The organism is Methylobacterium sp. CM6246 (assembly GCF_054818005.1).
This window is the reverse complement of record NZ_JBTXKY010000001.1, coordinates 5,178,002-5,291,341: the sequence shown is the minus strand read 5'-3', so window position 1 is coordinate 5,291,341 and position 113,340 is coordinate 5,178,002. Positions and strand designations below refer to the sequence as shown.

The following is a 113,340-nucleotide window of genomic DNA, read 5'->3' as shown; positions in this document are numbered from 1 at the left end:
GCTGCCGCTCGCCATCCCTCAGCGCGGCCTGATCCTGCGCGAGAGCCGCCAGCTCTGGGCGGCGCTCGCCGCCCTGATCGTCCTGCCGTTTGCCCTCGACGCGATCGGCCTGACACTGATCACCGCCACCGACGTGGTGATCTTTGCCCTCGCCGTGCTCGGCCTCAACATCTTGGTCGGCTGGACCGGCCTCGTCTCCTTCGGCCACGGGGCGTGGTTCGGGATCGGCGCCTATGCGGTGGCGATCCTGCAGACCCGCCTGGCGCCGGGCGACATGGCCCTGCCGCTGTTCGGAGCGCTGGCGATCACCGGTGTCGCGGCGCTCGCCGGCGGCGCCCTGATCCTGCGGCGGCGCGGTGTCTACTTCTCCCTGCTGACGCTCGCGTTCACCGCGATGCTGTACGCCATCGCGTTCCGCTGGACGGACCTCACCGGCGGCGAGAATGGCATCGGCAACCTGCACCGCTGGGCGGTGCTGCAGCAGCCCGGCGCCTACTACGCCGCGGTCTCCGGCATCGCCTTCCTGGTTCTCGTCGCGCTCTGGCGCTTCCGGCGCTCGCCGATGGGAACGGTGCTGGTGGCGATCCGCGAGAACGAGCAGCGCGCCGGCTTCCTCGGCTACGCCACCAACCGTTACAAGCTCGCGGCCTTCGTGATCTCGGCGTCGATCACCGGGCTGGCGGGCGCGCTGTCCGCCTACAGCCACCGCTTCACCTCTGCCGACCCGATCTCCATCGCGTTCTCGGGCGAACTGCTCGCCATGGTGGTGATCGGCGGGATGCGCTCGTTCCTGGGGCCTGCCCTCGGGGCCCTGTTCTACATCCTGTTCCGGGAGTTCCTATCGATCTACACCAGCGACTGGCTGCTGTATTTCGGGCTGCTGTTCGTCGCCTTCATCGTGTTTTCGCCGGATGGGCTCGTGGGTATCGCGGCCCGGCTGATGCGCCCGTTCCGTCGCGTGCCGGGGGAGGGCGCCGCGATGTCGGCCCGCCGCGCCGGTGCCTCGGGGCGCGTCCCGGCCCGATTCATCGCGGAGGGGCGCTCCGACGGGGCGGTCCTGGTCGCGGAGGATATCCGCAAGAGCTTCGGACCGGTCGCCGCCGTGCGCGGCGTGTCCTTTGCGGTGGCCGACCGGACGCTGCACGCCCTGATCGGCCCGAACGGCGCCGGCAAGACCACGGCGTTCAACCTGCTCTCCGGGATGTTCCGGCCGAATTCCGGGCGGATCCTCCTCGACGGCCGGGAGATCGCCGGGCTCGAACCCCACGCGATCACCCGGGCCGGCCTCGGCCGTTCGTTCCAGATCACCAACCTGTTCCCCGGCCTGTCGGTTGAGGAGAACATCCGGCTCGCCGTCCAGGCCCGCCACCCGGCTCACATGAACCCGTGGCGCGACGCGCTCCGCCTGCGGGAGATCGCCGACGACACGGCCGAGCTGCTGCGCTGGACCGGGCTCGCCGGGATCGAGCAGGCGGAGGCCGGCAGCCTCTCCTACGGAGGGCAGCGGCTCCTCGACATGGGCCTGGCGCTCGCCACGCGTCCGCGGGTCCTGCTGCTGGACGAGCCGCTCGCCGGGCTGGCCGCGGCCGAGCGCGAGCGCGTCGGCGACCTGATCAAGGCGCTCTCCGCCGACATCCCGGTGCTGCTCGTCGAACACGACATCGACCGGGTGTTCCGCCTCGCCGACCGGGTCACCGTGATGGCGGACGGCGCGGTGCTGGTCGACGGCTCCGTGGCCGACGCCCGGGACGACTCCCGGGTGCAGGCGGTCTATCTCGGCTCCGGAACGGAAGCGATCGCGGCGAAGCCGCGTGCCAGCGCCGCCGCGTCCGAGACGCTGCTGACGATGGCGGGTGTCGACACCTTTTACGGCAAGTCGCACATCCTCAACGGGGTGGACCTGACGGTGCACAAGGGCGAGGTGGTGGCCCTGCTTGGCCGCAACGGCGCCGGCAAGTCGACCCTGCTGAAGACGCTGATTGGCACGGCACCCCCGGCCGCCGGCCGGATCGTCCTCGGCGAGAAGGACATCGCCGGGCTCACGCCGGACCGGATCGCCCGGCTCGGCATCGGCTACGTGCCGCAGGGCCGCGCGCTGTTCGCCGGAATGAGCGTCGCCGAGAATCTGGGTCTGGGCCGGCTGCGGCGCCTCACCGGCGCGGGTATCCATTGGGACGAGGACAAGGTCCTGGAGTTCTTCCCCCGGCTCAAGCAACGCTGGACCGTCGACGCCGCACGCCTGTCCGGCGGCGAGCAGCAGATGGTGGCGGTGGCGCGGGCGCTCTCCGGCGACACGCGCCTCCTCCTGCTCGACGAGCCCTTCGAGGGCCTGTCGCCGGCGGTGACCGAGGAACTGTTCGAGGCGTTCGACCGGCTGCGCCGGGAGATCGCGATCATCCTGGTGGACCACCACCTCGACCTCGCGCTGGCCCTCTCGGACCGGACCGTCGCGCTGGAGCGCGGCAGCGTGCAGTGGACCGGCGAGTCGCGCCTGTTGCGCGAGGACCAGGATCTGAGACGGAAGGTGCTGTGGCTATGACCGAGAGCGTCGCGATCGTCGGCGCCGGCCTGATCGGCCGGGCCTGGGCGATGATCTTCGCCCGCGCCGGTTGGAACGTGCGCCTGTTCGATGCCGCGGACGGAGTCGCCGAGGCCGCGATCCCGCTCTGCGCCGCAGGCCTGCGGACGCTCTCCAAGAACGGGCTGTGCCCCGATCCAGAGGCGGCGTCCTCCCGTATCCGAGCCCCGAACGGCCTGGCCGCCTGCCTCGATGGCGTCGGTTTCGTTCAGGAGAATGGGCCGGAACGGCTCGACGTGAAGCAGGCCCTGTTCGCGGAACTCGACGCCCTGGCGCCGCCGGACGCGATCATCGCCTCCTCATCCTCGGCGATCCGCTGCTCGCTGTTCACCGAGGGGCTTCCCGGACGGGGGCGGTGCCTGATCGGCCATCCCGTGAACCCGCCGCACCTGATTCCGCTGGTGGAGATCTCCGGCGCTCCGTGGACGGATGCCGCGGTGCTGGAGCGCGCCCGGGCGACCTACGAGAGGATCGGACAGGTGCCGATCACCGTCCTGAAGGAGATCGAGGGCTTCATCCTCAACCGGCTCCAGGGCGCATTGCTGGCGGAGGCGTTCCGCCTGGCTTCGGAGGGCTACGTGACCCCGCAGGATCTCGACAAGACCGTTGCGGACGGGCTCGGCCTGCGCTGGAGCTTCATGGGGCCCTTCGAGACGATCGAACTCAACGCCCCTGGCGGCATCGCCGATTACTGCGCGCGCTACACCGGATTCTACAAGAGTCTCGCAGCCGACCCGGCGCCCCCGAGCGTTTACGAGGCACCGGCCACCCAGGCGATCCTGGCGAACTGGCGAGAGCCCGCGGATCTGCCCGCCCGCATGAATCGCCGCGACGCGCGGCTGGCCGCCCTGCGGGCCCACAAGCTTTCACAAAAGGACTGAGCATGGCCTCACAGCGGAAAGTCATCATCACCTGCGCCGTCACCGGCGCGATCCACACGCCCAGCATGTCGCCGCACCTGCCGGTGACGCCGGAGGAGATCGCCGACGCTGCGATCGGCGCTGCCGAAGCCGGGGCGGCGATCATCCACCTGCACGCCCGCAACCCCGAGACCGGTCAGCCCGACCAGTCGCCGGAGGCCTTCGCCAAGTTTCTGCCGGTGATCAAGCAGCGCTCGGGCTGCGTCGTGAACATCACCACCGGCGGCGCGCCGACCATGTCGATCGAGGAGCGGGTCCGCCCAGCCGCGACCTTCCAGCCGGAGGTCGCCTCGCTCAACCTCGGCTCGATGAATTTCGGCCTGTTCGGCATGCTCGACCGCTTCAAGGACCTGAAGCACCAGTGGGAGCGGGATTACCTCGGCAACAAGGACATCATCTTCCGCAACACGTTCGGCCAGATCGAGCACATCCTCACCACCTGCGGCCCGAACGGCACGCGGTTCGAGTTCGAGTGCTACGACACGGCCCATCTCTACAATCTCAAATACTTCTTCGATCGCGGGCTGGTGAAGGCGCCGCTGTTCATCCAGACCGTGTTCGGCCTGCAGGGCGGCATTGGCGCGCATCCCGACGACGTAATGCACATGAAGCGCACCGCTGACCGGCTGTTCGGCGATCAGTACCGCTGGTCGGTGCTGGGCGCCGGCCGCAACCAGATGAACATCGCCGCCATGGCGGCCGCGATGGGCGGCAACGTCCGCGTCGGCCTGGAAGACAGCCTCTGGGACGGCCCCGGCAAGCTCGCGGAAACCAACGCCGCCCAGGTCCGCCGCGTCCGCTCGATCATCGAGGGGCTGGGGCTGGAGATCGCCTCGCCCGACGAGGCCCGCGAGATGCTGTCGCTGAAGGGCGGGGACAAGGTCGCGTTCTGAGGCAGGTCGGGCCGAGGCAGAACGGTCTCGGCCCGGCGCCTACTCGGGCACCCCGAAGATACGATCGAGATCGGCCTGGGCTATGCCTTCGATCTCGAGGATCTTGAGCCGGCTTTGATCGCCGGCAGCGATCCGGACCGAACTGCGGCCGATTTTCAGCGCTTTGGCGATCATCTTTTCCAGCGCTGCGTTGGCCGCGCCATCGACCGGCGGCGCGGACACCCGCGCCTTCAGGTAAGGCTGGCCTTTCTCATCCCGCGCCCAGCCATCCGCCGCATCGCGCCCGCCGCGCGGCGTGAGGCGGACCACGAGCCGAACGGACCCCATCGATCGCCGACCGTTAGAAAATCTTGCCGGGGTTCAGCCGGTTGTCCGGGTCCAGCGCCCGCTTGACCAGCCGCATGGCGGCGATCTCCTCGGGCGAGCGCGAGAGCGGCAGCTTGCTCCGCTTTTCCAGGCCGATGCCGTGCTCGGCCGAGACCGAGCCGTTGAGTTCGGCGAGCGGCGTGTAGAGCGCGGCGTCGATGGCTGCGTTGCCGGCGGCGTCGAGGCGGGTCGTGTTCCAGTGCAGGTTGTTGTCGCCGATATGCCCGTAGACGACGGCGCGGCAATCGGGGATCGCCGCCAGGCGTTCCAGCGCGCCCCGGACATAGCCGTCCATCTTGGAGAGTGGCACGCTCACGTCGAAGGCGCGCTCGATCCCATCGGCGTTCAGGTGCTCGACGCGGTCGCGGATGCGCCACATGCCGCGGCGCTGCTCCTCCGAGGAGGCCACGGCCGCGTCGAGGATCGTGCCGTCGCCCATCAGGCCTTCCAGCAGGCCAAGGAACCGGTCGGACTCCTCCGGGACGCACTCGACCTCGATGATCGCGTAGAACGGATAATCGTAGCTCAGCGGCGGCGTCGCCCGGCCGGGGGCGGTCATCAGCCGGTAGAAATCCGGCCACAAGCCCTCGAAGGACGACACGCGCCCCTGGAACGCGCTCTGGGCGGCGCGCAGGACCCGGGCGCCATCGTCGACGCCCGGGCAGGCGATCAGCGCGGTGGCGTATCCGGCGGGCTCCGGGCGGAGGCGCAGGACCGCGCGGGTGACGATGCCGAGCGTGCCCTCGGTGCCGACGAACAACTGCTTAAGGTCCAGCCCGGTGTTGTTCTTGATCAGCGGGCGCATGGACGAGACCACCGTGCCGTCGGCCAGCACCGCCTCCAGGCCCAGCACCATCTCGCGCATCATGCCGTAGCGCAGCACCCGCAGGCCGCCGGCATTGGTGGAGATCGCGCCGCCGATCGTGGCCGAACCGCGGGCACCGAGATCCAGCGGGAAGAACAGGCCGTTCTCCGTGGCGGCGTTCTGCACGCTCTCGATGGTGGCGCCGGTGCCGACCACCACGGTCATGCCGAGCGGGTCGATCGGCTCGATCCCGGTCATCCGCTCGGTGGAGAGAGTGATCTCATCGGGCGCGCAGAGCGTCCCGTCCACGAGGCCGGTGGCGCCGCCCCGCGGCACGATCGCGACCCCGGCCGCGTGGCAGGCGGCCATCACGGCGCTGGTCTCGGCGGTGCTGCGCGGGCGCACGAGGGCGAGCGCCGCGCAGGGCTCCGTCGGCCGGGTCCAGTTCGCGGACCGGCCGCGCAACTCCGCGCCGGTGACGAGTCCGGAGGGCCCGACGATGTCGGAGAGACGCGCGAGGATCGATTCGGCGGCTGTCATCGGATGGGTCTCTGCGGCTGGGGCCGTGTGGTCCGGAAAGCTGCGGGCGTCAGGCTCTGTCACAGAAGCCCGCGCGCGGCGAGATTGCGCATCAGCGCGCGGGCGCCGAACGTCCAGGGCTCGCAGGCGTCGCACGGGCGCATGCGGTTGACGAGGCTGCCGAGTTCCGGGCTCGCCACGACGACGCGGTCACCCTCGACATGGGTGAAGCCGAGGCCCGGGCCGTGCCGGTCCTGGATCGGCGCGAACATCGTGCCGAGCAGCAGGATGGCACCGTCCGGGTAATCGTGGGTGCGGCCCATCAGGGCCCCGACCAGCTCCTCCGGGTCGCGGCTGATCTCGGCGAGCGGGGAGGTGCCCTCCATCCGGAACCCGTCGGTCCCGGTCACCTCGAGCGTCACGGTGGTGCGCCGCACGTCGTCGAGGCCGAAGGTCTCGTCGAACAGCCTGAGGAACGGCCCCAGGGCGCAGGAGGCATTGTTGTCCTTGGCCTTGCCGAGCAGCAGCGCCGAGCGGCCCTCGAAATCGCGCAGGTTCACATCGTTGGCGAGTGTCGCGCCGACGATGTTCTGCTGGGATGAGACGGCCAGCGCGACTTCCGGCTCGGGATTGTTCCAGTGCGAATCCGGATGCAGCCCAGCGTCCGCGCCGCAACCGACCGCGGAGAGCGGCTGCGCCTTGGTGAAGATCTCCGCGTCCGGCCCGATTCCGACTTCGAGATACTGGCTCCAGGCCCCCTGGGCGACCAGGACCTCCTTCAACGCCATCGCGGCGGGCGAGCCGGGCTTCAGCCGGCGCAGGTCGTGTCCGACCAGGCGCTCGACCTCCGTGCGGATCGCCGCGGCCGCTGCCAGGTCGCCCCGCGCCCGCTCCTCGATCACCCGTTCCAGCATCGACGTCGCGAAGGTGACGCCGGCGGCCTTCAGCGCCTGGAGGTCCACCGGGGCGAGCAACCACGGCTGCCCCGGGTCGCGGCCCTCCGGCGGGGTGTTGGCCAGGATCGTATCGAGGCTGCCGAGATCCGCGCCCTCGGCGGCGCGCAGGGCCGCGGCGGCGTCCGGCGTCTCGCACAGGTCGCTGACCGTCGCGAAGCGCGCCGTGACGTCGACGACGCGCGCCTCGCCGCCCGACCCCGCCCGGATCGCCACGACGCTCGGTCCGCCGACATCCGGGCGCCACACCCGTCCGACCAGCGCGCCCCGGACGCCGTCATTGGGAAGGATCTCGCCTGCGGTCAGACCGGATTGTGCCATACCGTCCTCTTCCTTCGGGATCCTGCCCGCCGTCTCCGATTATGCCCGGACGTCGCACCGGCAGCGGGGCCGATGCCATCGCCTTAGCATCCGGTGCCGGCTCAGGCGCCGGTGGGATGTTTCATGCCGGCGGCCTCGTCACCGATCCCGGCCCGTCGGGCAAGTCCGGTCGAACTCAACCGTATGGCCACCGGCGCCGAAATCGGATCCGGTCGTCCGGATGCAGGATTTCACAGGAAGGTCCTGACAGAAACGGGATATGATTCAAAATTCAGGGTCGGCCGGCTTGCTTTCCGCCGGATGCTCTATTGTACTGCTCAGACAGGAGTCGCCGTCAGAGCGTCCCTGATTGGGAGGAAGCATGGCCTCGGTGGGAATCCGCGAGGTTCGCAAGGCTTTCGGATCGACGAACGTCCTGCACGGTGTGTCCGTGGACATCCGGGACGGTGAGTTCGTGATCCTGGTCGGGCCTTCGGGCTGCGGAAAATCGACGTTGCTCCGGATGATTGCCGGCTTGGAGAATATCTCCGGCGGCGAGATCCGTATCGGCGAGCGTGTCGTCAATGATGTTCCGCCCAAGGAGCGGGACATCGCGATGGTGTTCCAGAATTACGCGCTCTACCCGCACCTCACGGTTCGCGAGAACATGGCGTTCTCGATGCGGATCCGGAAGGCGCGGGCGGCCGAGATCGACGAGCGCGTCAGCAAGGCCGCGCAGATCCTCGGGCTGACCCATCTCCTCGACCGCTACCCGCGCCAGCTCTCCGGCGGCCAGCGGCAGCGCGTCGCCATGGGCCGGGCGATCGTGCGCGATCCGCAGGTGTTCCTGTTCGACGAGCCGCTGTCGAACCTCGACGCCAAGCTGCGCGTCGCGATGCGGACCGAAATCAAGGAGTTGCATCAGCGCCTGAAGACCACGACCATCTACGTCACGCACGATCAGATCGAGGCCATGACCATGGCCGACCGGATCGTGGTGATGCACGACGGCGTGGTCGAGCAGATCGGGCCGCCGCTGGAACTCTACGACCGGCCCGACAACCTGTTCGTGGCGGGCTTCATCGGATCCCCGGCGATGAACTTCGTGAACGGGACTGTTCGGAGGAACGGGAATCTCGTCTTCGCGGCGGATTCGGGCTTGACGATCCCCCTGAACGAGGCGCCGGCGGGCATCGAGGGCCGGAAGCTGGTCCTCGGGATGCGGCCTGAGCATTTCGATCTGGCGCGCGACGGGATCGCCGCCGAGGTCGTCGTGGTCGAGCCGACCGGGTCCGAGACCATGCTGGCGGTGCGCGCCCAGGGTCAGGACTTCACCTGCGTGCTGCGCGAGCGCGTCAGCGAGGGGCCCGGCGAGACCGTCTACCTGCGCCCGAACCGCGTGCACTTCTTCGATGCCGAGTCCGGACGACGCCTGCCGACCTGACCCGTTTTCGGTTGCCGAGCCCGGCCGCCCGGACGAACCGCGTCCGGGGCGCGCCGATCCATTCAGGGAGTGACGCCACGATGACCAGACTCGACCGCCGTTCCCTCCTGGCGGGTGCCGCCGCGACCGGGCTCGCCGCGGGCAGCGACCTGCTGGGCTTCGCCCGGGCCTGGGCGCAGACCGCCGAATGGAAGCCTGAGCCCGGCGCCAGCCTGTCGCTCCTGCGCTGGAAGCGCTTCGTGCCGAGCGAGGACGAGGCGTTCCTGCGGATGGTGGACGCCTTCACCAAGGCGACCGGCGTCAAGGTGTCGGTCACCAACGAATCTTTCGACGACATCCAGCCCAAGGCGTCCGTGGCGGCCAATACCGGGCAGGGGCCCGACATGGTCTGGGGTCTGTTCTCGTTCCCGGCCCTGTTCCCGGACAAGTGCCTGCCGCTGGAGGACGTCGCCGATTCGCTGGCCAAGAAGTACGGCCCGTGGTTCCCGTCGGCGGAGGCCTACGGCAAGGTCAAGGGCAAGTGGATCGCGATCCCGGTCGGCTTCAACGGCGGCTACCCGAACTACCGGATCTCGGCAATGCAGAAGGCCGGGTTCAGCAAGTTCCCAGAGGACACAGCGGGGTTCCTGGAACTCTGCCGGGCGATGAAGAAGAACAACACCCCGGCCGGCTTCGCCCTCGGGCATGCCACCGGCGACGGCAACACCTGGTGCCACTGGGCACTCTGGTCCCACGGCGCCAACCTGGTGGACGCCAACGAGAAGATCGTGATCAACTCGCCCGAGACCGCCAAGGCGCTCGAATACGTCAAGTCCCTCTACGAGACCTTCGTGCCCGGCACCGTCTCGTGGAACGACTCGTCCAACAACAAGGCGTTCCTGGCGGGCGACCTGTACCTGACCAACAACGGCATCTCGATCTACGCTGCGGCCAAGAAGGACAACCCGAAGCTCGCCGAGGACATGGACCACGCGGTCTGGCCTATCGGGCCCGCCGGCAAGCCCACCGAGTTCCAGCTCGCCTTCCCGATCCTGGCGTTCAAATACTCGAAGGCGCCCAATGCCTGTAAGGCCTTCATCAGCTTCATGATGGAGGCGTCGAACTACAATCCCTGGCTGGAGGCCGCGCAGGGTTATCTGTGCGAGCCGCTGTCGAACTATCCCAAGAACCCGATCTGGACGAGCGATCCGAAGAACGCGGTTTTCGCCGAAGCGGGGCGGCGGTCGCTGGCGGCCGGCGGCCTCGCGCCGGTGAGCGAGCGGATCGCCGCGGTGCTGGCCGACTTCGTGGTGGTGGACATGTTCGCCAGCCACTGCACCGGCCGGGAGGACGTGAAGACCGCGATCCGCAACGCCGAACGCGCCGCTCAGCGCATCTTCCGCAACACCTGAACGCGGCCGGCCGCGGGCCCTTCGTCCGCGGCCTCGATTTCGAGGCGTACCCATGGCGCACACGGCCCTAACACAGCCGGCTCCGAATGCGGTCCTGACCCGCTCGGCCTGGCAGCGCCTGCGCGCCAGCCGCGGTTGGGCGGGCTTCTGGTTCATGCTGCCTACGGCGCTGATCCTGGGCCTGTTCCTGGCCTATCCGCTGCTGAAGGGCATCTGGCTGTCCTTCACCAACACCCGGATCGGCCGGGAGGGCACGTTTATCGGCCTGGAGAACTACGCCTGGCTCTGGGACGACGACGTGTTCTGGCTCTCGGTGTTCAACACCTGCCTTTACACGGCGGTGGCCTCGGTGGTGAAGTTCGGCGTCGGGCTCTACCTCGCACTGCTGCTCAACAAGAACATGCCGTTCAAGTCGATCGTCCGGTCGATCGTGCTGATCCCGTTCGTGGTGCCCACGGTCCTGTCGGCGATCGCGTTCTGGTGGATCTTCGACAGTCAGTTCTCGATCATATCGTGGTCGCTGCGCCACATGGGGATCATCGACGGCAACATCGATTTCCTGGGTCAGCCGAGCATGGCCCGCGCCTGCGTGATCTTCGCCAACATCTGGCGCGGGGTACCGTTCATCGCGATCACGCTCCTCGCCGGGCTGCAGACGGTCTCGCCGTCGCTCTATGAGGCTGCGACCCTCGACGGGGCCTCGAACTGGCAGATCTTCTCGCGCATCACCCTGCCGCTGCTGACGCCGATCATCGCCGTGGTGATGACCTTCTCGGTGCTGTTCACCTTCACCGACTTCCAGCTGATCTGGGCGATGACCCGGGGTGGCCCGGTCAACGCCACGCACCTGATGGCGACCCTGTCGTACCAGCGCGGCATCCTCTCCGGGACGCTCGGCGAGGGGGCGGCGATCGCCACCGCGATGGTGCCGTTCCTTCTCGCCGCGATCGGCATCTCGTGGTTCGGCCTTCAGCGCCGGGCCTGGCAAGCCGGGGGAACCGACCGATGAGCGCACCCGCTCCGCCCGCCCATGCCGACCCGCGCCTCGCCTCCGTCGTGGCGGCCCGCCCCGCCGGCCTCACCGACGACAGCGAGGGGATGGCCTACCTGGAGCGCCTGCCGCGGCGGCTCGTGACCACCTACCTGCCGCTACTCATCATCCTGGCGGTGCTGCTGTTCCCGTTCTACTGGATGGCGCTCACGGCGATCAAACCGGACGAGCAGCTGATCGACATGGAGCGGTTCAACCCGTTCTGGGTCGTGGACCCGACGCTCAAGCACATCAACAAGCTCCTGTTCGAGACGCAGTATCCACGCTGGCTCTGGAACACGATGTACGTGTCGGTGGCGGCCACCATCCTGTCGCTGTTCGCGAGCGTGCTGGCCGCCTATGCCTGCGTGCGGATCCGCTACCGGGGCGCCGGCTGGGTCGGCGCGGCGATCTTCCTCGCCTATCTCGTGCCGCCCTCGATCCTGTTCATCCCGCTCGCCACGATCATCCAGGCCTACGGCCTGTTCGATTCGCCGATCGCCCTGATCCTGGCCTATCCGACCATCCTGATCCCGTTCTCGACCTGGCTCCTGATGGGCTACTTCAAGACCATTCCCTACGAGCTGGAGGAATGCGCCCTCATGGATGGCGCGAGCCGGTGGCAGATCCTGACCAAGATCATCCTGCCGCTCGCCTTCCCGGGCCTGATCTCGGCCGGGATCTTCTCGCTGACCCTGTGCTGGAACGAATTCATCTACGCGCTGACGTTCCTGTCCTCGACCCAGAACAAGACCGTGCCGATCGCGGTGGTCAGCGAGTTCGTGGACGGCGACGTCTACAAGTGGGGTTCGCTGATGGCCGGCGCGCTGCTCGGCTCACTACCTCTGGTGATCCTCTACTCGTTCTTCGTGGAATACTACGTCTCCGCGCTCACCGGCGCCGTGAAGGAGTAGCGGCTGCGGGCCCGAACATCGCGTAAAATGCGCCGACAGCCATTGTGCCGGGGCCTGCGATTGCTCAGACACTCCGCCCCGCCGCCGCACTGTGAGAGCTGCGGACCGAGATCGCGGAAGGTCACGCCATGGCCCACTTCATCGAGGCTCGCGCCACCCTGGTCGGCGACGCCATAGCGGGGCTCCTAGCGGCCAGCGGCGGCCGCCTGGCGCGGCTGGACGGCGACCCCGACATCCGCGTCGTGCTGCGCGCCGACCTGGATGCGGACAAGGTCGCGGTGATCTCGGGCGGCGGCTCCGGGCACGAGCCGGCCCATGCCGGGTTCGTCGGAGCCGGCATGCTGAGTGCCGCCGTGTGCGGCGACGTCTTCGCCTCGCCGAGCGTCGATGCGGTCCTCGCCGGGATCCTGGCGGTGACCGGGCCGGCCGGGTGCCTGCTGATCATCAAGAACTACGCGGGCGACCGGCTGAATTTCGGCCTCGCGGCCGAACGGGCCCGGGCCCTCGGCCGCAAGGTCGAGACCGTCGTCGTGTCCGACGACATTGCGCTCCCGGCGGCCAAGCAGCCGCGCGGCGTGGCCGGCACCCTGTTCGTGCACAAGGTCGCGGGACACGCGGCGCAGGCGGGCGCCCCGCTGGAGGCCGTCGCGGCGCTCGCCCGCCGGGTGGCGGATTCGGCGCAATCCCTGGGGATCGCGGTCTCGACCGCGACCATTCCCGGTTCGCCCCGGAGCGAGCGCTTCGTGGAGGGGCAGGCGGAACTCGGGCTCGGCATCCATGGCGAGCCGGGGGTGGAGCGCATCGCGCTGCCCGGCGCCGGCGATCTGGCCCGTCTGATGACCGAGCGCTTCTCCGCGACCGGGCCGCTGGCGCTCCTCATGAACAATCTCGGCTCGGCCACGGCCCTGGAGATGCAGGTCCTGACCCAGGCGGTGCTGGCCACCGATCTCGGCCGGCGGGTGCGCCTGCTGCTCGGGCCGGCGCCGCTGATGACTGCGCTCGACATGCACGGGGCATCGGTGTCGATCCTGCCACTCGACGACGCGATCGAGGCGGCGTTGCTGGCGCCGGTCCCCGTGCCGGCCTGGCCCGGTGCGGTGCGGATCGCGCCGCCGGTCCTGCGCCCGCTTCCCGCAGAGCTCGCGGGCGAAGCCTTCGCGCCGTCGCGCGATCCCGCGGTGGCCGCGCGGCTCGCCGCCGTCACGCGGGCGCTCATCGCCTCGGAGGGCGCGCTCAACGCCCTGGACGCGAAGGTCGGCGACGGGGACACCGGCACCACCTTCGCCGGCGCGGCGCGGGCGGTGGAAGCGGACATCGACCGGCTGCCGCAGGCCGACCCGGCAGCCCTGTGCCGCGCGCTGGCGGAGCGGATCGGCCGCGCGGTCGGCGGTTCGAGCGGCGTGCTGGCCTCGATCTTCTTCGCCGCCGCCGCGTCCGCGCTCACCGACGGTGCGTCCTGGCCCGACGCGTTGGAAGACGGCGTGGCCCGGGTCAGGGGCTACGGCGGTGCCGGCCCGGGCGATCGGACCCTGCTGGACGCCCTGATCCCCGCGCTCGAAGCCCTGAAATCGGACGGCCTCGACGCCGCCGCCGCTGCCGCCCGCGCGGGCGCCGCCGCCACGGCCCGGATGGACCGCGCCGCCACCGGTCGGTCAAGCTACCTCGCGGCGGCGGATCTCGCTGGTGTCGAGGATCCGGGAGCGGCCGGGGTTGCGATGGCGTTTGAGGCGTTGGCGGCGGCGCGTTGATGTCCGAAGTATCGTCTGCGTCGGGCCGTCAGTTGGATGTGAGGCTTCTCGCGCTGTCTGGAAGCACGCGCCATAGTTCGACGAACACCGCGCTGTTGAGGGCACTGCAAGCCATCGCACCGGAGCGTATTCGCATCTCCGTCTACGACCGTGTCGGCAGCCTCCCCATTTTCTCGCCGGATTTAGAAGGTTCGCTCACTCCACTCGCGGCACAGGAATTCCTGCAAAGCGTGCGCGACTGCCAGGGCATGATCATCGCGAGTCCAGAATATGTCCGGTCTATTCCCGGTGGACTGAAGAATGCCATCGATTGGCTGATATCAACATCGTTTGTGATCGATAAGCCCATCGCGCTCGTGCATGCGTCTCACCGGGGCGACGACATGCTGCAGGCTCTGCGCACCGTGCTCGCGACGGTCAGCACGCAGTTCAACACCGATCTTTTCTTGCGTCTGCCGCTGCTCAACGAGACTCCGGAGCGCATCGCGCATATCGTCGGCGTGCCAGCCAACCGGTTGTCGGCAGAGAACTTTCTCGAGACGTTTGCGACCTTCTGCCGAGAGTGTGCTCCGTGCGAACCTGCCTGATCCTCGACGACTATCAGAACGCGGCGCTCGGCCTCGCCGATTGGGCGCGCCTGTCCGACCGGGTCGCGGTCGCGCCGGTCACCGAGCACATCGCGGATCGGGACGCCCTCGTGGCCAGGATCGACCAGGCCGAGATCCTGGTGATCATGCGCGAACGCACGCCGTTTCCGGCGGATCTGCTGGAGCGTCTGCCCTGCCTGAAGCTGCTGGTCACCAGCGGCATGCGCAACCTCGCGATCGATGTCGCGGCGGCGCGGTCGCGGGGCATCACGGTCTGCGGCACGGAATCGAGCCCCACGCCGCCGACCGAGCTGACCTGGGCGCTGATCCTGGGCCTCGCCCGCCACCTTGCGGTCGAGAGCCGGAATCTTCGGGACGGTGGTCCTTGGCAGAGCACGATCGGGACCGATCTGGCCGGGGCGACGCTCGGTATCCTGGGGCTAGGCAAGATCGGTGTGCGCGTCGCCGAGATCGGCCGCGCCTTCGGCATGCGGGTGATCGCCTGGAGCCCGAACCTCGACGATGCCCGGGCCGCAGCCGCCGGGGTGGAGCGTGCGCAGTCCAAGGACGCCCTGCTCGAGGCAAGCGACGTCGTCAGCATCCATCTGGTGCTCGGCGAGCGCACACGCGGCCTTCTGGGCGGGGAAGAGCTGCGCCGGATGCGACCGGGCGCCCTGCTGGTGAACACGTCGCGCGCGCCGATCGTCGATCAGGCCGCCCTGGTCCGGGCCTTGGAGGAGAGGTGGATCGCGGGAGCTGGACTCGACGTCTTCGAGACCGAGCCGCTGCCGGCCGACAGTCCGTTCCGGCACCTGCCGAACGTCCTGGCGCTGCCTCATGTCGGCTACGTCACGCGCAACAACTACCGGACGTTCTTCACCCAGGCCTTGGAGGATATCGAGGCGTGGCTCGCCGGTTCGCCGATCCGGCTGCTGGGCTGACGTCAATCGCTGCGCGGGTCGACGGCGTCGGCCAGGCCGTCGCCCAGGAGCGTCAAGGCGACCAGGGTGGCGATCAGGAAGGCGGCCGGACCGGCCAGCATGTGGGGGGCCGACTCGATCGCCCGGGCGCCCTCGGCGATCAGCACGCCCCAGCTCGTCTGCGGCTCCTGAACGCCCAGCCCGAGGAACGACAGGAAGCTCTCAAGCAGGATCACCTGCGGCACCAGCAGGGTCGCCGCCACGGCTACCGGGCCGAACGTGTTCGGCACGATGTGGCGCAGGATGATCCGGGGCGTGCCGAGGCCGAGGGCGCGGGCGGCGCGGACGAAGTCGCGCTCGCGCAGCGACAGGGTCTGCGCCCGGACGATCCGGGCCATGTCGAGCCATTCCACCGCGCCGATGGCCACCAGCATCAGCGTCAGGCTCGCCCGGAAGAACACCAGCAGGAGGATGACGAAGAACACGAACGGCAAGGCGTAGAGCACGTCCACCAGTCGCATCATCACGGCGTCGACGGCGCCGCCGACGAAGCCGGCGGTCGCGCCGTAGCCGACGCCGATGAGCAGCGCGACCAGGGTGGCGGTGAGCCCGATCAAGAGGGAGACCCGGCCGGCGACGAGGCAGCGGGTGAGCAGGTCGCGGCCATGCACATCGGTGCCGAGGGGGAAGTACAGGCGCCGCACCGGCACCTGTACGACCAGTCGCGTCCCATCCGGGGATCCGTCGACGACCCGCGGCTCGCCGAACATGTCGGAGCGCGGCAGGTAGACGAGGCTGCGCCGGTCGAATGCGGCCTCCGAACCCAGCGTCAGGCGTACTGTGTCACCGTCGCGGGCCACGTCGTCGAGGCGGGACCGCATCCGGAAGGCGAGGCGTTCGAGGGCCGGGCGCAGATGCTCGGAATCCGGCTGCGCCCTCAGGCCGGCCGGAAGCTGGCGCAGGTCCGGATAGGCCCGTACCGGATCGTGCCCGGTCAGCGCCGGGCCGAACAGGCAGGCCAGCGCGATCAGGACGAGCACGGCTAGGGCGGCCATCGCCACCCGTTCGCGGCCGAGCCGGAGCAGCGTGCGCGCCGCAGGCCCGGTGGTGATTCCCCCGGTGCTCATGCCAACCGCCGCAGGCGCGGATCGAGCCAGGCACAGGCGAGGTCGGCGATCAGGTTCAGGGCGATGACCAGCACCGCGACCACCAGGACAGTGCCCATCACCAGCGTGTAATCGCGGTTGAGTGCCCCCTCCACGAAGTAGCGGCCGATGCCGGGCAGGCCGAAGATGGTCTCGACCACCACGGATCCGGTGAGCAGGGCCGCCGCCAGCGGGGCCAGGTAGGCGACCACCGGCAGGAGCGCCCCGCGCAGCGCATGCCGGGTGATGCGAACGGGCGGCAGGCCGAGGCTTCGCATGGTCCGCACCGGTTGGGTGCGCAGCACCTCGCCGAGCGAGGCGCGGGTCAGGCGTGCCAGCGCGCCCACCTGCGGCAGCGCGAGGGTCACCACCGGCAGGATCAGGTGGCTCGGCGCGCCGCCCTCCCAGCCGCTCAGCGGCAGCCAGCGCAAGGTCAGCCCGAACAAGATCTGCAGGAGCGGCGCCACCACGAAGCTCGGCAGCGACAGCGACAGCGCCGCGCCGAGGCCGAGCAGCCGGTCCAGCGCGCCGCCGCGCCGGAGCGCCGCCACGGTTCCGAGCCCGATCCCCAGGCAGGTCGCAAGCGACAGGGCCAGGGCTCCGAGGGTCGCCGAGATCGGCAGCCCCCGGGCGATCAGGTCGCGCACGCTTTGGTCGCGGAACGAGAAGGACGGGCCGAGATCGCCCCGCGCCAGGGCCGCCAGGTACCCGCCGAACTGCACGATCAGCCGCCGGTCCAGGCCGTAGACCCGCCGCAGGTTGTCCATGGCGGCCGGCGCCAGCGGACGCTCGAGGTCGAACGGCCCTCCGGGCGCCAGCCGCATCAGGAAGAAGCTCACGGCCACCACCGCGAACAGCGTCGGCACCGACTGCGCGAGGCGGCGCAGGATGAAGCGGATCACGCGTCGAGCCTCATGAAGCGGGTCGGTGCGGCGTTGCGCAGGTTCGGGACGTACCCGTGCAGCCGCGGTGCGATCAGCGCCTTCGAGCGATAATGCATCAGCGGGATCCAGGGGAGCTCGCGCAGCGCGATGGACTCGGCATCGCAGAGCAGCTCGGCCCGGCGGGCGAGGTCGCGTTCGGCGGCCGCGCTGGTCAGGAGCGCGTCGTAGGCCGCGTCCGACCAGCGGCCGGCGTTCAACCCATCGTTGCCGCTCTGGAGCAGAAACAGGAAATTCTGCGGATCGGAATAGTCGGCAATCCAAGAATAGCGGGCGACGTCGAAGCTGCCGCCGTCGCGCAGATACGCGAAATGCGTCTTGGCGTCGGTGTAGACAAACCGTGTCTCGATCCCGAGGTCGCGCCACATCTCGGCCACCGCCACCGCGGTGTTGCGGTTGTTGTCGCTGACGTTGAACCGGTACTCCACGGTGAGCGGCCGCCCCGGCCCGAAGCCGGCCTCGTCGAGCAGGCGGCGCGCCTGCGCCTCGTGGTCGATCGGCAGGCCCAGGCGCCCCGCGGTCTCGGGCGGCGTCCGATAATTGTCGATGCCCGGCGGGCACAGGGAATAGGCGGGGCTCATGGTGCCGCCGTAGAGCCCGTCGGCGAGATATTCCCGGTCGATGAGCAGCGACAGCGCCTGGCGGACCCGCCGGTCCGAGAACGGCGCCTTGTGGGTGTTGACCACCAGGGCTTCGAGCCCGAGCGACGGACCGAGGACCACCTGGGCGCCGAAGCGGCGGCGCAGGTCGGCGATCTGGTCGGCCGGGAGCTGGGACAGCGAGTCGAGTTCCCCCGCCGTGTAGCGGCGCACCGCGCTCGACAAGTCCGGCGTCGGCAGGAAGGCGACGCGCCGGATCGCGATCGCGCGGGCTTCGGGATGGTGCGGATTGACCTCGAGGGTGATCGCCCCGCCCGGCACCCGGTCGACCAGCCGGTAGGGGCCGTTGGTCACGAAGTTGCCCGGGCGGGTGAACGCATCGCCGTAGCGCTCGATCGACGCGCGATGCACCGGCAGGGCGGTCTGATGGGTCAGGAGCTCGAGGACATACGGCGTCGGCTGTTCGAGGGCGATCCTGAGCCGGAGAGGCCCTTCCGCCGCGACCCCGAGGGTGTCGCCGGCTGCATCGCCGCGGTTCACCGCCGCCGCCCCGCGGATCGGAAACAGGATCTCGGCGTATTTCGCCCCCGTGGGCGGCGCCAGGATGCGGCGGAACGCATAGACGAAATCGTCCGCGGTGACGGGGTCGCCGTTCGACCATCGTCCGTCCGGACGCAGCTCGAAGTGTAAGATGAGGCCGTCATCCGAGACGGTCCAGGATCGGGCGGCGCCCGGGATGATGGCCCCGTGATTGTCGTAGGTCAGGAGGCCGTCGAACAGGTCGCGCAGGATGTGCGCCTCCGCCACCGTGGACGAGCGGTGCGGATCGAGGGTCTCGGGATCGGCGTCGTTGCCGCGGCGGTAGAGGCCGGGATCGCCGGCGCGGGCGGGCAGTGCGACCGCGAGGGCGGCAGCACCGGCCAGCCACGTACGCCGGCGGATCGCCATCCTCAGGCGCCGGTCTCGGGCACCAGGCCGGCGGCTTCGATCGCCGCCACCGCGCAGATTTCGTCGTTGTCGGACGTGTCGCCCGAGATGCCCACCGCGCCGAGCAGCCGCCCCTCGCGGGAGCGGATCAGCACGCCGCCCGGCACCGGGACGAGCGCGGCCGGGCCGGCGACGTGGCTCACGGCGGCGACGAAATAGGGCTGCGCCTCGGCCCGCGCATGGATCGCCCGGGATCCGAGCCCCAGCGCCAGGGCGCCGTTGGCCTTCCCACAGGCGATCTCGGCCCGGCGCAGCGACGTGCCGTCCTCGACAGACACCGATTTGAGCGCGCCCCGGTCATCGTACACCACCACCGCCATCGGTTTCAGCCCACGGGTCCGGGCTTCGCGCAGGGCGGTATCCACGATGCTGCGGGCGGCCTCGAGCGTCAGGTCGATCATCGGAATCCAAGGGCTGTCGCCGCTCGGGGCGGCAGTCCGATCCTTACCGGATCGATCGGGGACCGGTCCACCACAACGCCAGCCTGGTCGTCTCAGCCGGCGCGCTCGACGCCTTGTCTCCTGAACGGCCCAGGTGTTTCCGCTTGTTTCCGGCGCCGTCGGGCGGCATGTGTCGGCGTGCCGGCAGGCGCTCTTGGAGGATGGCCTAACTTTGTCTCAGGCAGGCGCGCGCGGTATCGCGGTTGGGCGGGACGGCTGGCTGTTCTGGGTCGGCCGCGCGAACGAGTTGGTGGATCTGTACACCGACTCCCCGGCGACACGCCGCTTGCTGCGCCGATGGGTGCGGCTGGTCGTCGGCCGCGTCCGTCGGGCCGAGTCCCTGGGCGCAACCTACGTCCACGCGATCGTGCCCGAGAAGATCGCTATCCATGCCGACACGCTCGACCGGCCGTTCCCGGGCCTGGCCGATCCGCCCGGCGCGCGGCTCGGCCGGCTCCTGGCGACGCAGACGCGGGCGGACCTGGTCGATCTCTACGAGCCCCTGCGGGCGGCGCGCGCCGAGGAACCGGTCTATCTCCGCACCGATACGCACTGGAACCATCGCGGCTACATCGCGGCCTACCGGGCGCTGTGCGAAGCGCTCGCGGTCGCGCCGGCGCCGCACGTGCTCGACGCCACCGGCCAACCCGCGCGCTTCGTGTTCGATCTCGGCGGCAAGCTCAAGCCGCCGGTGGACGAGGCCTATTTCGCCCACGAATTCCCCCAGCGGGCCCAGCGCAGCGAGGCCAACGCCCTGGTGCATCTGCGCGAGACCGGACGGGTCGCCGGCCGGGGCGGCTTCTTCGTCGGATCGCGCGCGGTGATGCGTAATCCCGAGGCCGCCGATCCGCGGCGGATCGTGCTGTTCGGCGATTCCTACGTGTTCGATCAGGGGCCGCGCCTCACCGCGATGCTGGCCGAGAGCTTTCGCGAGGTTCACGCGATCTGGTCCGCCGAGATCGACTGGGCCTACGTCGCCGCCGTGAAGCCCGACCTCGTGGTCTACGAGATCGCCGAGCGCTTCCTCCGGCGCGTGCCGACCGACCGTTTTTCAGTCGACGCGTTCGCGGAGCGGCGGGTCCGGCGCGAGTTGAATCCCACCGTGCTCGACCGGCTGCGCACCCTTCTGCGCCTGCGCTGACGTGCAGAACGCCGCCCGACGCGTATCCCGCCAGCCCCGCAGGCGACGCGATCGCATCACGCCGGGGGCGATGCCGGCGCCCAGGTAAGGTTCTCCAGGAAGGTGTCGAAGTCGGCGATCATGTCGTCCGGCCGCTCGAAATGCGGGAAGGCGCCGGTCGGCAGGGTGAGGACGCGCCAGTTCGGCCGGCCCGCGACCCGCGGCGCCAGCCGGTAATCGACGAAGTCGCCGCGCCGCCCGTGGGCCATCCAGACCGGATGGCGCAACGTCTCGTAGAGACGCGTCGTGTCGGTCGGGAACAGGTGGCCTGCGATGAAGCAATACGGGGCGTGCTCGGCACCCGGCTGGTGGGCCGAGGCGTAATCATACGCGAACAGACCCTCGTCGATGTCCTTCGAGCCGAACGTCTTCTGCAGGAAGAAGCGCATGCTCGGCCGGGAGGCCAGCGCATCGAACAGGGGCCGGCCGAGGGGCGGCCGATCCAGCAGGTCGCGCAGTCGGTCGCGTCCCCGATGGCCGTCCGGAGGTCCGTCGCCGGAGAGTCGCGCATCGAACCCGGTGGGGCTGATCAGGCCGAGGCTGCGGTAATCCTCCGGCCGCTCGACAGCCGCGCGGGCGAGGTAGGAGCAGGACAACGACAATGCCATCGCGTCGATGGCGCCAACGGAATGCCGTTGCCGGATCTCGGCCACGGCCGCACGGATCGCTTCCACCATCAGGCGGGGCGTGTAGCGGCGGCGCGATCGCTCGGAGAATCCGAAGCCCGGCAGATCCAGGGCGTAGACCGGGCGGGTCTGGCGGTAATGCAGGTAGAGCGGACGGACCTCGTAGGCGTTCGCGGCCGCGTTGATGGAGTGGATCAGCAGGAGCGGCACGCCGTCCCGGTCGGTCGTCCCATACAGCGAGAGCGCGCCGGCGCGCTCCGTCGCGAGCATCTCGTGCCGGCCGGGCAGGGCCGGCGGCAGGTCCATGTGGCGGTCGACGGCGAACCGGCTCCAGCCGACGAGCCCGGCGGCCGAGCCGAGACCGGTCAGGATGGCCGCGATCCCGAAGCGACCGGCGCGTGTCTTCTTACGAGGCTGCCGGCTCATCGGGGCTCCAGAACCTCGGTCGGCCCCGACCCGGACGGTGCCAGCGCCGGGAAAGGGGGAGACAGTGCCGTCGTATCAGGATGCGTGGCCGGCCAGGCTGTTCGACGCCAACGCCGGGGAACGTCCGGAGGGGCGGATCGGGCTGATGTCCCGGCCCGCCGCCTCGCGGAAGAAGTCCACCGTCGCCGGATCGTTGCGCCAGTCCTGGACGCGCCGCGAGACCAGGGCCTCGCGCGGGCGCTTGTCGTAGTTCGCGTAGGCCGCCGCCACGAATTCCGGCCGCGTCATCGTGCGGGCGGGGCCCGAGCGGCGCGTCTCGGCCTTGAAGAAGAGCGCGCTGCCGGGAATGCCGTAATGCGCGCCAATCTCGGGATAGACGGGCCAACTGCCCTGGCCCCCGAGGTCGTCGGGCACGAAGGCGTCCAGGTCGCATTCGGGGTAGGCGACGCCGGATTTGGTCAGCAGCCCGCGGGCGAGGTCGGCAACCACGTAGAGCTTGGTGTGGTTGATCGAGTGCATGAAGCAGCCGCGGCGCGCCCACCGCGTCAGGTGCGTATCGAGATCGTACTGCGCCTGGGCGCCGAGGCCACGCAGATAGGCGACCGACTCGTTCCAGAGATCGAAATAGCCCAGCCGCTCGAAGACCGGCTCGGCAAACAGGCGCAACGCCTGCGCCTGCGAGAAGCCGGCCAGATAGGCGTAGAGCGTGATCGCCGAATGCGAATGCCCCATCGGCCCCGAGATCAGGCCGTTGAGCGAGACGGCATCCTGCACGCCGACATGGATCAGATCCGGATGGTAGGCGCCGAACACGATGGTGGGGATCAGCCGGACCTTCGGGTGTGTCCGAAACCGGTCGATCGTGCCGCCGTCCTTGAACCGGGGCAGGTAGATGCTGGAATAGACGTGATCGTAGCCGTCGGCATGCGCCATCAGGTCCACGAGCTTCGGGAAGCGCCGGGTGACCGTGAAGGCCGAGACGAAATCGACCTGGGCGTCGGGCAGCAGGAAACGCAGCACCTTGGCCATGGAGCCGGCCTGGCAGACTCCGACTACAAGGATGCGAGGCGAGCCCGTCCGCTTCTTCCCGATCTGCGCAAGCCGGTGCCGCGCGCGCCAAAGGCTATCCACCGTCAACATGCCGCTTCTCTCGCATGTCCGCGGGCCGTGGGCAAACCGCACCGACGGCCCGGAGGCGGTTATTGGCGCGTATCGCAACCGGCAAGCAACACCGGAGGGCAGACTATGACAGTCGCGCGAAGTTGTCGTGCCTCAGGACTGGTGGCGGGGCTGTGCCTGATCCAAGCCGAGCCGACAGAGCCGGGAGGATTAAGATGGCGCCGACAAACGTGCCGGAACCCGTTTGGGATATCGAGCGGGCGACCCTGCGCAAGATTACCTGGCGGATCCTGCCGTTCCTGATGCTCGCCTACTTCATCGCGTTCGTGGACCGGGTGAATGCCGGCTTCGCGGCGCTGCAGATGAACCACGATATCGGCTTGTCCGCGGCGCAGTTCGGATTGGGCGGCGGCCTGTTCTACGTGTCCTACGTGCTGTGCGAAGTGCCGAGCAACCTCGCCATGGAGCGGTTCGGCGCCCGGATCTGGATCGCCCGGATCATGATCACCTGGGGGCTGGTTTCGGCGGCCATGGCGTTCGTCGTCGGGCCCACTTCGTTCTACGCGGTCCGCCTGCTGCTGGGCGCCGCCGAGGCCGGCTTCTTTCCCGGGGTGATCCTGTACCTCACCTACTGGTTTCCCCGCGCCTATCGGGGGCGGATCGTGGCCGTGTTCATGGTGGCGATCCCGATCTCGAGCTTCCTCGGCTCACCCATCTCGGCCTCGATCCTCAACACCGACGGGATGCTGGGCTATCGCGGCTGGCAATGGCTGTTCATCCTCGAGGCGATCCCGGCGGTGCTGCTGGGGATCATCGCATTCGCGGTCCTGCCCGACGGACCCGGCACGGCGCGGTGGCTCACGCCGCAGCAGAGCGCATGGCTGCAGGATCGGCTGGCAGCCGAGCGCGCCTCCGTGGTTGCGGGCGAGGGGGCGCCGGCCCGGCATCTCTCGGTCTGGCAGGTGATGCGCAACCGCTACGTGCTCGCCGCCTCGCTGATCTATGCGGGCGCCTCCGGGGCCAGCCAGTGCCTGTCGCTCTGGCAGCCGCAGATCATCAAGTCGTTCGGGCTGACGAACCTGGAGACGGGTCTGCTGAATTCGATCCCGTTCGGCATCGCCTCGGTGCTGATGATCCTGTGGGGCCGGTCCTCCGACAGGCGGCGGGAGCGGGTCTGGCACACGGCAATCCCGTTGGGCCTGCTGGCGCTGAGCCTCGCCGCCTCGATCGCGACCACGCAGCTGGTGCCGACGATCCTGATCCTGTGCCTCGCCGTGACGGCGACCTACATGGTGAAGGGGCCGTTCTGGGCGCTCTCCACCGAATGGCTGTCGGCCGGGGCGGCGGCGGCCGGCATCGCGCAGATCAACGCGATCGGCAATATCGGCGGGTTCATCGGCACATACCTGCTCGGTGTGATCAAGGATGCGACCGGCAGCTACCCGCTCGGCCTGTTGCCCCTCGTGGTGCTGTCGGGAACGGGCTGCCTGCTGGTCGTGGTTCTTGGCCGAGGCCGGCAGCGGGGCGTTGCGCCGGCGCGGGCGTGATCGGGCGTACCGGCCGGCATCGATTCGCTATCGGATGCACTTCGGCGGGCGGATGACACCGTTTCGCGGTCGATTCGCCCGCCTGCGTAGCCGTATCGATGGCACGGGTGTGAAATTCGTGTGTCGGCCCGCGGTCTCGTCACGAGGCCGGGACGCGCCCTGAATTTTGCAAGACGATCAATATTGCGCGACCCGCCGATCTATAGCGCGTCTGAGGTGCATGATCGTATGACGGGAAAGAATATCGGTGCGGCGTTGCTGCAAATACCTTCCCAGGCCGCACAACGGACTCGCCTGTTGACACGGCAATGCTCGCACGTTCTTATTCTTGTGCCTGAGGCATGACGCCTCAGCGGTACCCTTCCACGGCGATGATCGCTTTCGGAAGGTCTACGCGAGTTGCTCGCGCACCCGGATATTCAAAGTCTATAGCGCTCAATCGATTGAAATTTTGATCGCGCTTAACAGTCTATATGACCCAAAAGGTCAGGTCTGATTGGTGTCCGAGATTATTCTTGAAGCCAAGAAACGACGCTGCCAGCCCACAAGCTGGCAGCGTCGCCAGCCAGGCGACAACGACGATCGAAGTCTTGGGACGGAATCGAGCCGTTCGAAGTCAAGTAAAGCGCCGTCTGAGCAGCGCGCCGAAGTGATAAGCGCTCAGACTTCAGAAACCGGATGGAGTTTTTGAGAACATCCTTTGTCAGCCGGTGTCCAGCTTAACAGATGGAGTTCGTAAGATGTTCGCTGTCAGCCCCGTTGCGTCTGCCTCTGGCGCCGCGCTGAGGCCGCAGCTGGTCGATGAGCCGGAGCGGATCGCGTCCGTGATGGCAAACCAACTTGCGAAGCCGGTGGCGTTCGATCCGAGGACGACTTACGCGCTCACGGCCGACGCGGTCCTGTCGCTGGTCCGGGCACGCCAACCCGCTTCGGACGCCACCGTACCAACGGCCCAGCTTGCGCAATCTACGAAGACGGATGGGCCGGAGAACGCGCCTCAGCCGCAGCGCACGGGCGATACGCGCGCGGCGGCGACGGTGCGCAGCGACGTCGATACCGGATCACAGCGTTCGGGTGATGCTGTCCCGACGGCGACCGCGCTGGATCGGTCAATCGCCGAGAGCAAGGCAGTCCGGCAAGCCGAAGATGCCGCGAAGTGGGATGCTTACATCTACAGTATCACGCATATCGATAGCAGCATCACGGCTGCAATCAGTTTTTACCTCATGTGCAACGACGTTCATTACCAGAGTTTCAAAGCCGAGCATCCCAGTACGGATGTCCGTTGGATCAATGTCGACAACAAAAAGATCGTTTCGCTCTGGCCGAAGGTGACGGATCAGTGGTTTTCGCCACGCTGAAGCCGCTGTCCTGGGCGTGTGGCTGCGTGGTCGAACAGCTGCCGACGTTGCGTTCCGCCAACGATCCGGTTTCGGCCGTCTGACCTGAATCAGACCGCAGCGGTCCCCCATGGAACCGCCACGGTCATCGCAGCGACAGGTTGGTCCGTAGATGCGCCGCGAACGGCTGGGTCAGCGCCGTCGTGTGGCGTTCGTCGAGGCGGATCCCTCGAGCATTTCCCGATCACGCTGAGATCGGGAACAGCTCTAAGTCCTTGATCGAACGCGTTCGCTTACGCCGACCCGACCTGTACTCCGGCGGCAAGCGCTTTAGGCCGATCGTCGGCATGGGCGGCAATCCGGAACACGGTGCAGCAGCTTTTCGCCTGTATCGGCGACCCACGCGGGCGCGGCCTGCTTCAGGAGGCCGCGTCCTCCGCATCGTGCCACCGTTGACGGTGTCGGATACAGAGATCGATCGCGGCGCGAATATCCTGAAGCGCGCCCGCGAAGCTGCGGTCTGAAGCGCTCAGGAACGGGATCCCGAAGGGCAAGCCCTTTGGCGGGGTTCGGGGGCGGAGCCCCTGGGGCATCGGGCCAAGCCCACCGCCAGGGCTCCGTACTGAACCCGCAAAAGATCGAAGCCCTTTTGAAACCGGAACTTTCGTGGTCGGCCTGAAAGACGTTGGGGAGCGAGGGGCTCACGCCGCCTCGATCTCCTCGCTGACCATCAGCCACTCCTCCTCGGCGGCGGCGAGGGCGTCCGCCGCGTCCGAGCGCATCTTGGCGATCTCTCCCGCCTTGGCCGCGTTCTCCCGGAAGGCCGTGCCGTCCTCGAGAGCGGCGTCGATCTTCTGGATCGCTGCCGTGAGCTTGGCCATCCGCGCCTCGATCCCTTCGAGCCGCTTGCGCAGCGGCGCGAGGGCCGCCCGGCGCTCCACCCCGGCGCGGCGCGCCTCGGCCTTCTGGCCGCCCGCGGGCTCGACCTCGCGTGTGTCCTCACGCTCCGGGCCGGACAGGACGAACCGGCGGTAATCGTCCATGTCGCCGTCGAAGGTCTTCACGGTGCCGTCGGCCACCAGCCAGAGGCGATCCGCGCAGGCCTCGACCAGGAAGCGGTCGTGGCTCACCAGAATGACCGCGCCCTCGTAGTCGTTGATCGCCTCGACCAGGGCCTGGCGGCTCTCGATGTCGAGGTGGTTGGTCGGCTCGTCAAGGATCAGCAGGTGCGGACCGTGGAAGGCCGCGAGCCCCATCAACAGCCGCGCCTTCTCGCCGCCGGAGAGTTTTTCCACCGGCGTGTCGGCCTTGTTGGCGCCGAAGCCGAGCCGGGCGGTGGCCGAGCGCACCTTCGCCTCCGGCACATCCGGCATCAATGTCCGCACATGCGCGTAGGCGCTTTCGGCCGGGCGCAGCTCGTCGAGCTGGTGCTGCGCGAAATACGCCACCTCCATCTTGGACGACCGCCGCATCTCCCCGGCGATGGCCCCGAGCCGACCGCCGATCAGCTTGCAGAAGGTCGACTTGCCGTTGCCGTTGGCGCCGAGCAGCGCCACGCGGTCGTCGGGCGCGAGGTTGAGGTCGAGGCCGCTGAGCACGACGCGGTCGCCGTAACCGGCCTTGACCCGCTCCATGGAGACGATCGGGGGTGAGAGCGGCTTTTCCGGGCTCGGCAGGTGGATCACCGGCACGTCGTCCTCGATCAGGGCGGCGATCGGCTCCATCTTGGCCAGCCGCTTCACCCGGGATTGTGCCTGCCGGGCCTTGGTCGCCTTCGCCTTGAACCGGTCGATGAAGCTCTGCAGATGCGCGCGCTCGGCATCCTGCTTCACCTTGGCCTTGGCGAGCAGCATGCGCTTCTCGGAGAGCTGCTTGGCGAAGCTGGTGTATCCGCCGCGGTAGATCGTCAGCTTGCCGCGGTCGAGATGCAGGATGTGGTCGACGCTGGTGTCCAGCAGGTCGCGGTCGTGGCTGATGATGATCGCGGTGCGCGGATAGCGCTCAAGGTAGTCGTAGAGCCAGAGCGTTCCCTCGATGTCCAGGTAGTTGGTCGGCTCGTCGAGGAGCAGCAGGTCGGGTTCCGAGAACAGGACGGCGGCGAGCGCCACGCGCATCCGCCAGCCGCCTGAGAAGTCCGCGCAGGGCCGCGCCTGGGCGGCCGCGTCGAAGCCGAGCCCATGCAGGATCGCGGCGGCGCGTGCCGGCGCCGAATGCGCGCCGATATCGACCAAGCGGGTTTCGATCTCGGCCCGGCGCAGGCCGTCGGCATGCTCGGCTTCCGCCATCAGTTGGGCCCGCTCGGTGTCGGCGGCCAGCACCACCGCGTGCAGCGTCTCCGGGCCGGCCGGCGCCTCCTGGGCGACCGCGCCGATGCGCATGCCCCTGGGCAGGGAAACCGATTTCGCGTCCACCGGCAGGTCGCCGAGGATCGCCTTGAACAGCGTGGTCTTGCCGGCGCCGTTGCGCCCGACGAGACCCACGCGCGCGCCCTCGGGAATCGAGAAGTTCGCGGAATCGAGGATCAGGCGATCGCCGATGCGGTAGGTGAGGTCATGGACGCGCAGCATGGCGGCGTTCTGGCGGTCTAGACGCGGGAGGGCAAGCGCCCTGACGGTGCCGCCGCGCCCCGGCGGCGCAGGCGAGCCGACGCAGGGCACCAGCGTCGATCGCCGTGAGCGATCGCGAAATCCGTAGAAGCCGCTTTAACGGAATCGCATGACTCTCCGATGATTGTGCGAAATCTCTTCGGTGACTGTGCAGCATCCGTCGTTCGAACCGATCAATGTATGTTTTTAGGCGGTAATACCGTCGCGGGCCCGGGGCCTGGCGTCGGATGCTGGTCGACCGGGGTGTGCGCCAGTTGGGCGCCGTGATGGGAGAGGTGTTTTGGGTCGCACCGTGATCCTGACTGATGATCTCGGCCGCGGCGAGCGCCTGGCGCGCAATCTGGGCGGCGGTCCGAGCCTTGTTCTCCACGATCTGTACGGCGATGCGGAGCCGCCCCGGGGGGCGGACCTGGTGATCAGCGATGTCAGCGCGCTGACCTCCGACGCCGTGCTTCGCCTGCGCCGGACGCTGGCCGTCGCGCGTGATAAGGCGACGCCGTTCCTCGCGCTGATCCACGGCAATCTCGGGCGCGGCGAGATCCAGGCGACCGCCCTCGGGGCCACGCGGATCCTCCCGGCCTCCGCGGCCAACGCCTTGCTGGCCACCGCCGTCGCGGCTTTGAGCTCGGCCGGACGCGGCCCCGATGACGGCGTCGCGCTGCGTCGCTGCGCCGACGAGGCGCGGTCCGCCTTCCGGGCGATCTTCCGGGCTGACACGACGCCTGCGGCTGCCATCGTCGATGCCGGCACCACCGTCATCGTCCGGGCGATCCGTGAGGCGAAGGTCCGCGACTGGCTGAACGTGGTGGCCGGTTTCGACGACGTGACCCATCGGCACTGCCTGACGGTCGCCGGCCTGGCCGCGGCCTTCGCGCAGAGCCTGGGCCTCAACGAAACGGATACACATCACCTGACCAAGGGCGCGCTGCTGCACGATATCGGCAAGGCGCGGATCCCCCTCTCGATCCTGAACAAGCCCGCCCCGCTCAATGCGGCGGAACGGCTGGAGATGGATCGGCATCCGGCCATTGGCTACGACATGCTGGCGGATGGCGGCTACGATGCCGGGACGCTGGCCGTGGTCCGCTCGCATCACGAATATCTCGACGGCTCCGGCTACCCGGACGGGCTTCGGGCGCAGGAGATCCCCGATCTCGTCCGCCTGATCACGATCTGCGATATCTTCGCGGCGTTGATCGAGGCCCGCCCCTACAAGGCGCCGAAGCCGATCCGGGAGGCCTACGCGATCCTGGGGACGTTGGGCCCCAAGCTCGATGCGGACCTGCTGCGCGCGTTCCGCCAGGTGGTGGTCGCGTGCGACCAGACGACCTTGCGCGCCTCGGCCTGAGGCGCGCCGTCAGACCAGCTCCCAGGCCGTGCGCTCGCGCATCAGTGCCCGGACCAGCGCTTGGTTCAACTCGTGGCCGGTGTGGAACGCCGAGACATGGCCCTCCACCGGGTGCCCCGCCAACATCAGGTCGCCGATCAGGTCCAGGATCCGGTGGCGCACCGGCTCCTCCGGAACGCGCATCCCGCCGATGACGCGCCCCCGCCAGAGGAGTGCCGCAGAGCGGGCCGAGACGCCCTGCAGGAAATCCTCGCCGACGGCGTAGCCGTAGGCGCGCCCTGCCATGGCGCGAACGTACCGGCCGAAGCTGCGCGCGGGCGCGATCTCCTGCACGAAGCGTTCCGGCGTGATGGCGCCGGACCAGTCGAGCGAGCCGAAATGGGCGAGCGAGACGTGGCCGGTGACGTGCAATCCCGGGCCCGGCCCGATCTGGATCAGGCGCCGTCCGTCTTCGACCGTGACCGTCCGGCGCATCCGCAGCACCCGGCAGGGGGCGGGCTGCTCGGTCCGGCCCACGTCCCGGATCGCCGCGCACCAGGGCGTCGCGCTCCCGTCGAAGATCGGCAGTTCGTCGGCGTCGATCTCGACCAGCACGTTGTCGATCCTGAGGGCGTGCAGGGAAGCCATCAGGTGCTCGATCGTACGCACGAGCACCCCGTCCCGCCGGATCGCCGAAGAGAGCGGCTGCGATTCCCGGAACTGCCACAGGGCCGGCACATCGACGGCCTCCCCCGTGTTCAGGTGGCGGCGGAAGACGATGCCATGTCCTGCAGGCGCCGGGCAGACGCGAACCGTCGCATGGCGGCCGGAATGCAAGCTGTGCCCGGAGCGCTCGAACGCATCGGTCAATGTCGCCTGCAGCCGGACGATCGGGCTGAACGGTCCGGCGAAGGAATGGGCGATGTCGAACGTCTGGTGCATTGCGAATCGTCTGGCGCCGAGGCGCGGGAAATTATCCCTCTCCACCGATTCCCGCTAATAAACTCCTGTTCAGCCAAGCGCGGCTTGACCGGCCCGCGCGTGACCGTCACCATCGATTTCGCCTCATCGCTGGCGCGCGGCCGGGTCGGCGCGCCGCTCCAAGATGCGGGCTGCTTCCGTCCCCACAGTTGCTGGTCGGCACCCGTCAGGACAGGGACGGAGGCTGGGGCCGAAGGGACAGGATCGATGGCGCGGTTGGGGACGATACCCTTCTTCAAGGATCCGGGCATCGAGCTCGGTCCGTTCGAGACCCGCTGCCACTGGCGCCGCTTCGACGAGAACGAGGTTCTGGTCGATTTCGACGACATCTCTACGGACGTCTACTTCATCGCCACGGGCGAGGTCCGCATCCTGAACCGGACCCAGTCCGGCAAGGAGGTGATCCTCGGCGAGATGCGCGGCGGGGCCTTCTTCGGCGAACTCGCCGCCATCGACGGGATCGGCCGCTCGGCCAACGTCACGGCGCTGACCCGCGGCGAGGTCTGCGTGGTGCCAGCCGCGGTGTTCCGCCAGATGGTGTTCGCCTCCGAGGCAATCGCCGACCGGCTGTTCCGGCTGCTGGCCAAGCGCGTGCGCGAACTCAACACCCGGCTGATGGAGCACGCGCTCCTGGACCTGAAGCACCGGCTCTACGCCGAGCTGCTGCGCCTCTCGGTCCCGCGGTCGGGCACCTCCGGCGAGCGGGTCGTGTCGCCGCCGCCCTACCACCACGTGCTGGCCGCCCGGATCGGCTGCCGCCGCGAGCAGGTCACCCGAGAGTTCACCGCGATGGCGGCCGAGGGCCTCGTCGACCGCACCCGCGGCGCCCTTGTGCTGCGACGGCCCGATCTCCTCGAAGCGCGCGTGGCCGAGGCGCTGCGCGAGGATTCCTGACGCTTTGGCCGACGCACCGGCGCTGCGCCTGCGGCTGGAGGATCTCACCAAGCGCTTCGGCAGCCACCTCGCCGTCGATGCGGTGAACCTCGCGCTTGAGCCCGGGGAGTTCTTCTGCCTGCTCGGGCCGTCCGGATGCGGGAAGAGCACCCTCCTGCGCATGATCGCGGGCTTCGAGATCCCGAGTTCCGGCCATGTCCGCCTCGGCGAGCAGGACCTCACGGCGCTGCCTCCGCACCGGCGGCCGGTGAACATGATGTTCCAGTCCTACGCGCTGTTCCCGCACATGAGCGTGGCCGGCAATGTCGGCTACGGACTGAAGGGGCTAGGCCGGGCCGCCGCCACGGCTCGCGTCACGGAGCTGCTGCGTCTCGTGCGCCTCGACGGCTTCGGGGATCGCCGCCCGGATACGCTGTCGGGCGGGCAGCGCCAGCGGGTTGCGCTCGCCCGGGCGCTCGCCCGCGAGCCGAAGCTGCTGCTCCTGGACGAGCCCCTCGGCGCCCTCGACCGGGGCCTGCGCGAGGAGACCCAGGCCGAGCTGCGCGCCGTGCAGCGCCGCCTCGGCACCGCCTTCGTGGTGGTGACCCACGATCCCGAGGAAGCGATGATGCTCTCCGACCGCGTGGGCGTCATGGAGCATGGCCGGCTCGCCCAGGTCGGGACCCCGGCCGAGTTGTACCGCCGCCCGGCCAGCCGCTTCGTGGCGGGCCTGCTCGGCGACGTGAATCTCATCCCCGGCCGGCTGGGACCCGCCGAGCCCGGCGACACCCGCACGGTGGAGACCGCCCACGGGCCGGTCCGCGCCGCAGCGACTTTGCTGCCCGAGGGCGCCTCGGTCGTCATCGCGGTGCGCCCGGAAGACCTCATCCTCGGCGCCGAGGGCCTACCGGTGACGATCGCCGACGCGCTCTTTCTCGGCGACCGCCTGCGGCGCACCCTGCGCCTCCCCGATGGCACCCTGCTTCGGTCGAGCGGCAGGCCGGGTGGGCACACCGAAACCCTGGGCGCCGACACCCGCGCGGGGTTCGCCCCCCGCGACGCGGTGATCCTGCCGGCATGATCCGCGCTGCGACGAACCGGGCCCGCACGGCCGCGACCCGGGAGCGGCGGCCTTGAGGGTGAAGGGGTCCGGAAAGCGTCTGTTCGACCGGCTCGTGCGCCTGCCGCCGCTGCTGTGGCTGTCGGCGTTCTTCCTGCTGCCCGTCGCCATCACCCTCAAGATCAGCCTGTCGGAGCCGGCCACCGCGATCCCGCCCTACCTGCCGGTCTTCGATTGGCAGGGCGGTATCGAAGGCTGGTCGTCCTTCCTCGAAGCCCTGAACCTCGACAATTACGCCACGCTCGCCGCCGACCCGCTCTACCGCGATGCCGCCCTCGGCTCGCTCACCTACGCCGCGGCGTCCAGCGTAATCCTCGTCGCCCTCGGCACGCCGCTCGCCTACGCGCTGGCCCGGGCGCCCGCGCGCTGGCAGCCCCTCCTCGTCGCCCTGGTGGTGGTGCCGTTCTGGACGAGTTTTTTGATCCGGATCTACGCCTGGATCGCGATCCTCAAGCCCGAGGGGCTGCTGAACCTGATCCTGCTTCGCCTTGGCCTGGTCTCCGAGCCGCTGATCATCCTGAACACCGATGCCGCCATTCTGATCGGTCTCGTCTACGCCTACCTGCCGTTCATGGTGCTGCCGCTCTACGCGGTGATGAATCGGCTCGATCCCGCGCTGCGCGAGGCGGCGGCGGACCTCGGCGCGTCGCCGGCCCGGGTGTTCTGGTCGGTGACGCTGCCGCTCAGCCTGCCGGGGATCGCGGCCGGGGCCGGGCTCTGCTTCATCCCGATGGTCGGCGAGTTCGTAATTCCGGATCTCCTGGGCGGCTCGGAGACCCTGATGCTCGGTCGGGTGCTGTGGAGCGAGTTCTTCTCGAACCGCGACTGGCCGCTCGCGTCGGCCGTGGCGGTGCTGATCCTCGCCATCGTCATCGTTCCCGTGGTGCTGTTCCGCGACAGCCTGCGCACCGGCGGGGAGGGCCGTCCGTGACCTGGGTGACCCGCACGGCGCTGACGATCGGGCTCATGTTCCTGTACGCGCCGATCCTGGTGCTGATCGCCTACTCGTTCAACGCCTCGAACCTGGTGACGGTCTGGGGTGGATTCTCGATGCGCTGGTACGGCGCGCTCCTGGCGGATGCGCCGCTGATGGCGGCGGCGTGGGTCTCCCTTCGGGTCGCGCTGCTCACGAGCGTGATCGCGACCATCCTGGGGACCCTCGCGGCCTTGGCCCTCGAACGCCACGGCCGCTTCCGCGGGCGGGCGCTGTTCACCGGTCTGATCTTCGGGCCGATGGTGATGCCGGAGGTGATGATCGGCCTGTCGCTCCTGCTGATGTTCATCGGCATCGGCGTCGACCGAGGCATCGCCACCATCGTGATCGCGCACGCGACCTTCTGCACCGGCTTCGTCGCCGTCGTGGTGGCGGCGCGGTTGCGCGGCCTCGACCGTGGGCTCGAAGAGGCGGCTGCCGATCTCGGCGCGAGTCCGTCGCGGGTGTTCCTCACGATCACGCTGCCGCTGCTCGCGCCCGCCGTGCTGGCCGGCGCGTTGCTCGCCTTCACGCTCTCGCTCGACGACCTCGTGATCGCGAGCTTCGTGTCGGGCCCGGGCTCGACTACGCTGCCGATGCGGCTGTACGGCCAGGTCCGGCTGGGGGTGAATCCCGAGATCAATGCCGCCTCGACGCTCCTCGTCGTACTGGTCAGCGCGTTCGTCCTGCTGGCCTCCTGGCTGACCGTGAGACGCACGCGCGCCTGAGCGCCGGGTCATCCCGCGCCGGACCGACCCAGGCGCGCGCGACGTGCGACCGCGCACGCAGGCGCGCGACCGTGAACCGTACGATCTTAGGGAGTTGGCTGCTGATGCGGCCGTTCCCCAAGGGACTACCGTCATGATCCGTGCGCTGACAACGATCTCCCTGGCCGCTGTCCTCTTGGCACCGGCAGCGCAGGCCCGACCGATCCGCGCGCAGGTGCAGCCGTCGGCCAGCCCCGCCGTCAAGGCGCGCCAAGCTGCGCTGAAGGATTTCGACGCCCGGATGAGCCGCCTCGATTCCCTGATGGGCCTGTCGCCCCGGGCGGCCCCACGCTCGCGCTCGGCGGAGGCCGGGCGCTAGTACGCGCAACGTCGGAAGGGCTAACGGCCGAGGCCGCCGGTCTCCTCGATGAAGCGCGCGACGGCATCCGCCCCATCGCCACCGCGCAGGGATGCGAACACGTAGGGGCGGGCGCCGCGCATCCGCTTCGTGTCGGCCTCCATTACCGACAGGTCGGCGCCGACCAGCGGCGCGAGATCGGTCTTGTTGACGATCAGCAGGTCCGACCGGGTGATGCCGGGACCGCCCTTGCGGGGAATCTTCTCCCCGCCGGCCACGTCGATCACATAGAGCGTGATGTCGGCGAGTTCCGGTGAGAACGTCGCCGCGAGGTTGTCGCCGCCGGACTCGATCAGCACCAGGTCGAGCTTCGGGAAACGCCGACTCATCTCGGCGACCGCGGCGAGGTTGATCGAGGCATCCTCGCGGATCGCCGTATGCGGGCAGCCGCCGGTCTCGACGCCCAGGATCCGCTCCTCCGGCAGCGCCCCGACCACGGTCAGGATCCGGGCATCCTCCTTGGTGTAGATGTCGTTGGTGATCGCGCAGATCTCGTAGCGGTCGCGGAAGCGCTTGCAGAGCTGCTCCATCAGCGCGGTCTTGCCCGAGCCCACGGGGCCGCCGATGCCGACGCGGAGTGGGCCGTTCGAGGAGGTCATGCTGCGTTCTCAGGATCGGAAGATGCGGGAATACTGGGTCTCGTGCCGGAACGAGCCGAGATCGAGCCGGATGGTGGCAGACCCGATCGCGTCGAGATCCGCGTCGTGCGCCGCCTCCGCGAGCCGGACCAGGAGGGGCGCGAGCGCCGCGACCACCCGCGTGCCGGCGGCCTGACCGACCGGGGCCGCACGCAAGGCCGCCGACACGAGGTTCTGGACGAAGGCGAGGGCGTAGGCCGCGAGCATCGGCGGCAGCGCCATGCCGTGCGCCCCCGCGGCCGCGCCGACCGCGACGGGATAGGCGACCGGTCCCGGAAGACGTCCGGCCAACGCCGAGAGCCGTTCGCAGGACCAGGCGCCCAAAGTCGCGTCGAGGAAGCTGCGACCCTGCTGGCTCGTCTCCAGGTGCAACTCGCGCGACGGTGCCAGGGCCAGGGCGAGATCGTTGATCGCGGCGATCCCGTCCGGTTCGGCGGCGCCGGCCGCCCGTTGGGCGTGGGCCGCGAGGATCAGGTCGTTGCGCAGGGCGCCGTGCGCGCACACGTCCGCGAGCCACACGGCGAGGCTCGGCTCGTCATGCACGTCGCCGGTCTCGGCGGCCCATTCCAGGCCGTGCGAATACGCGTAGGCCCCGACCGGATAGCCGGGCGACAGCCACGCCATCAGCCGGAGCGCCTCCAGCGTCTCAGCCATCGGCATTTGGGTGATGGTGCGGGCCGTGCCCGTCGCCGTGCGCACCCCCATGGTCGTGCGCTTGCCCATTACCGTGCGCATGGCTGTGCGCTTGCCCACCGGAATAGGCTCCTCCCTCCGGCCGGAACGGGCGCTCCACGGGTTCGGCGGTCCCGCCGAGCCCCCGGATCATGTCGGCGAGCACATGATCGTCGGCGATCCACACGGCGTCGGCCCCAATCTCGGCCGGGATATGCCGGTTGCCGATGTGCCAGATCAGCCGCCTCAGGGCGTGCTCGCTGGCGGCGCGGATTTCCAGCAGGCACTCGGGCGCGGCCTCGACCCAGATCAGGCGGCCATCCTCGAGCACGAGGGCATCGCCGTCGTCCAGCACGACCGCCTCCGGCAGGTCGAGCAGAAACCGCATGCCCCCTTCTCCCCGCATGCCGACGCGGCGGCGATGGCGCGCGCCGGAATCGAGGACCACCCGGTCGACGATCTCGCCCCCGGACAGGTGCTCGCGGCGGAGGATTCGGGTGGCGCGGATCATTCTTGGGACGGTTTCTCGTTTGATCTCGGCGTCGTCATACGACATCGTCTTCAGGAATGCCCGGATAGAAGGCGAGATCGAGGATCTGCTCGACCGAGTACGGGCAGATCTTCGGAAACGTCTTCTCCGGCAGGCGCGTTTCGCTGGACGCGCCAAGCGTGGCGATGCGATAAGCGCTCTGCATCACACGCTCGGGCCAGGATCGCAGGCTCGGACTCGTATCCACCAGACCGTCGATCCGGATCCTTTGCCCCACGATGGTGGTGCGCCAACCGTATTTCCGCTTTTCCGGCTGAAACTCCCATTTCAGCAGGTGGAGAAGAAGCACGGCGAGACGGCTGCGGATCTCGGATTTCTGCGACCCGCCCAAGCTCTCGATCTCCTCGGCAAGGTTCAGCCTATCGATCTCCGACACTCGACCGGCCCGAAGCAGCGCCGACTGGTGCTCGGTCCAGAGACAGAGATCGGTTTCATAGAGATCCGATTCGGGCGTCTTCAGCGCGGCCTTCGCCATGTCCGGCCTCCTGTTCGTTCGCGCCACGATAACTCAGAACAGGAAGTAGCGCTGCGCCATCGGCAGCACCTCGGCGGGCTCGCAGACCAGGAGTTCGCCGTCGGCCCGCACGTCGTAGGTCTCGGGATCGACCTCGATCATTGGCGTGGCATCGTTGAGCACCATGCTCTTCTTGGAGATGCCGCCGCGGACGTTCTCCACGGCGACCAGCTGCTTCTGCACCCCGAGCCGCTCCCGCAAGCCATCCTCCACCGCCGCCCGGGACACGAAGGTCAGCGCGGTCGCGTAGGGCACCCGGCCGTAGGCCCCGAACATCGGGCGGTAATGCACCGGCTGGGGCGTCGGGATCGAGGCGTTCGGGTCGCCCATCGGGGCGGCCGCGATGCTGCCGCCCTTCAGCACGAGATCGGGTTTCACGCCGAAGAAGGCGGGTGTCCACAGCACGAGGTCGGCGAGCTTGCCGGGCTCCACCGAGCCGATATGCTTCGAGACGCCGTGCGCGATCGCCGGGTTGATCGTATATTTCGCGACGTAGCGCCGCGCGCGTAAGTTATCGGTGCCAGAGGCGTCCCCCGCGAGTGCGCCGCGCTGGCGCTTCATCTTGTCGGCGGTCTGCCAGGTGCGGATCACGACCTCGCCGACCCGGCCCATGGCCTGGCTGTCCGACGACATCATCGAGAGCGCGCCGATATCGTGCAGGATGTCCTCGGCCGCGATCGTCTCGCGCCGGATCCGGCTCTCGGCGAAGGCGAGGTCCTCCGGGATCGACGGGTCGAGGTGGTGGCAGACCATGAGCATGTCGAGATGCTCGTCGATGGTGTTGCGGGTGTAGGGCCGCGTCGGGTTGGTCGAGGACGGCAGCACGTTGGGCAGCCCCGCGACCTTGATGATGTCGGGCGCGTGTCCCCCGCCCGCCCCCTCGGTGTGGAACGCGTGGATCGTGCGGCCCTTGAACGCCGCGATCGTGTCCTCCACGAAGCCCGACTCGTTGAGCGTGTCGGTGTGGATCATGACCTGGATGTCGTGGGCGTCCGCCACCGATAGGCAGGTGTCGATCGCCGCCGGGGTCGTGCCCCAATCCTCATGGAGCTTCAGCGCGCAGGCCCCCGCCCGGACCATCTCGACGAGGCTCTCCGGCCGCGAGGCGTTGCCCTTGCCCGCGAACGCCAGGTTCATCGGGAAGCTGTCGGCCGCCTCGATCATCCGGGCGATGTGCCAGGGCCCCGGCGTGCAGGTGGTGGCGAAGGTCCCGTGCGCCGGCCCGGTACCCCCGCCCAGCATCGTGGTCACCCCCGAGCACAGGGCCTCTTCGATTTGCTGCGGGCAGATGAAGTGGATGTGGCTGTCGAACCCGCCGGCCGTGAGGATCTTGCCCTCGCCGGCGATCACCTCCGTGCCGGGCCCGACGATGATGTCGATGCCGGGCTGCACGTCGGGGTTGCCGGCCTTGCCGAGCTTGAAGATACGGCCGCGCACGATGCCGACATCGCATTTCACGATGCCCCAATGGTCCAGCACAACCGCGTTGGTGATCACCGTATCGACGGCGCCCGCCGCGTTGGTGACCTGGCTCTGGCCCATCCCGTCGCGGATCACCTTACCGCCGCCGAACTTCACCTCCTCGCCGTAGGTGGTGAAATCGCGCTCGACCGTGATCTCGAGGGACGTATCGGCCAGCCGGATGCGGTCGCCCGTGGTCGGGCCGAACATGTCGGCGTAGGCGGCCCGGGGGAGGGCGGCGGGTTTGGGCATGCTGGCCATGGTCACAGCTTGCCCATCACGTCCCCCCGGAAGCCGTACACGGTGCGACCGCCCGAGAGCGGCACCACCACGACCTCCCGGGTGGAGCCCGGCTCGAACCGCACCGCCGTGCCGGGCGCGATGTCGAGGCGCCGGCCGCGGGCTTTCTCGCGCTCGAAAACGAGGCCGGGGTTCACCTCGAAGAAATGGTAGTGCGAGCCGACCTGGATCGGCCGGTCGCCGATGTTGGCCACCGCGATCACCGCGCGGTCGGCCCCTGCGTTGAAGACGATCTCGCCGGGCAACGTGGTGACCTGGCCGGGCACGTCGGCCGAGAGCGCCCCGCGGATCGGGTGATGCACCGTCACGAGCTTCGTCCCATCCGGGAAGGTCGCCTCGACCTGGATGTCGGGGATCATCTCCGCGATGCCGGGCATCACTTGGTCCACCGTCAGAACGTTCGCCCCCGCCTGCATCAGCTCGGCCACCGTGCGCCCGTCGCGCGCGCCCTCGACCACGAAGTCGGTGATCAGCGCCACGGCCTCCGGGTGGTTCAGCTTGACGCCGCGCGCCTGGCGGTTGCGCGCCACCTGCGCCGCCATGGCGATCAGCAGCTTGTCCTTTTCGCGGGGCGTCAGCAGCACGTGAGAACCTCGTCGTTGCGGCCATGCGAGCAAGAAACATGCGCGCCGCGGGGTCAAGGCTCGGCGCGTCTCACTCCGTCATCGCGGTGAAACCCGCGAACAGGTCGGGCAGCGGCTCGCCCCGGATCCGGCTCGGAAGGTCGCGCGGATGGATGAACTCGTCCCGGAACCACGGGTAGCGGCCCGGATCGAAGGAGTTGCGCAACCAGTCGATGACGCGGCGGACGCGACCGATCCGCTCCGCATCGGGGTGGTAGGTCAACCATATGTCGAGACCGTAGCGGCCGAGATTGTCCACCGGGACGACCTGGGCCCCGATGGCGGTGGCGTAGGTCGGCAACAGGCCGATCCCCGCGCCTTTCGCGATCGCCCAGTAATAGGCGCTGCTGACGTTGATCTTCAGCGTCACGGGAATCTCGGCGGGAAATCCCTCTAGGCCTTTCGCATAGTCTTCGAGGCCTATCGTCTGGCTCGCGGCCTGGACCACGATCCGGTGCCGCGCGAGATCCGCCGGCTTCTCCGGCAATCCGTAGATCTGCTCGTAGCTGCGCGCGGCGTAGGGCATGATGTGCATGCGCCCGAGCTTGACCATGCGCAGGTCGGGGCTCGTCGGCCGCGTGAGCTGGATCGAGACGTCCGCCTCCAGCCGCAGCACGTCGGCGGATTCCATGGCGCAGCGCAAATCGACGGTCAGGCGCGGATTGGCGCGCTGAAACTCCACTAGCCGTGGTGCCAGCCAGAACGCGCCGAGGCCTTCCGTGACCGCGATGCGCACCTCGCCGGTCTCGGCGAACGGGGCCGCGTCGCCCGCGAGCATCAGCCCGAACGCCGCCGTCTCCATGCGGCTCGCGGCCTCCAGGATCGCTCGCCCCTCGGCGGTCAACCGCACCCCGTCGATGTGCCGGGTGATCAGCGGTGCGCCGATCCGCGCTTCGAGGTCACTGACCCGCCGCCGGATCGAATTGATCGAGAGCCCGAGGCTGGCCGCCGCCGAACGGAAGCTGCCGCACCGATGCAGGGTGAGGAACACCCGGACACTCTGCCAATCGGGCATCGAGCCGTGGTCGACCTCGACCCGTTCCATCCGCGGAACACCCCTGTTTCAAATGATGCACATACAGCGACTGCGCTAGATGCGAAGTGCTGCAGCGTCAATCCGTTCCCGAATGACAGGTCATCCGATGACGGTGCACGTCGCTCACCCCCGTTTCGCGGCACAGAACCCGCCGCCCCTGAGCATTCCGCCGCTGCTCCCGGAGCCGCGCCATGACCTCGGCGCGATGCGGGTCGAGCGGGTCGCCCGGCACCTCGTCGCCTTCCTGCCGACGCCGGACGACCTCGGACGGCTCATTGAGGCGGCGCGGGTGGACCTGCCCGACCTGGCACCGCTCGCCACGGTGCAGCGGGTGCTGTCGATCAATCCCGACAGCGTCGTCGCGATCGCCCAGCGACACCGGTTCGACGCCGCCGACCCACGCGGCGAGGGCTTCGTGGCCTGCCTGATGCTGAACGGCGCCGGTCTCGCGGCCTTGAAGGCGGGAACGTTCGATGCAGCCGAACCGCCCTCCGCCATGCTGGTCGGGCAGCATGAGCGTCCGGCCGCGATCTACGTCTGGGCCGTGTATGCGCGTCGTCGGCTCGCCGGCGGCGTCGGCCTCGTGTTCGACCGCCTGTCGAGCCCCCTGTACCAGGGCGTCGATTTCTACGCCCGCGCGGCGACGCCCGAGGGCGCCGACCTGCTCATCACCCTGGGCTTCGCCAGGGGCGGGGGAGCGAACGGACACCTCCATCATTTCGCGCGCACGCCGGTCCCAGAGATCTCGCCGCCCTACGACACCCACAGGCCCGGCCTCAGCGGCGTCAGCGTCGCCGTAGCGCGCAGCTTCGAGGATCTCGCCCGGGTCGTCGCCCTGCGGGCCGCCGTCTACATGGCCGAGCAGGCCTGCCCGTACGAGGAGGAGTTCGACGGCAACGACCTCTCGGCCACCCACCTGATCGGCTATGTCGGCGACGAGCCGGCCGGCTGCCTGCGGATCCGCTTCTTCGCCGACTTCGCCAAGATCGAGCGGCTGGCCGTCCGGGCGGAATACCGCAACACTCGCATGGCCTTCGCGCTGGTCCGGGCCGGGATCGAGCTGGCCCGGGTCAAGGGGTATCGCCGGCTCTACGGCCACGCACAGAAGCGCCTCGTCGGATTCTGGAGCCGGTTCGGCTTCCGGGTCTTCGAGGGCGCGCAGGAACTCGTGTTCTCGGATTTCGACTATGTCGAGATGCTGCTGGAGGCGGAGCCGCACCCGGAGGCGATCGGGATCGGCGTCGATCCCTACGTGATCATCCGCCCCGAGGGCCGGTGGCACAAGGCGGGCGCGCTGGACCGGTCGCGCGCCAGGGCGGTGACGCGGCCCTCCGTCGACGGGCCGGTGTCGCAATGACCCGCCACGTGAACCCGGCGCTGTACCGGCGGCCGAGCAGCGTGCCTGTGCTGGTCCTGGTCGACATGCAGCAGGAATACGAGGTCGCCGGCCGCCCGCTGGCCCTTCCGGGCATCGCCCCGGCGCTGGAGAAGTGCCGGCTGGCCCTCGATCATGCCCGGGACAGCGGCATCCCGATCGCCTACGTGCGCTGGATCGGGGCTCCCCTCTTCCAGGCCGGCTCGCGGTTCGCCCGCTGGATCGAGGGGTTCGAGCCTCACGGGTGCGACATGGTCTTCGACCGGGACCGGCCGTCCTGCTACGCCAGCCCGGCCTTCGCCGACGCGATGGAGCGCGGCGGCGTGCAATTGGTGATCGCGGGTTTCGCCGGCGAGGCCGCCTGCCTCGCCACGGCGATCGATGGCTTCCATCGCGGGCAGGAGGTGACGTTCCTGTCCGACGCCTCGGCCAGCCACGATCTCGAAGGCATCGCGGCCCACGATGTGCACCGCTCGATCAGCGCGGTGATGCGCGCCTTCGCGGATGTCATGGACACGCAAGCCTGGGTCGCGGCGTCCGCGCCGTTCAGGCCCGTATCAACCTCACTGAATCCTTCGGCACGCCAATGACCGGTTCCGATCCCCACGAACGCGCCGCACCGCAGAGCCCCAAGAACTACGACGCCATCGATCGCAGGCTCGGGCAACATGCGGTGGGTCTGGTTCAGGCCGCCCGCGAAAGCGGAGACGCGGCATTGATCGCGCAGGCCGAGGCCATGGCCATGGCGGTGGGGTTCGCCCTCGCGTCCCGCCTGCCGGCTCACCCGGAGGCCGGTGAGGCCTGACGGGTCAGACGACCGTGTCGTCGCCGTCGATGAGGCGCATGGCGCGCAGCCGTGCGGTGCGCTCGTCGCGCGATCGAAGGTCGGCCCGGATGGCAGCCCAGAGCGCCGCCGCCTCGGCCATGCGCTCAAGCTCGACCGCTGCGTCGGTCTCGGTCTCGCGCTGATCGAACGCGTCCATGTCGTGGCATCCCGCGCCTTGAGGTGCGGTCCGGTAACAGCACAAACCTTCCGCGGTCCAGCCTCAAATACAGGCACCGCCTGTACAACCGGCGCAGTTCGTCACGGCTGACAGGTTTTACGGACGGCTGAGTTGTCGCCAGGCACATCGCGAGGCCGCCGGATCTGAGACTTCCACGCCCGCACGGCGGATTGCATGGGTTGGACGACACGTCGAACCGCCGAATGCTTTGTCGGCTCCAGGCAGGGGGTCGGTTCGACGGACGCCGCCGAACCTCAGCGCGTCCCGGCGGATCGGGCCACCGCCGCTATGAGCGGGTCGCGACCGACCGGTTGCCGGCCGGGACGCCAGCTTCGCCACATCCCGGAAACACAACGGACACGCAAAGGTGCCACCTGTCCGGCCAGCGCGGCCTCGTGCCTTCGGCACGACGGACCGGACCTTGCTCAGACCTTCGTCAGCGTGGCGATGATGGAATCGACGACGTCGATCTGGTGCTGCACGTCCACAAGCCGCGGACCTGCGGCCGCACCGTCGCCGAGTACGAAGGTGCCCTTCTGCCGGCGCGCGTCGCGCAGCTTGCGTACGGATGCGGCGATGGTCTGCCGCTCCTCGATCAGCGCCGCCCGCAACTCGGTCAGGCCATCCAATTCCAGCGTCTCGGCCATGCGGCGTCCCGGTCTCCTGGCTTCGCGATCCGGCCGGCGCGCATTCCAGCGCGTCGTCGAACCGGCTTTCTGGCTCATCTGCGGGGCTGTTGTCACGGGCGCAATCGGTCCGGGACGGACACGACAAGCGCCGCCTCGCCCTAATGTCGCCGTGACGATTGTATGCTAGGGAATGCAATATTCTTTCGAGGCGCATCGCGGAGTTTTGCGGCGGCGTCGCGGGATCGCCGCGGGCTTCGCGGCCCGATCACGCAAGGCCCAATCCGGCATGTCGCGCGATGATGACAGCCATCGCGGCACGACCCGATCGGACGAGGCTGTCGCGTTACACGGCGGAGGGGGCTGCGGCCGATGACAGGTGAGCGGAAGCCGCGGCGGTCCCGCGGTTTGGTGACGACGATCGTGGCCGTCGCGGTGCTGGGCGGCGGGGCCTACGGGTACGTGCGCACGACCCAGCGGCCCGTCGCCAAGGCGAAGGCGGCCGCCCCGATCGCCGTTCCGGTGACGGCCGGGATGGTCGAGCAGGGTCCGTTCGCGCTGGTGCTGAACGGCCTGGGCACGGTCCAGGCCTACAACACCGTTCAGGTGCGCACCCGGGTCGACGGCGAGATCAATCAGGTCGCGTTCCGCGAGGGCCAGAATGTCCACAAGGGCGACATCCTGTTCCAGATCGACCCGCGCCCCTACCAGGCGACCCTGGACCAGGCGAAGGCCAAGAAGGACCAGGACACCGCCAACCTCAACAACGCCAAGGCGGACCTCGTCCGCTACACGGGACTGGGCGCCTACGCGTCGCGCCAGCAGACCGAGACGCAGACCGCCCTGGTCGCCCAGCTGACCGCGCAGGTCGCCTCCGATCAGGCCTCCATCGACAACGCCACCACGCAGCTCGGCTACGCGACGATCCGGGCGCCAATCGACGGCGTGACCGGCTTTCGGCAGGTCGACATCGGCAACATCGTCAACGCCGCGGGACAGTCGGCGATCGTCACCATCACCCAGGTCGAGCCGATCTTCGTGGTGTTCACGGCGCCCGAGGACCAGTTGCCCGCGATCGTGGCAGCCCTGCGCGCCGGCGAGGTGCCGGTGGAGGCGCGGACCACGGACGGGCTGACCAAGCTGGCGGACGGCAAGCTAGCCTTGTTCAACAACCAGGTCGACACCGCGACCGGCACGATCCGCCTGAAGGCCGTGTTCCAGAACCAGAACCACGCCCTCTGGCCCGGCCTGTCGGTCTCGACCCGGATGCGGGTCGGCACGGTGGCGGCCGCTACGACGGTACCGGACGATGCCGTCCAGCACGGCCCCGACGGCCTGTTCGCCTTCGTGATCGACGAATCCAACCACGCGCATCAGCGCACGCTGAAGGCGGGGCGCTCCGATTCCGGCCGGACGCAGGTTCTGGGCGGTGACATCAAGCCGGGCGAGCGGGTGATCACCGCCGGGCAGTACAAGGTGCAGGACGGCAGCCTCGTGGCCGATCCCCACGCGGCCCACACCGCGCAGGCGGAGACGGGCGCCGCAATCCGGTCGGCCGAGGCCAAGCCGTGATCGGGTCCGGGTCGGACGGGGCGACGGCGATGCCGCAAGAGGGTCTGCGATGAAAGCTGGCATCTCGGCGCCGTTCATCCGCTTCCCGGTGGCGACCACGCTGATCATGGTCGGCATCCTGTTCCTCGGGATGGTGGCCTACCCGCTGCTCGGCGTCGCGCCCCTGCCGCAGGTGGATTTCCCGACGATCCAGGTCACCGCGCAATTGCCCGGCGCCAGCCCGGAGACCATGGCCTCCTCGGTGGCGCAGCCCCTGGAGCGGCAATTCTCGCAGATCCCGGGCGTCGCCCAGATGACCTCGACCAGCTCGCTGGGCATCTCGACGGTCACGGTCCAGTTCGACCTCAACCGCAACATCGACGGTGCCGCCAGCGATATCCAGGCGGCGATCAACGCGGCGAGCGGGCAGCTGCCGAAGAGCCTGCCGAGCCCACCGACCTATCGCAAGGTGAACCCGGCCGATTCGCCGATCCTGCTGCTCTCGGCCACCTCCGACAGCATGCCCCTCATCGACGTGGACGACGCGGTGGACGTGCAGCTCGCCCAGCGCATCAGCCAGATCTCGGGCGTCGCGCAGGTGTTCATCGGCGGCCAGCAGAAGCCCGCAGTGCGGATCCAGGTCGATCCGGCCAAGCTCGTCGCCAAGGGCCTGTCGCTGGAAGATATCCGCGCCCCCCTCTCGCTCACCACGGTGAACAACCCGAAGGGCAGCATCGACGGAACGAGTCACAGCTACACGATCTACGCCAACGACCAGCTCACCACGGCGCAGAACTGGAACGACGTGATCGTCGCCTACCGGGACGGCGCCCCGTTGCGGGTGCGGGACATCGGCACCGCGGTCGCCGGCCCCGAGGATACCAAGCAGGCCGGCTGGACCAACGGCCAGCGCGGCGTGTTCCTGGTAGTCTTCAAGCAGCCGGGCGCCAACGTCATCGACACGGTGGACAGCATCAAGGTGCAGTTGCCGCGCCTGACCGCGACCCTGCCGGCCGGCATCAAGATCGGCATCCTCAGCGACCGCACGCAGACGATCCGGGCCTCCGTGGAGGACGTGCAGTTCACGCTGCTGATCACCATCGTGTTGGTGGTCGGGGTGATCTTCGTGTTCCTGCGCAGCTTCTGGGCGACCGTGATCCCGAGCGTGACCGTGCCGCTCGCCCTGCTCGGCGCCTGCGCGCTGATGTGGCTCGCCGGCTATACGCTCGACAACCTGTCCCTGATGGCGCTGACCATCTCGGTCGGCTTCGTGGTCGACGACGCCATCGTGGTGCTGGAGAACATCAGCCGCTACGTCGAGGAGGGGATGCGGCCCATGGAGGCCGCGTTCAAGGGCGCGGGCGAGATCGGCTTCACCATCGTCTCCATCTCGGTCTCGCTGATCGCGGTGCTGATCCCGCTGCTGCTGATGGGCGGCATCATCGGCCGCCTGTTCCGGGAATTCGCCGTCGTCCTGTCGATGACCATCGCGGTCTCGGCCTTCGTGTCCCTGACGCTGACGCCCATGATGGCGGCGCGGCTGCTGAAGCCCCACGGCACCGGGCACCACGGCCGCCTCTACCGGGCGAGCGAGGCGGTGTTCGACGGGCTGTTGTCGTCCTACGCGAAGGGCCTCGACCTCGCCCTGCGCTTCCGGTTCGTCACGCTGCTGACCTTCTTCGCGACGCTGGCTCTGACGATCCACCTGTTCATCGTCATTCCGAAGGGCTTCTTCCCGCAGCAGGACACCGGCTTCATGATCGGCGTCACCGAGGCCGGGCAGGACATCTCGTTCTCGGCGATGAAGACGCTGCAGGAGAAAGTCGGCGCCATCGTCCAGGCCGATCCGGATGTCGCCACGGTCGGCATGTCGCTCGGCGGCAACGGCCAGGCGCTCAATTCGGGGCGGATGTACATCACGCTTAAGCCCCGCGAGGAGCGCGAGGCCAACGCGTTCCAGATCATCGGCCGCCTGCGGCCGAAGCTGGAGCGGGTCGAGGGCATCCGCACCTACATCCAGGCCACCCAGGACGTGCGCACCGGCGGCCGGACCTCCCGGACGCAGTTCGAGTACACCCTGCAGGACCCGGATCTCGCCGAGTTGAACACGTGGGCGCCGCGCATCCTGGACAGGATGAAGACGCTGCCGGAGCTGCGCGACGTCGCCACCGACCAGCAGAACCGCGGCACCACCCTGACCCTGGCGATCGACCGCGACGCCGCCTCCCGCTACGGCATCACGCCTCAGCTCATCGACGACACGCTGTACGACGCGTTCGGCCAACGGCAGATCGCGCAGTACTTCACGCAGCTCAACAGCTACCACGTGATCCTGGAGGTGCTGCCGGCCCTCCAGGGCAGCGTCGAGAGCCTCGACAAGATCTACATCAAGGCGCCGATCGGAGGGGGGCAGGTGCCGCTCGCGGCCTTCGCCCACTGGACGACCGAGCCCGTGGCGCCGCTCGCGGTCAACCACCAGGGCCAGTTCCCTGCGGTGACGATCAGCTTCAACCTCGCCCCCGACGTCGCGCTCGGGCAGGCGACCGGGGCGATCGGGCAGGCGATGCGCGACCTGCAGGTGCCGCCCACCGTGGTCACCGGCTTCCAGGGCACCGCGCAGGCGTTCCAGCAATCGCTGTCGACGGTGCCGCTGCTGATCCTGGCGGCTTTGTTCGTGGTCTACCTGATCCTCGGCATCCTGTACGAGAGCTTCATCCACCCGCTCACGATCCTCTCGACGCTGCCGTCGGCCGGCGTCGGCGCCCTGGCGGTGCTGATGTGGGCCGGGTACGACTTCAGCCTGATCGCGCTGATCGGCATCATCCTCCTCATCGGCATCGTGAAGAAGAACGGCATCATGCTGATCGACTTCGCCATCGTGGCCGAGCGCGAGGAGGGCCTGAGTGCCGAGGCGGCGATCCGGAAGGCGGCCCTGCTGCGGTTCCGCCCGATCCTGATGACCACCATGGCGGCGCTGCTGGGCGGCATCCCGCTGATGCTCGCCACCGGCACCGGCTCCGAGATCCGGCAGCCGCTCGGCTACGCCATGGTCGGCGGGCTGGCCGTGAGCCAGATCCTGACCCTGTTCACCACGCCGGTCATCTACGTCTACCTCGACCGGCTGGCGCACCGGTTCTCGTTCCGCGACAGGCCCGAGGCAGTCGACGCGATGCTCGCCGAGCCCGGCCGGGACGGCCACGAGGCGCAGACCCTGCGGGCCGCGGAGTGAGCTGAGCGATCCTGCGCAGGGCGCACATCGCCGGTCACGTCACCGCGTCGGTGTCACCCCGTCCCGCTTGGCGCACGCGGGCGCCGACCCAGATCCCCCGGCGGCGGCCCCGCGGGGCCTGATGGAACGCGAAGGCTGCGGATGAACCCGAACCGGCCGCTGAAAGGGCTGACAATCCTCGCCCTGGAACAGGCTGTCGCGGCACCGTACTGCACGTCGCGGCTGGCCGATGCCGGCGCCCGGGTGATCAAGATCGAGCGGCCCGAGGGGGATTTCGCCCGCGGCTACGATTCCGCCGTCAACGGGCTGGCGAGCTACTTCGTCTGGCTGAATCGCGGCAAGGAGAGCCTGGTCGCCGACATCAAGGATCCGGACGATGTCCGGCTGTTGCACGCCATCCTGGAAGACGCCGACGTGTTCGTGCAGAACCTCGCCCCCGGGGCCGCGGCCCGGGCGGGGTTCGGCGCGGCGGAGTTGCGGGCACGCTATCCGCGCCTGATCACGGTGGACATCAGCGGCTACGGCGCCGGCCACGCCTACAGCGACATGAAGGCCTACGACCTGCTGGTGCAGGCCGAGAGCGGCATGGCCGGCATCACCGGGCATCCGGCCGGTCCGGGCCGCGTCGGCGTCTCGGTCTGCGACATCGCCTGCGGGATGGACGCCCATGCCGCGGTTCTGGAGGCGCTGATCGCCCGCTCCATCTCCGACGTGGGCTGCGCCCTGGAGGTCAGCCTGTTCAGCGGCGCGGCCGACTGGATGACCGTGCCGCTGCTCTACTTCGAGGGCACCGACCGGGAGCCGCAGCGCGTCGGCCTCGCCCATCCCACGATCTCGCCCTACGGCGCCTACCCGACGGCCGACGGCAGCCTGGTGCTCATCTCGATCCAGAACGAGCGGGAATGGGCTCGCTTCTGCGAAGGCGTATTGGGCGAGCCGGACCTCGCCCGCGCCGAGGGCTATGCTTCAAACAACGCCCGCGTGGCGAACCGCGCCGCCGTGGATCTGCGCATCGCCGCAATCCTGGTCCGGTTGAGCCGCGACGCGGCCGCCACCCGGCTCAAGGCTGCCGGCACCGCCTACGGCTTCGTCAACACCCTGGCTGACCTCGCCACCCGCCCGGCCCTGGTCCGCGCCGAGGTCGAGACCCCGGCGGGCCCGGCCCGCCTCGTCGCGCCCCCCGTGCTTATCGACGGCGAAGTCCGCGCGCTCGGGCGGGTGCCGGATATCGGCGAGCACAGCGAACGGATCCGGCGTGAGTTCGGGGTTGAGCGGTGAGTGGCGCGCAGTCGCGTTCGAGGACGATCCACGCTCGTCGGCCAAGGCGATGCGATGACGTCCGAACATCCGCCTCGTCATCCCGGAGCCGCGCAACGGAGCCCGGGATCCAGAAACACAGGTCGGGCGAGGTTCTGCGCCGGCGGAGAATCTAGATTCCGGGCTCGCCTGCGGCGCCCCGGAATGACGGAGAGCTTTATTCGGCCGCCCAAGTCGTACGGATTGCAAAGCCGATCGCGAAGTGGATGGAAGTACGAAAGCAGGTTTGTCGCGCAGTAATAAAACAGTCATCAGCCAGAGACGGACTACAGTTCGGGAGGAAACAATGAGGCTCGACGGCAAGATCGCGATCGTGACGGGGGCCGGGAGTGGGTTCGGCGCGGGCATCGCCGAGCGCTTCGCCGCCGAGGGCGCGCGCGTCGCCTGCGTGGATATCGACCGGGCGGCGGCGAAGCGGGTCGCGGCCGGGATCGGGGCGAACGCCATCGCGATCGCCGCCGATGTCGGGGCGGCGGCCGATGTCGAGGCCAGCGTCGCCGAGACCCGCGAACGGTTCGGCATCCCCCACATCCTGGTCAACAACGCCGGCACCACCCACCGCAACAAGCCGCTGCTGGAGGTCACCGAGGACGAGTTCGACCGCGTGTTCCGGGTGAACGTGAAGTCGATCTTCCACTACGTCCGGACAATCGCCCCGCTGATGCGCGACCGGGGCGGCGGCGTGATCCTCAACGTCAGCTCGACGGCGGCGCTCCGGCCGCGTCCCGGCCTGACCTGGTACAACGCCTCCAAGGGGGCGGCGAGCCTCGCCTCAAAATCGCTGGCGCTGGAATTGGCCCCCTGGAAGATCCGGGTGAACGCCCTGTGTCCGGTGATGGGCGCGACCGCGCTGCTCGAGCATTTCATGGGGGTGCCCGACACCCCGGAGAACCGCGAAAGGTTCATTGCGACGATCCCCCTCGGGCGGATGTCGCGGGCCGAGGACATCGCCGCCGCGGCCCTGTTCCTGGCCTCCGACGAGGCCGCGTTCATCACCGGGATCGACATGCCGGTCGATGGCGGCCGGACAGCCTGAGGCGCACGATGGAAGCCTATACCGAGATCCGCGAGGCGGTCGCCAAGCTCTGCGCCGGGTTTCCCGGGCCGTATTGGCGGGCGCTCGACCGGGAGATGGCCTACCCGACCGCGTTCGTGACCGCCCTCACCGAGAGCGGCTACCTGTCGGTGTTGATCCCGGAGGAATACGGCGGCTCCGGCCTGCCGCTCTCCGCCGCCGCCGCGATCCTGGAGGAGGTCCAGCGGGCCGGCTGCAACGGCGGCGCCTGCCATGCGCAGATGTACACGATGGGCACGCTGCTCCGGCACGGCTCGGAGGCGCAGAAGGCCGCCTACCTGCCGGCGATCGCTGAAGGGCGCCTGCGCCTCCAGGCCTTCGGGGTCACCGAGCCGACATCGGGCACCGATACCGGCAGCCTGAAGACCACCGCCCGGCGCGAGGGCGACCACTACGTCGTCAACGGCCAGAAGATCTGGACCAGCCGGGCCGAGCACTCGGACCTGATGCTGCTCCTGGTGCGGACCACCCCGCGCACCGAGGGCATGAAGCGCACCGACGGCCTGTCGGTGCTGCTCGTCGACATGCGGGAGGCGGTCGGCCACGGCCTGACCATCCGGCCGATCCGCACCATGATGAACCATGCCACCACGGAGGTCTTCTTCGACAACCTCCGCGTCCCGGCCGTCAATCTGATCGGCGAAGAGGGAAAAGGCTTCCGCTACATCCTGTCCGGCATGAATGCCGAGCGCATCCTGATCGCCGCGGAATGCGTCGGCGACGCCAAGTGGTTCATCGACCGGGCCAAGACCTACGCGGTGGACCGCTCGGTGTTCGGCCGGCCGATCGGCGCCAACCAGGGCGTGCAGTTCCCGATCGCGAAAGCCTACGCCAACATGCGGGCGGCGGAGCTGATGGTCCGCGAGGCGCTGAGCCTCTACGAATCCGGGACCAATCCGGGCGCGGAGGCCAACATGGCCAAGATGATCGCCGCCGACGCCGCGTTCGAGGCCGCCAACGCCTGCATCCAGACCCATGGCGGGTTCGGATTCGCGGAGGAATACGATATCGAGCGCAAGTTCCGCGAGACGCGTCTCTACCAGGTCGCGCCGATCTCCACGAACCTGATCCTCGCCTACCTGTCCGAGCACGTGCTCGGCCTGCCGCGCGCGTACTGACATGACCGACGTCGAAGCCTGGATCGGCCGCACCCGCGAGACCTCGGATCTCGTCACGCCGCGTCTGCGCGCCGAGTTCCGCGCGACCTTCACGCCGCATCTCGCCCCGGTTCCGGACGGGGCGGCGCCGCCGGCCCTGCACTGGTGCCTCGCCCCCGAGACACCGCCCGCCGACGCCCTCGGCCCGGACGGTCACGCCGCCAAGGGCGGGTTCCTGCCGCCGGTGCCTCTGCCGCGGCGGATGTGGGCCGGCGGGCAGGTCGAGACGCTGGCCGAGCTGCGCGAGGGCGATCTGGTCACCCGGACCGAGACCGTGCGCGACGTGGCGTTCAAGGAGGGGCGCAGCGGCCGGCTATGCTTCGTGACCGTCGAGCACGCGCTTGCCACGGCAAGCGGCGTGGCGATCCGGGAGCGGCAGGACATCGTCTACCGGGAGGCGGCCGGCGCGCAGACCGGCACCGGGGCCACGGCCGAACGCGACGACGCGGCCGCCTACGAGCAGGTCTGGGCCGTGCCGGCGACGCCGACGCTGCTGTTCCGCTACTCGGCCATGACCTTCAACGGCCATCGCTTCCACTACGACCAGCCCTACGCCACGCGCGTCGAGGGCTATGCCGACCTAGTGGTCCACGGCCCGATCCAGGCGACGCTGCTGATGAACCTCGCCGCCATGCTGCTCGGCGGGGCGCCGCGCACCTTCACGCATCGCGGCGTCTCGCCGTTGACGGCCAACCAGATCGTTCGCGTGTGCGGACGGCGGAACGGAGAGACGTTCGAGGGCTTCACGTTGGACGAGGCGGACCGCGTCTGCATGCGTGCGCAGGCGGCCTGAGAGCCGGCTCGACCATTCCGGTTCCGGAGATCAAACTTCGCGGGCCTCTTGAGCGCAGCGAGGCGGCCCAGGGTCACGCGCGACGTGAAACGAGGGCGCGTCCCAAAAGCTTCGCCGTGCTCGCCATACCGGTGGGGGCACGACCAACTCGATAGAGACCCCACCCACGACCCCACCCCGGAGCGGCGGCGCCCCCGGAGGAGGGCTCCTTCGAGACGCAGGCTTTGCGCGCGCCCTGGAATGAGGTGGATGGGACGACCCGGCTCAGGCGAGCTTCAGGCCGACATCGACGTTGCCGCGGGTGGCGTTCGAGTACGGGCAGACTTGGTGGGCCGCGTCCACGAGCTTCTGCGCTTCGGCGCGGTCGAGGCCCGGCAGGCTGATCGTCAGGTCGGCGGTGATCCCGAAGCCGCCCTCGGAGCGGGGGCCGATGCCGACATCGGCGGTGACGGTGGTCTCGGCCGGAACCTTAAGCTTCAGCGATGGGGCGACCGCCTTCATGGCGCCCAGGAAGCAGGCCGAGTAGCCGGAAGCGAAGAGCTGCTCGGGATTCGCGCCCGGACCGCCCGCGCCGCCGAGCTCCTTCGGGGTCGCGAGCTTCACCTCGAAGCTGCCGTCGGCGGTCTTGGCGGCGCCGTCACGGCCTCCGGTGGCGGTCGCAGTGGTGCGGTACTTCACGTCTACGGACATGGTGCGATCTCCAGGAACAAGAAGGGAATCGGCATATAGGGCCGGCACAGCCCGCATATAATCCCGAGATAGATTGCGCGCAATCTATTTCACGGATCAATCAACGCGAAACGGTCGACATCCACCAGGCCCTTGTCGGTGATCTTCAGGTGCGGGATCACGGGCAGCGGCAGGAACGCGACCTGCAGGAACGGCTCGGGCAGGACGACGCCGAGGCCACGCGCCGCCGCCCGCAGGGTCACCAGCGCGGCACCGATCGCATCGAACGGGAGCAGGCTCATCAGACCGGCGACCGGCAGGGCGATCTCGGCGAGCACCCGGCCGCCCTCGACCACCACGAAGCCGCCCTCGATGGCGCCGAGCCGGTTCACCGCCACGGCCATGTCGGCATCGTCGGCGCCGACCACCGTGACGTTGTGGCTGTCGTGCCCGACCGAGGAGGCGATCGCGCCGCGCTTCAGGCCGAAGCCCTTCACGAACGCCACGCCGATGCCCCGCTCCCCCGGCGGCGTCTTCCCGTGGCGCTCCACCACCGCGACCTTGATGACGTCCTGATCGAGGTCGATCCGGCGCTCGCCCGCGCTGTAGGGCAGCGACAGGTCGTGCCGCAGGGTGATGAGCTTGCCCGGCACCACGCCGATCACCGGCGTCGATGGCCCGGAACCGGGGGCCGCGAAATCCGCCGCCGTCACCCGGCGGGCCCGCAGGCTGTTCCGGCCGATCGGCTGGATCGCGGGCCGGTCGGCGAACAGCGCGTCCTCCACCAGTCGCCCGGCGCTGAAGACCCGGGCGACGCGACAGTCGAGGAAATCGTCGAGGACGACGAGGTCGGCTCGCTGGCCCGGCGCCACCAGGCCGCGGTCGTGCAGCCCCAACGCCCGGGCCGCCGACCAGGACGCCGCCCGGTAGGCCGCCAGCGGCGGTGCGCCCAGCGCGATCGCGGTGCGGATGACGTAGTCGAGGTGGCCCTCTTCGGCGATGTCGAGGGGGTTCCGGTCGTCCGTGCAGAAGGCCAGGAACGGTGCCGTGCGCTCGGTGAGGATCGGCGCCAGGGCGTGCAGGTCCTTGGAGACCGAGCCCTCGCGGATCAGCACGGTCATGCCCTTGGACAGTTTTTCCATCGCCTCTTCGGGCGTGGTCGCCTCGTGCTCGGTGCGGATGCCGGCTGCGATGTAGCCGTTGAGCGCGCTCCCGCGCAGCAGCGGCGCGTGGCCGTCGATCAGCCGGCCCTGGAACGCCGCGAGCTTTTCCAGCACGCCCGGGTCCGCGGCGAGCACGCCCGGGAAATTCATGAACTCGGCGAGCCCGATCACCTTGGGATGGCCCGCGAAGGGCAGCAGGTCGGCCACCCCGATCCGGGCGCCCGAGGTCTCGAGGTGGTCGGTGGCCGGCACGCAAGACGAGAGCTGGACCCGCAGGTCCATCGCCAGGGTCTCGGACGAGGCCAGGAACCACGCGAACGCTTCGGTTCCCAGCACGTTCGCCATCTCGTGCGGGTCGCACAAGCCGGTCGTGACGCCATGGGGCAGGACGCAGCGCTCGAATTCCTGCGGCGGCATCAGCGAGGATTCGACGTGGAAATGCGTATCGATGAAGCCCGGCACCACGACCTTGCCGGCGATATCGATCTCGCGGCGGCCGCGATAGCTGCCGAAGGTGCCGACGATCCGGTCGCCGCAGATTGCGATATCGGAGGCGACGAGGTCGCCGGTGACGAGATCGAGGAAGCGCCCGCCCTTGAGCACGAGGTCGGCCTCGGTCCGGCCGTGGCCCTGGTCGATGGCCCGCCGCAGGAAATCCACTCGGTCCATCGTACGATTCGCCTCTCTCGCGTCCCGGTATCCGCCGGGAGCATGACACGGTGGCGACCGGTTCGGCGACGCTTGCAGCGACGCGTCGGCGGGCGCAGAAGCCCCTACCTTTGAGAGATCCGCTTCCGAACCGATTGAACCGCGCGATGCCCGTCTATCGTTCCCGCACCACCACACATGGCCGCAACATGGCCGGCGCCCGCGGCCTCTGGCGCGCCACCGGCATGAAGGACGGCGATTTCGGCAAGCCGATCATCGCCGTCGTGAACTCGTTCACCCAGTTCGTGCCCGGCCACGTCCACCTCAAGGATCTCGGCCAGCTGGTCGCCCGGGAGATCGAGAAGGCCGGCGGCGTCGCCAAGGAGTTCAACACCATCGCGGTCGATGACGGCATCGCGATGGGCCACGACGGCATGCTCTACTCGCTGCCGTCCCGGGAGCTGATCGCCGATTCCGTCGAGTACATGGTCAACGCGCACTGCGCGGACGCGATGGTATGCATCTCGAATTGCGACAAGATCACTCCCGGCATGCTCATGGCCTGCCTGCGGCTCAACATCCCGACGGTGTTCGTCTCGGGCGGTCCGATGGAGGCCGGCAAGGTCCAGCTGCCCGGCATCGCCAAGAAGGTCGATCTGGTCGACGCGATGATCGCGGCGGCCGACGACCGGATCTCGGACGAGGATGTCGCGGTGATCGAGCGTTCGGCCTGCCCGACCTGCGGCTCCTGCTCGGGCATGTTCACGGCGAACTCGATGAACTGCCTGACCGAGGCGCTGGGTCTGGCGCTGCCGGGCAACGGCTCCGTGCTGGCGACCCATGCCGACCGCAAGCGGCTGTTCGTGGAGGCCGGCCACCTGATCGTGGACCTCGCCCGCCGCCACTACGAGCAGGACGACGCGAGCGTGCTGCCCCGCGCGGTGGCGAGCGTCACGGCGTTCGAGAACGCCATGACCCTGGACATCGCCATGGGCGGCTCGACCAACACGGTGCTCCACCTGCTGGCCGCCGCCCACGAGGGCGAGGTGCCGTTCACCATGGCCGATATCGACCGGCTGTCGCGGCGGGTGCCGGTCCTGTGCAAGGTCGCCCCGGCGGTGGCCAACGTCCACATGGAGGACGTGCACCGGGCCGGCGGGATCATGGCCATCCTGGGCGAGCTCGATCGGGCGGGGCTGATCGAAACCGAGGTCGGCAACGTCGCCGCCGGGACCCTCGGCGCGGCGCTGGCCCGCTGGGACGTCCGCGGCACGCCCAGCGCCTCGGTCCAGAGCTTCTACCGCGCAGCCCCCGGGGGCGTGCCGACTCAGGTGGCGTTCAGCCAGGAATCCCGCTTCGACGAACTCGACCTCGACCGGGAGGGCGGGGTGATCCGCGAGGCCGCCCATGCCTATTCGCGGGATGGCGGCCTGGCGGTGCTCTACGGAAACCTCGCCGAGCAGGGCTGCATCGTGAAGACGGCGGGCGTCGACGCCTCGATCCTGACCTTCACGGGGACCGCCCGGGTGTTCGAGAGCCAGGACGCCGCGGTGGACGGGATCCTCAACGGCAAGGTCACGGCCGGGGAGGTCGTGCTGATCCGCTACGAGGGCCCGCGCGGCGGCCCCGGCATGCAGGAGATGCTCTACCCCACGAGCTACCTGAAATCGAAGGGCCTCGGCAAAGCCTGCGCGCTGGTCACCGACGGCCGCTTCTCGGGGGGGTCGTCCGGCCTGTCGATCGGCCACGTCTCCCCGGAGGCGGCCGAGGGCGGCCTGATCGGCCTGGTGCGCGACGGCGACACCATCGCCATCGACATCCCGGCCCGCTCCATCGACCTCGTCGTCGAACCCGCCGAATTGGAGCGGCGCCGTGCCGAGCAGGACGCCGCCGGCTGGCAGCCGGCGAGCCCGCGCAAGCGCAAGGTCACCACGGCGCTTCGCGCCTACGCGATGCTGACCACCAGCGCGGCGCACGGGGCGGTGCGGCGGGTGTGATGTTTTGCGGTTGGCGGGACGATCCCGACGTGAACGGCCTCCGCATCACTCGCACTGTCATTCCTGGGCGCCGCAGGCGAACCCGGAACGCGGAGCGGCGGTCGGGGCAGGACCTTGACCGGTCGGCGATTGTGAATCCCGGGCTCCGCTTCGCGGCCCCGGGATGACGGGCCTGAAGCTTGAGCGATTCCGGAATCGACAGGCGCGCGATCGAAAGAGCGTTCCAATCAGCGCAGCGCGAGCACGAGGGCCGCGCCGGTGATCACGATGGCAACCGCGGCAGCAATCGCTACGAGGCGCGACCCACCGAATGAGCGTGGCTTCGTGCCGCTGAAAGCCTGAACCGTATCCCCCGCAGGCGCTCGCCCCAAAGCCGACAGCATCAGCGGCTCGATCGCCTTGTAGCCTGCCGGGCTGAGATGGAGGCCGTCGGTGGTGTAGGCCCTGCGCAGCGCCCCGGATCCGTCCGCCAGCACCGCGTGGTAGTCGATGAAGGTCGCGCCGTGCTCGTGCGCGTGTTCGCGGAGCCAGGCATTCACGGCGGCGATCATCGCCGGTGCGTCCGGGACCGTGGGGTTCCACGGGATCCGGGCGGCCGGCATGATCGAGCCGACCCAGGCCGACACGCCCATGGCCCGGGCCTCGTCGAGCATGCCGGCCAGCGTCCGGGCGATCTCGTCGGCGGGAACGAAGAACCCCTCGTTGCGCCCGATATCGTTGACGCCGCAGAGGAGGTGGACGCCCCGGGCGCCGGTCTCCTCCAGGTCGCGGCGGAACCGCATGGTGATCCAGCGCGCCGTCTGGCCGGACCCGCCCCGGGGAACCAGGTCGTGGGCCGCGAAGGTCTCGGCCCGGTGGAAGCCCCAGGCTTCGGTGATCGAGTCCCCGATGAATACGATCGGCGCGACCAACGCCTACGCCTCCACGGGGAGGCCGAGCACCTCCGCGACCTCGGCGGCCAGGCGGTCGGCGATCGCCTGCCGGCCCTCCGAGCCGACATGGACGATGTCGGTGAACAGGGCGCGCGTATCGGCCTCGAAGATCCGGCTGAGGTCCCGGGTCGTGAACGGCCCTTGCGTGAGGCCATCGGCGTCGAGCCGGCCCAGAACCTGCTCGATCCGGGTGTATTGACGGTCGAGATATCCCAAGAACTCAGCCGACGCGGTGTTCTGCTCGTCGCCGACTCGCTCGGTCTTGCGCACGATCGCCGGCTGCAGGAGGAACCGCACCGGCGCGCCGATGCCCCCGGACAGCCGGGCGAGGCGCTTCAGCGCCAACTCGAACTGACGGACGACCTCCCATTCCCAAATGTCGGATTGCCAGTTGGTCAGCGCGCGAAGGTTGTCGAGCCGGCCGAAGATCAACGCCTGCAGGCTGTCGTAGCTCAGGTCCTCGGCGTCCGCGCCGGACTTCGTCGTGTTGAAGAAGTAGTCGTACAGGGTTTCCTGCACGAAGTGGTTGTACGGGTAGCCGGCGCGCGGATCGAAGCTCCAGGGTTGGAAGACGTCGGTGGCGCCGCCGATCACGAAGATCACATCGGGCTGGAGATCCATCAGCCGCGTCGTGATCAGTGCGATCATCTGGTTCAGGCAGGCGGACGTCGCGCCGAAATTGTAGACCCGGGCCCCGTCGCCGTGCAGGCGCTTCAGCCCGGTCTCCAATCGGCCCGGGATGGTGTCGGCGAAGACCTGGCCGTCGATCAGGGTGCTGTCGCCGACCACGAACACGCGCAGCGTCTCCGCGGGCGAGCGTGGCTCCGCGTGCATGTCGTTCCGGTAGCCCAGCGCGTCGTAGCGCCAGTTCTGCCCCGCCGCGGACGACAGCGGCTTGCCGGCGAACTGGGTATAGGGTGCCGGGAAACGGATATTCGAATCGAAGTTGTGAAAGTCGCGGAGGAACGTGCGGCGTCGCGCCTGCTCGATGTCGTCGGGGGCCCGTTGGGCCATGCTGGTTCTCCCACCCGGTCGGATGCGGTGTCGTGATGCGTCCGCGCGTCAGCCGCGCAGCGTGGCGTGGTTCTCCAGGAACCACCCGTAGGTCTGGTGCAGGCCCCGGTCGAGATCGATCTCCGGCTGCCAGCCCATGGCGCGCAGGCGCGAGACATCCATGAGCTTGCGCGGCGTCCCGTCGGGTTTTGTCGCATCGAACTCCAGGCGGCCCGCGTAGCCGATCACCCGGGCCAGCGCCTCGGCCAGTTCGCGGATGGTGCAATCCTCGCCGGTGCCGACGTTGATGTGCGACAGGTCCGGCCGGGTGTTGGCGGCGTAGACCGCATCGTCCAGCTCCATCACGAACACGCTGGCGCGCGCCATGTCGTCCACGTGCAGGAACTCGCGCATCGCCCGGCCGGTGCCCCAGACCGTGACGGACGCGCTGCCCGCCTGCTTGGCCTCGTGCAGGCGGCGCATCAGCGCCGGCAGCACGTGCGCGTTCTGCGGATGGAAGTTGTCGTTCGGCCCATACAGGTTGGTCGGCATCACGCTGCGGTAGCGGCGCCCGTACTGGCGGTTGTAGCTCTCGCACATCTTGATCCCGGCGATCTTGGCGATCGCGTAGGGCTCGTTGGTCGGCTCGAGGATCCCGGTCAGCAGCGCGTCCTCGCGCATCGGCTGCTCTGCGTGCTTCGGGTAGATGCAGGACGAGCCCAGGAACAGCAGCCGGTCGACGTCGGCCACGTGCGCGGCGTGGATCAGGTTCGCCTGGATGAGCAGGTTCTCGTGGATGAACTCGGCCGGGTAGGTGTTGTTGGCGTGGATGCCGCCGACCTTGGCGGCAGCGAGGTAGACCATGTCGATCCGGTTCTGGGCGAAGAACGACCGGACCGCGGCCTGGTCGAGCAGGTCGAGGGCCTGCCGGTCCGCCGTGAGGATGCGCCCGTAGCCCAGCTCCCGCAGCCGGCGCACGATCGCTGATCCCACCATCCCGCGGTGCCCCGCCACGAAGATGGTCCTGTCCCGCCCGTCCATCACGCGTCCAATCCCTGCGGCCAGCGCTCGCTTGGCCAGCATACCCCCGTCTGGGGCGGATATCGTCGCGGAAAGGCGGATTTTCTGAGGCGCGCGGCGTCTCAGCCGCCTCGAGACGGCGGATACCGCGTCAAACGCGAAGTGGCGAATACAAATACAACCGAAAGTTGGTGTTAAGCATTCTACCAGAAGGTGTGCCGGTACCAGCCTAGCGCCCACCGGACTTCAGGATCGGGGTGGAAGCGACCGGGCCGCGCAGCAATGGAGTCTGAGATGCGTAACTCGACCGACGTCCCGGCTGGGCCGCGGACATCGAATGCCGCCCTGCGCCGGACGTCCGGGCGCATCGCCCCCCTTCTAGCCGGCACCCTGCTCGCCCTCCCGGTCGTCGCCCCGGCGCAGGCGCAACTTCTCCGTGGGACCCTTGATACAACCGGAGGCGGTATCCTGGGAACCGGAATAACGGTCGGCACCACGAATCCCGGCACCGGCATCCTCGGCACCGGCCTGAATGTCGGCACCGCCGGCGGCGGTGTTCTCGGGACCGGCGTGACCGTCGGCACCACCAATCCGGGCACCGGCGTCCTCGGCACGGGCCTGAATGTCGGCAGCACCGGCGGCGGTGTTCTCGGGACCGGCGTGACCGTCGGCACAACCAACCCCGGAACCGGCGTCCTCGGCACGGGCCTGAATGTCGGCAGCACCAGCGGCGGCGTCCTCGGGACCGGCCTGCTGGTCGGGACCACCGGCCCCGGTCAGGGCCTGCTCGGGACCGGACTGTACCTCGGCACCGTCGGCGGAATCGCCGGCGGCGGCGGTACCGGCGGCGGCGGTACCGGCGGTGGCGGGACCGGTGGCGGTACCGGCGGAGCAGGCGGTGCTGGGGGTGCGGGCGGCGCCGGGGGGGCCGGTGGCGCGGGCGGGACCGCTGGCGGTGGCGGCGGCGGCAGCGGACAGGGCATCTACATCGTGACCGGCAACGTTACGCAGTCCCAGGGCCAGACCTTCATCGCCGACCTGCGGCTCTCGCAGCTGTCGAGCGCCACGGGGATCGCGGCCAACAACACCAGCGCCCTCGCGGCCCCCGTCGCCGTGGGCGGCGATGCCATCGCGGTGGGCTTCGGATCGAGCGCGGCCGGGACGGCGTCGACCGCGGTCGGAACCGGGGCATCCGCAGTCAACACCGGCAGCGTCGCCGTCGGCTACGCGGCGAGCGCACAGGGGTTGGGCGGCACGGCGGTCGGCACCGCATCCGCGGCGTCCGGAGCGGGCAGCACGGCGCTCGGCTTCGTCGCCGGCGCGACCGGCACGGGATCCACCGCGATCGGCGCGGCGGCCTCGGCTGCGGGCAACAACAGCGTCGCGTTGGGCAACGGCGCGGCCGCCAACCAGGCGAACACCATCGCCATCGGGGCCAACGTCAAGACCACCCAGGCCAACCAGGTGGCGATCGGCAACGCGGCCAACACCTACACCCTGGCGGGCGTCGCCTCGCAGGCGAGTGCGGCGGCGCAGAGCGGGGCGACGGCCTTCGTGACCACGGACGCCAGCGGCAACCTCGCGGCCTCGGCCTACGGCCCCTCGACCATCGCCGGGCTGGGCAACCGGATCGATTCGGTTCAGTCCCAGGTCAACAACTTGGAGGCCAAGACCGACACGATGCAGCGCTACGCGGTCCAGACCCGCAAGGAGTCGCGGCAGGGCGTGGCCATGGCGATCGCGATGGCGACCGCACCCATGCCCTCGGCTCCCGGCAAGACCACCTGGGCCACCAACGGCGCGACCTATCGCGGCGAATGGGCCGGCGGCGTCGCCGTGGCGCACCGGCTGCCGACCTGCTGCGTGCCGATCGCGGTCACGGCCGGCGTCGCCTACGCGGGCGAGAGCAACGTCGGTGTCCGCGCCGGTCTGGCCGGCGAGTTCTGACGGCGATACGACGCCGCGGGGCCGGAACGACGTTTCGGCCTTGCGCCCGGGAAATTCCCCGGCATAGTGTCAAGTTATGTTGACACTCGCGGTCGAGCAGTCGGGGCGGCACGAGACGGATCGGCGACCGCACGCGGTCGTCGTCGGCTCAGGCTTCGGCGGTCTCGCCGCGGCCGTCCGGCTCGGCGCGCGGGGCTACCGGGTCACCGTGCTGGAACGCCTGGAGCAGCCGGGCGGCCGCGCCCGGGTCCACCGGCAGGACGGCTTCACCTTCGATGCCGGGCCGACCATCGTCACCGCGCCGCAGCTGTTCGAGGAGCTGTGGCAGCTCGCCGGCCGGCGCCTCTCCGACGATGTCGCCCTGGTGCCGATCGACCCGTTCTACCGGATCCGCTTCGCCGACGGTGAAACCTTCGAATACAGCGGCGATCCCGAGCGAATGCGGGCCGAGGTGGCGCGCTTCGCCCCGGACGACGTCGCCGGCTACGAACGCTTCATGGCGCACAGCCGCTCGGTCTGCCGCATCGGCTTCGAGCAGCTCGGGCACGTCCCGTTCGGCAGCATCGGGTCGATGCTCAAGATCGCCCCGGACCTTCTGCGCCTGTCGGGCCACCGCTCGGTCCACGACGTGGTGGCGCGCTTCGTCCGCGACGAGCGGCTGCGCACCGTGTTCAGCTTCCACCCGCTGCTGATCGGCGGCAATCCGTTCCGGGCCAGCGCGATCTACTGCCTGATCGCCGACCTCGAGCGGCGCTGGGGCGTGCACTTTGCCATGGGCGGCACCGGCAAGCTGGTCGATGGGCTGGTACGGTTGATTCGCGGCCAGAACGGGCGGGTCCGGCTCGGCGTCGACGTCGCCCGCATCCGCGTGGAGAACGGGACCGCCACCGGGGTCGAGCTTGCGGGCGGCGAGACGATCGCGGCCGACCTCGTGGTCTCGAACGCCGATTCGGCGGTGACGCATGCGCGGCTGCTGCCGAAGCCCCGGCGCTGGAGCCCCGGGCGGCTGCAGCGGGCGCGTTCCTCCATGGGCCTGTTCGTCTGGTATTTCGGCACCAAGCGTCGCTATCCCGACGTCGCCCACCACACGATCCTGCTCGGTCCGCGCTATCGCGGGCTGCTCTCCGACATCTTCGACCGCAAGGTGCTGGCCGACGATGCGAGCCTCTACCTGCATCGGCCCACCGCCACGGATCCGAGCCTCGCGCCGCCCGGCTGCGACGCCTTCTACGTGCTGGCCCCGGTGCCGAACCTGGCCGGCGGTCAGGATTGGCGCGCGTTGGCCGAGCCGTACCGGCGGCGGATCGCCGAGATGCTCGAATCCAGCGTGATGCCGGGCCTTTCTGAGGCCATCGTCACCTCGAAGGTGACGACGCCCCTGGAATTCCAGGACGACTTCCAGAGCTACCGGGGATCCGGCTTCGGCCTTGAGCCGGTGCTGACGCAATCCGCGTGGTTCCGCCCGCACAACCGGTCGAGCGACGTGCGCAACCTCTACCTGGTCGGCGCCGGTACCCATCCGGGCGCCGGCCTGCCCGGCGTGCTCTCCTCTGCCCGAATCCTCGATCTTGTGGTCCCGGATGCCCGCGTTTCCGCCTGAATTCGCCGCGGCCGCCGACCGCACAGCCTGTCGGCAGGCGATCCGCGCCGGCTCGAAGAGCTTCTTCGCGGCCGGCCGGCTGCTGCCCGGCGAGGTCCGCGAGGCGGCCTACGGGCTCTACGCCTTCTGCCGGCTGTCGGACGACCTCGTCGACGAGGCCGCCGACCCGTCCGCTCGCCGCGACGCCGTGGTGCGCCTCGGCGACCGGGTCGCACGGGCCTACGCCGGCAACCCCGCCGACGCGCCCGCCGACCGGGCGTTTTCGGAGATCGTCGGCGCCTACGCGATCCCCGAGGCGCTGCCCTACGCGCTGATCGAGGGCTTCGCCTGGGACGCCGAGGGCCGGCGCTACGCCGACAACGCGGCGCTCCATGCCTACGCGGCCCGGGTCGCGGGCTCGGTCGGGGCCATGATGGCGCTGATCATGGGCGCGCGCTCCCCCGACGCGCTCGCCCGCGCCTGCGATCTCGGCGCCGCCATGCAACTCACCAACATCGCCCGCGATGTCGGCGAGGATGCCCGGATGGGCCGGCTCTACCTGCCGCTCGACTGGATGAACGAGGCGGGGCTCGACCCGGACGCCTTCCTGGCCGATCCGCAGCCCAGCCCGGCGCTCGCCGGCATCGTGGCCCGGTTGCTCACCGAGGCCGATGGCCTGTACCGGCGAGCCGGGGCCGGCATCGCGGCGCTGCCATCCCCCTGCCGCCCCGCGATCCGCTCCGCTGCCCTGATCTATGCCGAGATCGGCCGGGTCGTGGCGCTGCAAGGCTACGATTCCGTCCGCACCCGGGCCCGGGTCGGGACGCCCCGCAAGCTCGCCCTGATCGCCCGCGCCCTGCGCTCCGGTCCGGCGACACCCAGCCTCGCGGCGCCACCATTGCCGCAGGTGGCGTTCCTGATCGACGCCGTGCTGAATCAGCCCCCGATGCCGGATCGCAGGCACTCCGTGCTGCGGCCCTGGTGGGATGTCGGCGGCCGGGTCGCGCACGTGCTCGAACTGATCGAGCGGATGCGCGAGCGCGAGGCCTTCGGCCGCTCCGCGCCGTCGTGAGGCGTGCCGATGAGCGACGGCCTGTTCGCGGCCTTCGATATCGGGCTGGTCTTCGCGCTCGCCTTCGGGATCGGCCTCTGGCAGCTCATCGCCGTCCGCCGCAGCATCCGCAGGGATCGCGAGCGGGGTGACGAGCGGGAGTAATCGTGCTCCTGATCGCTTGGCCTATCCGGCGCCTCTGCACCTCCTCGCGGACGTTCCCACCCTATTGCAGGTGGTGCGTGTAGGTGTCCCCGGCGGCCTCCTTCAGCACGGCGCCGGCCTCGCGGCCGATCCGCTCGGCCTCCGAAGCCGGGCCCTGCCGGGAGACCGACCAGTGCCGGCTGCCGTCGGGCAGGAACAGCAGACCGTCGAGCGTGAGGGTATCGCCTTCGATCTGCGCCAGTGCGGCGATCGGCGTCCGGCATGAGCCGTCGAGTTCGGCGAGCAGCGCCCGCTCGGCCGCGATCACGGTGGTGGTGCGGGCGCAGGCGATCGGCGCCAGCAGGGCGCGAACCGCCGCGTCGTCGGCCCGGCACTCGATCCCGAGGGCGCCCTGCGCCACCGCGGGCAGCATCTCCTCGACCGAGAGGACGCTGCGCGCCATGTCCTGAAGGCCGAGGCGCTGCAGCCCGGCGAGCGCCAGCAGCGTCGCGTCGCATTCGCCGGATTCCAGCTTGCGCATCCGGGTGTTGGCGTTGCCGCGCAGCGGCACGACCTTCAGGTCCGGCCGGTGCATCAGCACCTGCGCGCCCCGCCGCAGCGACGAGGTGCCGACCCGTGCGCCGTGCGGAAGGCCCGCGAGCCCGTCCGCATGCGGTGACAGGAACGCGTCGCGCGGGTCGTCGCGCTCTAGAATGCAGGCGATCACCAGCCCGTCCGGCAGCCAGGTCTCCACGTCCTTCATGGAGTGGACCGCGACATCGACCTCATCGGCGAACAGGGCCTGCTCGAGTTCCTTGGTGAACAACCCCTTGCCGCCGATCTCGGAGAGCGGGCGATCCAGGATCTTGTCGGCCACCGTGGTGACCACCACGAGTTCGGTCTCCAGCCCGGGATTGGCCGCCACGATCTTGTCGCGCACCATCCCGGTCTGTGCGAGCGCCATCGGGCTGCCGCGGGTGCCGATGCGCAGGGGACGGTTCAACATTGGGATCCGGACGTTTCTTGGGGCGTATGCCAGATCTTATAGCCTGCCTACGGCCGCAGGCCATTGCTCCGGGACAGGTTTTAGACTTGCTGAACCGGCTTCGTGCGAGGGTCCGCCCGGCGCGATACCGCCCCGGTTTCGCCGGACTGGACGCCTAGACGCGCTCCCGGTCCGGCGCGGGTGCCGGACCCTTCCACACCGACGGACATCTCCATGCTGATCGTGCCGAGCCGCCGGCAGTTCCTGACCGGGCTTGGCGCTGGCGCCGGCCTGCTCGCCGGGACGGGCGTCTACGCCTTCGACGTCGAGCCGCTGCACCGGCTGGTGGTGACGACCTACGCGCCGGTCCTGCCGCGCTGGGACCCCGCCCTGCAGCTGCGCGTGGCGGTGCTGGCGGATTTCCACATCTGCGAGCCGTACATGCCGTTCGATCGGGTGGCGGAGATCATCGATGCCACCAATGCCCTGAAGCCCGACCTCGTGCTGATGCTCGGCGACTACCCGGCCGGCAAGATCGCGTGGCGCAAGCTGCCGCTGGCGCAGTTCGCCCGGATGGTCGAGGGGTTGAAGGCGCCCCTCGGGACCCACGCCATCCTGGGCAACCACGATTGGTGGGACGACCACGCCGTCCAGCGCTCCCGCCGCGGCTCGCCCGCGGTGAAGCATCTGCTGGAGGCCCGCGGCATCCCGGTGATGGAGAACGAGACGCTGCGGCTGGTGAAGGACGGGCGTCCGTTCTGGCTCGCCGGCCTCGCCGACCAGCAGCCGTTCTACAACAGCCAGGACGAGGGACTCGACGACCTGCCCGCCACCCTCGGGACGATCACCGACGACGCGCCGGTGATCCTCATGGCCCACGAGCCCAACATCTTCGCCGCCGTCCCCGACCGGGTCTCGCTGACGCTCTCCGGCCACACCCACGGCGGCCAGGTCCGGCTGTTCGGCCATTCCCCGGCGATCCGGCGGGTCCGGGGCCACGATTACGCCTATGGCCACGTCATCCAGGACGGGCGCCACCTGATCGTGTCCGGCGGCTTCGGCATGAGCCGGATCCCGGTGCGCTTCGGCGTGCCGCCGGAGATCGTTCTTCTCGAACTTGGCGGCGCCGCCGAGCCACCCCGCGCCTGAACGCCGCGCCACGCGTCTTTCGTGTTCGCGCTGCGCTAGCTATCGGCCATGCGCACGCTCCTTCCCGTCCTCGCCCTCACGATCCTCGCAGCCGGCTCCGGCACGGCTCGGGCCCAATCCTGCGACACCCTGATCGACAAGGTGACGGCGGCGACCGCCGCGAAGGTGACGGAGCGGCGCAGCGACTACGCCAGCTTCGCGGACGGCCCCGACATGACCCTGTCGCTCGCCTGCGGCAGCCCGGACCTGTCCTCGGTCGGCGCGCAGTATCGCGGGGCCAGTCCCCCGGAGGTGTATTTCGAGACCTTCGGACGGGCCGGCCACGCCGTGACCGGCATCGATGCCGCGACCATCAGTGAGGCGGCGCACAAGGCCCAGGCCGCGTCCGTCCGCCTGCGCCACAGCAACGTCGACCTGGGCGGCGCCCGGATCACCTGCTCGGCCATGGTCTCGCCCGACAAGGGTCCGCTGACGCTGTGCGCGGTGATCGAGCACAGCGACCGGAGTTGAGGCGCGACACGTCTTCCACATCGGCTGGATCAGCCGCATCCGGTAAGGTGTCGGCCTGCAGGACGTCAGGTCGGCGACCGGAGCCGCCGACCCGCTTCTCCGCCTCAGAGCGGGATGTTGTCGTGCTTCTTCCAGGGCTGCTCCATCTCCTTGGTGCGGAGCATTCCCAGCGCCCGGGCGATCCGCTTGCGGGTCGAGTGGGGCATGATCACCTCGTCGATGTAGCCGCGCTCGGCCGCCACGAACGGCGACAGGAAGCGGTCCTCGTACTCGCCGGTGCGGGCGGCGATCTTGTCCGGGTCGCCGAGCTCGCTGCGGAAGATGATTTCCACCGCGCCCTTGGCGCCCATCACGGCGATCTGCGCGGTGGGCCAGGCATAGTTCAGGTCGGCGCCGACGTGCTTGGAGGCCATTACGTCGTAGGCGCCGCCGAAGGCCTTGCGGGTGATGATCGTCACCAGCGGCACCGTCGCCTGGGAATAGGCGAACAGCAGCTTGGCGCCGTGCTTGATCAGCCCGCCATATTCCTGCGCGGTGCCCGGCAGGAAGCCCGGCACGTCCACGAAGGTGACGATCGGGATCGCGAAGGCGTCGCAGAAGCGCACGAACCGCGCGGCCTTGCGGGACGCATCCGAATCCAGAACCCCGGCCAGCACCATCGGCTGGTTGGCGACGAACCCGACGGTGCGGCCCTCAATCCGGCCGAACCCGGTCATGATGTTGCGGGCGTAGGCCGCCTGGATCTCGAAGAAGTCGCCCTCGTCGACGACCCGGCGGATCAGCTCGCCCATGTCGTAGGGCTTGTTCGGGTTGTCGGGGATCAGGGTGTCGAGCGACATGTCGAGCCGGTCGACGTCGTCGAAGCTCTCGAGTTCCGGCACACCCTCGATGTTGTTGGCCGGCAGGAAGTCGAGCAGGCGGCGGATCTGCAGGATCGCCTCGACGTCGTTCTCGAAGGCGCCGTCCGCGATGGAGGACTTGCTGGTGTGGACCTTGGCGCCGCCGAGTTCCTCCGCGGTCACGACCTCGTTGGTGACGGTCTTCACCACGTCGGGGCCGGTCACGAACATGTAGCTCGTGTCGCGGACCATGAAGATGAAGTCGGTCATGGCCGGCGAGTAGACGTCGCCGCCCGCGCACGGGCCCATGATCACCGAGATCTGCGGGATCACGCCCGAGGCCATGACGTTCCGGCGGAACACCTCGCCGTAGCCGCCGAGCGCCGCGACGCCCTCCTGGATGCGGGCGCCGCCGGCATCGAAGATGCCGATGATCGGGGCGCGCATCTTCAGCGCCATGTCCTGCACCTTCACGATCTTCTGCGCGTGCGCCTCCGACAGGGAGCCGCCGAACACCGTGAAGTCCTTCGAGAACAGGAAGACCGTGCGGCCGTTGATCGTGCCCCAGCCGGTGACCACGCCGTCGCCGGGCACCTTCTGCTTCTCCATGCCGAAATCGGTGGAGCGGTGCTGCACGAACATGTCGAACTCCTCGAACGACCCGTGGTCGAGGAGGAGTTCGATCCGCTCGCGCGCCGTGAGCTTGCCGCGGTTGTGCTGGGCCTCGACGCGCTTCTCGCCGCCGCCCAGACGCGCCTGGGCCCGCCGCTCAGCGAGCTTGTCGAGGATGTCCTTCATGGCTGTTCCCGCCCTTACCCTGCTCGTGCCGCCTTGCCCGGTTGAGGCCGGGTCGAAGCTTGTGCGTTCACCGATCCAGCGGCCTTAGCACGGGCGTTTCAGGTGGCAAACCGACGCCCGCGTCCGGCGCGTCGGACCTTCGGGGGGAGGGTGGGCAGCGGGGGAGGGAAGAATGGTGGACGGTGCAGGGATCGAACCTGCGACCTTTCCCGTGTGAAGGGAACGCACTACCGCTGTGCTAACCGTCCGTGCCGGTGTGCCGCCCGGGGGCGGAACCACCGCGGTCGTACGCGCCTGAAGCAGGCCGCGACCGGATGCCGGGCCTTCTAGGGCGCGCCGACCCGAAACGTCAAGCGCCGCGCGCGCCGTTCCGGTGGGTGAGGTTGACAAGGACGGCGCCGCAATGCGCTGTGGCCGCATGCACGAGAAGCAAGCGGGCGATCCGTCCGACAGCGACGTGACCAGGGAGGACGGCCTGCGCCCGGCCGGGCCGCGCGTCGCGATCACCTATTGCACGCAGTGCAACTGGCTGCTGCGCTCCGCCTGGATGGCGCAGGAGCTGCTCTCGACATTCCGCGACGATCTCGGCGAGGTCGCCCTCGTGCCCGCCACGGGCGGTGCGTTCCGGATCGAGATCGCCGGGATCCTCCTATGGGAGCGGGTCCGCGACGGCGGGTTTCCGGACGTCAAAGCCCTCAAGCAACGGGTGCGCGACCACCTCGACCCGGGGCGCGATCTCGGCCATATCGACCGGTCATGAAGCGAGGGAACGGCGAGGAGCCCGCGGGGCACCGCGTGCCGGGGACGGGCGCCGCTTGAGCCCGGAACAGGACGCCGAGGGCGCGAACCTCCCGGCGGTCCTTCCCGCGCGCCGGTCGTGGCTGTCGCGCCGGATGCACCGGTTCGGGCGCAACGGGTTCTCCACGCAGGTCTACCTGATCGCACTGGTTGTGGCGCTGATCGGCCCCGGGCTGCTGTTCACCAGCATCCTGCTGATGCGCTACGCCTCGGCCGAGCGGGCGCGGTTCGAGCAGGACGCACGCGAGAACGTGCGCGGCATCGGCCTGTCGCTCGACCGCGACACCGCCGGCCTCGTCTCGGTGCTCCAGACGCTGGCGACCTCGCCGCGGATCCGGCAGGGCGACTTCGAGGCGTTCGACGCGCAGGCGCGCCTGGTGCGCGAGTCGATCGACCTCGACGTTCTGCTGCGCCGCCCGAACGGCCAGGAGGTCGTGAACACCGGCGTGCCGCGGGGCGCGCCGATGCCGATGATGCCGCTCCCGTTCGATCCGGAACTGGCGCAGGGCGCCCAGCGCGCCATGGTCAGCGGCTACGTCCCGGGCCCGACCCCGAACGAGGCCACCTACGCGGTCGGCGTGCCCGTCATGGTCGAGGGCGAGGTCGCCTACCTCCTGAGCTTCACGGTGCCGCTGTCGCGCCTCCAGGGCATTCTGTCCCGCGAGGTCGTACCTGGCTGGACCACCGGTATCTCGGACCGGGCCGGGACGGTCCTGGCCCGGTTGCCGGACCCGGATGCGGTGGTCGGCAAGCCCCGGCTCGCGAGCCTGCGCCAGGTCCAGACTGCGACGCCGGGGGTGTGGGAGGGCCAGGACCGCCAGCATAAGCCCGTTGTGGTGATCGAGGCGCGCTCGCGCCTGACCGGCTGGATGGTCGCCACCAGCATCCCGCAGGCGCTCGTCGACGCCCGGGTGCGCCGGTGGATCTGGGCGTTCGCGGGGTTCGGCCTCCTGGTGCTCGCCACGTCGTCGGTCCTGGCGGTCAACCTCTGGTCCCGGGTGTCGCGACCGCTGCGGCTGCTGGCGGCCTCGGGCCCGGCGCTCTCGCGGGGCGAGGCGATCCCCCGGGTGCCGTCGCCGGTCCACGAGATCCAGCGGCTCGGGGCAGTGCTGTCGGACGCGTCCCTGCGCCTGCGCACCCGCGAGGCGGAGCGCGACCGGGCGCTGGCCGATACCCGCCGCGGCCTCACCGCGCTGAGCGAGAGCGAGGCGCGGTTCCGCCACATGGCCGATTCAGCACCGGCGCTGATCTGGATGACCGACGAATCCGGCGGGGTCAGCTTCGCCAACCTGCATTTCGAGCACATGTTCGGGATCCCGGCGGCCGAGCTCACCAACGAGGGCTGGGAGCGGATCGTCTACGCGGACGACCTCGAGCATTTCCGCGCGGCGTTCGCAGAGGCCTTCGAGGCCCGCGCGCCGTTCCGCACCGAGGTGCGGGTCATCGACCGGGGCGGGGCCGTGCGTTGGCTCCGGTGCGAGGGCGTGCCGCGCCTCGACGACGACCAGAACTTCCTCGGCTACACCGGCTGCAACATCGACATCACCGACGCGAAGTTCGCCGAGGAGCACCTGCTGCTCCTGATCCACGAGCTGAACCACCGGGTGAAGAATACCCTGGCCACCGTCCAGTCCATCGCCGGCCAATCCCTGCGCGGGCTGGAAGGCCCGGAGGCCGACGCCGCCCGGGCGGCATTCGAGGCGCGGCTTCTGGCGCTCGCCCGGGTCCACGACGTGCTCACCCGCGAGAGCTGGGAGGGCGCGGAGATGTCGGCCGTCGTGGCGGACGCGATCCGGCCGCTCGAATCCGGGGACGGACACGCGTCGCGCTTCGCCGTGATCGGCCCAGCCCTGCGCCTGCCGCCGCGGCTCGCGCTATCGATCGCCATGGCGCTGCACGAACTCGGCACCAACGCGGTCAAGTACGGCGCCCTCTCGGTCGAGGGGGGCACGGTCGAGATCTCCTGGACGGTGCGGCGCGAAGCGGAGATTCGCCTGTACCTGCGCTGGGCCGAGCGCGGCGGCCCGCCGGTGAAGAAGCCGACGCGCACCGGCTTCGGCTCCCGCCTGATCGAGCGCAGCCTAGCCCGCGAGCTGGCCGGCGAGGTGGCTTTGACCTACGAGGAGACCGGCGTGATCTGCACGATCGACGCGCCGGTCCCACCGCCCGGGCTGCTGGAGCGCAAGAGCGCCGCGGCGCCGGCCCGGATCGCGCCGCTGCCGTTGGCGGGGTAGGGCGGTATCGGGATGGACCGGCCGGTCGATCAGTGCCGGTCGAACCGGCGGGCGCTCCGCGCGTCCCGCTGCGCGTTGACGTACACATTCTCTTCGCGCCGAGCGCGGTCCTTGTCCCGCCGGGCCTGCGCGCGGGCAAGCTCAAGCTGCTTCCGCTGGCTCGACTCGATGTCCTTCAGGATGTTGAGCTCGCGCTGCCTGTGGAAGTCCTGGGCCAGGGCTGGAAAAGCCGTTGAATCGACCAGGGCAGCGATACAGGCGACGGTTCGCATGGATGGTCCTTCCGAATATCAATGGTTCACGTCGCACTTCTGGTGATAACGAAGCATTCCTGCCGCGAAGCGACGAAGATGAGAGCATCTGCCGAGATTATGCTCGGCGAATTGGTCTCATCTAAGATTGTTTCGTACTGAACACATGCTGAGCAATTTTTGGCAAACTTGCTCAACCAGCGACCCGATGGCGGTTCGATCCTCAGTATTGTTTCGCGAGATCGACCGGTGGGACTCGACCGGTCAAGCCATTCTTACAAACGACAGGTTGGAAGAGTCACCTTCCTGTATGCCTGCGCTTCATCGGGCCCATCAGCTTATTTCGGCATGGCGCAGCGCGACGACCGGTCCTCGAGAGGTCCCAGATTCCGGTACATTTTCGGCCGAGGGGATCATCCATGCCCCGGAACACCTCGGTCCGCCGCCCCGACCCACCCTCAATGATACGGATCGGCCGCATCCCGCAGCCCGTCGCCCATGAAGTTGAAGGCCAGCACCGTCACCAGCACCGGCAGGACCGGCAGCAGCAGCCAGGGATAGAGCTGCACCGCCGCCAGATTCTGCGCCTCGTTGAGCAGCACGCCCCAGCTCGTCACCGGCGGGCGCAGGCCCAGGCCCAGGAAGGAGAGGGCGGTCTCACCCAGGATCATGGTCGGGATCGACAGGGTCGCCGAGGCGATCAGGTGGCTCATGAAGTTCGGGATCAGGTGGCGGCCGATCACCCGGGCCGGCGAGGCGCCCATCAGCTCCGCGGCCTGGACGAAATCCTCCTCGCGCAGGGCCAGCAGCTTGCCGCGCACCGCCCGGGCGAGGCCCGGCCAGTCGAGCAAGCCGAGGATTACGGTGATGCCGAAGAAGACGAGCAGCGGGCTCCAGTTGGGCGGCAGCGCCGCCGACAGGGCGAGCCAGAGCGGCAGCTCGGGCAGCGAGCGCACCACCTCGATCAGGCGCTGCACCCCGGCATCGACCACCCCGCCGAAATAGCCCGCGATCCCGCCGAACAGCATGCCGAGCGTGAAGGAGATCGCAACGCCCACAAGCCCGATCGTGAGCGAGATCCGCGCCCCATAGATCATGCGGGAGAACAGGTCGCGCCCGAGCCGGTCGGTGCCGAGGAGGAACAGGGTACCGGCCTCCGGCGGGCAGACGACGTGGATGTCGGTGGCGATCAGCCCGAGCCAGGCATAGCCATCGCCCCGGCAGAGGACGCGCAGGGGCTGCGGCTGGGACGCATCCACCACGTAGTCCCGCCGGAACGTGTCGAGGTCCAGATGCGCCCGGTAGGGATAGACGAACGGCCCGACGTATCGGCCGTCGTGGAACAGGTGCACGCCCTGCGGCGGTGCGTGCAGGAAATCGCCGTTGCGCCGGGCCTGGCCGTAGGGCGCCAGCATCTCAACGAACGGCACCGTCGCGTAGAGCGCCAGCAGGATCAGCGCCGAGGCCACGGCGATCCGGTGGCGCAGGAACTTCCGGACGATCAGCCGCCAGGCCGAAGCGCCGCCGGCGGGGTTCTCGCCCACCGCCTGTGGCTCGAACGGCGCCGGATCAACGAAGTGGCCTCGGGCCGTCTCTGGCATCACCGGTTCCGTCACCGCGCGCCCATCACCGCGCGCCCATGCGGATGCGCGGATCGAGCCAGACCAGGATCAGGTCGGAAATCAGCATGCCGACCAGCGTGAGTCCGGCGACGAACATCAGGATGAACCCGGCCATGAACTGGTCCTGGCTGCGGAGCGCGTCGAGGAGGAGCGGCCCGACCGTCGGCAGGCTCAGCACCAGCGAGACCAGCACCGAGCCCGAGACGAGGTGCGGCAGCAGGTTGCCGATATCGGCCACGAACGGGTTGAGCGACATCCGGAACGGATATTTCAGCAGCGCCCGCATCGGCGGCAGGCCCTTGGCCCGGGCGGTAACCGTGTAGGGCTTGGCCAGCTCGTCCAGCAGGTTCGCCCGCATCCGGCGGATCATCGCGGCGGTGCCGCCCAGCCCGATCACCAGGGTCGGCACCACCAGATGCGCCAGCAGCGAGCGGATCTTGGGCCAGTCCCAGGGCTGGTTGGTCAGCGCCGAATCGTAAAGGCCGCCGATCGACAGGCCGAACCAGCGGTTGGCGTAGAACAGCAGGATCAGCGCCAGCAGGAACCCCGGCACGGCGAGCCCGACATAGCCGAGCAGCGTCACCACCGCGTCCCCGACTGTGTGCCGGTGGGTGGCGGAATAGATCGCCGCCGGGATCGCGACCACGTGAACGAAGACCACCGCGGTCAGGTTGATCAGCAGGGTCAGCCACAGAGCGTCGCCGACCACGTCCGCCACCGGCTTGTCGTACTCGAACGACCAGCCCCAATCACCCTGGAGCAGCCCCGAGAACCCGACCGGTCCCGGCATCAGGCCGATCCACATCAGGTATTGCTCCCAGACCGGCCGATCGAGCCCGTATTGGCGGATCAGCAACTCGGCCTTGGCCACGGAGCCCGCTTCGCCGGTGGCGCGCAGCTCCATGATCCGGTTGGTCAGGTAGTCGCCCGGCGGCAGCTTGATGATGAGGAACACCAAGGCGGAGATGACGAGCAGCGTCACCGCCATGGTGACGATGCGGCGGAGGATCTGGATGATCACCGGACCTCCGCGCGCGTGTCGGCGCCCTTGTCCCAGAACACCTCGTCGAGGCGCTGCACGCCGATCAGGGCCGTGGGATCCCAGGCGTACAGGGCGCGCCCGGGCAGGTTGGCGAGGCGGTCGGCCGCGACCACGGGCTGGAGCGCGCCCGCCACCGTGCCGATCACCCAGGTGTTCTGCGCGTGGTTCATCAGCATCTCGCGCCAGATCGCGGCCTGCCGCTCGGCGTCGTCCGTGTGGCGCCATTCCCGGTCGAGGTCGAGCAGGTGCTGGACCTCCGGGACGTCGCAGGCCTCGCCGGACTTGCCCCGGCTCTCGACGTTGGCGCTCCAGAGCGGCCAGGCATAGTGCTCGGGCTGGGCCGGGCTCAGCTCGGTCGGCGGCATGATCGCGGTCGGCACCGCGAGGTCGAGGCCTTGAGCTGCGACCATCACGGTCATGCCGCCGATCGAGCGGCGGTGCAGGTTGGTCCGCTCCTGCGGCTTGGTCACGAGGCGGATGCCGACCTCGCGCCAGAACTCGGTGATGAGCAGAAGCGCGTCCAGCACCATCTCGGCCTCGCCGTCGCTGTCGACCACGACCTCCATGGCGCGCCCGTCCGGCATCAGGCGGATGCCGGAGCCGTCGCGGCCGGTGAGCCCGATCGCGTCGAGCAGGCGTGCGGCCCCGGCCGGGTCGTAGCCGGCGTGGAGCGTGCGCAGCTCCGGCGTGTAGAGCGGGCTGTCGGCCACGATCGTGTCGTTGCCCTCGGTGCCCAGCCCGAACAGCAGCGTGTTGTTGAGCGTCCGCCGGTCGATGGCGAGCGACAGGGCCTGCCGGTAGCGCACGTCCCGGTTCAGCGCCCGCCAGCCGGGATCCCGGGTGGTGAGGTTCGGGTAGAGCGCGATCTCGGAGCCGCGGGCCACCGGCCACAGGTTGGTGCGGTAGCCGTGGGCCTTCTCGCCCTCCTTGAGGCTCGGGATATCCGGCATCGACAAGCCGCGGAACATCAGGTCGGCCTCGCCGGCATTGGTCTTGGCGACCAGCAGTCCCTGCGAGGCGACGTCCATCACGATCGCGTCGACGTACGGAAGCTGGGTCCCCGCGGTGTCGACCCGGTGGTAGCTGCGGTTGCGCTCGAACCGGAAGCGCGTGGCCGGCGAGCGGGTCCGCGGCACCCAACCCTGGAGGGTCGGGCAATCCGGGTTGTTCAGCTCGTAATTGTCGTCGAGGCGGTTGTGCAGGGCCGCCCAGCCGCGCAGCTTCAGCGCCTTCGCCTTCGCGTCGGCCGCCTCCTTGCCGAGGTAGCGGGCGTGGACGGTCTTGAGGTAGTGCGCCGGCCGGTAGATCAGCGGATCGCGCGGCGCCGCGAGCGCCGGCAGGAACATCGGGTTCGGCCGGTCCCAGCTGAAGCGGATCGTCACCGGGTCGAGGAATTCGACCTTCGGGAGCTTGCCGTCCACGAGGAAGAACACCGGCGGCCCCTCGGGGCTCAGGGCTTTCTCGTTGGCGACGTCCTCCCAGTAGTAGCGAAAATCCTCACTGGTGAACGGATGCCCATCCGACCAGCGGTGGCCCTGGCGCAGCGTGAAGGTGAACACCCCGCCCTCCACGTCGATCCGCTCCAGCAGGTCGGGCCGCAGCTGCAGGGCGGCATCGTAGCCGACGAGCCGCGTGTAGCCGTAGACCGAGAGGTAGCGGACGTCCCGGGCCTTCGCGATGAGCGTCCGGATCGTCCCGCCAGCGGTGCCGGTGCGGCGGCCCCGGGCGGCGAGGTCGATCACGAAGGGTTTTTCGGGCGGGGCTGGGGCGTCGGCTGGCGGGCTTTCGGCGAATGCCTTGCCCGGGCGGTAGAGCAGGGCCGCGGCACCGAGACCGGCGATCAGCGCGCGGCGGGAGACGCCGGTTCCCCCCGCAAAGCCGCGATCGGGTTCGCGTGCCGGTTGGAGAAGGCCGCAACCGCCCCCCTCTCCCGTGCCGGAGAAGGGGCCCGCGCCCCGTTCGGACACGCCAGAGTTCAGTCGGCCAGGGAGGCCCCCGCAGGTGTCGAAAGCGCTCACAACCCGCCCCCCGCCACCGGATGCAGCGCCACGTAGGTCAGCCGCGCCGGCGAGTACCCCGTGGCCCGGTGCAGGTCGTCGAAGGCATGCGCGCGGGCGATCAGCCGGCCGGCCTTGCGCACCAGCGGATCGTTGGCCGGCTGCTCGAACGGGCGGCCGTTGCGGGTCCAGCGGATCGGCTCGGAGCCGGGGTCCGGGCTGGTGATCATCGCGATGGTCGGGTGCGCGGGGCCGCCATGAGCGTGGATCCGGTGGCCGGCGGCGTCGTCGTCGAACAACAGCCGGGTCAGGCCGCGAGATTGCGCCTCCACGACCCGGCGTCCCTGGGCGACGTGGTCGTCGAAGAACGCCACCGTGACGGCGGGATCGATGCCGGACCAGTCCACCGTGGACCAGTCGGCGGTGCTGTAGCGTGCCTGCGGATCGCGGTACTGCAGCCCGGACAGGTTCGGGTCGTGACAGAAGATCCGGGCACCGGGCCGCGCCATGCGGATGACCCAGGTGGTGAGCCCGCGGAACACCCCGGATTCGATGACGACATCCGGCTTCAGCGCCCGCATCGTCACGTAGAGCTGGAGCGCGCCGTTGAAGCCGCTGCCGCCCCGGCGCTGCCGGACGGGGGCGGTGGGGATCAGGGACCAGAACTCCCGGACCCAGTCCAGGAGATCGCCGTCCGACGCGAGGCCGGCGGCGGAAAAATCCCGCTCCAGGATCGCGGCGGCCGATTCGAGCAGGATCGTCACCTCGCGCGGCGAGGTCGGGCGGTGGCTCCAGTCGGGAGCGGCCGGGACGAGGTCGTAGCCGAGGCGGTCGAACAGGGGCGACAGCACCTTGCGGCGCAGCCGTTCGAGCATCACGGGCGGGCGGCCCTGCATCACGCGGCCTCCGCGTCCTGGGCGGCGCCGAACCGGACCCGGTGGCCTGCCTCGATCACCCGCATCGCGCCGGCCTCGTCGGGGCCGAGCCGGTAGGGTTCCGCCCAGCGGGTCGGGTCGTTCTGGTCGCCGGTGATCGCGGCGAAGTCGAGCGGGCGGTCGAGGCTCGGGTCGGGCACGGCGGCGAGCAGCGCCCGGGTGTAGGGATGGACCGGGCGGCGGAACAGGGCGGCGCGGGGCGCCTCCTCGACGATCCGGCCCCGGCACATCACGCTGATCGTATCCGCCATGTAGTCGATCACTGCCAGGTTGTGGGAGACGATCAGGTAGGACAGCCCGAGGGCCGCTTGCAAATCCTTGAGCAGGTTCAGGATCTGCGCCTGCACCGAGACGTCCAGCGCCGAGACCGGCTCGTCCAGCACCAGAAGGCTCGGCCGTGGCGCCAGGGCGCGGGCGATGCCGATCCGCTGGCGCTGCCCGCCCGAGAAGGCGTGCGGGTAGCGGCCCAGGCCGCTGGCCTCCAGGCCGACCATCGCCATCAGCTCCCGGCAGCGCGCGCGCCGCTCGGCGGCGGGCACGCCGTGGATCTCCATGGGCTCGGACAGGATCTGCCGCACGGTCATCCGCGGATCGAGCGACGCGTAGGGATCCTGGAACACGAACTGGACCGTGCGCCGGTAGGCGAACAGCGCGTCGCCGGACAGGGCATGGACATCCCGCGGACCACCCCCGTCATCGAACAGGATCTTGCCGGAATCGGGCGGCAGCGCCCGCATGATCATCTTCGAGACCGTGGTCTTGCCGGACCCGGATTCACCGACCAGCCCCAGGGTCTCGCCGGCCGCGAGACTCAGCGACACGTCGGAGACGGCGCGGACGATCCGGGGCTTCTGCCACAGGCGTCCGGCCCGCAGGGTGAAGCTCTTGCTGACGCCCTCGACCCGCAGCAGCGGCCCGGCGGGCTTCACCGGCGTCCGGACCGGGGGGATTTCGGCGCGCGCCGGGCGGATCGGGGTCAGGCGCTCGCCCGGCGCCATGTCGAACCGCGGCACGGCTTGGAGCAGCGCGCGAAGGTAGGCGTGACCGGGGTTGCGCATCACGGTCTCGCGCGGGCCGGCCTCGACCAGGCGGCCGCGGTACAGCACGGCGACGTCGTGGGCGATGTTGGCGACCACCCCGAGATCGTGGGTGATCAGCAGGATCGCCATGCCGGTCTCGTCCTGGAGCCGGGCGAGCAGGGCGAGGATCTGCGCCTGAGTGGTGACGTCGAGCGCCGTGGTCGGCTCGTCGGCGACCAGGAGGGCGGGCTTGAGGATCAGCGCCATGGCGATCATGGCGCGCTGGCGGAGGCCGCCGGACAGCTCGAACGGGTAGGTCCTCAAGGCGCGCTTCGGGTCCGGAAAGCCGACCCGGGCCAGGGCTTCCTGCGTGCGCGCATCGGCCTCCCGGCGGTCCGCACCGGTGTGGATGCGCAGGGCCTCGCCGATCTGGTCGCCGATCGTGTGGAGCGGCGACAGGCAGGTCATCGGCTCCTGGAAGATCATGGCGATCCGCTGCCCGCGGATCGCCCGCATCGCCGAGCCCTCGGTGTCCAGCCGGGCGATGTCGATCTCCGCCGGCCCGTCGCGGAACAGGATCTGTCCGCCGGCGATCGCGGCCGATCTCGGCAGGATGCCCATGATCGCCTGGGCGGTCACCGACTTGCCGGAGCCGGATTCGCCGACCAGCGCGAGGGTGCGCCCCCGCATCACGTCGAGCGACAGGCCGTGCAGCGCCGCGAACGGTCCCGTCTCCGTGCGGAAGGTGACCGCGAGGTCGCGGATGGACAACAGCGGGCTCAACCTGTCCTCGCAGCGGGTGAGACCGGAAGATTAGATGCCGCAGCGCCGGTTTCCACCATGGCACCGGAAAATAGGCTTTGGGGATCGAGACATGTCACGGCCGGATGGTCGCGGAGGACCGCGAGCAGGTCGGCCACGAAGGCCCAGATCGCTGCGTCGTGGACGCGGTGGTGGGTGAGCAGGCCGACCGGGCGGGACGGATCGCGGGCGATGCCGGCGGCGAGGTCGTGCAGCAGCGTGTCGGGGTCGCGCACCGAGCGGGTGCCGCGCCAATCGATGGGGTCGAGGGTGGCGTCGGCCCGGACGAGCCCCGGGATCGCCGGTCCGGGCACCGCCGATAGCCCGCGATAGCCGAGTCCCGGCAGGGCGGCGGCGAGGTCCGGGGCGAACCGGTTCCAGGGCGGCACGAAGACCGGCAGCAGCAGCGCCTCGGCCAGGCGCGCGCGGGCGATCCGCAACCCGGCCGCGGCATCCGCCACGAGCGCGTCGAGCGGACGGTGCGGGCCGAACTCGGCGGCCTTCTCACCCGGCGGGGCGTGATCGTGGTGGGCCAGTCCGTGCACGGCGACGCTCACGGACTTTGCCACGGCGAGCCGTTCTCCGAGGGACGGCTCGATGCCACTCGGGATCGCGGCGAGCAGGAGCGGCGCGCCGTGCGCTTCGGCGAGGGCGATCAGCCGGTCCAGGGCAGGGGACGCCGACACGGCATCGTCGTCCCGCCACCAGAATCGCACACCCCGGCCGCCTGCCGCGGCTTCGTCGAGGGCGTTTCGGAGGGCGACGAAGCCCAACCGGGCGCTCTCCCTCCCCCCATTGCGGGCTACGACGTTCAAACCTCGGCTCTCAAAGGGCGCGACGAAACCCTCCTCCCGTGCGGGAGGGGGGACCGGCGCCTGACCGAGCACCTCCGGCCGCCCGTGGAGCCTGAACAAATCTTCGACGATCGCGACCGTCCGCGCCGTCCCGCCGAGATCGATCCCGTGCGGCCCCGGCGGCGTGGCTCGGAGCTGTGCGTCCACCGCGTGCAGGAGCGATTCCGCGGTCAACTCGGATTCCGGCAGGACCCGGCCCAGCCCGCGCCCTGCGAGGCATTCCGCGCGCAGCCGCTGCTCGGTCTCGCCGCCGGCCTCGAACGGCACCAGCACCGCCGGGGTCGCGGTCGCCAGGAGGTCGAGGGCGGTGTTGTAGCCGCACTGGCTCACCGACAGGGCCGACCCGGCGAGCAGGCTCCGGTAATCGGGCCGGGCGCGCCCGATCGTGCCCTCGGGCAAGCCATGGGCGATCGCGGCGAGTTCGGGGTCCGGCACGCCGTGCCCCGCCAGGATCCGCCAGCCGAGCGACGGGCGCATCCGGGCCGCGGCAGCCGCGGCGCTCAACAGCCCGAGGCCAGCCGGCCCGGACCCGGCCGCCACCAGCACGCCGGTGCGCGTCGCCGCCGGGACGGTTCGGGAGCCGTCATCGACGTAGCCCGTGTAGCGGATCTTGCCCGCGGTTCCGGCATCGAGCGGCCAGGAGGCGTCGAGCGGCACGAGCGCCGGGTCGCCGTGGACCAGCACGGAATCGTAGAGCCGCGCGACCCTTTCATGCGCCTCGGCGATCCGTTCCGGCTTGGCGGAGGCGACCAGGATGTCGCGCAGGGAGGCCAGCACCCGTGGGCGCGGCCGACGCGCCTGCGCCGCCTCGACCAGAGCCAGGAACTCGGCGGCGAGCGCCCGGCGGCCGAACGGGAACAGCTCGGTGATGACGGCGTCGGGGGCGAAATCCGCCAGCGCGTCCAGCATCAGGGCGCGGCGGCGCGCGAGCAGGGCTGGATCGGCCGGGCTGCCGTCCGGTCCCAGGGGCCGGGCGAAGTCGGTGCCGGCGACGCGGAGCGGCGGCAGCTGCACCAGGCGGACATCGCTGAGCCGCACCATCGGGGCCGGGACGCCGCCCGAGACCAGCAGCGCGTCGTGGCCGGAGGCCACGAAGGCGCGCCCCAGCGCGGCGGCGCGGGTGAGATGCCCGGCGCCGAGGAGATGCGTGACCGCGATCAGGACCCGCACGCGGCCATATCCGGTTCGCGGACCTTCACCGGCGCGGCGAGGCCCGCGGAGGTGCATAGGGCCTCCGCGATCAGGTCGATGGCGGCGTCTTCGGAGAAGTCCTGAACCAGCCGCACCCGGGCGGCGGCGCCGAGCCGGAGCCGCAGGGCCGGGTCGGCGGAAAGCCGCGCCAGGGCCGCCGACAGCGCCGCCGGGTCGCCCGGGGGGACCAGGACGGCGTGGCTGCCGTCGGTCAGAAATTCCGGCGTGCCCGCGAAGGCGGTGGCCAGGATCGGCAGCGCCTGGCTCGCGGCCTCCATCAGCACGTTCGGCAGCCCGTCCCGGTCGCCGCCGGAGGCGGGCTTGGTCGGCAGCACGAACAGGTCGGCCGCGCGCATCGCCGCGATCACGGCGGGCTGCGCCTGGGCGCCCCGGAAGGTGACTCTGTCCGGGAGCCCGAGCGCGCGGATCCGGGCTTCGAGCGCGCCACGCAGGTCGCCGCCGCCGATCAGGTCGAGGTGCCAGTGCAGGCCCGGGGGCAGGGCCGCCAGCGCGTCGATCAGGTCGTCGTGGCCCTTCTTGGCGACCAGCCGGCCGACGCTGAGCAGCCGCAGGGGTGCCGCCGGGTCGGTCCCGTCGCGGGGCTCCCGCGCCGGCGGCGGGGCGGGAAAGCGCGAGAGGTCGAGGCCGTGATAGGCCAGCCGCGTCCGGCCCGGCGCCAGCGCGTCGAGGCGGCCGAGCCCGTCGCGGGTGCAGGTCACCCCCCAGGCCGCGTCGGAGAGTTTTTCGGTGAGGTCCCAGGCCGGCGTGGTCCAGATGTCCTTGGCGTGGGCGGAGAAGCTCCAGCGCCGCCCGGTCAGCAGTGCGGCGTAACGGGCGACGCTCGCCGGCGTGTGCAGGAAGTGCACGTGGATGTGGCCGACCTCGGCCGGCAGCTCCCGCGCGAGAACCAGCGCCTGCCCGAGCCGGCGCAGGCGCGAGGCCGATGGGTCGCGGACAAGGTCCCGGGCGAACAGAGCGAGCAGGGCCGGGAGGCGCCGCCGCGTCAGGGCCGAGCCGAGCCCGCGCAGCACCCGCAGGGGCGCGTCGCGCAGATATTCGGGCAGGTAGGTGGCCGGCGCCCGGATTGCCGCGTGCATCGGGTGGCGGGCCCGGTCGGTGGGCCGGCGCAGGGACCAGATCTCCAGGGACAGGCCACGCCGCTCCAGTGCCAGCAGCTCCTGGGCGATAAAGGTCTCGGAGAGCCGCGGGTAGCCCTTGAGCACCACCGCGATGCGCGTCTCGGTCACGAATAGGCCCGCGCGCGGGTCCGCAGCGCGCCCGGCGCGGCCAGGGCCCGGACCCGGCGCGCGACCGCGTCGAGCCCGTCGAGCAGGCCCGGGACCAGCACCCGCGACGGCTCGCTCTGGTCCGGCAGAGCGCGCAACGCGGCGGCCATCCGCTCGGGGGCGCGGCCGTCGGCCTCCAGCAGGACCCGGGCGAGGCCGAGCTGCTCGGCCGCCAGCGCGCGGATCGCCTGCTCCCGGCGAGGCTCGGTCCGGGGCACCAGGATCGCCCGCAGGTCGAAGGACAGGATCTCGCAGAAGGTGTTGTAGCCGCCCATCGCGACGACCCCGGCGGCCTTGCGCATCAGGAACTCGATCTGGCTGTCGAAGGTGATCGCCGCGATCCGGCCCCCGAGCCGGTCGATACGGGCCGTGAAGCCGTCCCGGGTGGAATCGTCGAGGAACGGACCGAACGCGATCAGCGAGGGCAGGGGGATGCCGGGATCGGCCTCGTAGGCCGCGATCACCCAGTCGATCAGCGCCGCGCCGTCGCCGCCGCCGCCGGGCGTGACCAGCACGAACGGCGCGCGGGCGACGGCCGGCTCCTCGCGGCCGGCCTGCATCGCAGGGACCTCCCGGCGGAGATAGCCGGTATAGATCAGCCGTTCGGCGATCCGCGCGGCCATCTCGGGGTCCATCGGCAGGGCCGCCAGGGGCTCGTGGATCCGGCTGAGGCCGTAGACCCAGATCTCGTCGTAGAACCGGGCCATGATCTCGGCGGCGCCCTTGCGCTCCCATTCGGGCACGAGGCGGTCGGCGTCGTCGAGCACGTCGCGCAGGCCGAGCACCAGGCGCGTGCCCCGGCCCGCGGCGCGCTCCAGCACCGGCATCAGTTCGCCGTGGAAGCCCGCGGGTTCCTTGTCCACCAGGATCAGGTCCGGCTCGAAGCTCGCGTCGGTCCGGCCGATGATCGCGGTGCGCTGCGCCACGGTGCTGGCGAGCGGCGTGGTGCCGTCGAGGCTCGCGTATCCGCCGTCGGAGAACTTCGTCACCGGGGGCAGCCGCACGGTGTAGACGCCGGGCGCGAACGCGTAGCAATCCACCACCGGGGAGCCCGAGATGATCATGGCCCGCGCACCGGGGCTGCTGGCCACGATGGCGTTGGCGATCGCCCGCGAGCGCCGCAGGTGGCCGAGCCCGAACGTGTCGTGGCTGTAGATCAGGATCCGGGGGGCGGGGGAGGCCTCGTCCGCTCGCATCGTCATCGCCGCCCCCGTTGACGGCGCGAATGTCGCAGCCGCGCTCGTCTCGCACAAGCCGCCGCGTTCGGCAAACCCCGCCGTTAACGGCGCCGGAACCGCCGTCGCCTAGAAGTGGCTCCCAGTCCTTGAAGCAACGCGCTCGCTTACGCCGAACCGGTCTCTAAGTCGGCGGCTCGCGCTCCAGCACCCTGCCGAAGGCCGCCATGTCCGCGCCCATCCCGATCGAAGCGCCGGCGTCGCGGTTCGCGGCGCTCCGGGCCGATCTCAAGGACCTCATCGGCAGCGACGCGCGGCTCCTCGCCTTCGCCCGGCGGGCCGCCCGGGTGCTGGTGCCGCTGACGCTCCTCATCGTCGCGGTCGTGTTCGGCACCGGCCCGGAGCCGCGCCGCAACTGGTACGGCGACATGCTGGGCAACGATTTCAGCCAGATCTGGGTGGCCGGCCGGTCGGCGCTCGAGGGGCGGGGCGGCGAGCCCTACGATCTCCCGGTCCATCTCGAGAACCTCAAGGCCGCGTTCGGGCCGGATTGCCGGTTCGCGTGGCACTACCCGCCGGTGTTCCTGATCCCCGCCGCCGCCTTCGCGACGCTGGAGCCGCAGCCGGCGTTCTGGCTCTGGACCGCCCTGTCGCTGGCGGTCTTCGCCGGGGCGATGCGGTTCGCCGCCGGCCGGCGCGACGCCGCCTGGATCGCGCTCGCCCATCCGCTGGTGTTCTGCAACCTCACCTACGGACAGAACGGCCTGTTCACGGCCTCGCTCATGACCGTCGGTGCCGTGCTGGTCGACCGCCGCCCCTGGCTCGCGGGCCTGTGCTTCGGCCTGCTGGCCTACAAGCCGCACTTCGCCGCCCTGGCGCCGCTGCTGCTGCTGATCACCGGCCGCGGCACCTGCCTGGCCGCCTGCCTGGGCACGGTACTGGCCCTGTGCCTGACCGCTTTGGCCCTGTTCGGCGCCGCGCCCTGGATCGGTTTCCTGGGGACCCTGTCGGAAACCAACCGCATCATCCTCCAGCAGGCGGCGGCCGGGCTCGAACTCAACGCCAGCGCGTTCGGGGCCGTCCGGCTGCTGGGCGGCCCGATCGCCGCCGCCTGGGCCCTGCAGGCGCTCGTCGCCACCCTGGCGCTCGCCCTCGCGATCCGCGCCTGGACGCTGCCGGCCACGCCCGACCTCCGGGCCGCCGCCCTGCTCGCCGCCGCGCCGCTGCTCTCGCCCTACCTGCCGGTCTACGACCTCGTCCCGCTGGTCCCGGCGACGCTGCTGCTGGTGCTGGCCGCGCACCGCGCCGGCGGCCTGCGCCGCCACGAGCGCGCGCTCCTGCTGGCGACACCGCTGTTCGCGCTCCTGCGCGAATGCGCCGGGCTGACGGGATTCCCGCTCGGGCTCGCGCTGGGCCTTGCGACCCTGGCCTGCATCGCCGAACGGATCCGCCCGTGGGGATACCCGGGCGGACGGGGACGTGCCATGGCCTGAGCGGACCGCCGCCAGCACCCGCGCCGTGACCCCGCGCTTGACAGCGACGCGACGTCGTGGCCGGAAGTCTTGCGTTACAGAAACAAAGTCGAACGAAGCCCAAAATTTATCGAAGTCAAAGTTTCGACGGATCCGATTTTATTTCAGCTGATCGATTTTCGGATCGGACTATTGATCTCGCGCTGAGCTCATAGAGCGAATCGCTATGTTCTCAGCCTTCTTTCGATCCGTAGCCAGTTCTTACCACTCCCACGCGGGGGCGGCGAAATCCGCTACGCCGACCAGCTCGGATCGATACGCCAGGGCGACAGCCACGCGTGCGTCCACCGCGGGGAACGCGGGCCAGACATCCGCCTCACAGGTCGCCGTCGACGCCCGGAAATTCCTGGATGCCGGCTATCTGAAACTTGGCAAGGTCGCCGATGCCGGCACCTCGGACCAGGATTGGCACGGCGCGATCCGCATCCAGGTTCTCGACCGCCGGGCCCTCTACGCCATCGCCACCGATCACGGCGGCCTATTCTCCGCCACGGAGGCGAAGGCGGCCAAAGACGAGGTAACGTCGATCGAGGCGCGTGCGTCCAAGGCTGCCAATCCCCGCGGTACCGATCAAATGGCTGCCGCCAGGGCGACGGTCACCGTCCTGGACGGAGCCGGCCCGGAGGAGATGGCCTCCCTCGACTGGGCGCAGAAGCGCGCTGCGGCGCAGGTCCGGTATCAGGGCCTCGCGACGGCGCTGCACACGGGCCGCGCGGCGTCAGGCGCCGAGACCGGCAATCCCGTGGTCGATCACTTCGTCAAAGCCTGGGGCGAGTTCGAGAAGGCGAAGGCCTACGCACACGACGGCGCATCGGTCCATGTCGAGGACATGCCGTCCTGGTCGAAGGGCATCTCGCTCTGGACAAGCCTCCACGCGCCGCAGGCGAAGGCTTTGGGTCGGTTGTAGCGGGGGAACAACCGGCGAGACGGGTCGACCGTGCGGTTCTCATCGATGGGCCGGTCCAACGGAGAGAGATTCCGACCCTCTCCCGCAACCCTATAGGTTCGAGATTCTTACGGACGACGCGGCGCTCCCCGCAAGGTCCGTCCGGGGGCGAGCCGGGAGGGCACGTCCCCCGACGGTTCGGGGTCGATGCCGGAACGCGACGTAGCCGCTCTCCCATACGGGCTCCGGGACATACAGGTCGGACGAGGCATCTCCCGAGGATCGATACCTGATACGGAATAACCCAGACCGTCATTCCAGGGCGCCGCAGGCGAGCTCGGAATCCAGAAACATCTTTTGTGCAAGGACTTGGCGCGTCGACGGTTCTGAGAGCCTGTTTGAGCGTCTTATCTTAAGCCGGATTGTTGAGGGCATTAGCGGCCATGAGGCTGGCGGCGCAGACGAGGCGCCCTGTCGCGACATCAAGGCGACCGGCGCGCTCACGGTGCAGGCCGCCCCAATGGCTGAGCCAGCCGAAGGTTCGCTCCACGACCCAGCGCCGCTCCAGGACGACGAAGCCCTTCTGATCCGGGTCTTTCTCGACGACGCGATGGCGCATGCCGTGGATGTTGCACCATTCCCGGCAGCGTTCGGCCGCGAAGGCGCCGTCGAGGATGGCCAAGCGTAGACTGGACCACTGCTCCTTGCCATCATCAAGGGCTGGTAAGGTATCGCGATCCTGCACGTTGGCCGGCACGACGGCGAGCGCCAGAACATGGCCTTCGGCATCGACCAAGGCCACGCGTTTGCGCCCGACGACCTTCTTGGCGCCATCGTAGCCGCGCGGTCCGCGCACCCCGATGCATTTGACGCTCTGCGTGTCGATGATCGCCAGCCGTGGCTCCGACCGGCGTCCGCAACGCCGCCGCTGATGGCGGGTCAGAGACCGCAGCAGGCTCTCGAACAGGCCCTTGTCGATCCAGCGCCGGAACCAGCCGTAGACCGTGCGCCACGGCGGAAAGCCCGCAGGCAGCGACCGCCATCCTCCGCCCGTCCGCAAGTGCCAAGCTATCCCTGCCAGCGCGTGGCGCGCCGGTGTAGCCTCCGGACAGCCCGGCGGATCCGCGCGCTCCAGGAAACGGGCCACCTCGTCCAAGCCCGCTTGCAGCACCATGTTCTTCAGACGCGCCTCGTGACGCGTCCGATGTCGGTCCGTCCACATCTGCTCTCCACCCCGCCCCGCCAGGCGGAATTTGTGTTGCTACACGAGACAGATGGGGACGGCTGGCAGAGGCGCTCAAACAGGCTCTGAGTCCCGGGCTTCGTTTGGCGGCTTCGGGATGACGTGCCCGTCGAGCCGGCGCCGACCCAGATCCGACGCAGTCCGATCCGGAAAACGTCACCCCTCATGCGGACGGGGCATCCGGAAGGGCAGCATCAGCCGCACCAGCGGGTTGCGGAAGCGGTCGAGGGAGAGGCTCTCGTGCACCGCCCGCACGGGCTCGCCGCCGAGCGTGGAGGCCAGCAGGGAGCGGGAATAGAACGGCGTGTCCTCGAAGGTGGTGAGCACCCGGGACCGGCCGTCGTCGCTGCGGGTGTCCCGGGGCATCCGCCAGAACCCGGTGGCCGGAAGCGCCGCGGCGAGCGGCGGGCGGATCTCGCGGCGGCTGCCGTCATGGTCGAAGCGCAGCGACAGGTTCTGGCCGCCGCCGCCGCGGTGGCGCACGTCGTACAGGATCGCCGCCCCGTCCGGCAGGTCGGCCCGGCACCAGGTCCAGCGGGTGAAGGCCGATTCCAGGGGCTCGTCGCCATCGTTGGTGTCGAAATAGCCGCTGCCGGTCCAGCGCAGGCCTGGCCGGTCGAAGGCGACCTCGACCCGCGAGGACGGTGCCATCGGCCACCAGCGGTGGCGCCCGCCCGGATCGAGGTGGAACGGCCCGGGGGTGAAGCCCCGCGGCTCCAGGCGCACCGTGCCGCGGATGCGGTGGGGCAGGGGAGCGCCGCGTTCGTCGATCCGGACCGTCAGGGCGGTGCCGTCCCATTCCATCGCGCTGGGGCCGATGGCGATGTGGTGGCGGCTGCGCGACAGGCTCCCGGCGCCGCGCTCGGTCATGGCGAAGCGGCTGCGGTCGCCGTACAGCACCACGTTCATGGCGCAATGCGCGAACGGGTTCTTGTCGGCACTCCAGGCGTAGTAGGGCGAGAACACGCTGCCGATGAACGCGATGATCGTCAGCCCCTGGCGGCCGTCGTCGCTCACCGCATCGACGTACCACCACGCGTAGCCGTTTTGCGTGACCGGGCCGTCGAATCGCGGTCCTGCAGGATCGCCGCCGCCGCCAGCCGGCCCGATTGCGCCGCCATCGGCACGCCCGGGCCGGGATGGATCGTGCCCCCCGCGAGGTACAGGCCCGGCAACGCCGTCCGGGCGCCCGCCCGCTTGAAGGTCGAGGCCCAGCCCTGCGGCGCCCGGCCGTAGAGCGCCCCCGCGCTCCCGGGAAACCGGCTCTCGAACCCGGCCGGGCTCGTCACCACCGGGGGCAGGGTGTCCGCGAAGGTCAGCCCGCAGGCCTCCAGCCGGCGGTTCAGATTCGTCTCGCATCGGGCGATCTCCGAGGGCGTCAGCGGGCGCTCGCGGCCGTCCGCCGGAGCGTTGACGAGCATCAGCAGGCGTTCCGGCCCAGCGGGCGCAGCGCCCGCCTCGGTCCGGTCCTGCGCGCAGATGTAGATGGTCGGGTCGTCGGGCAGGCGGCGCTGCCGCAGGATCGTGTCGAACTCGGCCCGGTAGTCGTCCGAGAAGAATACGTTGTGGTGGGCCAGCGGAAATCCCCGCGGGACCGCGGCCCGGCACAGGGTGACGGCGGAGAGCGAACGCTCGGCCGGCGCCAGCCGCTCGCCCATCGGCGCGGCTTCCGGGCCGAACAGCCCGGCGCCGAGCGCCGCCGAGTCGGCGTTGCAGACGATGGTGTCCGCCGGGATCCGCTCGCCGTCGGACATGACCACGCCGGAGACCCGGCCCCCCTCGGTGAGGATCCGGTCCACATGCGCCCCGAATCGGAATGTGGCGCCGCGCTGCGTGGCGAGGTCCGCCACCGCCCCGGCGAGCGCGCTCATGCCGCCGGCCACGGTCCAGACCCCCGCCTGCTCGACATGCGCCACCAGCATCAGGGTCGCGGGCGCGGTGAACGGCGAGGCACCGCAATAGGTGGCGTAGCGCCCGAACAGCTGCAGCAGCCGCGGATCGCGGAAGAACGTCCCCAGCGCCGACCACAGCGTCGCGAACGGCTGGATCCGCCAGAGGTCGCCGAGACCCGAGATCCCGACCCGCTGCGCCAGGCCGGTTGGGCTGGTCCGGCCCTCGCGGATGAACGGCCCCTCCAGGGTCCGGTAGACCTCGGCCGAGCGGGCACAGAACCGGCGGTAGCCGTCGGCCTCCCGGGGGCCGGCGAACTCGGCGATCGCCGCCGCCGAGGCGTCCGGATCGGCGAACAGGTCTAGACGCGCGGTTCGCGACCAGGCGTGCCGAGCGAGGAGATGCGCGGGCGTTAACTGCGCGTAGTCCGCGAAGTCTGCGCCGGCTTCGGCGAACAGTTCTTCGAAGATCCACCGCATCGTGAACACGGTCGGACCGGTTTCCACGAAGAGTGGGCCCACTGGAACGTTGGCCATCTTGCCGCCGGGCCGTGCGGCGCGCTCAACCACTGTTACCGATAGGCCGGCATGCGCCAACCGTAAGGCGGCGGCCAGACCGCCGATCCCGGCCCCGATCACGACGACGCGTTCCTGCGCCACGTTCACCCTCGCGCTTACGCCACCGATTGGGATTGATCTCGGGCCATCGAAGTGTCAATAAGAAATGACACTTGTCGCTGACAACCGATCATAACACGGGAGGCGCGCCATGGAGTCGGGCCGGCGGATCGAACAGGCGCTGGATCGCGCCGTGGCTTATGCCGAGGCGCCGGGTGCGCCGCCCCTGTTGGCCGAGGCGTTGCGCTACGCCGTCTTTCCCGGTGGACACCGCATCCGGCCCCGCCTGTGCCTGTCGGTGGCCCGTGCCTGCGGCGACGACGATCCGTCCGCCTCGGAGGCCGCCGCGGCGGCGATCGAGCTGCTGCACTGCGCCTCGCTGGTCCACGACGACCTGCCCTGCTTCGACGACGCCCCCCTGCGCCGGCAGAAAGCCACCGTCCACATCGCCTTCGGCGAGCCGGTCGCTGTGCTGGCCGGCGATGCCCTGATCGTGCTCGCCTTCGAGACCCTGGCCCGGGCCGCCGGTCCCTATCCGGTGCGGCTCGCCCGCCTCGTCGGCCTCCTCGGGCGCGCCGCCGGCTCTCCCAGCGGCATCGCGGCCGGTCAGGCCTGGGAATCCGAAGCGCATATCAGCCTGAGCGACTACCAGCAGGCCAAGACCGGTGCCCTGTTCGCCGCCGCCACCGTGCTGGGCGCCGCCGCCGCGGGGGCCGATCCGGAACCCTGGCGGCGCCTCGGCGAATGCCTGGGCGAGGCCTACCAGGTCGCCGACGACCTGCGCGACGTCGCCTGCCGCCAGGAGGAGATCGGCAAGCCCGCCGGCCGCGACGCCACCCTCGGCCGTCCCAACGCCGCCGCCCTGCTGGGGACCGACGGCGCCTTGGACCGCCTGTCCCGGCTCACCCGGGAAGCGGTGGCGGCGATCCCGGCCTGCCCGGGCGTGGCCCAACTCACCGCCGAGATCGAGGCGCAGGCGCGGCTGTTCTTGCCCGCGAGCCTGCGCGCGGTGGCGGCCTGACCGCCGGCTCGGTCCCGCGCCCCGGCGCAGCCTTGGCGGCTGCGCCCACGCTCCGAGACCGCTGGCTCGGCATGCGCAACCGCTTGGTGGCGAGCCCACGCTTCCAACGCTGGGCAGCGGGCTTCCCGCTGACCCGGGGCATCGCCCGGAAGAACACACGGGCGCTGTTCGATCTCTGCGCCGGCTTCGTCTACGCCCAGGTGCTGACGGCCTGCGTCCGCCTCGACCTGTTCCGGATCCTGGCCGAGGGACCGCTGGCCCTCGACGTGCTGGCGCTCCGCCTCGATCTCCCGGTCGAGAACGCGCGCCGCCTGCTGCGCGCCGCCGTCTCCCTCGACCTCGTCCGGGCGCTCCCCGACGAGCGCTTCGGCCTCGCCGATCTCGGCGCCGCCCTGACCGGTAATCCCGGTATCGCCGCGATGATCGAGCACCACGCGCTGCTCTACGCCGACCTCGCGGATCCGGTAGCGCTCCTGCGTGGGACGGCGGAGCCGACGAAGCTTGCGCGCTATTGGCCCTACGCCGCCGGCAAGGCCGCCGACGCCGACGCGGTGGCGCCCTATGGCGGTCTGATGGGCTCCTCGCAGGCGCTGATCGCCGACGACGTGCTCGATGCCTGCGATCTGTCCGGGAGCCGGCACCTGATGGATGTCGGCGGCGGCGAGGGCGCTTTCCTGCAGGCCGTCGCGACCCGGCACCCCGGCCTGGCCCTGACCCTGTTCGACCTTCCGGCGGTGTCCGGCCGCGCCTACGATCGGCTCGCGCAGGCGGGCCTGGCCGAGCGGATCGCCTGCCGCGGCGGTAGCTTCCACGATGGCCTACCGTTGGGTGCCGACACGATCTCCCTGGTGCGGATCGTCCACGATCACAACGATGGCCCGGCCCTGGCGCTCCTCGCCGCGGCGCATGCGGCGCTTCCCCCCGGCGGGACCCTGATCCTGGCCGAGCCCATGGCCGGCACGCCCGGCGCCGAACCGGTCGGCGACGCGTATTTCGGCTTCTACCTCCTCGCCATGGGCTCGGGGCGGCCGCGCCGGGCCGAGGAACTCCGGGCGATGCTACGCACGGCTGGTTTCACGAGCTCACGGGAACTTCGGACGCGCCGTCCGCTGCTCACCCGCTTGATCGTCGGGCAGAAAGACGCGCGTTAAAGTAAGAATGACTTGACGCAGCAATGTGTCTATCTAGGATGACACATCGCGGTTCCGCATAAGCGAGAGTCGCACAATCAGCGGGCGGAATATTCCAGTTATGGACGCTCTCGCCGTGATCCTCGAACGTCCGGAGCGCTTGGCGGTCTCTCGCCTGCCCTTGACACCCGCCGGAGCGGCGGACGCGGTCATCGCGGTTAGCTGGAGCGGCATCAGCACCGGTACCGAGCGCCTCCTGTGGTCGGGCCGCATGCCGCCGTTCCCCGGCATGGGCTACCCACTGGTTCCGGGCTACGAGTCTGTCGGTACGGTGGTCGAAGCCGCCGCCGACGCGCCAGTCCGGGTCGGCCAAACCGTCTTCGTTCCGGGTGCCCGCTGCTTCGGCGCCGTCCGCGGCCTGTTCGGTGGCGCCGCCTCCCATCTCGTGGCCCCCGCCTCTCGTCTCGTGACGGTGGATCCGGCTTTGGGTGACCGGGCCTGCCTGATCGCGCTCGCCGCTACGGCCTACCGGGCGCTCGGCGGCCTCGTCGCCGGAGCCACACCGCTGATTGTCGGGCACGGCGTGCTCGGGCGGCTGCTGGCTCGCTTCACCGTCGCCGCCGGCGCGGAGCCGACCGTCTGGGAGATGGACCCGACGCGGCGGGACGGTGCTGCCGGCTACGCGGTTCTGGCGCCGGACGAGGATGCCCGGCGCGACTACGCTGTGATCACCGATGTCAGCGGCGACGCATCCGGCCTCGACGGGCTGATCGCCCGCCTCGCCCCCGGCGGCGAGATCGTGCTTGCCGGATTCTACGAGGCGCCGCTGTCCTTCGCGTTCCCGCCCGCTTTCATGCGGGAAGCACGGATCCGGATCTCGGCGGAGTTCCGCCCCGACGATCTCGCCTCGGTGACGGCGCTGATCGAGAGCGGCCGACTGTCCCTCGATGGGCTGATCACCCACCGCGCCCCGGCGGCCAAAGCCCAGGACGCCTACCGCACCGCCTTCGCCGATCCCGCCTGCCTCAAGATGATTCTCGACTGGAGGGACGCCGCGTGAACGTTCAGCTCAACAAGGCCGCCCTCGACCAGGCCACCCAACTCCGCGCCGAGGCGGCGATCGAGCCGGATGCGGTCTCCACCGCGCCGGTGAAGAAAGAGACGCAGATCATCGCGATCTACGGCAAGGGCGGGATTGGCAAGTCGTTCACCCTGGCCAACCTCAGCTACATGATGGCCCAGCAGGGCAAGAAGGTCCTGCTGATCGGCTGCGACCCGAAGAGCGACACCACCTCCCTGCTGTTCGGCGGCAAGGCCTGCCCGACCATCATCGAGACCTCGACGCGTAAGAAGCTGGCCGGCGAGCCGGTCGCTATCGGCGATGTCTGCTTCAAGCGCGACGGCGTCTACGCCATGGAACTCGGCGGCCCCGAGGTCGGGCGCGGCTGCGGTGGCCGGGGCATCATCCACGGCTTCGAACTGCTGGAGAAGCTCGGGTTCCACGAATGGGGCTTCGACTTCGTCCTGCTCGACTTCCTGGGCGACGTCGTCTGTGGCGGCTTCGGCCTGCCGATCGCCCGGGACATGTGCCAGAAGGTGATCGTCGTCGGCTCGAACGATCTGCAATCGCTCTACGTCGCCAACAACGTCTGCTCGGCCGTCGAGTATTTCCGCAAGCTCGGCGGCAATGTCGGCGTCGGCGGTCTGGTGATCAACAAGGACGACGGCACCGGCGAGGCCCAAGCCTTCGCGGACGCCGCCGGCATCCCGGTCCTGGCCTCGATCCCGGCCGACGACGACATCCGCCGCAAGAGCGCGAATTACGAGATCATCGGCCGGCCGGAAAGCCGCTGGGGCAGCCTGTTCTCGGACCTGGCCGCCAACGTCGCGACGGCGGCGCCGCACCGGCCGACTCCGCTCACGCAGGATGGGCTGCTTGGCCTTTTCTCGAGCGACGTGACCGGCCGCGACGTGGTCCTGGTCCCGGCGACCCATGAGGACATGTGCGGCGTCGCCCACGTGACCAAGCCGTCCCTCGAAGTCGTCTACGACGAGGTCTAGGGCATGGCCGTCTCCCTCGACATCGCCGATCTGCGCGCCCGCAAGGCCTCCGCGCCCGTCGACCTCGCCGCCACCCAGGGCGACGGGCTCGGCTGCCACGCCGGCAAGGACGCGATGCGGGCGGCCGCCGAGGCGGCCGGTATGTCGGAGACGCTCGCGAAGCTGCGGGAGGATTATCCGCAGGGTCCGCACGACCAGCCGCAGAGTATGTGTCCCGCCTTCGGCTCGCTCCGGGTCGGCCTGCGCATGCGCCGCACCGCCACGATCCTGTCCGGGTCGGCCTGCTGCGTCTACGGATTGACCTTCACGTCGCACTTCTACGGTGCCCGGCGCAGCGTCGGCTACGTGCCGTTCAACTCGGAGACGCTGGTCACCGGCAAGCTGTTCGAGGACATCCGCGATGCGGTGTTCGCCACGGCCAAGCCCGCGGATTACGACGCCGTGGTCGTCATCAACCTCTGCGTGCCCACTGCCTCCGGCGTCCCCCTCCGCCTGTTGCCGAAGGAGATCGACGGCGTCCGGGTGATCGGCATCGACGTCCCGGGCTTCGGGGTTCCGACCCATGCCGAGGCCAAGGACGTGCTCGCCGGCGCGATGCTGAAGGTCGCCCGCACCGAGGCCGAGCAGGGTCCGGTCGCGACCCCGCGCGGCGGCCGGTCGGAGCGCCCGAGCGTGGCGCTGCTCGGCGAGATCTTCCCGGCCGACCCGGTGGTGATCGCCGGGCTATTGGAGCCTCTTGGCCTCGCGGCCGGGCCGGTGGTCCCCACCCGCGAATGGCGCGAACTCTACGCCGCCTTGGATTGCGCCGCGGTCGCCGCGATCCACCCGTTCTACACCGCCTCGATCCGGGAGTTCGAAGCGGCGGGCCGGCCGGTCATCGGCTCCGCGCCGGTCGGTGTCGACGGCACTGCCGACTGGCTCGACCGGATCGGTGAGGCCTGCGGCGTCGCCCGGGCCACCGTCGAGGCGGCCAAGAACCAGCTCCTGCCCGGCATCCGCGGCGCGCTTGCCGCCATGCCGATCAAGGGCCGGATCACGCTCTCGGGCTACGAGGGTTCGGAACTGCTGGTCGCGCGGCTCCTCGTGGAAAGCGGGGCCGAGGTCCCGTATGTCGGCACCGCTTGTCCGCGTACGCCGTGGTCCGAGGCCGATCGCGACTGGCTGGAAGCCCGCGGTACCCAAGTTCGCTATCGGGCCTCCCTCGAGGACGACCTCTACGCCCTCGACGCGCTGAAGCCGGATCTGGCCATCGGCACGACGCCGGTGGTGCAGAAGGCCAAGGAGCGCGGCACGCCCGCCCTTTACTTCACCAACCTGATCTCGGCGCGCCCGCTCATGGGCGCGGCAGGAGCCGGCTCCCTGGCGCGGGTGATCAACGCCGCGCTGGCCAACAAGCCCCGCTTCGATGCCATGCGCGACTTCTTCGAGGGCGTCGGCACCGGCTTCTCCGCCGGCGTCTGGCAGGACACGCCGCAGCGGCGGCAGGGTCCGAAGATCGAAGGCCCGATGAAGCCGATCGGGGAGATGGTGTAATGCTGATCCTCGATCACGACAGGGCCGGGGGCTACTGGGGCGCCGTCTACGTCTTCACGGCGATCAAGGGCCTGCAGGTCGTCATCGACGGCCCGGTCGGCTGCGAGAACCTGCCGGTCACCTCGGTGCTCCACTACACCGATGCGCTGCCGCCGCACGAGCTGCCGATCGTCGTCACCGGCCTCGCCGAGGAAGAACTCGGCCGCCACGGCACGGAGGGCGCGATGAAGCGCGCCCACGCCACCCTCGATCCGGGCCAGCCCAGCGTGGTGGTCACCGGTTCGATCGCCGAGATGATCGGTGGCGGCGTGACCCCCGAGGGCACCGGCCTCCAGCGCTTCCTCCCGCGCACCATCGACGAGGACCAGTGGCAGGCCGCCGACCGCGCCATACGCTGGCTCTGGCAGGAATACGCCGCCAAGAAGTTCGCCAAGAAGGGCATCCCGGCGCGTCCCGAGAAGAAGCCCGGCGAGCGCCCGCGGGTGAACATCATCGGCCCGGCCTACGGCACCTTCAACATGCCCTCCGACCTGGCCGAGATCCGGCGCCTGGTGGAAGGGATCGGGGCCGACGTGAACCTGACCTTCCCGCTGGGTTCGCACCTCGCGGACGTGCCCAAGCTCGTCAACGCCGACGCCAATATCTGTCTCTACCGCGAGTTCGGCCGTCTCCTCTGCGAGGATCTGGAGCGGCCCTACCTGCAGGCACCCATCGGCATTCTATCGACCACAAAGTTCCTCCGCTCGCTCGGTGCGATCCTCGGGCTCGACCCGGAGCCGTTCATCGAGCGCGAGCGCCACACCACGATCAAGCCGGTCTGGGATCTGTGGCGCTCGGTCACGCAGGATTTCTTCGGCACAGCCAGCTTCGGCATCGCCGCAACCGAGACCTACGCCCGCGGCGTCCGGCACTTCCTCGAAGACGAGATGGGCCTGCCCTGCAACTTCGCCTTCAGCCGGTCGGCAGGGCAGAAGCCCGACAACGAGGCCGTGCGAAAGGCCGTCGCGGAGAAGACGCCGCTCGTGCTGTTCGGCTCGTTCAACGAGCGGATGTACCTCGCCGAATGCGGCGCCCGGGCCACCTACATCCCGGCCTCGTTCCCCGGCGCCATCATCCGGCGGCATACCGGCACGCCGTTCATGGGCTACGCCGGGGCGACCTATCTGGTCCAGGAAGTCTGCAACGCGCTGTTCGATACCCTCTTCCACATCCTGCCGCTCGCCCGCGACATGGACAAGGTCGAGGCCACACCGGCCCGCATCCATCGCGAGCTGCCGTGGGACGAGGCGGCGCGCGCCGCCCTCGACGAGCTGGTCGAGGCGCAGCCCGTGCTGGCCCGTATCTCCGCCGCCAAACGCCTTCGCGACGCCGCCGAGCGCGCCGCACGCACCGCTGAATCCACCGCCGTCGCCCCCGCCCACGTGGCGCGCGCGCGCGCAGACCTTGCCGGGGGAATCCCCGCATGAGCCGCCTTTCCGTTCCCCTGAGAGGAGACCTGACGATGCGTACGATGGTCCCGACCGCGCGCCTGCACCAAGAGGCGCTGCAGTTCCGGCTGATCCTGGCCGTGACCTACCCGTGCTTCCTCGCCGCCGCCGCCTTCAACCGCGTCCGGCCGGCCCATGGGGCCTCGCGCCCCGCGTTCGCGTCGGCGCGCCGCTCCGTCTTCGGCGAGGCGCGCGCCATGGCCGTTCAGGCGATCCCCTTTGCCTTCATGGGCTGAACGCCCTGATCGAGACGCTTCCGTCCGGTGACGCGGGGGGAGGTCAAGCCGTGACCGCCTAGAGCACCACGGCAGCACCCGTCGCCCTTCGCAAGGAGTGCGGCCAACACACGGAGGTCTGAACGATGGCCGGTGGACCCGTTGCAACAGAAAGACCGAGCAGCCTGTCCGGGCTGACGGAACCGGAAGCCAAGGAGTTCCACGCGATCTTCCTGACGAGCTTCCTCATCTTCACGGCGATCGCCGTGGTCGCCCACATCCTCGTGTGGATGTGGCGTCCGTGGCTTCCCGGACCGCAAGGCTACGCCTCTCTCGAAGGCGTCACCGATGCGGCCCGCGCCTTCGTCACGATGATCGGCTGAGGAGGATCGCATGCATAAGGTTTGGTTGCTGTTCGATCCGCGGCGCACGCTGGTGGCTCTGTTCACCTTCCTCTTCATCCTGGCGCTGCTGATCCACTTCATCCTGCTCTCGACCGACCGGTTCAACTGGCTGGAAGGTCCGCGGCAGAACAAGGCGGCGAGCAACATCACGCTCGTGCTGCCCAGCATGCCCGCCTGACCCAGGCTGGCCGGGACCGCGGCTCCAAGGGGCCGCGGTCCAAAAAATCCCAAAAAATTGCGGCCGGGCTGAGGAGTGTCCGCCATGGCGATGCTGAGCTTTGAGCGAAAGTACAGGATCCGGGGCGGTACGCTGCTCGGTGGCGACCTGTTCGACTTCTGGGTCGGGCCGTTCTTCGTCGGATTCTTCGGCGTCACCGGGCTGTTCTTCACGGTGCTCGGCACCGCGCTGGTGATCTACGGCGCCGCGATCGGGCCGACCTGGAACGTCTGGCAGATCAACATCGCGCCGCCCGACATCAGTTACGGGCTGAAGCTCGCGCCGCTGAAAGAGGGAGGCCTCTGGCAGATCATCACGTTCTGCGCGCTCGGGTCGTTCGTCTCCTGGATGATGCGCGAGGTCGAGATCTGCCGGAAGCTCGGCATCGGCTACCACGTGCCGGCGGCCTTCGGCATGGCGATCTTCGCCTACTTCACCCTCGTCGTGGTCCGGCCGTTCCTGATGGGCGCCTGGGGCTATGGGTTCCCGTACGGCATCCTCAGTCACCTCGATTGGGTGTCGAACACCGGATATCAGTACCTACACTTCCATTATAATCCCGCGCATATGCTGGCCGTGACCTTCTTCTTCACGACCACCTTGGCGCTCGCCATGCACGGCGGCCTCATCCTCTCGGCGACCAACCCCAAGAAGGGCGAGACCGTGAAGACCCCCGAGCATGAGGACACGTTCTTCCGCGACACGATCGGCTACTCGATCGGCACGCTGGGCATCCACCGCCTCGGCCTGTTCCTGGCGTTGTCCGCGGGCTTCTGGAGCGCGGTCTGCATCGTGATCAGCGGGCCGTTCTGGACGCAGGGCTGGCCGCAATGGTGGGGCTGGTGGCTCAACCTGCCGGTCTGGCGCTGAGATTCCCGTCGCCCGCCGAGAATCGGGCGAACCGATACCAATGATCCAGGCCGGCTCCGCATGAACCATGCGGCCCACCGGGGGGAGGGCGGGCGATGACCTATTACCAAAATATCTTCACACAGGTTCAGGTGCGCCCGCTGGAGCCGGAGAACGGCGTCCCGGTGAGTTCGAACGAGCGGGTCGGCAAGCCGTTCAACAGCTACCTGTTCGGCTTGCTGGGCAACAGCCAGGTCGGTCCGATCTACATCGGCTACGTCGCGGCGCTGTCGATGGTCTGCGGGCTGATCGCCTTCGAGATCATCGGGCTGAACATGTGGGCCTCGGTGAACTGGGATCCGGTTCAGTTCGTGCGGCAATTGCCCTGGCTCGCCCTGGAACCGCCACTGCCGAAATACGGGCTCAAGGTCCTGCCGCCGCTCAACGAGGGCGGCTGGTGGCTGATCGCCGGTTTCTTCCTCACCGCCTCGATCCTGCTGTGGTGGGTCCACCTCTACCGCCGGGCGCGGGCGCTCGGGCTGGGCACCCACGTGCCATGGGCGTTCGCCTCGGCGATCTGGCTCTACCTCGTCCTCGGCTTCATCCGGCCGCTCTTGATGGGCTCCTGGTCCGAGGCAGTGCCGTTCGGGATCTTCCCCCACCTCGATTGGACAGCGGCATTCTCGCTCCGCTACGGCAACCTGTTCTATAACCCGTTCCACATGCTCTCGATCACGTTCCTGTACGGATCGACGCTGCTGTTCGCGATGCATGGGGGCACCATCCTGGCCTGCTCCCGCTACGGTGCCGACCGTGAGATCGACCAGATCGTCGATCGCGGCACCGCCACCGAGCGCGCCGCCCTGTTCTGGCGCTGGACCATGGGTTTCAACGCCACGATGGAATCGATCCACCGCTGGGCCTGGTGGTTCGCGGTGCTGACGACGCTGACCGGCGGGATCGGGATCCTGCTCACAGGCACCGTGGTCGACAACTGGTATCTCTGGGCCGTCAAGCACGGCGTCGCCCCGTCCTATCCGCAGGTCTACGGCCCGATCGTCGACCCCGCCCATCTCGCACCCGGCATGAAGCCGTGAGGAGGCCGTCATGAAGACGATTCTGGCGGTGGTCGGCGGGGCCCTCGCCCTGTTCCTCACCATCGCGATGTTCGGGGGCGCGGGCTGGACCCATCCCCCCATGGCGGCCAAGCAGACCGGCTTCCGCGGCACCGGCATGGACCTGATCCGCACCCGGGCCGGCAACGAGGCGCTCGCGGCGGCCAACGTCGCCCCGGCCCCCGCCGACCCGGCCGAGGCCGGCGGCGACAAGGCCTCGGCGGTCTACGAGAACGTGCAGGTCCTGGGTGATCTCTCGGCCGAGCAGTTCAACCGGCTGATGGTGTCGATCACCGAGTGGGTGGCGCCCCAGCAGGGCTGCACCTACTGCCACAGCACCGAGAACATGGCCTCCGACGAGTTGTACCAGAAGCGGGTCGCCCGTCGGATGCTGCAGATGACCCAGACGATCAATACGTCCTGGAAGGAGAACCACGTCCACGAGGCGGGCGTGACCTGCTACACCTGCCACCGGGGCAATCCGGTTCCGGCCAACATCTGGTTCGACCGTCCCGTCCAGGGCGAGGGCCGGTTCATCCCGCGCAACAACAGCCAGAACATGGCGTCCGCGGAGGTTGGCAACACTTCGCTGCCCTACGACGTCTACCAGGCGTTCTACCAGCACAAGGACACGTCCGAGGACGCGGTGCGGGTCAACGGCACCACGGTGCTGCCCGTGACCAAAGGCAAGCCGATCCAGGACGCGGAGAAGACCTTCGCGATCATGATCAGCATGTCGCAATCGCTCGGCGTGAACTGCACCTTCTGCCACAACACCCGGTCGATTGCGCAATGGGACACCAGCACGCCCAACCGGGTCCATGCCTGGTATGGCATCCGCATGGTGCGGGACCTGAACCAGGACTTCATGGAACCGCTGACCTCGACCTTCCCGCGCAACAGGCTCGGCGCGATGGGTGACGTGCCGAAAATCAACTGCGCCACCTGCCACAACGGCGCCAACAAGCCGCTGAACGGAGCCAACGTGATCGGCCCCTATCCGGAACTCTCGCATCCGACCATCGAGGCGAGCTTGCCCACCGGCGAGGCGAAGGATCCGATCCCGGGTACCAATACGCCGGCCCTGAAGCCGTCGAAGCCCTGACACGACCGCACGAGGCGCCGGAGACGATCCGGCGCTTCGTCGCGCTCCAGCTACAGGGAACCGCCGCGCTGTAGGGACGTCGATTGTGTACGGCCGAGCTCGGCCCCTGGAGGCGCCCGTGACCATCACCATCTCAAACCTTCAGCCGATCATCGCGATCCTGGCCGGCATCCTGATCCTGATCGCGCCGCGTCTGCTCAATTACATCGTGGCGATCTACCTGATCGTCGTCGGCGTGATTGGTCTCGGCCTGCTGCGCGGCTTCTCGTAAAGCCGGTCTGCACGCGCGATTCCTGACAGACTTCGCTGCGCGTCAGTCGTGCGCGCACAAGCCCGCAATGCGTTCATCTTGCGTTGCGTTGCGGGATGGTCCAACCCGCGCCCATCAGCTCGGCCTGTGCCGGGCATCAGACACGGACGGGTTCGACATGGCGACCGGCAGCGCGAAGTGGGTCTACGCCTTCGGCGACGGCAAGGCGGAGGGCAAGTCGCAGATGCGCGACCTCCTCGGCGGCAAGGGCGCCAACCTGGCCGAGATGTGCAACCTCGGCCTGCCCGTCCCCCCCGGCTTCACCATCACGACCGAGGTCTGCACGTCCTACTACGACAACGGCAAGGCCTATCCGCCGGAACTGAAGAAGCAGGTCGCCGCCGCGCTGAACCAGATCGGCACCCTCACCGGGCGTAAGTTCGGCGACGCAGCGAACCCCCTGTTGGTCTCGGTCCGCTCCGGCGCCCGCGCTTCGATGCCGGGCATGATGGATACGGTGCTGAACCTCGGCCTCAACGACCAGACCGTGCTGGCGCTGGCCAAGGAGGCCGACGACGAGCGCTTCGCCTACGATTCCTACCGCCGCTTCATCACCATGTATTCGAACGTGGTGCTGGGCGTTGAGCACCACGCCTTCGAGGAGGCGCTGGAGCACTACAAGGAAGGCAAGGGCTACGACCTCGACACGGAGCTCGGCGCCGAGGACTGGAAGACACTGATCCAGACCTACAAGAAGATCGTCCGCGACGAGCACGGCTCCGACTTCCCGCAGGTCGCCGAGGATCAGCTCTGGGGTGCGATCAGTGCGGTGTTCAACTCCTGGATGATTCCGCGGGCTAAGAAGTACCGCGAGCTGAACAGCATCCCGGAGAGCTGGGGCACGGCCGTGAACGTCCAGGCCATGGTGTTCGGCAACATGGGCGACACCTCGGCCACCGGCGTCGCCTTCACGCGCAATCCCTCCACCGGCGAGAAGGCGCTCTACGGCGAGTTCCTGATCAACGCCCAGGGCGAAGACGTGGTCGCGGGCATCCGCACGCCGCAGAACATCACAGAGAAGGCCCGGATCGAGGCCGAGAGCGACAAGCCTTCCATGGAGAAGGCCATGCCCGAGAGCTACGCGGAGCTGACCCGGATCTACGGGATCCTGGAAGCGCATTACCGCGACATGCAGGACATGGAGTTCACCATCGAGAAGGGTAAGCTCTGGATGCTCCAGACCCGCAACGGCAAGCGCACGGCCAAGGCGGCCCTGCGCATCGCCGTGGATCTGGCCGGCGAGGGGCTGATCTCCCGCGAGGAGGCGATCGGCCGGGTCGAGCCCTCCGCCCTCGACCAGCTGCTGCACCCGACGATCGACCCCAAGGCGGACCGCAAGGTCATCGCCTCCGGCCTGCCGGCTTCCCCCGGGGCGGCCACCGGCGAGATCGTGTTCAACTCCGAGGACGCCGAGGCCCTGCGCAAGGCCGAACGCAAGTGCATCCTCGTGCGCATCGAGACCTCGCCCGAGGACATCCACGGCATGCACGCCGCCGAGGGTATCCTGACCACCCGCGGCGGCATGACCAGCCACGCGGCGGTGGTCGCCCGCGGCATGGGCAAGCCCTGCGTCTCCGGCGTCGGCTCGATCCGGATCGACTACAAGGCCCAGACCATGAAGGTCGGCGACGCCACCCTCAAGGCCGGCGACCGGATCACCATCGATGGCTCCACCGGCCAGGTGATCCAGGGCGAGGTGAAGATGCTGGAGCCCGAGCTGTCGGGCGACTTCGCGACCCTGATGGAATGGGCCGACCAGTTCCGCGGCATGAAGGTGCGGGCCAACGCCGACACGCCGACCGACGCCCGCACCGCGCGGAATTTCGGCGCGGAAGGAATCGGCCTGTGCCGCACCGAGCACATGTTCTTCGAGGGCGACCGCATCATCGCGGTCCGCGAGATGATCCTGGCCGACGACGCCGAGGGCCGCCGGACGGCGCTCGCGAAGATCCTGCCCTATCAGCGCCAGGACTTCGTCGAGCTGTTCACGATCATGTCCGGCCTGCCGGTGACCATCCGCCTGCTTGATCCGCCGCTGCACGAGTTCCTGCCGCATACCGATGCCGAGGTCGCCGAGGTCGTGAAGGCGACCGGCGTATCGGAGGACAAGATCCGCCACAGGATGCGGGAATTGTCCGAGCACAACCCGATGCTCGGCTTCCGCGGCTGCCGCCTGGCGATCGCCTTCCCGGAGATCGCGGAGATGCAGGCCCGTGCGATCTTCGAGGCCGCCGTGCAGGCCGCCGCCGATACCGGCAGCCCCGTCACCCCCGAGGTGATGGTGCCGCTGGTGTTCACCCGCATGGAGTTCGACATCGTGAAGGCGCGGATCGACGCCATGGCCAAGGCGGTGTCCGAGGAGAAGGGCGCCACCCTGGACTACCAGGTCGGCACCATGATCGAGCTGCCGCGGGCGGCACTCAAGGCCGGTGAGATCGCCCAGACCGCCGAGTTCTTCTCGTTCGGCACCAACGACCTGACCCAGACGGCGCTCGGCATCTCCCGCGACGACGCGGCGACCTTCCTGGGTCCCTACACACAGAAGGGCATCCTGGCGGCCGACCCGTTCATCACCATCGACCAGGAGGGCGTGGGCGAGCTGGTCCGCATCGGCGTCGAGCGCGGCCGGGCCACGCGTCCGGACATCAAGCTCGGGATCTGCGGCGAGCATGGCGGCGACCCGGCGTCGATCGGCTTCTGCCAGGAGGTCGGGCTCGATTACGTCTCCTGCTCGCCCTACCGGGTGCCGATCGCCCGCCTCGCGGCGGCCCAGGCAGCCCTCGGCAAGGTGCAAGGCAAGGAAGGCTGAGCCGGCTATCCGTGGCCGGTATCGGGGGCGGGTCGCCGCCGTCGATACCGGCCGTCAACCAGGACCGATGAAACACTGTTGAAAAAGCGTTTGCGGCTGTTGAACCGGGCCTAGAACGGAACGTTTACTAATTGATCCGGCCGATCGCGCGTGGTGCACATCGCCCCGTGCCGGGCCCAGTGTCAGGCGCCAGAATCACCAGCCATGATTCCCCGTAGCCCACCTTCGCTCTACGTCTACGCCGGCCAAGCGGCTCCCGTCCCGCGGGCGGCCGTGCGGGCCTACGTCGCGACGGTCGCCGGCCTCGGGGCGATCACCACCGCCGTGATGCTGATGATGTCGGTCGCGGCCAATAGCGGCGGCGAGGCCGAGCGTATCGCCGACACGCAGGACGACGGCTACGCCGCGACCCTGGTCTCCGCCCTGGCGATCAACCTCTCGAAGCCGTTGCGCTGAGCTCAGGCTTTTCTACCCATCCCGGTCTCAGCGCGTTCCGGCCGTCGTGCGCGTAGCCGAGCCGGTGAACCGCGCCGCCGTGAGTTCGTCGCCGGGGCTCTTCGCGCTGAATTTGGTCGCCACCGGTCCCGGCCTTGCCGCCACGACTGCATCCGGAGCGGCCTCGCGCAGACGCGTGGCGGCAACGCGAACCGGGGCGTTGCGGCTTGCCGGCGCGGTGACCGGACCAGTGGACGCCGCCTCGAACAGGGAGCGCAACTGCGCCTTCGCGTCTGCATCGGCCGCCACCAGGGGGCGCCGTGGGGCCGGCTCGACGGCAGCATCCTTCGCCAGAGCCCGCGTTGCGGTCGGAGCCGACAGGTTGGCCATGCCGCCCGCGAGCGAGGCGAACTGAATAGGACGCGGCGGCGGCAACGGCATGGTGATGGCGGCCGCGGCCACGACGGCGAACCCGGAGGGCCGGCGCGGCGGCAGGGGTGCGAGAATACCCGCCACGGCCTCGTCGGCGCCCGTAGACGGCTTCTCCACGGTGAGCAGGGCCCGTGCATCGACCGGCGGGCTTACAGCGGTCCTGGCCTGGTCCTGGCGGGTGAACGTGTTGCGAAGCGTGTCGTCTGCGTTCGGTGCGGCGTAGGCGAGGGCGGCGCGGGTGCCGACCGGATCCTGCGGATCTGCGCTGGCCACCGCGACGACGGGGGCCTGGCGGCCTCTCTTCGCGACGGGCGCCGGCGGCGGTGGCGCGACGGGCTCCGGCGTGGAGGAGCCGCCACCGAACAGGCTCGCCAGGAAGCCGAACAGGCCCGGCCCGTCTTCCTCCTCGCCGCTCGCCATCTGGGTGGTGAGGCCGGCAACGGTGCCGCCGCGCGCCAGGATCTCGGCTTTCGCCTCCTCGTAGCGTGGGAACGGGCGGTTGTCGCTCGCGAGGTGGACGGTCTTGCCGTCCGGGAACAGCCGGGCGAGCTGGTCGTGGGTCATGCGCGGCCACATCCGCACGGAGCCGACGTCGAGATGGACGAAGGGCGTGCCGGCATGCGGATACCAGCCGACGCCGCCGCGCTGCATCTGCAGCCCGACTTCTCGAATCCGGTCGATCGAGACTTCAGGCAGGTAGAAGTCCATCGCCTTGCCGAGCATGTGCTGGCTGAACTCGGCGACCATCCGGGAGCGGCGGCGCAGCATCGCGTTGGTGCCGGGCGAGCGATAGGCCGAGACGACATGGATCGGCTGGGTCGCGCCGACCTGCCGGTAGGCCTCCCAGACCGTGTCGAACAGGCGCGGGTCCATCTTGATCGGCTCGTTGACGCGCCAATCGCGCAGGAGCCAGTTCATTTGCTCAAGGGCCGCGCGGTCGTACCGGCCATCGCGCTTGAACGTGATGGTCGCGCTCTCCTTGGTATGCGTGTGGTAGATCGTGAGCGTGCGGGTATCGCCGTTGGCCACCGCGTTCTCGGTCTCGACCGTTCCGGCGATCAAGCCGAGGGCCGTGCCGCACAAGGCGAGGACGAGGTGTCGGGCGGTTCTGCGAAGGCTCGGCACGGTGGTCCTGATCCTCTCCCGAACCCGCATAGGGTGCTCGGCGGATGTCTGGTCGCGGCGGCTGGCCGGTGACGGCCGACATCGCTTCCCTTCGCCGAGTCTGCGATGGGAACGGCTAAGGCTGGACCGTGGCGAAATCGTGCCCGGCTGTGCGGCCGCGCACCTGTGAGTTGAAGGCGCGGTTCGGTGGCGCGCCTACCACCAGCCCCGCGACACAGGCGCGGGGGCGGGCGTCCACAGCCCGGGCTCCCCGTATTCCGGCGCACCGTCCGCGCGGGCGGCCCGGCGCACGCTCCGACGCGGCGAATCATAGTCGTCGTAACGGTCGCTGGGCTGAACGTCGGAGTAGCGGCGGGCGCGCGCGGCCTCACGGCGCGGGGCCGGATGGGCCTGGGCCACCGGCGCGGCCTCGGGCTTCCTGCGCGCCTTCTCCTCCGGGAGCTTGGCGATCGCCGGTCCGCCGCCACCGGGCAGGCCGAGCGCGGCGCGCATCGGCGCGTCGTACCCGTAGAGATCGGGGAGGGTGCGGAACGTGCCGCCGTCGTCCACGTAGGCGGTGAAGTAGGCCAGATGCACCGGCAGCTTCGCGGGCAGCCGGATCGTGCGCTCGCCCTTGCCGATCAGCTTCTTGAGCCGCGCCTCGGACCAGTCCGGCAGCACGGCGTCGGCCAAGCGGAAGGGGTCGTCGACGCGGACGCAGCCATGGCTGAAATCACGCTTCGCCGCGGAGAACAGCGACCGGTTCGGCGTGTCGTGCAGGTAGACCGCGTGCTGGTTCGGGAACATGAACTTGATGAAGCCGAGCGCGTTGCGCTCGCCCGGGGGCTGACGCAGCGAGATGTGGCCGCCGTGGCGCACCACCTCGTATCCGCCCCAGGTCTTGCCGCCGTAACCTGCGAGCTTCGGCGCCATGGTTTTCAGGATCGAGGGCGGCACGTACCACGACGGGTTCACCACCGCGTATTCCATCAATCCGGAAAAGAGTGGCGTGCGCGATTCCGGCTTGCCCACGATCACGCGGGCCTCGTCGCGCAGGCTGCCGCCCCGATAGGCACGCAGGCGGTATTCCGGGATGTTGACCAGGATGTAGTCGGGGCCGAGGTCGCCCGGCAGCCAGCGCCAACGCTCCATGTTGACGATCACCTCGGCCTCGCCGCCGCTCGCGCGAGCAGGCCGGCCGGCGTCGGCGAGCGCCAGGACGGTCTGCACGTTCAGCACGCCGTTCCCCGGCAGGCCGCGGCCGCGCTGGAACTTCGCCACCGCATCGGCCACCGCGGCATCATACTCCTCCGGCTCGCCCGGCGCACGGTCGAGCGTCCCGGGCGGGCGCGTCTCGAGAGCGAAATAGGTACGCAGAAGCGGCACGCGCGGATCCCGCATGCCGGTTTTAAGGGCCGGCCCCGGGGCCAGGCGCAACGGCTTCACAGCCGTGGGGGCTGGCCCGCGCAGCGTGGCGAGTCGTGTCTTGAGAGCCTGATAGCCGGCCGTGGAGGGATTGTACGCCTCAAGGGCCTCGCCAGCCTTGGAGCCCGCCTCGGACAGCTTGGTCAGCACCGCGCTGGCATCGGGCAGATCGAGCTGCGGGGTGATGAGACGAGAGATCGAGGCGAGGTTGATGCGGCCGCCCCGGGCGTCCTTGGCGTACAGCAGAGCCGCCGCCGAAAGCCGGAGATCGGCATCGGCCACCGCCTTCGCGTCGGGCGTTCCGGCAAGGGTGGGGACCGTGTAGGCCCTGGCGTCGAGCCCGTCCTCAGCGGCAGCGGCAAGGCGCGCCGAAACCAATTTGGCCGCCTCGGTCCAGCCCCCGTCGGCGATCCAGAGCGGCTTGTCGGCCCGCGCCTCGTAGAACGCGCGAATCCCCTCACGGTCCTTGCCGGTGAGGCGAAGCAGCAGCGGTGCGGTGTCGGCGAACCGTGCGTAGATCGCGGCGCCGAGCGGATCGGCCGGCGCGACGGGCGCCGTCACCACCGGCGCCGGGGCCGGTTCGGGCTTCGGCGCCTCGGGCTTGTAGTCGGGCAGGGCGGTCGACACTGGATCGGAGCCGGTCGGTGCCGCTTGCGCGGGCTCGACCGGGTGCGCAGGCGTGCCGAGGACCGCCGGGTCCAGCGCAACCGTCTCGGCGCCGAGCGCGCCAGCCGATGCCAGCGATCCGGTCAGTAGGGCGGCCAGCGCGACGAGGCTGGAGCGCGGGACGCGCATCGTGATCTCCCGGGACGCGGCGGCAGGGCCGCACGCTCAGATTGTGATTATCCGCTCAAGCGTGGCGTTGAGCAACTGCAGTCTTCGTCGTCTAGTCTTCAGTTTCTGCGTCGTGACATCTGGTCGGAATAGCAAACGACATGGTGTCGCTTGGTCACGCTCATGGGCTCGACAGAGCCGGGAAGTCGTTCGTCCGGACGTCGCTCCAGGAACCGCGCAGTGCGCTAGCGCACCCAGCGCGGGTCAGGCGGCGTCCTCGGTCTTCTCGTCGCCTTCCAGACCGAGGTCCTTCAGCTTGCGGTAGAGGGTGGATCGGCCAATTCCGAGGCGGCGGGACACTTCGGACATGCGCTGCCGATAGAATTGCAGCGCGAAGCGGATGATCTCAGCCTCCAGCACATCCATGGTCTTCATCTCGCCGGTCTCTTCGGTGACCAGCGACATGGCATGCGGGTCGCGGACCTCGACCCGGACGATCTCGCGCACCGGCTCGGGGGCGTAGGCCGGCATCTGCGGCTGAGTGGGCGCTGCCGGGATGCGGACGTCGAAACCTTCGACCTGCGCGGCGATCTGCGGGAACTCGGCCACAGTCAGTTCGTCGCAATCGGCAAGCACCACGGCGCGGAACAGGGCGTTCTCCAACTGGCGGACGTTGCCGGGCCAAGGATAGCGGGTGAGCAGCGCCATCGCCTCCGGGGTGACCGCACGGACCCGCTTGCCCTCCTCGGCTGAGAACCGGGCGCAGAACGAGCGCACCAGATCCGGGATGTCCTCACGTCGGGCGCGCAGGGGCGGCAGCGTCATGGGGAAGACGTTGAGGCGGTAATAGAGGTCTTCGCGGAATTTGCCCTGCTTCACGAGATCGAGCAGCGAGCGGTTCGTGGCGGAGACGAGGCGGATGTCGACGCGCACGGAGCGCTTGCCGCCCACCGGGTCGACCTCGCCTTCCTGAAGCGCGCGCAGCAGCTTGACCTGTGCGTCGAGGGGCAATTCGCCGATCTCGTCGAGGAACAGGGTCCCCCCCGACGCCTCGACGAACTTGCCGGCATGCTTTTCGGTGGCGCCCGTGAAGGCGCCTTTCTCGTGCCCGAACAAGGTCGACTCGACGAGGTTTTCCGGGATGGCACCGCAATTGACGGTGACGAACGCCTTGCCGCGCCGGTCGCCCGACCCCTGGATCGCCCGCGCCAGCACCTCCTTGCCGACGCCGGACTCGCCTTCGATCAGAACCGGGATGTTCGATTTGGCCGCGCGCTCGGCGAGGCGGATGACCCGCTCCATGTCGGGGCTCTTGGATGTCAGGTCCTTGAAGGTCAGCACCCCGGAGGCGCGGCGGCGCATGCGGCGCACCTCCTCCTCCAGCACGTCCACCCGCAGGGCGTTCTTGATCGAGACCTGGAGGCGCTCGGCCCCGGCTGGCTTGACCACGAAGTCGACGGCGCCCGCCCGCATGGCGTTGACCACGGCGTCGATCGAGCCGTTCGAGGTCTGCACGATGACGGGCGTGTCGAGCCCGCTGCTGCGCATCTCGGCGAGCACGCCGAGCCCGTCGAGACCCGGCATCACCAGGTCGAGGAGGACCACGTCCGCACCTTCGGTCTTCAGCACGGTCAGCGCGTCGGCACCGGTCTCGACCACGCGCGCGTTGAAACCGAACCGGCGCACCGCCGCCTCGGCGAGGCGCCGCTGAACCGGATCGTCGTCCACGATGAGAACGGTGGTGGACATGGCGGCTCCCTGATCGGCGAGTCAGGCCTGGACACGGCTCGGGACAAGCCCGCACCGCACCGCCCGAGTCGGCGACTGTTTCGTTTCGAACCGTAGGGTGCCGGAGAGACGTAAAGTGGCGCTTAACGACGTTTGCATTCGGTCGTCATCGCGTCGGGGCGACCCGTGCCGTTGAACGCGTGGCCGCGCGCTCGATATCACGGTACGAGGCTGAGCCCCCAAGAGGATCGCGAGATATGATGCCGAGCACCACCGCTTCGCCGGTGAACGTCCGTCTGCCGGAGGGCGTGAGCGCCGCACGCGCCGCCGCCAAGGCCGTCGACCTCGGCCATCTCCCGGAATGGGACCTGTCGGACCTCTATTCCGGTCTCGATACCCCGGAATTCGCAGCCGACATGGCCCGAGCCGAGGAGATGTGCCGCGGATTTTCAGAGCGCTATGCCGGCCGGATCGCCGAGCTGGCCGCTGCGCCGAATGCGTCCGACCGCCTCGTCGAGGCGGTTCAGGCGTACGAGGGTATCGAGGATCTGCTCGGCAAGCTGATGTCGTTCGCCGGCCTGATCTATTCCGGGGATACGACCGACGAGGCGCGGGCCAAGTTCTACGGCGACACCCGCGAGCGCCTGACCGATGCCTCAGCCGACCTGCTGTTCTTCGCCCTCGAACTGAACCGGGTCGACGATGCGCTGATGGACACCGCGATGTCCCAGGGACCGCTGGCGCACTACGCGCCCTGGATCGAGGATCTGCGGCGCGAGAAGCCGCACCAGCTCGACGACCGAACCGAGAAACTGTTCCTCGAGAAGTCGGTCACGGCCAACGCCGCCTGGGACCGGTTGTTCAACGAGACGATCGCGGCCTTGCGCTTCACCGTCCAGGGCGAGCAGATGCCGCTCGAACCGACGCTCAACAGGCTGCAGGATCCGGATGGCGCCGTCCGCCGCGAGGCTGCGGGCGCGATCAGCGAGGTTCTGCGTGGCAATCTCCGTGTCTTCACGCTGATCACCAACACTCTCGCGAAGGATAAGGAGATCTCCGACCGCTGGCGCGGGTTCAAGGACGTCGCCGACGCGCGCCACCTCGCCAACCGGGTGGAGCCCGAGGTGGTCGCCGCCCTCGTCGACGCCGTGCAGGCGGCCTATCCGCGCCTCTCGCACCGCTACTATCGGCTCAAGGCCAAGTGGTTCGGCCAGGATGCGCTGCCCTACTGGGACCGCAACGCGCCGCTCCCGAAGGTCGAGCAGCGTACGATTCCCTGGACGGAGGCGCGCGACACCGTGCTGTCGGCCTACGACGCGTTCTCGCCGAAGATGGCCGGGATCGCGAAGCGGTTCTTCGACGAGCGCTGGATCGACGCGCCGACGCGGCCCGGCAAGGCGCCGGGCGCCTTCGCGCACCCGACCGTGCCCTCGGTGCACCCCTACGTCCTCGTGAACTATCAGGGAAAACCGCGGGACGTGATGACGCTCGCCCACGAACTCGGTCACGGCGTCCATCAGGTGCTGGCCGGTCCGAACGGCGCCCTGATGGCACCAACGCCCTTAACCCTCGCCGAGACGGCCAGCGTGTTCGGCGAGATGCTGACCTTCCGCAAGCTGCTGGCCGAGACCACCGACACGACGCAGCGCCGGGCCATGCTCGCCGCGAAGGTCGAGGACATGATCAACACGGTGGTGCGCCAGATCGCGTTCTACTCGTTCGAGCGGAAGGTCCACCTCGCCCGCGCCAAGGGCGAGTTGACCAGCGACCAGATCAACGCCCTCTGGCTCTTGGTCCAGGCGGAATCGCTGGGGCCGGCCATCACCCTCGATGCCGGCTACGAGCCGTTCTGGGCCTATATCCCCCACTTCATCCACTCGCCGTTCTACGTCTACGCCTACGCGTTCGGCGACTGCCTCGTGAACTCACTCTACGGAGTCTACGCGAAGGCCGAATCCGGCTTCGTGGACCGCTACTTCGCGCTGCTCGCAGCCGGCGGCTCGAAGCCCTACGGCGAGTTGCTTGCACCGTTCGGCCTGGACGCTCGGGACCCGGGTTTCTGGCAGATCGGGCTCGGGATGATCGAGGGGATGATCGTCGAGCTTGAAGGGATGGAGGTGGGGGCCTGAACCACTTCCAGGCACGCCTCCGCGGTGTTATACATTGCGTATAACACCGCGGAGGTTGGTCATGAAGCTCGAGGTGAAGCGCGTCGGCAACTCCACGGGCCTGATCCTGCCCAAGGATTTTCTCGGAAAGATGAATCTCGCGCAGGGCGATTGGCTCTACGTGACCGAGAATGCAGACGGCTCCGTGCGGCTTTCCCCTTATGACCCGGCGTTCGAGAAGGGCATGAAAATCGCCGAGAAGGCGATGAAGACCTACCGGAATGCACTGGCGGAACTGGCGAAATGAGCACCGATCACGAGATCGTTTGGCTCACGAGCGAACTCGTCAAAACGTTCCACTCCCTGCAGTTGAAGCAGTTCGGCGGGCCTCCCGGCCTGCGCGACGAGGGAGCCCTCGAATCGGCGCTCGGACGGCCGGTCAATCGAATTGCCTATGCCGAGGATGGCGCTCGGATCGACCTAGCCGAACTCGCAGCAGCCTACGCTTTCGGTATCGCCAAGAACCACCCGTTCATCGACGGCAACAAGCGGGCTGCCCTTCTGGCGTTCATCACGTTCCTCGGACTCAACGACATCGATTTCATCGCCGACGAGGCTGAGGCTGTGGTGATGATAC

General features: G+C 69.6%; 99 protein-coding genes and 1 tRNA gene (2 of these 100 only partly in view). 57 read left to right on the top strand and 43 right to left on the bottom strand.

Annotated elements, in window-relative coordinates:
• The 3 genes in view from ACYQPG_RS25505 to ACYQPG_RS25495 are tightly spaced (at most 2 nt apart) and all read left to right on the top strand, a layout consistent with a single transcriptional unit that may run on beyond the window.
• A protein-coding gene (locus ACYQPG_RS25505) for a branched-chain amino acid ABC transporter ATP-binding protein/permease (RefSeq protein WP_419830553.1) crosses the window boundary here: on the top strand, positions 1–2,539 show its 3' portion. The gene continues 20 nt to the left of window position 1, outside the view; the window shows 2,539 of its 2,559 coding nt (coding positions 21–2,559); its start codon lies beyond the left edge, outside the window; the stop codon is at positions 2,537–2,539.
• On the top strand, positions 2,536–3,459 hold the full coding sequence (locus ACYQPG_RS25500) for a 3-hydroxyacyl-CoA dehydrogenase (RefSeq protein WP_461231986.1): 924 nt from the start codon (positions 2,536–2,538) through the stop codon (positions 3,457–3,459). The genes ACYQPG_RS25505 and ACYQPG_RS25500 overlap by 4 nt, the downstream gene beginning before the upstream one ends.
• A gap of 2 nt (positions 3,460–3,461) precedes the next feature.
• Positions 3,462–4,391 carry a beta-keto acid cleavage family enzyme gene (locus tag ACYQPG_RS25495; RefSeq protein WP_147906905.1) on the top strand — a complete coding sequence of 310 codons (930 nt, stop codon included), beginning with the start codon at positions 3,462–3,464 and terminating at the stop codon, positions 4,389–4,391.
• A 39-nt stretch (positions 4,392–4,430) separates the two neighbouring features.
• On the opposite strand, the gene ACYQPG_RS25490 is transcribed toward ACYQPG_RS25495, so the two are convergent.
• Genes ACYQPG_RS25490 through ACYQPG_RS25480 form a run of 3 tightly spaced genes read right to left on the bottom strand, consistent with a single transcriptional unit; the run spans position 4,431 to position 7,355 of the window.
• Positions 4,431–4,718, bottom strand: coding sequence for a DUF167 family protein (locus tag ACYQPG_RS25490; protein ID WP_147906904.1), 288 nt, complete (start codon positions 4,716–4,718; stop codon positions 4,431–4,433).
• Between the two features lie 13 nt (positions 4,719–4,731).
• Positions 4,732–6,102: an FAD-binding oxidoreductase gene (locus ACYQPG_RS25485; RefSeq protein ID WP_147906903.1), complete on the bottom strand. Its 1,371-nt coding sequence runs from the start codon at positions 6,100–6,102 to the stop codon at positions 4,732–4,734.
• Between the two features lie 59 nt (positions 6,103–6,161).
• Entirely contained in the window at positions 6,162–7,355 is a 1,194-nt protein-coding gene (locus ACYQPG_RS25480) for a fumarylacetoacetate hydrolase family protein (protein WP_461231985.1), read from the bottom strand.
• A gap of 361 nt (positions 7,356–7,716) precedes the next feature.
• Here ACYQPG_RS25480 and ACYQPG_RS25475 point away from each other — a divergent pair, with 361 nt between their 5' ends.
• The 7 genes from ACYQPG_RS25475 to ACYQPG_RS25445 all read left to right on the top strand — a co-directional run bounded on the left by ACYQPG_RS25475 (position 7,717) and on the right by ACYQPG_RS25445 (position 15,389).
• Positions 7,717–8,778 carry an ABC transporter ATP-binding protein gene (locus ACYQPG_RS25475; protein ID WP_147937518.1) on the top strand — a complete coding sequence of 354 codons (1,062 nt, stop codon included), beginning with the start codon at positions 7,717–7,719 and terminating at the stop codon, positions 8,776–8,778.
• Between the two features lie 80 nt (positions 8,779–8,858).
• Positions 8,859–10,169 carry an ABC transporter substrate-binding protein gene (locus ACYQPG_RS25470; RefSeq protein WP_147906900.1) on the top strand — a complete coding sequence of 437 codons (1,311 nt, stop codon included), beginning with the start codon at positions 8,859–8,861 and terminating at the stop codon, positions 10,167–10,169.
• A gap of 52 nt (positions 10,170–10,221) precedes the next feature.
• Positions 10,222–11,178 (top strand): carbohydrate ABC transporter permease, encoded by a 957-nt coding sequence (locus ACYQPG_RS25465; protein ID WP_147906899.1) that lies wholly within the window; start codon positions 10,222–10,224, stop codon positions 11,176–11,178.
• Positions 11,175–12,113 carry a carbohydrate ABC transporter permease gene (locus tag ACYQPG_RS25460; RefSeq protein ID WP_147906898.1) on the top strand — a complete coding sequence of 313 codons (939 nt, stop codon included), beginning with the start codon at positions 11,175–11,177 and terminating at the stop codon, positions 12,111–12,113. The genes ACYQPG_RS25465 and ACYQPG_RS25460 overlap by 4 nt, the downstream gene beginning before the upstream one ends.
• A 128-nt stretch (positions 12,114–12,241) precedes the next feature.
• Positions 12,242–13,861, top strand: a complete 1,620-nt coding sequence (locus tag ACYQPG_RS25455; RefSeq protein WP_147937516.1) for a dihydroxyacetone kinase subunit DhaK — start codon at positions 12,242–12,244, stop codon at positions 13,859–13,861.
• Between the two features lie 38 nt (positions 13,862–13,899).
• On the top strand, positions 13,900–14,448 hold the full coding sequence (locus tag ACYQPG_RS25450; protein WP_461232507.1) for an NADPH-dependent FMN reductase: 549 nt from the start codon (positions 13,900–13,902) through the stop codon (positions 14,446–14,448).
• Positions 14,433–15,389 carry a D-2-hydroxyacid dehydrogenase family protein gene (locus tag ACYQPG_RS25445; protein WP_461231984.1) on the top strand — a complete coding sequence of 319 codons (957 nt, stop codon included), beginning with the start codon at positions 14,433–14,435 and terminating at the stop codon, positions 15,387–15,389. Before ACYQPG_RS25450 ends, ACYQPG_RS25445 begins: the two co-directional genes overlap by 16 nt.
• 2 nt (positions 15,390–15,391) lie before the next feature.
• Here ACYQPG_RS25445 and ACYQPG_RS25440 read toward each other — a convergent pair whose 3' ends face one another.
• From ACYQPG_RS25440 to ACYQPG_RS25425, 4 genes are read right to left on the bottom strand one after another with little or no spacing between them, the layout of a single operon-like run.
• Positions 15,392–16,495, bottom strand: a complete 1,104-nt coding sequence (locus ACYQPG_RS25440; protein ID WP_419830549.1) for an ABC transporter permease — start codon at positions 16,493–16,495, stop codon at positions 15,392–15,394.
• Positions 16,492–17,415: an ABC transporter permease gene (locus ACYQPG_RS25435; RefSeq protein WP_461231983.1), complete on the bottom strand. Its 924-nt coding sequence runs from the start codon at positions 17,413–17,415 to the stop codon at positions 16,492–16,494. The genes ACYQPG_RS25440 and ACYQPG_RS25435 overlap by 4 nt, the downstream gene beginning before the upstream one ends.
• Complete coding sequence (locus ACYQPG_RS25430; protein ID WP_419830547.1) at positions 17,412–19,001, bottom strand: peptide ABC transporter substrate-binding protein; 1,590 nt, start codon at positions 18,999–19,001, stop codon at positions 17,412–17,414. Before ACYQPG_RS25430 ends, ACYQPG_RS25435 begins: the two co-directional genes overlap by 4 nt.
• Positions 19,002–19,003: 2 nt before the next feature.
• Positions 19,004–19,441, bottom strand: a complete 438-nt coding sequence (locus ACYQPG_RS25425) for a GlcG/HbpS family heme-binding protein (RefSeq protein ID WP_147906894.1) — start codon at positions 19,439–19,441, stop codon at positions 19,004–19,006.
• Between the two features lie 211 nt (positions 19,442–19,652).
• Between ACYQPG_RS25425 and ACYQPG_RS25420 the strand changes: the two genes are divergently transcribed.
• Complete coding sequence (locus ACYQPG_RS25420; protein WP_419830546.1) at positions 19,653–20,621, top strand: alginate O-acetyltransferase AlgX-related protein; 969 nt, start codon at positions 19,653–19,655, stop codon at positions 20,619–20,621.
• A 56-nt stretch (positions 20,622–20,677) separates the two neighbouring features.
• On the opposite strand, the gene ACYQPG_RS25415 is transcribed toward ACYQPG_RS25420, so the two are convergent.
• Both ACYQPG_RS25415 and ACYQPG_RS25410 read right to left on the bottom strand, forming a co-directional pair.
• Positions 20,678–21,712, bottom strand: coding sequence for an alpha/beta fold hydrolase (locus ACYQPG_RS25415; protein ID WP_461231982.1), 1,035 nt, complete (start codon positions 21,710–21,712; stop codon positions 20,678–20,680).
• A gap of 75 nt (positions 21,713–21,787) precedes the next feature.
• Positions 21,788–22,852 (bottom strand): WcbI family polysaccharide biosynthesis putative acetyltransferase, encoded by a 1,065-nt coding sequence (locus tag ACYQPG_RS25410; RefSeq protein ID WP_147906892.1) that lies wholly within the window; start codon positions 22,850–22,852, stop codon positions 21,788–21,790.
• A 194-nt stretch (positions 22,853–23,046) separates the two neighbouring features.
• On the opposite strand from ACYQPG_RS25410, the gene ACYQPG_RS25405 reads away from it, so the two are divergent.
• Both ACYQPG_RS25405 and ACYQPG_RS25400 read left to right on the top strand, forming a co-directional pair.
• On the top strand, positions 23,047–24,378 hold the full coding sequence (locus tag ACYQPG_RS25405; protein ID WP_461231981.1) for an MFS transporter: 1,332 nt from the start codon (positions 23,047–23,049) through the stop codon (positions 24,376–24,378).
• 740 nt (positions 24,379–25,118) lie between these two features.
• A complete protein-coding gene (locus ACYQPG_RS25400; RefSeq protein ID WP_461231980.1) occupies positions 25,119–25,739 on the top strand; it encodes a hypothetical protein in 621 nt (206 codons plus the stop codon).
• Positions 25,740–26,419: 680 nt separating this feature from the next.
• On the opposite strand, the gene ACYQPG_RS25395 is transcribed toward ACYQPG_RS25400, so the two are convergent.
• Complete coding sequence (locus tag ACYQPG_RS25395) at positions 26,420–28,285, bottom strand: ABC-F family ATP-binding cassette domain-containing protein (protein WP_147937510.1); 1,866 nt, start codon at positions 28,283–28,285, stop codon at positions 26,420–26,422.
• Positions 28,286–28,604: 319 nt separating this feature from the next.
• On the opposite strand from ACYQPG_RS25395, the gene ACYQPG_RS25390 reads away from it, so the two are divergent.
• A complete protein-coding gene (locus ACYQPG_RS25390) occupies positions 28,605–29,672 on the top strand; it encodes an HD-GYP domain-containing protein (protein WP_147937509.1) in 1,068 nt (355 codons plus the stop codon).
• A gap of 9 nt (positions 29,673–29,681) precedes the next feature.
• On the opposite strand, the gene lpxC is transcribed toward ACYQPG_RS25390, so the two are convergent.
• Positions 29,682–30,593 carry a UDP-3-O-acyl-N-acetylglucosamine deacetylase gene (lpxC, locus tag ACYQPG_RS25385; protein WP_461231979.1) on the bottom strand — a complete coding sequence of 304 codons (912 nt, stop codon included), beginning with the start codon at positions 30,591–30,593 and terminating at the stop codon, positions 29,682–29,684.
• 246 nt (positions 30,594–30,839) lie between these two features.
• Between lpxC and ACYQPG_RS25380 the strand changes: the two genes are divergently transcribed.
• The 5 genes from ACYQPG_RS25380 to ACYQPG_RS25360 all read left to right on the top strand — a co-directional run bounded on the left by ACYQPG_RS25380 (position 30,840) and on the right by ACYQPG_RS25360 (position 34,684).
• Positions 30,840–31,526 carry a Crp/Fnr family transcriptional regulator gene (locus ACYQPG_RS25380; protein WP_147857045.1) on the top strand — a complete coding sequence of 229 codons (687 nt, stop codon included), beginning with the start codon at positions 30,840–30,842 and terminating at the stop codon, positions 31,524–31,526.
• Between the two features lie 4 nt (positions 31,527–31,530).
• Positions 31,531–32,586: an ABC transporter ATP-binding protein gene (locus ACYQPG_RS25375; RefSeq protein ID WP_419830540.1), complete on the top strand. Its 1,056-nt coding sequence runs from the start codon at positions 31,531–31,533 to the stop codon at positions 32,584–32,586.
• A 52-nt stretch (positions 32,587–32,638) separates the two neighbouring features.
• Positions 32,639–33,556 (top strand): ABC transporter permease, encoded by a 918-nt coding sequence (locus ACYQPG_RS25370; protein WP_419830539.1) that lies wholly within the window; start codon positions 32,639–32,641, stop codon positions 33,554–33,556.
• A complete protein-coding gene (locus tag ACYQPG_RS25365; RefSeq protein WP_419830538.1) occupies positions 33,553–34,326 on the top strand; it encodes an ABC transporter permease in 774 nt (257 codons plus the stop codon). The genes ACYQPG_RS25370 and ACYQPG_RS25365 overlap by 4 nt, the downstream gene beginning before the upstream one ends.
• A 133-nt stretch (positions 34,327–34,459) precedes the next feature.
• Positions 34,460–34,684: a hypothetical protein gene (locus ACYQPG_RS25360; protein WP_147906883.1), complete on the top strand. Its 225-nt coding sequence runs from the start codon at positions 34,460–34,462 to the stop codon at positions 34,682–34,684.
• A 20-nt stretch (positions 34,685–34,704) separates the two neighbouring features.
• Here the strand turns inward: ACYQPG_RS25360 and ureG are convergent, their stop codons facing one another.
• The 7 genes from ureG to ACYQPG_RS25325 form a co-directional block, all read right to left on the bottom strand.
• Positions 34,705–35,322 (bottom strand): urease accessory protein UreG, encoded by a 618-nt coding sequence (gene ureG / locus ACYQPG_RS25355; protein WP_461231978.1) that lies wholly within the window; start codon positions 35,320–35,322, stop codon positions 34,705–34,707.
• 9 nt (positions 35,323–35,331) lie between these two features.
• Positions 35,332–36,021 carry an urease accessory protein UreF gene (locus ACYQPG_RS25350; protein ID WP_419831083.1) on the bottom strand — a complete coding sequence of 230 codons (690 nt, stop codon included), beginning with the start codon at positions 36,019–36,021 and terminating at the stop codon, positions 35,332–35,334.
• Positions 36,008–36,544: an urease accessory protein UreE gene (locus ACYQPG_RS25345; protein ID WP_461232506.1), complete on the bottom strand. Its 537-nt coding sequence runs from the start codon at positions 36,542–36,544 to the stop codon at positions 36,008–36,010. The genes ACYQPG_RS25350 and ACYQPG_RS25345 overlap by 14 nt, the downstream gene beginning before the upstream one ends.
• Before the next feature lie 34 nt (positions 36,545–36,578).
• Positions 36,579–37,058 (bottom strand): DUF29 domain-containing protein, encoded by a 480-nt coding sequence (locus ACYQPG_RS25340; RefSeq protein ID WP_419830536.1) that lies wholly within the window; start codon positions 37,056–37,058, stop codon positions 36,579–36,581.
• Between the two features lie 33 nt (positions 37,059–37,091).
• Positions 37,092–38,819, bottom strand: coding sequence for an urease subunit alpha (ureC, locus tag ACYQPG_RS25335; protein WP_461231977.1), 1,728 nt, complete (start codon positions 38,817–38,819; stop codon positions 37,092–37,094).
• Positions 38,820–38,821: 2 nt separating this feature from the next.
• Positions 38,822–39,442, bottom strand: a complete 621-nt coding sequence (locus ACYQPG_RS25330) for an urease subunit gamma (protein ID WP_461231976.1) — start codon at positions 39,440–39,442, stop codon at positions 38,822–38,824.
• A gap of 70 nt (positions 39,443–39,512) precedes the next feature.
• Positions 39,513–40,526, bottom strand: coding sequence for a LysR family transcriptional regulator (locus tag ACYQPG_RS25325; protein WP_147906878.1), 1,014 nt, complete (start codon positions 40,524–40,526; stop codon positions 39,513–39,515).
• A gap of 97 nt (positions 40,527–40,623) precedes the next feature.
• On the opposite strand from ACYQPG_RS25325, the gene ACYQPG_RS25320 reads away from it, so the two are divergent.
• From ACYQPG_RS25320 to ACYQPG_RS25310, 3 genes are read left to right on the top strand one after another with little or no spacing between them, the layout of a single operon-like run.
• Positions 40,624–41,874, top strand: coding sequence for a GNAT family N-acetyltransferase (locus ACYQPG_RS25320; RefSeq protein WP_419830534.1), 1,251 nt, complete (start codon positions 40,624–40,626; stop codon positions 41,872–41,874).
• Positions 41,871–42,482, top strand: a complete 612-nt coding sequence (locus tag ACYQPG_RS25315; protein WP_461231975.1) for a cysteine hydrolase family protein — start codon at positions 41,871–41,873, stop codon at positions 42,480–42,482. Before ACYQPG_RS25320 ends, ACYQPG_RS25315 begins: the two co-directional genes overlap by 4 nt.
• Positions 42,479–42,697 carry a hypothetical protein gene (locus tag ACYQPG_RS25310; RefSeq protein WP_147906875.1) on the top strand — a complete coding sequence of 73 codons (219 nt, stop codon included), beginning with the start codon at positions 42,479–42,481 and terminating at the stop codon, positions 42,695–42,697. Before ACYQPG_RS25315 ends, ACYQPG_RS25310 begins: the two co-directional genes overlap by 4 nt.
• A gap of 4 nt (positions 42,698–42,701) precedes the next feature.
• On the opposite strand, the gene ACYQPG_RS25305 is transcribed toward ACYQPG_RS25310, so the two are convergent.
• Both ACYQPG_RS25305 and ACYQPG_RS25300 read right to left on the bottom strand, forming a co-directional pair.
• On the bottom strand, positions 42,702–42,875 hold the full coding sequence (locus ACYQPG_RS25305; RefSeq protein ID WP_187193693.1) for a hypothetical protein: 174 nt from the start codon (positions 42,873–42,875) through the stop codon (positions 42,702–42,704).
• A gap of 446 nt (positions 42,876–43,321) precedes the next feature.
• On the bottom strand, positions 43,322–43,543 hold the full coding sequence (locus tag ACYQPG_RS25300) for an HOOK family protein (protein WP_147855248.1): 222 nt from the start codon (positions 43,541–43,543) through the stop codon (positions 43,322–43,324).
• A gap of 351 nt (positions 43,544–43,894) precedes the next feature.
• Here ACYQPG_RS25300 and ACYQPG_RS25295 point away from each other — a divergent pair, with 351 nt between their 5' ends.
• The 6 genes from ACYQPG_RS25295 to ACYQPG_RS25270 all read left to right on the top strand — a co-directional run bounded on the left by ACYQPG_RS25295 (position 43,895) and on the right by ACYQPG_RS25270 (position 52,644).
• Positions 43,895–45,094, top strand: a complete 1,200-nt coding sequence (locus tag ACYQPG_RS25295) for an efflux RND transporter periplasmic adaptor subunit (RefSeq protein ID WP_461231974.1) — start codon at positions 43,895–43,897, stop codon at positions 45,092–45,094.
• Positions 45,095–45,143: 49 nt separating this feature from the next.
• Positions 45,144–48,302, top strand: coding sequence for an efflux RND transporter permease subunit (locus tag ACYQPG_RS25290; protein ID WP_419830533.1), 3,159 nt, complete (start codon positions 45,144–45,146; stop codon positions 48,300–48,302).
• A 141-nt stretch (positions 48,303–48,443) separates the two neighbouring features.
• Positions 48,444–49,580, top strand: a complete 1,137-nt coding sequence (locus ACYQPG_RS25285; protein WP_461231973.1) for a CaiB/BaiF CoA transferase family protein — start codon at positions 48,444–48,446, stop codon at positions 49,578–49,580.
• 325 nt (positions 49,581–49,905) lie between these two features.
• Positions 49,906–50,655, top strand: a complete 750-nt coding sequence (locus tag ACYQPG_RS25280; RefSeq protein WP_147906871.1) for an SDR family oxidoreductase — start codon at positions 49,906–49,908, stop codon at positions 50,653–50,655.
• Positions 50,656–50,663: 8 nt separating this feature from the next.
• Positions 50,664–51,812 carry an acyl-CoA dehydrogenase family protein gene (locus ACYQPG_RS25275; protein WP_461231972.1) on the top strand — a complete coding sequence of 383 codons (1,149 nt, stop codon included), beginning with the start codon at positions 50,664–50,666 and terminating at the stop codon, positions 51,810–51,812.
• Between the two features lies 1 nt (position 51,813).
• Positions 51,814–52,644 (top strand): HTD2 family dehydratase, encoded by an 831-nt coding sequence (locus ACYQPG_RS25270; RefSeq protein WP_461231971.1) that lies wholly within the window; start codon positions 51,814–51,816, stop codon positions 52,642–52,644.
• A 264-nt stretch (positions 52,645–52,908) separates the two neighbouring features.
• Here the strand turns inward: ACYQPG_RS25270 and ACYQPG_RS25265 are convergent, their stop codons facing one another.
• Together ACYQPG_RS25265 and ade are read right to left on the bottom strand one after the other, a co-directional pair.
• Positions 52,909–53,334, bottom strand: a complete 426-nt coding sequence (locus ACYQPG_RS25265) for an organic hydroperoxide resistance protein (RefSeq protein ID WP_147910628.1) — start codon at positions 53,332–53,334, stop codon at positions 52,909–52,911.
• An 89-nt stretch (positions 53,335–53,423) separates the two neighbouring features.
• Positions 53,424–55,145 (bottom strand): adenine deaminase, encoded by a 1,722-nt coding sequence (gene ade / locus ACYQPG_RS25260; RefSeq protein WP_461231970.1) that lies wholly within the window; start codon positions 55,143–55,145, stop codon positions 53,424–53,426.
• Positions 55,146–55,291: 146 nt separating this feature from the next.
• Here ade and ilvD point away from each other — a divergent pair, with 146 nt between their 5' ends.
• On the top strand, positions 55,292–57,121 hold the full coding sequence (gene ilvD / locus ACYQPG_RS25255; RefSeq protein ID WP_147910630.1) for a dihydroxy-acid dehydratase: 1,830 nt from the start codon (positions 55,292–55,294) through the stop codon (positions 57,119–57,121).
• A gap of 227 nt (positions 57,122–57,348) precedes the next feature.
• Here the strand turns inward: ilvD and ACYQPG_RS25250 are convergent, their stop codons facing one another.
• The 3 genes from ACYQPG_RS25250 to fcl are packed head-to-tail and all read right to left on the bottom strand — an operon-like array spanning position 57,349 to position 60,087.
• On the bottom strand, positions 57,349–58,032 hold the full coding sequence (locus tag ACYQPG_RS25250) for a GDSL-type esterase/lipase family protein (RefSeq protein ID WP_147910631.1): 684 nt from the start codon (positions 58,030–58,032) through the stop codon (positions 57,349–57,351).
• Positions 58,033–58,035: 3 nt separating this feature from the next.
• Positions 58,036–59,067, bottom strand: a complete 1,032-nt coding sequence (locus ACYQPG_RS25245) for an SGNH/GDSL hydrolase family protein (protein ID WP_419830528.1) — start codon at positions 59,065–59,067, stop codon at positions 58,036–58,038.
• A gap of 48 nt (positions 59,068–59,115) precedes the next feature.
• On the bottom strand, positions 59,116–60,087 hold the full coding sequence (gene fcl, locus ACYQPG_RS25240; protein WP_419831081.1) for a GDP-L-fucose synthase: 972 nt from the start codon (positions 60,085–60,087) through the stop codon (positions 59,116–59,118).
• A 273-nt stretch (positions 60,088–60,360) separates the two neighbouring features.
• Between fcl and ACYQPG_RS25235 the strand changes: the two genes are divergently transcribed.
• From ACYQPG_RS25235 to ACYQPG_RS25220, 4 genes are all read left to right on the top strand, one after another.
• Positions 60,361–62,013 (top strand): hypothetical protein, encoded by a 1,653-nt coding sequence (locus ACYQPG_RS25235; RefSeq protein ID WP_419830527.1) that lies wholly within the window; start codon positions 60,361–60,363, stop codon positions 62,011–62,013.
• A 76-nt stretch (positions 62,014–62,089) separates the two neighbouring features.
• Entirely contained in the window at positions 62,090–63,613 is a 1,524-nt protein-coding gene (locus ACYQPG_RS25230; RefSeq protein ID WP_147941624.1) for a phytoene desaturase, read from the top strand.
• Complete coding sequence (locus tag ACYQPG_RS25225) at positions 63,594–64,664, top strand: phytoene/squalene synthase family protein (protein WP_461231969.1); 1,071 nt, start codon at positions 63,594–63,596, stop codon at positions 64,662–64,664. Before ACYQPG_RS25230 ends, ACYQPG_RS25225 begins: the two co-directional genes overlap by 20 nt.
• A gap of 9 nt (positions 64,665–64,673) precedes the next feature.
• Positions 64,674–64,808: a hypothetical protein gene (locus tag ACYQPG_RS25220; protein WP_281407127.1), complete on the top strand. Its 135-nt coding sequence runs from the start codon at positions 64,674–64,676 to the stop codon at positions 64,806–64,808.
• Positions 64,809–64,869: 61 nt separating this feature from the next.
• On the opposite strand, the gene hemC is transcribed toward ACYQPG_RS25220, so the two are convergent.
• On the bottom strand, positions 64,870–65,793 hold the full coding sequence (gene hemC, locus ACYQPG_RS25215; protein ID WP_419830525.1) for a hydroxymethylbilane synthase: 924 nt from the start codon (positions 65,791–65,793) through the stop codon (positions 64,870–64,872).
• 213 nt (positions 65,794–66,006) lie between these two features.
• Between hemC and ACYQPG_RS25210 the strand changes: the two genes are divergently transcribed.
• A complete protein-coding gene (locus ACYQPG_RS25210; RefSeq protein WP_147941627.1) occupies positions 66,007–66,921 on the top strand; it encodes a metallophosphoesterase in 915 nt (304 codons plus the stop codon).
• A 48-nt stretch (positions 66,922–66,969) separates the two neighbouring features.
• Positions 66,970–67,431: an ABC transporter ATPase gene (locus ACYQPG_RS25205; RefSeq protein WP_461231968.1), complete on the top strand. Its 462-nt coding sequence runs from the start codon at positions 66,970–66,972 to the stop codon at positions 67,429–67,431.
• A gap of 104 nt (positions 67,432–67,535) precedes the next feature.
• Here the strand turns inward: ACYQPG_RS25205 and ACYQPG_RS25200 are convergent, their stop codons facing one another.
• Together ACYQPG_RS25200 and ACYQPG_RS25195 are read right to left on the bottom strand one after the other, a co-directional pair.
• Positions 67,536–69,068, bottom strand: a complete 1,533-nt coding sequence (locus tag ACYQPG_RS25200; protein ID WP_147910619.1) for an acyl-CoA carboxylase subunit beta — start codon at positions 69,066–69,068, stop codon at positions 67,536–67,538.
• Positions 69,069–69,241: 173 nt separating this feature from the next.
• Positions 69,242–69,316 (bottom strand) — tRNA-Val (locus ACYQPG_RS25195).
• A 170-nt stretch (positions 69,317–69,486) separates the two neighbouring features.
• On the opposite strand from ACYQPG_RS25195, the gene ACYQPG_RS25190 reads away from it, so the two are divergent.
• Both ACYQPG_RS25190 and ACYQPG_RS25185 read left to right on the top strand, forming a co-directional pair.
• Positions 69,487–69,828, top strand: a complete 342-nt coding sequence (locus tag ACYQPG_RS25190; RefSeq protein WP_246692404.1) for an Rdx family protein — start codon at positions 69,487–69,489, stop codon at positions 69,826–69,828.
• A gap of 55 nt (positions 69,829–69,883) precedes the next feature.
• Positions 69,884–72,100, top strand: a complete 2,217-nt coding sequence (locus ACYQPG_RS25185; protein ID WP_147906664.1) for a sensor histidine kinase — start codon at positions 69,884–69,886, stop codon at positions 72,098–72,100.
• A gap of 29 nt (positions 72,101–72,129) precedes the next feature.
• Here ACYQPG_RS25185 and ACYQPG_RS25180 read toward each other — a convergent pair whose 3' ends face one another.
• The 9 genes from ACYQPG_RS25180 to ACYQPG_RS25140 form a co-directional block, all read right to left on the bottom strand.
• Positions 72,130–72,372: a hypothetical protein gene (locus ACYQPG_RS25180; RefSeq protein ID WP_419830523.1), complete on the bottom strand. Its 243-nt coding sequence runs from the start codon at positions 72,370–72,372 to the stop codon at positions 72,130–72,132.
• Positions 72,373–72,809: 437 nt separating this feature from the next.
• The gene (locus ACYQPG_RS25175; RefSeq protein ID WP_147906666.1) at positions 72,810–73,952 is read right to left on the bottom strand and encodes an ABC transporter permease; all 1,143 of its coding nucleotides are present in this window, start codon (positions 73,950–73,952) and stop codon (positions 72,810–72,812) included.
• Positions 73,953–73,977: 25 nt separating this feature from the next.
• A complete protein-coding gene (locus ACYQPG_RS25170) occupies positions 73,978–74,994 on the bottom strand; it encodes an ABC transporter permease (protein ID WP_147906667.1) in 1,017 nt (338 codons plus the stop codon).
• Positions 74,991–76,982 (bottom strand): ABC transporter substrate-binding protein, encoded by a 1,992-nt coding sequence (locus ACYQPG_RS25165; RefSeq protein WP_461231967.1) that lies wholly within the window; start codon positions 76,980–76,982, stop codon positions 74,991–74,993. The genes ACYQPG_RS25170 and ACYQPG_RS25165 overlap by 4 nt, the downstream gene beginning before the upstream one ends.
• 47 nt (positions 76,983–77,029) lie before the next feature.
• On the bottom strand, positions 77,030–77,908 hold the full coding sequence (locus ACYQPG_RS25160) for a hypothetical protein (RefSeq protein WP_419830521.1): 879 nt from the start codon (positions 77,906–77,908) through the stop codon (positions 77,030–77,032).
• Positions 77,908–79,749, bottom strand: a complete 1,842-nt coding sequence (locus ACYQPG_RS25155; RefSeq protein ID WP_147938495.1) for an ABC transporter ATP-binding protein — start codon at positions 79,747–79,749, stop codon at positions 77,908–77,910. Before ACYQPG_RS25155 ends, ACYQPG_RS25160 begins: the two co-directional genes overlap by 1 nt.
• Complete coding sequence (locus ACYQPG_RS25150; RefSeq protein WP_419830520.1) at positions 79,746–81,791, bottom strand: glycosyltransferase; 2,046 nt, start codon at positions 81,789–81,791, stop codon at positions 79,746–79,748. The genes ACYQPG_RS25155 and ACYQPG_RS25150 overlap by 4 nt, the downstream gene beginning before the upstream one ends.
• Positions 81,779–83,059, bottom strand: coding sequence for a glycosyltransferase (locus ACYQPG_RS25145; protein WP_419830519.1), 1,281 nt, complete (start codon positions 83,057–83,059; stop codon positions 81,779–81,781). Before ACYQPG_RS25145 ends, ACYQPG_RS25150 begins: the two co-directional genes overlap by 13 nt.
• Positions 83,056–84,294 carry a glycosyltransferase family protein gene (locus ACYQPG_RS25140; RefSeq protein ID WP_147906766.1) on the bottom strand — a complete coding sequence of 413 codons (1,239 nt, stop codon included), beginning with the start codon at positions 84,292–84,294 and terminating at the stop codon, positions 83,056–83,058. The genes ACYQPG_RS25145 and ACYQPG_RS25140 overlap by 4 nt, the downstream gene beginning before the upstream one ends.
• 206 nt (positions 84,295–84,500) lie before the next feature.
• Between ACYQPG_RS25140 and ACYQPG_RS25135 the strand changes: the two genes are divergently transcribed.
• Together ACYQPG_RS25135 and ACYQPG_RS25130 are read left to right on the top strand one after the other, a co-directional pair.
• Entirely contained in the window at positions 84,501–85,766 is a 1,266-nt protein-coding gene (locus ACYQPG_RS25135; protein WP_461231966.1) for a glycosyltransferase family 87 protein, read from the top strand.
• 205 nt (positions 85,767–85,971) lie between these two features.
• The gene (locus tag ACYQPG_RS25130) at positions 85,972–86,712 is read left to right on the top strand and encodes a hypothetical protein (RefSeq protein WP_461231965.1); all 741 of its coding nucleotides are present in this window, start codon (positions 85,972–85,974) and stop codon (positions 86,710–86,712) included.
• Positions 86,713–87,103: 391 nt separating this feature from the next.
• Here the strand turns inward: ACYQPG_RS25130 and ACYQPG_RS25125 are convergent, their stop codons facing one another.
• The 3 genes from ACYQPG_RS25125 to crtD form a co-directional block, all read right to left on the bottom strand.
• On the bottom strand, positions 87,104–87,913 hold the full coding sequence (locus ACYQPG_RS25125) for an IS5 family transposase (RefSeq protein ID WP_461231964.1): 810 nt from the start codon (positions 87,911–87,913) through the stop codon (positions 87,104–87,106).
• A gap of 177 nt (positions 87,914–88,090) precedes the next feature.
• Positions 88,091–88,951 carry a carotenoid 1,2-hydratase gene (locus tag ACYQPG_RS25120; RefSeq protein ID WP_147906675.1) on the bottom strand — a complete coding sequence of 287 codons (861 nt, stop codon included), beginning with the start codon at positions 88,949–88,951 and terminating at the stop codon, positions 88,091–88,093.
• The gene (gene crtD, locus ACYQPG_RS25115; RefSeq protein ID WP_419830516.1) at positions 88,948–90,483 is read right to left on the bottom strand and encodes a 1-hydroxycarotenoid 3,4-desaturase CrtD; all 1,536 of its coding nucleotides are present in this window, start codon (positions 90,481–90,483) and stop codon (positions 88,948–88,950) included. The genes ACYQPG_RS25120 and crtD overlap by 4 nt, the downstream gene beginning before the upstream one ends.
• A gap of 109 nt (positions 90,484–90,592) precedes the next feature.
• Here crtD and ACYQPG_RS25110 point away from each other — a divergent pair, with 109 nt between their 5' ends.
• The 15 genes from ACYQPG_RS25110 (at position 90,593) to ACYQPG_RS25040 (ending at position 105,153) form a co-directional block, all read left to right on the top strand.
• Positions 90,593–91,462 (top strand): polyprenyl synthetase family protein, encoded by an 870-nt coding sequence (locus ACYQPG_RS25110; RefSeq protein ID WP_147906677.1) that lies wholly within the window; start codon positions 90,593–90,595, stop codon positions 91,460–91,462.
• 71 nt (positions 91,463–91,533) lie between these two features.
• Positions 91,534–92,613, top strand: a complete 1,080-nt coding sequence (locus tag ACYQPG_RS25105) for a methyltransferase (protein ID WP_461231962.1) — start codon at positions 91,534–91,536, stop codon at positions 92,611–92,613.
• Between the two features lie 100 nt (positions 92,614–92,713).
• Entirely contained in the window at positions 92,714–93,652 is a 939-nt protein-coding gene (gene bchC, locus ACYQPG_RS25100) for a chlorophyll synthesis pathway protein BchC (RefSeq protein ID WP_461231961.1), read from the top strand.
• Positions 93,649–94,653, top strand: coding sequence for a chlorophyllide a reductase iron protein subunit X (locus ACYQPG_RS25095; protein WP_419830515.1), 1,005 nt, complete (start codon positions 93,649–93,651; stop codon positions 94,651–94,653). Before bchC ends, ACYQPG_RS25095 begins: the two co-directional genes overlap by 4 nt.
• Before the next feature lie 3 nt (positions 94,654–94,656).
• A complete protein-coding gene (gene bchY / locus ACYQPG_RS25090) occupies positions 94,657–96,186 on the top strand; it encodes a chlorophyllide a reductase subunit Y (protein WP_419830514.1) in 1,530 nt (509 codons plus the stop codon).
• On the top strand, positions 96,186–97,652 hold the full coding sequence (bchZ, locus tag ACYQPG_RS25085; protein ID WP_419830513.1) for a chlorophyllide a reductase subunit Z: 1,467 nt from the start codon (positions 96,186–96,188) through the stop codon (positions 97,650–97,652). The genes bchY and bchZ overlap by 1 nt, the downstream gene beginning before the upstream one ends.
• 35 nt (positions 97,653–97,687) lie before the next feature.
• Positions 97,688–97,909 (top strand): hypothetical protein, encoded by a 222-nt coding sequence (locus ACYQPG_RS25080; RefSeq protein WP_461231960.1) that lies wholly within the window; start codon positions 97,688–97,690, stop codon positions 97,907–97,909.
• A 125-nt stretch (positions 97,910–98,034) separates the two neighbouring features.
• Positions 98,035–98,271, top strand: a complete 237-nt coding sequence (pufB, locus tag ACYQPG_RS25075) for a light-harvesting antenna LH1, beta subunit (RefSeq protein WP_147906683.1) — start codon at positions 98,035–98,037, stop codon at positions 98,269–98,271.
• A gap of 10 nt (positions 98,272–98,281) precedes the next feature.
• Positions 98,282–98,470 carry a light-harvesting antenna LH1, alpha subunit gene (gene pufA, locus ACYQPG_RS25070; protein ID WP_147906684.1) on the top strand — a complete coding sequence of 63 codons (189 nt, stop codon included), beginning with the start codon at positions 98,282–98,284 and terminating at the stop codon, positions 98,468–98,470.
• Between the two features lie 84 nt (positions 98,471–98,554).
• Entirely contained in the window at positions 98,555–99,379 is an 825-nt protein-coding gene (gene pufL, locus ACYQPG_RS25065; protein ID WP_147855260.1) for a photosynthetic reaction center subunit L, read from the top strand.
• Positions 99,380–99,474: 95 nt separating this feature from the next.
• On the top strand, positions 99,475–100,455 hold the full coding sequence (gene pufM, locus ACYQPG_RS25060) for a photosynthetic reaction center subunit M (protein ID WP_147906685.1): 981 nt from the start codon (positions 99,475–99,477) through the stop codon (positions 100,453–100,455).
• Between the two features lie 10 nt (positions 100,456–100,465).
• Positions 100,466–101,578: a photosynthetic reaction center cytochrome PufC gene (pufC, locus tag ACYQPG_RS25055; RefSeq protein WP_461231959.1), complete on the top strand. Its 1,113-nt coding sequence runs from the start codon at positions 100,466–100,468 to the stop codon at positions 101,576–101,578.
• 118 nt (positions 101,579–101,696) lie between these two features.
• Complete coding sequence (locus tag ACYQPG_RS25050) at positions 101,697–101,849, top strand: DUF3096 domain-containing protein (protein ID WP_147855263.1); 153 nt, start codon at positions 101,697–101,699, stop codon at positions 101,847–101,849.
• 157 nt (positions 101,850–102,006) lie between these two features.
• Positions 102,007–104,697 carry a pyruvate, phosphate dikinase gene (gene ppdK / locus ACYQPG_RS25045; protein WP_461231958.1) on the top strand — a complete coding sequence of 897 codons (2,691 nt, stop codon included), beginning with the start codon at positions 102,007–102,009 and terminating at the stop codon, positions 104,695–104,697.
• Between the two features lie 204 nt (positions 104,698–104,901).
• Positions 104,902–105,153, top strand: coding sequence for a hypothetical protein (locus ACYQPG_RS25040; protein WP_461231957.1), 252 nt, complete (start codon positions 104,902–104,904; stop codon positions 105,151–105,153).
• A gap of 27 nt (positions 105,154–105,180) precedes the next feature.
• Here the strand turns inward: ACYQPG_RS25040 and ACYQPG_RS25035 are convergent, their stop codons facing one another.
• From ACYQPG_RS25035 to ACYQPG_RS25025, 3 genes are all read right to left on the bottom strand, one after another.
• A complete protein-coding gene (locus ACYQPG_RS25035) occupies positions 105,181–106,689 on the bottom strand; it encodes a DUF882 domain-containing protein (RefSeq protein ID WP_461231956.1) in 1,509 nt (502 codons plus the stop codon).
• Positions 106,690–106,884: 195 nt separating this feature from the next.
• Positions 106,885–108,888, bottom strand: coding sequence for a L,D-transpeptidase family protein (locus tag ACYQPG_RS25030; protein WP_461231955.1), 2,004 nt, complete (start codon positions 108,886–108,888; stop codon positions 106,885–106,887).
• Between the two features lie 243 nt (positions 108,889–109,131).
• Positions 109,132–110,616: a sigma-54-dependent transcriptional regulator gene (locus tag ACYQPG_RS25025; protein WP_461231954.1), complete on the bottom strand. Its 1,485-nt coding sequence runs from the start codon at positions 110,614–110,616 to the stop codon at positions 109,132–109,134.
• A gap of 236 nt (positions 110,617–110,852) precedes the next feature.
• Between ACYQPG_RS25025 and ACYQPG_RS25020 the strand changes: the two genes are divergently transcribed.
• From ACYQPG_RS25020 to ACYQPG_RS25010, 3 genes are all read left to right on the top strand, one after another.
• On the top strand, positions 110,853–112,724 hold the full coding sequence (locus ACYQPG_RS25020) for a M3 family oligoendopeptidase (RefSeq protein WP_461231953.1): 1,872 nt from the start codon (positions 110,853–110,855) through the stop codon (positions 112,722–112,724).
• A 61-nt stretch (positions 112,725–112,785) separates the two neighbouring features.
• Positions 112,786–113,010: an AbrB/MazE/SpoVT family DNA-binding domain-containing protein gene (locus tag ACYQPG_RS25015; RefSeq protein WP_419830509.1), complete on the top strand. Its 225-nt coding sequence runs from the start codon at positions 112,786–112,788 to the stop codon at positions 113,008–113,010.
• On the top strand, positions 113,007–113,340 hold the 5' portion of the coding sequence (locus ACYQPG_RS25010) for a type II toxin-antitoxin system death-on-curing family toxin (RefSeq protein ID WP_419830508.1). 74 nt of this gene lie beyond the right edge of the window; only the first 334 of its 408 coding nucleotides appear in the window; its start codon is at positions 113,007–113,009; its stop codon lies off the right edge, out of view. The genes ACYQPG_RS25015 and ACYQPG_RS25010 overlap by 4 nt, the downstream gene beginning before the upstream one ends.

What these genes read in the sequence shown, in the direction of transcription:
- ACYQPG_RS25230 (WP_147941624.1), top strand. Translation starts at nt 62,090, where the DNA reads ATGTTGACACTCGCGGTCGAGCAGTCGGGGCGGCACGAGACGGATCGG.
- ACYQPG_RS25210 (WP_147941627.1), top strand. Translation starts at nt 66,007, where the DNA reads ATGCTGATCGTGCCGAGCCGCCGGCAGTTCCTGACCGGGCTTGGCGCT.
- ACYQPG_RS25400 (WP_461231980.1), top strand. Translation starts at nt 25,119, where the DNA reads ATGTTCGCTGTCAGCCCCGTTGCGTCTGCCTCTGGCGCCGCGCTGAGG.
- ureC (WP_461231977.1), bottom strand. Translation starts at nt 38,819, where the DNA reads ATGGCCAGCATGCCCAAACCCGCCGCCCTCCCCCGGGCCGCCTACGCC.
- ACYQPG_RS25110 (WP_147906677.1), top strand. Translation starts at nt 90,593, where the DNA reads ATGGAGTCGGGCCGGCGGATCGAACAGGCGCTGGATCGCGCCGTGGCT.
- ACYQPG_RS25430 (WP_419830547.1), bottom strand. Translation starts at nt 19,001, where the DNA reads ATGGCGATCCGCCGGCGTACGTGGCTGGCCGGTGCTGCCGCCCTCGCG.
- fcl (WP_419831081.1), bottom strand. Translation starts at nt 60,087, where the DNA reads ATGGACGGGCGGGACAGGACCATCTTCGTGGCGGGGCACCGCGGGATG.
- ACYQPG_RS25080 (WP_461231960.1), top strand. Translation starts at nt 97,688, where the DNA reads ATGCGTACGATGGTCCCGACCGCGCGCCTGCACCAAGAGGCGCTGCAG.
- ACYQPG_RS25440 (WP_419830549.1), bottom strand. Translation starts at nt 16,495, where the DNA reads ATGAGCACCGGGGGAATCACCACCGGGCCTGCGGCGCGCACGCTGCTC.
- ACYQPG_RS25265 (WP_147910628.1), bottom strand. Translation starts at nt 53,334, where the DNA reads ATGTCCGTAGACGTGAAGTACCGCACCACTGCGACCGCCACCGGAGGC.
- ACYQPG_RS25350 (WP_419831083.1), bottom strand. Translation starts at nt 36,021, where the DNA reads ATGCCGATGGCTGAGACGCTGGAGGCGCTCCGGCTGATGGCGTGGCTG.
- ACYQPG_RS25200 (WP_147910619.1), bottom strand. Translation starts at nt 69,068, where the DNA reads ATGAAGGACATCCTCGACAAGCTCGCTGAGCGGCGGGCCCAGGCGCGT.
- bchY (WP_419830514.1), top strand. Translation starts at nt 94,657, where the DNA reads ATGGCCGTCTCCCTCGACATCGCCGATCTGCGCGCCCGCAAGGCCTCC.
- ureG (WP_461231978.1), bottom strand. Translation starts at nt 35,322, where the DNA reads ATGACCTCCTCGAACGGCCCACTCCGCGTCGGCATCGGCGGCCCCGTG.
- ACYQPG_RS25325 (WP_147906878.1), bottom strand. Translation starts at nt 40,526, where the DNA reads ATGGAACGGGTCGAGGTCGACCACGGCTCGATGCCCGATTGGCAGAGT.
- ACYQPG_RS25410 (WP_147906892.1), bottom strand. Translation starts at nt 22,852, where the DNA reads ATGTTGACGGTGGATAGCCTTTGGCGCGCGCGGCACCGGCTTGCGCAG.
- ACYQPG_RS25485 (WP_147906903.1), bottom strand. Translation starts at nt 6,102, where the DNA reads ATGACAGCCGCCGAATCGATCCTCGCGCGTCTCTCCGACATCGTCGGG.
- ACYQPG_RS25320 (WP_419830534.1), top strand. Translation starts at nt 40,624, where the DNA reads ATGACGGTGCACGTCGCTCACCCCCGTTTCGCGGCACAGAACCCGCCG.
- ACYQPG_RS25380 (WP_147857045.1), top strand. Translation starts at nt 30,840, where the DNA reads ATGGCGCGGTTGGGGACGATACCCTTCTTCAAGGATCCGGGCATCGAG.
- ACYQPG_RS25275 (WP_461231972.1), top strand. Translation starts at nt 50,664, where the DNA reads ATGGAAGCCTATACCGAGATCCGCGAGGCGGTCGCCAAGCTCTGCGCC.
- ACYQPG_RS25490 (WP_147906904.1), bottom strand. Translation starts at nt 4,718, where the DNA reads ATGGGGTCCGTTCGGCTCGTGGTCCGCCTCACGCCGCGCGGCGGGCGC.
- ACYQPG_RS25190 (WP_246692404.1), top strand. Translation starts at nt 69,487, where the DNA reads ATGCACGAGAAGCAAGCGGGCGATCCGTCCGACAGCGACGTGACCAGG.
- ACYQPG_RS25315 (WP_461231975.1), top strand. Translation starts at nt 41,871, where the DNA reads ATGACCCGCCACGTGAACCCGGCGCTGTACCGGCGGCCGAGCAGCGTG.
- ACYQPG_RS25020 (WP_461231953.1), top strand. Translation starts at nt 110,853, where the DNA reads ATGATGCCGAGCACCACCGCTTCGCCGGTGAACGTCCGTCTGCCGGAG.
- ACYQPG_RS25475 (WP_147937518.1), top strand. Translation starts at nt 7,717, where the DNA reads ATGGCCTCGGTGGGAATCCGCGAGGTTCGCAAGGCTTTCGGATCGACG.
- ACYQPG_RS25415 (WP_461231982.1), bottom strand. Translation starts at nt 21,712, where the DNA reads ATGAGCCGGCAGCCTCGTAAGAAGACACGCGCCGGTCGCTTCGGGATC.
- ACYQPG_RS25495 (WP_147906905.1), top strand. Translation starts at nt 3,462, where the DNA reads ATGGCCTCACAGCGGAAAGTCATCATCACCTGCGCCGTCACCGGCGCG.
- ACYQPG_RS25300 (WP_147855248.1), bottom strand. Translation starts at nt 43,543, where the DNA reads ATGGCCGAGACGCTGGAATTGGATGGCCTGACCGAGTTGCGGGCGGCG.
- pufL (WP_147855260.1), top strand. Translation starts at nt 98,555, where the DNA reads ATGGCGATGCTGAGCTTTGAGCGAAAGTACAGGATCCGGGGCGGTACG.
- pufM (WP_147906685.1), top strand. Translation starts at nt 99,475, where the DNA reads ATGACCTATTACCAAAATATCTTCACACAGGTTCAGGTGCGCCCGCTG.
- ACYQPG_RS25480 (WP_461231985.1), bottom strand. Translation starts at nt 7,355, where the DNA reads ATGGCACAATCCGGTCTGACCGCAGGCGAGATCCTTCCCAATGACGGC.
- ACYQPG_RS25220 (WP_281407127.1), top strand. Translation starts at nt 64,674, where the DNA reads ATGAGCGACGGCCTGTTCGCGGCCTTCGATATCGGGCTGGTCTTCGCG.
- ACYQPG_RS25340 (WP_419830536.1), bottom strand. Translation starts at nt 37,058, where the DNA reads ATGGCGAAGGCCGCGCTGAAGACGCCCGAATCGGATCTCTATGAAACC.
- ACYQPG_RS25125 (WP_461231964.1), bottom strand. Translation starts at nt 87,913, where the DNA reads ATGTGGACGGACCGACATCGGACGCGTCACGAGGCGCGTCTGAAGAAC.
- ACYQPG_RS25160 (WP_419830521.1), bottom strand. Translation starts at nt 77,908, where the DNA reads ATGCAGGGCCGCCCGCCCGTGATGCTCGAACGGCTGCGCCGCAAGGTG.
- pufB (WP_147906683.1), top strand. Translation starts at nt 98,035, where the DNA reads ATGGCCGGTGGACCCGTTGCAACAGAAAGACCGAGCAGCCTGTCCGGG.
- ACYQPG_RS25395 (WP_147937510.1), bottom strand. Translation starts at nt 28,285, where the DNA reads ATGCTGCGCGTCCATGACCTCACCTACCGCATCGGCGATCGCCTGATC.
- pufA (WP_147906684.1), top strand. Translation starts at nt 98,282, where the DNA reads ATGCATAAGGTTTGGTTGCTGTTCGATCCGCGGCGCACGCTGGTGGCT.
- ACYQPG_RS25405 (WP_461231981.1), top strand. Translation starts at nt 23,047, where the DNA reads ATGGCGCCGACAAACGTGCCGGAACCCGTTTGGGATATCGAGCGGGCG.
- ACYQPG_RS25360 (WP_147906883.1), top strand. Translation starts at nt 34,460, where the DNA reads ATGATCCGTGCGCTGACAACGATCTCCCTGGCCGCTGTCCTCTTGGCA.
- ACYQPG_RS25245 (WP_419830528.1), bottom strand. Translation starts at nt 59,067, where the DNA reads ATGGCCCAACGGGCCCCCGACGACATCGAGCAGGCGCGACGCCGCACG.
- ilvD (WP_147910630.1), top strand. Translation starts at nt 55,292, where the DNA reads ATGCCCGTCTATCGTTCCCGCACCACCACACATGGCCGCAACATGGCC.
- bchC (WP_461231961.1), top strand. Translation starts at nt 92,714, where the DNA reads ATGGACGCTCTCGCCGTGATCCTCGAACGTCCGGAGCGCTTGGCGGTC.
- ACYQPG_RS25455 (WP_147937516.1), top strand. Translation starts at nt 12,242, where the DNA reads ATGGCCCACTTCATCGAGGCTCGCGCCACCCTGGTCGGCGACGCCATA.
- ACYQPG_RS25270 (WP_461231971.1), top strand. Translation starts at nt 51,814, where the DNA reads ATGACCGACGTCGAAGCCTGGATCGGCCGCACCCGCGAGACCTCGGAT.
- ACYQPG_RS25295 (WP_461231974.1), top strand. Translation starts at nt 43,895, where the DNA reads ATGACAGGTGAGCGGAAGCCGCGGCGGTCCCGCGGTTTGGTGACGACG.
- ACYQPG_RS25030 (WP_461231955.1), bottom strand. Translation starts at nt 108,888, where the DNA reads ATGCGCGTCCCGCGCTCCAGCCTCGTCGCGCTGGCCGCCCTACTGACC.
- ppdK (WP_461231958.1), top strand. Translation starts at nt 102,007, where the DNA reads ATGGCGACCGGCAGCGCGAAGTGGGTCTACGCCTTCGGCGACGGCAAG.
- ACYQPG_RS25040 (WP_461231957.1), top strand. Translation starts at nt 104,902, where the DNA reads ATGATTCCCCGTAGCCCACCTTCGCTCTACGTCTACGCCGGCCAAGCG.
- ACYQPG_RS25285 (WP_461231973.1), top strand. Translation starts at nt 48,444, where the DNA reads ATGAACCCGAACCGGCCGCTGAAAGGGCTGACAATCCTCGCCCTGGAA.
- ACYQPG_RS25205 (WP_461231968.1), top strand. Translation starts at nt 66,970, where the DNA reads ATGCGCACGCTCCTTCCCGTCCTCGCCCTCACGATCCTCGCAGCCGGC.
- ACYQPG_RS25470 (WP_147906900.1), top strand. Translation starts at nt 8,859, where the DNA reads ATGACCAGACTCGACCGCCGTTCCCTCCTGGCGGGTGCCGCCGCGACC.
- ACYQPG_RS25025 (WP_461231954.1), bottom strand. Translation starts at nt 110,616, where the DNA reads ATGTCCACCACCGTTCTCATCGTGGACGACGATCCGGTTCAGCGGCGC.
- ACYQPG_RS25345 (WP_461232506.1), bottom strand. Translation starts at nt 36,544, where the DNA reads ATGATCCGCGCCACCCGAATCCTCCGCCGCGAGCACCTGTCCGGGGGC.
- ACYQPG_RS25135 (WP_461231966.1), top strand. Translation starts at nt 84,501, where the DNA reads ATGTCCGCGCCCATCCCGATCGAAGCGCCGGCGTCGCGGTTCGCGGCG.
- ACYQPG_RS25015 (WP_419830509.1), top strand. Translation starts at nt 112,786, where the DNA reads ATGAAGCTCGAGGTGAAGCGCGTCGGCAACTCCACGGGCCTGATCCTG.
- ACYQPG_RS25140 (WP_147906766.1), bottom strand. Translation starts at nt 84,294, where the DNA reads ATGCGAGCGGACGAGGCCTCCCCCGCCCCCCGGATCCTGATCTACAGC.
- ACYQPG_RS25280 (WP_147906871.1), top strand. Translation starts at nt 49,906, where the DNA reads ATGAGGCTCGACGGCAAGATCGCGATCGTGACGGGGGCCGGGAGTGGG.
- ACYQPG_RS25500 (WP_461231986.1), top strand. Translation starts at nt 2,536, where the DNA reads ATGACCGAGAGCGTCGCGATCGTCGGCGCCGGCCTGATCGGCCGGGCC.
- lpxC (WP_461231979.1), bottom strand. Translation starts at nt 30,593, where the DNA reads ATGCACCAGACGTTCGACATCGCCCATTCCTTCGCCGGACCGTTCAGC.
- hemC (WP_419830525.1), bottom strand. Translation starts at nt 65,793, where the DNA reads ATGTTGAACCGTCCCCTGCGCATCGGCACCCGCGGCAGCCCGATGGCG.
- ACYQPG_RS25425 (WP_147906894.1), bottom strand. Translation starts at nt 19,441, where the DNA reads ATGATCGACCTGACGCTCGAGGCCGCCCGCAGCATCGTGGATACCGCC.
- ACYQPG_RS25225 (WP_461231969.1), top strand. Translation starts at nt 63,594, where the DNA reads ATGCCCGCGTTTCCGCCTGAATTCGCCGCGGCCGCCGACCGCACAGCC.
- ACYQPG_RS25180 (WP_419830523.1), bottom strand. Translation starts at nt 72,372, where the DNA reads ATGCGAACCGTCGCCTGTATCGCTGCCCTGGTCGATTCAACGGCTTTT.
- ACYQPG_RS25235 (WP_419830527.1), top strand. Translation starts at nt 60,361, where the DNA reads ATGCGTAACTCGACCGACGTCCCGGCTGGGCCGCGGACATCGAATGCC.
- ACYQPG_RS25305 (WP_187193693.1), bottom strand. Translation starts at nt 42,875, where the DNA reads ATGGACGCGTTCGATCAGCGCGAGACCGAGACCGACGCAGCGGTCGAG.
- ACYQPG_RS25130 (WP_461231965.1), top strand. Translation starts at nt 85,972, where the DNA reads ATGTTCTCAGCCTTCTTTCGATCCGTAGCCAGTTCTTACCACTCCCAC.
- ACYQPG_RS25460 (WP_147906898.1), top strand. Translation starts at nt 11,175, where the DNA reads ATGAGCGCACCCGCTCCGCCCGCCCATGCCGACCCGCGCCTCGCCTCC.
- ACYQPG_RS25105 (WP_461231962.1), top strand. Translation starts at nt 91,534, where the DNA reads ATGCGCAACCGCTTGGTGGCGAGCCCACGCTTCCAACGCTGGGCAGCG.
- ade (WP_461231970.1), bottom strand. Translation starts at nt 55,145, where the DNA reads ATGGACCGAGTGGATTTCCTGCGGCGGGCCATCGACCAGGGCCACGGC.
- pufC (WP_461231959.1), top strand. Translation starts at nt 100,466, where the DNA reads ATGAAGACGATTCTGGCGGTGGTCGGCGGGGCCCTCGCCCTGTTCCTC.
- ACYQPG_RS25175 (WP_147906666.1), bottom strand. Translation starts at nt 73,952, where the DNA reads ATGCCAGAGACGGCCCGAGGCCACTTCGTTGATCCGGCGCCGTTCGAG.
- ACYQPG_RS25310 (WP_147906875.1), top strand. Translation starts at nt 42,479, where the DNA reads ATGACCGGTTCCGATCCCCACGAACGCGCCGCACCGCAGAGCCCCAAG.
- ACYQPG_RS25290 (WP_419830533.1), top strand. Translation starts at nt 45,144, where the DNA reads ATGAAAGCTGGCATCTCGGCGCCGTTCATCCGCTTCCCGGTGGCGACC.
- ACYQPG_RS25465 (WP_147906899.1), top strand. Translation starts at nt 10,222, where the DNA reads ATGGCGCACACGGCCCTAACACAGCCGGCTCCGAATGCGGTCCTGACC.
- bchZ (WP_419830513.1), top strand. Translation starts at nt 96,186, where the DNA reads ATGCTGATCCTCGATCACGACAGGGCCGGGGGCTACTGGGGCGCCGTC.